The 112,325-nt window shown below is 63.7% G+C and carries 100 protein-coding genes, 3 tRNA genes and 2 riboswitches (2 of these 105 cut by a window edge); of the genes, 37 read left to right on the top strand and 66 right to left on the bottom strand.

Annotated features, from left to right (window positions below; all coding sequences use genetic code 11):
* The 3 genes from cyoC to cyoA form a co-directional block, all read right to left on the bottom strand.
* Positions 1-412, bottom strand: the 5' portion of a protein-coding gene (cyoC, locus tag AC097O_RS11105) for a cytochrome o ubiquinol oxidase subunit III (protein WP_479592832.1). It extends 227 nt beyond the left edge of the window; 412 of the gene's 639 nt are visible here — the first part of the coding sequence; the start codon lies at positions 410-412; its stop codon lies off the left edge, out of view.
* A complete protein-coding gene (gene cyoB / locus AC097O_RS11100) occupies positions 405-2,408 on the bottom strand; it encodes a cytochrome o ubiquinol oxidase subunit I (RefSeq protein WP_479592831.1) in 2,004 nt (667 codons plus the stop codon). The genes cyoC and cyoB overlap by 8 nt, the downstream gene beginning before the upstream one ends.
* A gap of 89 nt (positions 2,409-2,497) precedes the next feature.
* A complete protein-coding gene (gene cyoA / locus AC097O_RS11095; RefSeq protein ID WP_479592830.1) occupies positions 2,498-3,568 on the bottom strand; it encodes a ubiquinol oxidase subunit II in 1,071 nt (356 codons plus the stop codon).
* Positions 3,569-3,725: 157 nt separating this feature from the next.
* Between cyoA and AC097O_RS11090 the strand changes: the two genes are divergently transcribed.
* Together AC097O_RS11090 and AC097O_RS11085 are read left to right on the top strand one after the other, a co-directional pair.
* Positions 3,726-5,063: an MFS transporter gene (locus tag AC097O_RS11090; protein WP_315184895.1), complete on the top strand. Its 1,338-nt coding sequence runs from the start codon at positions 3,726-3,728 to the stop codon at positions 5,061-5,063.
* Between the two features lie 8 nt (positions 5,064-5,071).
* On the top strand, positions 5,072-5,965 hold the full coding sequence (locus tag AC097O_RS11085) for a polysaccharide deacetylase family protein (RefSeq protein ID WP_479592829.1): 894 nt from the start codon (positions 5,072-5,074) through the stop codon (positions 5,963-5,965).
* Here the strand turns inward: AC097O_RS11085 and AC097O_RS11080 are convergent.
* The 14 genes from AC097O_RS11080 to dapC all read right to left on the bottom strand — a co-directional run bounded on the left by AC097O_RS11080 (position 5,955) and on the right by dapC (position 20,189).
* Positions 5,955-6,458 (bottom strand): ureidoglycolate lyase, encoded by a 504-nt coding sequence (locus tag AC097O_RS11080; protein ID WP_479592828.1) that lies wholly within the window; start codon positions 6,456-6,458, stop codon positions 5,955-5,957. The genes AC097O_RS11085 and AC097O_RS11080 overlap by 11 nt on opposite strands.
* Position 6,459: 1 nt before the next feature.
* Complete coding sequence (locus tag AC097O_RS11075; RefSeq protein ID WP_479592827.1) at positions 6,460-7,344, bottom strand: MurR/RpiR family transcriptional regulator; 885 nt, start codon at positions 7,342-7,344, stop codon at positions 6,460-6,462.
* A 150-nt stretch (positions 7,345-7,494) separates the two neighbouring features.
* Positions 7,495-8,910 (bottom strand): dihydropyrimidinase, encoded by a 1,416-nt coding sequence (gene hydA, locus AC097O_RS11070; protein WP_479592826.1) that lies wholly within the window; start codon positions 8,908-8,910, stop codon positions 7,495-7,497.
* Positions 8,907-10,139: a cysteine desulfurase-like protein gene (locus tag AC097O_RS11065; RefSeq protein ID WP_479592825.1), complete on the bottom strand. Its 1,233-nt coding sequence runs from the start codon at positions 10,137-10,139 to the stop codon at positions 8,907-8,909. The genes hydA and AC097O_RS11065 overlap by 4 nt, the downstream gene beginning before the upstream one ends.
* Positions 10,140-10,144: 5 nt before the next feature.
* Positions 10,145-10,879 carry an amino acid ABC transporter ATP-binding protein gene (locus AC097O_RS11060; RefSeq protein WP_479592824.1) on the bottom strand — a complete coding sequence of 245 codons (735 nt, stop codon included), beginning with the start codon at positions 10,877-10,879 and terminating at the stop codon, positions 10,145-10,147.
* An 8-nt stretch (positions 10,880-10,887) separates the two neighbouring features.
* Positions 10,888-11,559 carry an amino acid ABC transporter permease gene (locus AC097O_RS11055; RefSeq protein WP_479592823.1) on the bottom strand — a complete coding sequence of 224 codons (672 nt, stop codon included), beginning with the start codon at positions 11,557-11,559 and terminating at the stop codon, positions 10,888-10,890.
* Between the two features lie 17 nt (positions 11,560-11,576).
* Positions 11,577-12,368 carry a transporter substrate-binding domain-containing protein gene (locus AC097O_RS11050; RefSeq protein ID WP_479592822.1) on the bottom strand — a complete coding sequence of 264 codons (792 nt, stop codon included), beginning with the start codon at positions 12,366-12,368 and terminating at the stop codon, positions 11,577-11,579.
* A 210-nt stretch (positions 12,369-12,578) separates the two neighbouring features.
* Positions 12,579-12,827: a GlsB/YeaQ/YmgE family stress response membrane protein gene (locus AC097O_RS11045; RefSeq protein ID WP_479592821.1), complete on the bottom strand. Its 249-nt coding sequence runs from the start codon at positions 12,825-12,827 to the stop codon at positions 12,579-12,581.
* A 53-nt stretch (positions 12,828-12,880) separates the two neighbouring features.
* Positions 12,881-14,824, bottom strand: coding sequence for an ABC-F family ATP-binding cassette domain-containing protein (locus AC097O_RS11040; protein WP_479592820.1), 1,944 nt, complete (start codon positions 14,822-14,824; stop codon positions 12,881-12,883).
* A gap of 38 nt (positions 14,825-14,862) precedes the next feature.
* Positions 14,863-15,729: a 50S ribosomal protein L3 N(5)-glutamine methyltransferase gene (prmB, locus tag AC097O_RS11035; RefSeq protein ID WP_479592819.1), complete on the bottom strand. Its 867-nt coding sequence runs from the start codon at positions 15,727-15,729 to the stop codon at positions 14,863-14,865.
* Complete coding sequence (gene dapE / locus AC097O_RS11030; RefSeq protein ID WP_479592818.1) at positions 15,726-16,919, bottom strand: succinyl-diaminopimelate desuccinylase; 1,194 nt, start codon at positions 16,917-16,919, stop codon at positions 15,726-15,728. Before dapE ends, prmB begins: the two co-directional genes overlap by 4 nt.
* A 26-nt stretch (positions 16,920-16,945) precedes the next feature.
* Positions 16,946-18,100, bottom strand: coding sequence for a PilT/PilU family type 4a pilus ATPase (locus AC097O_RS11025; protein WP_479592817.1), 1,155 nt, complete (start codon positions 18,098-18,100; stop codon positions 16,946-16,948).
* A 37-nt stretch (positions 18,101-18,137) separates the two neighbouring features.
* Positions 18,138-18,962, bottom strand: coding sequence for a 2,3,4,5-tetrahydropyridine-2,6-dicarboxylate N-succinyltransferase (dapD, locus tag AC097O_RS11020; protein WP_479592816.1), 825 nt, complete (start codon positions 18,960-18,962; stop codon positions 18,138-18,140).
* 12 nt (positions 18,963-18,974) lie between these two features.
* Entirely contained in the window at positions 18,975-20,189 is a 1,215-nt protein-coding gene (dapC, locus tag AC097O_RS11015) for a succinyldiaminopimelate transaminase (protein ID WP_479592815.1), read from the bottom strand.
* Positions 20,190-20,249: 60 nt separating this feature from the next.
* Here dapC and AC097O_RS11010 point away from each other — a divergent pair, with 60 nt between their 5' ends.
* Positions 20,250-20,633 carry a cupin domain-containing protein gene (locus AC097O_RS11010; RefSeq protein ID WP_479592814.1) on the top strand — a complete coding sequence of 128 codons (384 nt, stop codon included), beginning with the start codon at positions 20,250-20,252 and terminating at the stop codon, positions 20,631-20,633.
* 624 nt (positions 20,634-21,257) lie between these two features.
* On the opposite strand, the gene AC097O_RS11005 is transcribed toward AC097O_RS11010, so the two are convergent.
* Positions 21,258-22,511 carry a GNAT family N-acetyltransferase gene (locus tag AC097O_RS11005; protein ID WP_479592813.1) on the bottom strand — a complete coding sequence of 418 codons (1,254 nt, stop codon included), beginning with the start codon at positions 22,509-22,511 and terminating at the stop codon, positions 21,258-21,260.
* Between AC097O_RS11005 and AC097O_RS11000 the strand changes: the two genes are divergently transcribed.
* Both AC097O_RS11000 and AC097O_RS10995 read left to right on the top strand, forming a co-directional pair.
* Positions 22,510-24,174, top strand: coding sequence for an NAD+ synthase (locus tag AC097O_RS11000; protein WP_479592812.1), 1,665 nt, complete (start codon positions 22,510-22,512; stop codon positions 24,172-24,174). The genes AC097O_RS11005 and AC097O_RS11000 overlap by 2 nt on opposite strands.
* 20 nt (positions 24,175-24,194) lie before the next feature.
* Positions 24,195-24,533: a P-II family nitrogen regulator gene (locus AC097O_RS10995; protein ID WP_295960317.1), complete on the top strand. Its 339-nt coding sequence runs from the start codon at positions 24,195-24,197 to the stop codon at positions 24,531-24,533.
* Between the two features lie 141 nt (positions 24,534-24,674).
* Here the strand turns inward: AC097O_RS10995 and AC097O_RS10990 are convergent, their stop codons facing one another.
* Genes AC097O_RS10990 through AC097O_RS10970 form a run of 5 tightly spaced genes read right to left on the bottom strand, consistent with a single transcriptional unit; the run spans position 24,675 to position 27,303 of the window.
* On the bottom strand, positions 24,675-25,055 hold the full coding sequence (locus AC097O_RS10990; RefSeq protein WP_479592811.1) for a diacylglycerol kinase: 381 nt from the start codon (positions 25,053-25,055) through the stop codon (positions 24,675-24,677).
* Positions 25,056-25,061: 6 nt separating this feature from the next.
* Positions 25,062-25,592 (bottom strand): RDD family protein, encoded by a 531-nt coding sequence (locus AC097O_RS10985; protein WP_479592810.1) that lies wholly within the window; start codon positions 25,590-25,592, stop codon positions 25,062-25,064.
* Positions 25,589-26,269: a DUF3106 domain-containing protein gene (locus AC097O_RS10980; protein ID WP_479592809.1), complete on the bottom strand. Its 681-nt coding sequence runs from the start codon at positions 26,267-26,269 to the stop codon at positions 25,589-25,591. The genes AC097O_RS10985 and AC097O_RS10980 overlap by 4 nt, the downstream gene beginning before the upstream one ends.
* Before the next feature lie 15 nt (positions 26,270-26,284).
* Positions 26,285-26,740, bottom strand: coding sequence for a DUF3619 family protein (locus AC097O_RS10975; protein WP_315184833.1), 456 nt, complete (start codon positions 26,738-26,740; stop codon positions 26,285-26,287).
* Positions 26,737-27,303, bottom strand: a complete 567-nt coding sequence (locus AC097O_RS10970) for an RNA polymerase sigma factor (RefSeq protein WP_479592808.1) — start codon at positions 27,301-27,303, stop codon at positions 26,737-26,739. Before AC097O_RS10970 ends, AC097O_RS10975 begins: the two co-directional genes overlap by 4 nt.
* A 302-nt stretch (positions 27,304-27,605) precedes the next feature.
* On the opposite strand from AC097O_RS10970, the gene AC097O_RS10965 reads away from it, so the two are divergent.
* From AC097O_RS10965 to ilvC, 3 genes are all read left to right on the top strand, one after another.
* Positions 27,606-29,408, top strand: a complete 1,803-nt coding sequence (locus AC097O_RS10965; protein ID WP_479592807.1) for an acetolactate synthase 3 catalytic subunit — start codon at positions 27,606-27,608, stop codon at positions 29,406-29,408.
* 195 nt (positions 29,409-29,603) lie between these two features.
* The gene (ilvN, locus tag AC097O_RS10960; protein WP_315206846.1) at positions 29,604-30,095 is read left to right on the top strand and encodes an acetolactate synthase small subunit; all 492 of its coding nucleotides are present in this window, start codon (positions 29,604-29,606) and stop codon (positions 30,093-30,095) included.
* 132 nt (positions 30,096-30,227) lie between these two features.
* Entirely contained in the window at positions 30,228-31,244 is a 1,017-nt protein-coding gene (gene ilvC / locus AC097O_RS10955) for a ketol-acid reductoisomerase (RefSeq protein ID WP_315240913.1), read from the top strand.
* 138 nt (positions 31,245-31,382) lie between these two features.
* On the opposite strand, the gene AC097O_RS10950 is transcribed toward ilvC, so the two are convergent.
* The 5 genes from AC097O_RS10950 to AC097O_RS10930 all read right to left on the bottom strand — a co-directional run bounded on the left by AC097O_RS10950 (position 31,383) and on the right by AC097O_RS10930 (position 37,108).
* The gene (locus AC097O_RS10950; RefSeq protein ID WP_479592806.1) at positions 31,383-31,931 is read right to left on the bottom strand and encodes a PEP-CTERM sorting domain-containing protein; all 549 of its coding nucleotides are present in this window, start codon (positions 31,929-31,931) and stop codon (positions 31,383-31,385) included.
* Between the two features lie 154 nt (positions 31,932-32,085).
* The gene (gene mltB / locus AC097O_RS10945) at positions 32,086-33,171 is read right to left on the bottom strand and encodes a lytic murein transglycosylase B (protein WP_479592805.1); all 1,086 of its coding nucleotides are present in this window, start codon (positions 33,169-33,171) and stop codon (positions 32,086-32,088) included.
* A gap of 25 nt (positions 33,172-33,196) precedes the next feature.
* Positions 33,197-35,185, bottom strand: a complete 1,989-nt coding sequence (locus AC097O_RS10940) for a transglutaminase TgpA family protein (RefSeq protein WP_479592804.1) — start codon at positions 35,183-35,185, stop codon at positions 33,197-33,199.
* Positions 35,186-35,234: 49 nt separating this feature from the next.
* Positions 35,235-36,185 (bottom strand): DUF58 domain-containing protein, encoded by a 951-nt coding sequence (locus AC097O_RS10935; RefSeq protein WP_479592803.1) that lies wholly within the window; start codon positions 36,183-36,185, stop codon positions 35,235-35,237.
* 2 nt (positions 36,186-36,187) lie between these two features.
* Positions 36,188-37,108, bottom strand: coding sequence for an AAA family ATPase (locus AC097O_RS10930; RefSeq protein ID WP_479592802.1), 921 nt, complete (start codon positions 37,106-37,108; stop codon positions 36,188-36,190).
* A 36-nt stretch (positions 37,109-37,144) separates the two neighbouring features.
* Here AC097O_RS10930 and AC097O_RS10925 point away from each other — a divergent pair, with 36 nt between their 5' ends.
* From AC097O_RS10925 to AC097O_RS10895, 7 genes are all read left to right on the top strand, one after another.
* Entirely contained in the window at positions 37,145-38,098 is a 954-nt protein-coding gene (locus AC097O_RS10925; RefSeq protein ID WP_479592801.1) for a histone deacetylase family protein, read from the top strand.
* Between the two features lie 60 nt (positions 38,099-38,158).
* Entirely contained in the window at positions 38,159-39,457 is a 1,299-nt protein-coding gene (locus AC097O_RS10920) for a mechanosensitive ion channel family protein (RefSeq protein WP_479592800.1), read from the top strand.
* 150 nt (positions 39,458-39,607) lie between these two features.
* Positions 39,608-40,357, top strand: coding sequence for an electron transfer flavoprotein subunit beta/FixA family protein (locus tag AC097O_RS10915; protein WP_479592799.1), 750 nt, complete (start codon positions 39,608-39,610; stop codon positions 40,355-40,357).
* Position 40,358: 1 nt separating this feature from the next.
* A complete protein-coding gene (locus AC097O_RS10910) occupies positions 40,359-41,294 on the top strand; it encodes an electron transfer flavoprotein subunit alpha/FixB family protein (RefSeq protein ID WP_479592798.1) in 936 nt (311 codons plus the stop codon).
* 220 nt (positions 41,295-41,514) lie between these two features.
* Positions 41,515-43,305 carry an acyl-CoA dehydrogenase gene (locus AC097O_RS10905; protein WP_479592797.1) on the top strand — a complete coding sequence of 597 codons (1,791 nt, stop codon included), beginning with the start codon at positions 41,515-41,517 and terminating at the stop codon, positions 43,303-43,305.
* Positions 43,306-43,387: 82 nt separating this feature from the next.
* Entirely contained in the window at positions 43,388-44,344 is a 957-nt protein-coding gene (locus AC097O_RS10900) for an NAD(P)H-dependent flavin oxidoreductase (RefSeq protein ID WP_479592796.1), read from the top strand.
* 135 nt (positions 44,345-44,479) lie between these two features.
* Positions 44,480-45,538, top strand: a complete 1,059-nt coding sequence (locus AC097O_RS10895) for an acyltransferase family protein (RefSeq protein WP_479592795.1) — start codon at positions 44,480-44,482, stop codon at positions 45,536-45,538.
* Between the two features lie 24 nt (positions 45,539-45,562).
* Here AC097O_RS10895 and AC097O_RS10890 read toward each other — a convergent pair whose 3' ends face one another.
* The 9 genes from AC097O_RS10890 to serB all read right to left on the bottom strand — a co-directional run bounded on the left by AC097O_RS10890 (position 45,563) and on the right by serB (position 55,262).
* Positions 45,563-46,060: a hypothetical protein gene (locus AC097O_RS10890; RefSeq protein ID WP_479592794.1), complete on the bottom strand. Its 498-nt coding sequence runs from the start codon at positions 46,058-46,060 to the stop codon at positions 45,563-45,565.
* Positions 46,061-46,255: 195 nt separating this feature from the next.
* The gene (locus AC097O_RS10885; RefSeq protein WP_479592793.1) at positions 46,256-46,903 is read right to left on the bottom strand and encodes a glutathione S-transferase; all 648 of its coding nucleotides are present in this window, start codon (positions 46,901-46,903) and stop codon (positions 46,256-46,258) included.
* Positions 46,900-47,832: an oxygen-dependent tRNA uridine(34) hydroxylase TrhO gene (gene trhO / locus AC097O_RS10880; protein WP_479592792.1), complete on the bottom strand. Its 933-nt coding sequence runs from the start codon at positions 47,830-47,832 to the stop codon at positions 46,900-46,902. Before trhO ends, AC097O_RS10885 begins: the two co-directional genes overlap by 4 nt.
* A 30-nt stretch (positions 47,833-47,862) precedes the next feature.
* Complete coding sequence (locus AC097O_RS10875; protein ID WP_479592791.1) at positions 47,863-48,966, bottom strand: extracellular catalytic domain type 1 short-chain-length polyhydroxyalkanoate depolymerase; 1,104 nt, start codon at positions 48,964-48,966, stop codon at positions 47,863-47,865.
* 16 nt (positions 48,967-48,982) lie between these two features.
* The gene (locus tag AC097O_RS10870; RefSeq protein WP_479592790.1) at positions 48,983-49,426 is read right to left on the bottom strand and encodes a CopG family transcriptional regulator; all 444 of its coding nucleotides are present in this window, start codon (positions 49,424-49,426) and stop codon (positions 48,983-48,985) included.
* A gap of 149 nt (positions 49,427-49,575) precedes the next feature.
* A complete protein-coding gene (locus AC097O_RS10865) occupies positions 49,576-51,108 on the bottom strand; it encodes a SpoVR family protein (RefSeq protein ID WP_479592789.1) in 1,533 nt (510 codons plus the stop codon).
* Between the two features lie 4 nt (positions 51,109-51,112).
* On the bottom strand, positions 51,113-52,384 hold the full coding sequence (locus AC097O_RS10860) for a YeaH/YhbH family protein (RefSeq protein WP_479592788.1): 1,272 nt from the start codon (positions 52,382-52,384) through the stop codon (positions 51,113-51,115).
* Positions 52,385-52,429: 45 nt separating this feature from the next.
* Entirely contained in the window at positions 52,430-54,352 is a 1,923-nt protein-coding gene (locus AC097O_RS10855; protein WP_479592787.1) for a PrkA family serine protein kinase, read from the bottom strand.
* Between the two features lie 196 nt (positions 54,353-54,548).
* The gene (gene serB / locus AC097O_RS10850; protein WP_479592786.1) at positions 54,549-55,262 is read right to left on the bottom strand and encodes a phosphoserine phosphatase SerB; all 714 of its coding nucleotides are present in this window, start codon (positions 55,260-55,262) and stop codon (positions 54,549-54,551) included.
* Between the two features lie 133 nt (positions 55,263-55,395).
* Here serB and AC097O_RS10845 point away from each other — a divergent pair, with 133 nt between their 5' ends.
* Complete coding sequence (locus AC097O_RS10845; protein ID WP_479592785.1) at positions 55,396-55,998, top strand: RNA polymerase sigma factor; 603 nt, start codon at positions 55,396-55,398, stop codon at positions 55,996-55,998.
* Between the two features lie 10 nt (positions 55,999-56,008).
* On the top strand, positions 56,009-56,782 hold the full coding sequence (locus AC097O_RS10840) for an anti-sigma factor (RefSeq protein ID WP_479592784.1): 774 nt from the start codon (positions 56,009-56,011) through the stop codon (positions 56,780-56,782).
* A gap of 114 nt (positions 56,783-56,896) precedes the next feature.
* Here AC097O_RS10840 and AC097O_RS10835 read toward each other — a convergent pair whose 3' ends face one another.
* The 4 genes from AC097O_RS10835 to AC097O_RS10820 form a co-directional block, all read right to left on the bottom strand.
* Positions 56,897-57,451 (bottom strand): glutathione peroxidase, encoded by a 555-nt coding sequence (locus AC097O_RS10835; RefSeq protein WP_479592783.1) that lies wholly within the window; start codon positions 57,449-57,451, stop codon positions 56,897-56,899.
* 26 nt (positions 57,452-57,477) lie between these two features.
* Positions 57,478-58,410 (bottom strand): LysR family transcriptional regulator, encoded by a 933-nt coding sequence (locus tag AC097O_RS10830; RefSeq protein ID WP_479592782.1) that lies wholly within the window; start codon positions 58,408-58,410, stop codon positions 57,478-57,480.
* A gap of 168 nt (positions 58,411-58,578) precedes the next feature.
* Positions 58,579-59,325: a class I SAM-dependent methyltransferase gene (locus AC097O_RS10825; RefSeq protein WP_479592781.1), complete on the bottom strand. Its 747-nt coding sequence runs from the start codon at positions 59,323-59,325 to the stop codon at positions 58,579-58,581.
* A gap of 54 nt (positions 59,326-59,379) precedes the next feature.
* Positions 59,380-59,550: a hypothetical protein gene (locus AC097O_RS10820; protein ID WP_479592780.1), complete on the bottom strand. Its 171-nt coding sequence runs from the start codon at positions 59,548-59,550 to the stop codon at positions 59,380-59,382.
* Between the two features lie 120 nt (positions 59,551-59,670).
* Between AC097O_RS10820 and AC097O_RS10815 the strand changes: the two genes are divergently transcribed.
* Both AC097O_RS10815 and AC097O_RS10810 read left to right on the top strand, forming a co-directional pair.
* Positions 59,671-60,726, top strand: coding sequence for a YeiH family putative sulfate export transporter (locus AC097O_RS10815; RefSeq protein ID WP_479592779.1), 1,056 nt, complete (start codon positions 59,671-59,673; stop codon positions 60,724-60,726).
* A 38-nt stretch (positions 60,727-60,764) separates the two neighbouring features.
* A complete protein-coding gene (locus AC097O_RS10810) occupies positions 60,765-61,136 on the top strand; it encodes a COG4315 family predicted lipoprotein (protein WP_479592778.1) in 372 nt (123 codons plus the stop codon).
* Between the two features lie 70 nt (positions 61,137-61,206).
* Here AC097O_RS10810 and AC097O_RS10805 read toward each other — a convergent pair whose 3' ends face one another.
* The 8 genes from AC097O_RS10805 to thiO all read right to left on the bottom strand — a co-directional run bounded on the left by AC097O_RS10805 (position 61,207) and on the right by thiO (position 65,376).
* Complete coding sequence (locus AC097O_RS10805) at positions 61,207-61,821, bottom strand: flavin reductase family protein (RefSeq protein ID WP_479592777.1); 615 nt, start codon at positions 61,819-61,821, stop codon at positions 61,207-61,209.
* Positions 61,822-61,859: 38 nt separating this feature from the next.
* A complete protein-coding gene (locus AC097O_RS10800) occupies positions 61,860-62,132 on the bottom strand; it encodes a hypothetical protein (protein WP_479592776.1) in 273 nt (90 codons plus the stop codon).
* A 71-nt stretch (positions 62,133-62,203) separates the two neighbouring features.
* A tRNA-Asn gene (locus AC097O_RS10795) sits at positions 62,204-62,279 on the bottom strand.
* Between the two features lie 58 nt (positions 62,280-62,337).
* Positions 62,338-62,413 (bottom strand) — tRNA-Asn (locus tag AC097O_RS10790).
* Positions 62,414-62,444: 31 nt separating this feature from the next.
* Complete coding sequence (gene thiE / locus AC097O_RS10785) at positions 62,445-63,275, bottom strand: thiamine phosphate synthase (RefSeq protein WP_479592919.1); 831 nt, start codon at positions 63,273-63,275, stop codon at positions 62,445-62,447.
* Between the two features lie 35 nt (positions 63,276-63,310).
* Positions 63,311-64,111, bottom strand: coding sequence for a thiazole synthase (locus AC097O_RS10780; protein WP_479592775.1), 801 nt, complete (start codon positions 64,109-64,111; stop codon positions 63,311-63,313).
* Positions 64,112-64,114: 3 nt separating this feature from the next.
* Positions 64,115-64,312 carry a sulfur carrier protein ThiS gene (thiS, locus tag AC097O_RS10775; RefSeq protein ID WP_479592774.1) on the bottom strand — a complete coding sequence of 66 codons (198 nt, stop codon included), beginning with the start codon at positions 64,310-64,312 and terminating at the stop codon, positions 64,115-64,117.
* Entirely contained in the window at positions 64,309-65,376 is a 1,068-nt protein-coding gene (gene thiO, locus AC097O_RS10770; protein WP_479592773.1) for a glycine oxidase ThiO, read from the bottom strand. The genes thiS and thiO overlap by 4 nt, the downstream gene beginning before the upstream one ends.
* A 37-nt stretch (positions 65,377-65,413) precedes the next feature.
* Positions 65,414-65,512, bottom strand: a riboswitch (TPP riboswitch).
* Positions 65,513-65,553: 41 nt separating this feature from the next.
* Here thiO and thiD point away from each other — a divergent pair.
* Complete coding sequence (gene thiD / locus AC097O_RS10765; RefSeq protein ID WP_479592772.1) at positions 65,554-66,396, top strand: bifunctional hydroxymethylpyrimidine kinase/phosphomethylpyrimidine kinase; 843 nt, start codon at positions 65,554-65,556, stop codon at positions 66,394-66,396.
* A 50-nt stretch (positions 66,397-66,446) separates the two neighbouring features.
* Here thiD and AC097O_RS10760 read toward each other — a convergent pair whose 3' ends face one another.
* Positions 66,447-67,736, bottom strand: a complete 1,290-nt coding sequence (locus AC097O_RS10760) for a purine-cytosine permease family protein (protein ID WP_479592771.1) — start codon at positions 67,734-67,736, stop codon at positions 66,447-66,449.
* A gap of 69 nt (positions 67,737-67,805) precedes the next feature.
* A riboswitch (TPP riboswitch) is annotated at positions 67,806-67,918 on the bottom strand.
* Positions 67,919-68,119: 201 nt separating this feature from the next.
* Here AC097O_RS10760 and AC097O_RS10755 point away from each other — a divergent pair.
* Both AC097O_RS10755 and AC097O_RS10750 read left to right on the top strand, forming a co-directional pair.
* Complete coding sequence (locus tag AC097O_RS10755) at positions 68,120-68,647, top strand: ABC transporter ATP-binding protein (RefSeq protein ID WP_479592770.1); 528 nt, start codon at positions 68,120-68,122, stop codon at positions 68,645-68,647.
* A gap of 128 nt (positions 68,648-68,775) precedes the next feature.
* Positions 68,776-69,372, top strand: coding sequence for a hypothetical protein (locus AC097O_RS10750; RefSeq protein ID WP_479592769.1), 597 nt, complete (start codon positions 68,776-68,778; stop codon positions 69,370-69,372).
* A 1-nt stretch (position 69,373) separates the two neighbouring features.
* Here AC097O_RS10750 and AC097O_RS10745 read toward each other — a convergent pair whose 3' ends face one another.
* Together AC097O_RS10745 and AC097O_RS10740 are read right to left on the bottom strand one after the other, a co-directional pair.
* Positions 69,374-69,958, bottom strand: coding sequence for a chromate transporter (locus tag AC097O_RS10745; RefSeq protein ID WP_315183986.1), 585 nt, complete (start codon positions 69,956-69,958; stop codon positions 69,374-69,376).
* On the bottom strand, positions 69,955-70,548 hold the full coding sequence (locus AC097O_RS10740) for a chromate transporter (protein ID WP_479592768.1): 594 nt from the start codon (positions 70,546-70,548) through the stop codon (positions 69,955-69,957). The genes AC097O_RS10745 and AC097O_RS10740 overlap by 4 nt, the downstream gene beginning before the upstream one ends.
* 136 nt (positions 70,549-70,684) lie before the next feature.
* On the opposite strand from AC097O_RS10740, the gene AC097O_RS10735 reads away from it, so the two are divergent.
* Positions 70,685-71,842, top strand: coding sequence for an acyl-CoA dehydrogenase family protein (locus AC097O_RS10735; RefSeq protein WP_479592767.1), 1,158 nt, complete (start codon positions 70,685-70,687; stop codon positions 71,840-71,842).
* A 59-nt stretch (positions 71,843-71,901) separates the two neighbouring features.
* On the opposite strand, the gene AC097O_RS10730 is transcribed toward AC097O_RS10735, so the two are convergent.
* On the bottom strand, positions 71,902-73,164 hold the full coding sequence (locus AC097O_RS10730; protein ID WP_479592766.1) for an HD-GYP domain-containing protein: 1,263 nt from the start codon (positions 73,162-73,164) through the stop codon (positions 71,902-71,904).
* Positions 73,165-73,456: 292 nt separating this feature from the next.
* Here AC097O_RS10730 and AC097O_RS10725 point away from each other — a divergent pair, with 292 nt between their 5' ends.
* Complete coding sequence (locus tag AC097O_RS10725; RefSeq protein WP_479592765.1) at positions 73,457-75,805, top strand: YgiQ family radical SAM protein; 2,349 nt, start codon at positions 73,457-73,459, stop codon at positions 75,803-75,805.
* Between the two features lie 228 nt (positions 75,806-76,033).
* Here the strand turns inward: AC097O_RS10725 and AC097O_RS10720 are convergent, their stop codons facing one another.
* Entirely contained in the window at positions 76,034-76,648 is a 615-nt protein-coding gene (locus AC097O_RS10720; RefSeq protein WP_479592764.1) for a DUF1294 domain-containing protein, read from the bottom strand.
* Positions 76,649-76,720: 72 nt separating this feature from the next.
* Complete coding sequence (gene pobA / locus AC097O_RS10715) at positions 76,721-77,908, bottom strand: 4-hydroxybenzoate 3-monooxygenase (RefSeq protein ID WP_479592763.1); 1,188 nt, start codon at positions 77,906-77,908, stop codon at positions 76,721-76,723.
* A gap of 260 nt (positions 77,909-78,168) precedes the next feature.
* Between pobA and AC097O_RS10710 the strand changes: the two genes are divergently transcribed.
* Entirely contained in the window at positions 78,169-78,945 is a 777-nt protein-coding gene (locus AC097O_RS10710) for an IclR family transcriptional regulator domain-containing protein (protein WP_479592762.1), read from the top strand.
* Positions 78,946-78,990: 45 nt separating this feature from the next.
* Here AC097O_RS10710 and AC097O_RS10705 read toward each other — a convergent pair whose 3' ends face one another.
* The 3 genes from AC097O_RS10705 to AC097O_RS10695 all read right to left on the bottom strand — a co-directional run bounded on the left by AC097O_RS10705 (position 78,991) and on the right by AC097O_RS10695 (position 81,638).
* Positions 78,991-80,175 carry a Gfo/Idh/MocA family protein gene (locus tag AC097O_RS10705; RefSeq protein ID WP_479592761.1) on the bottom strand — a complete coding sequence of 395 codons (1,185 nt, stop codon included), beginning with the start codon at positions 80,173-80,175 and terminating at the stop codon, positions 78,991-78,993.
* Positions 80,172-80,651, bottom strand: a complete 480-nt coding sequence (locus tag AC097O_RS10700; protein WP_479592760.1) for a heme-degrading domain-containing protein — start codon at positions 80,649-80,651, stop codon at positions 80,172-80,174. Before AC097O_RS10700 ends, AC097O_RS10705 begins: the two co-directional genes overlap by 4 nt.
* A gap of 93 nt (positions 80,652-80,744) precedes the next feature.
* The gene (locus tag AC097O_RS10695) at positions 80,745-81,638 is read right to left on the bottom strand and encodes a LysR family transcriptional regulator (protein WP_479592759.1); all 894 of its coding nucleotides are present in this window, start codon (positions 81,636-81,638) and stop codon (positions 80,745-80,747) included.
* 159 nt (positions 81,639-81,797) lie between these two features.
* On the opposite strand from AC097O_RS10695, the gene dinG reads away from it, so the two are divergent.
* The 3 genes from dinG to AC097O_RS10680 all read left to right on the top strand — a co-directional run bounded on the left by dinG (position 81,798) and on the right by AC097O_RS10680 (position 86,007).
* Complete coding sequence (gene dinG, locus AC097O_RS10690) at positions 81,798-83,963, top strand: ATP-dependent DNA helicase DinG (RefSeq protein WP_479592758.1); 2,166 nt, start codon at positions 81,798-81,800, stop codon at positions 83,961-83,963.
* A 29-nt stretch (positions 83,964-83,992) separates the two neighbouring features.
* Positions 83,993-84,868 (top strand): methylglyoxal synthase, encoded by an 876-nt coding sequence (locus AC097O_RS10685; protein WP_479592757.1) that lies wholly within the window; start codon positions 83,993-83,995, stop codon positions 84,866-84,868.
* 86 nt (positions 84,869-84,954) lie between these two features.
* Entirely contained in the window at positions 84,955-86,007 is a 1,053-nt protein-coding gene (locus tag AC097O_RS10680; protein ID WP_479592756.1) for a S1C family serine protease, read from the top strand.
* Positions 86,008-86,056: 49 nt separating this feature from the next.
* Here AC097O_RS10680 and AC097O_RS10675 read toward each other — a convergent pair whose 3' ends face one another.
* Positions 86,057-86,689 (bottom strand): LysE family translocator, encoded by a 633-nt coding sequence (locus AC097O_RS10675; protein WP_479592755.1) that lies wholly within the window; start codon positions 86,687-86,689, stop codon positions 86,057-86,059.
* Positions 86,690-86,794: 105 nt separating this feature from the next.
* Here AC097O_RS10675 and AC097O_RS10670 point away from each other — a divergent pair.
* Positions 86,795-86,871: transfer RNA gene (locus AC097O_RS10670), tRNA-Pro, on the top strand.
* Between the two features lie 74 nt (positions 86,872-86,945).
* Positions 86,946-89,354 (top strand): DUF3772 domain-containing protein, encoded by a 2,409-nt coding sequence (locus tag AC097O_RS10665; protein WP_479592754.1) that lies wholly within the window; start codon positions 86,946-86,948, stop codon positions 89,352-89,354.
* Here the strand turns inward: AC097O_RS10665 and AC097O_RS10660 are convergent.
* Both AC097O_RS10660 and map read right to left on the bottom strand, forming a co-directional pair.
* Positions 89,351-91,969, bottom strand: a complete 2,619-nt coding sequence (locus AC097O_RS10660; RefSeq protein WP_479592753.1) for a [protein-PII] uridylyltransferase — start codon at positions 91,967-91,969, stop codon at positions 89,351-89,353. The genes AC097O_RS10665 and AC097O_RS10660 overlap by 4 nt on opposite strands.
* Positions 91,970-91,986: 17 nt before the next feature.
* On the bottom strand, positions 91,987-92,820 hold the full coding sequence (map, locus tag AC097O_RS10655; RefSeq protein ID WP_479592752.1) for a type I methionyl aminopeptidase: 834 nt from the start codon (positions 92,818-92,820) through the stop codon (positions 91,987-91,989).
* A gap of 161 nt (positions 92,821-92,981) precedes the next feature.
* On the opposite strand from map, the gene purL reads away from it, so the two are divergent.
* The 3 genes from purL (at position 92,982) to AC097O_RS10640 (ending at position 100,176) form a co-directional block, all read left to right on the top strand.
* Positions 92,982-97,016, top strand: coding sequence for a phosphoribosylformylglycinamidine synthase (gene purL, locus AC097O_RS10650; RefSeq protein ID WP_479592918.1), 4,035 nt, complete (start codon positions 92,982-92,984; stop codon positions 97,014-97,016).
* A gap of 155 nt (positions 97,017-97,171) precedes the next feature.
* Positions 97,172-98,335 (top strand): Fic family protein, encoded by a 1,164-nt coding sequence (locus AC097O_RS10645; protein WP_479592751.1) that lies wholly within the window; start codon positions 97,172-97,174, stop codon positions 98,333-98,335.
* Between the two features lie 203 nt (positions 98,336-98,538).
* Positions 98,539-100,176 (top strand): methyl-accepting chemotaxis protein, encoded by a 1,638-nt coding sequence (locus AC097O_RS10640; protein ID WP_479592750.1) that lies wholly within the window; start codon positions 98,539-98,541, stop codon positions 100,174-100,176.
* 13 nt (positions 100,177-100,189) lie between these two features.
* Here the strand turns inward: AC097O_RS10640 and AC097O_RS10635 are convergent, their stop codons facing one another.
* From AC097O_RS10635 to AC097O_RS10615, 5 genes are all read right to left on the bottom strand, one after another.
* Positions 100,190-101,749: a methyl-accepting chemotaxis protein gene (locus AC097O_RS10635; RefSeq protein WP_479592749.1), complete on the bottom strand. Its 1,560-nt coding sequence runs from the start codon at positions 101,747-101,749 to the stop codon at positions 100,190-100,192.
* Positions 101,750-102,100: 351 nt separating this feature from the next.
* Positions 102,101-102,964: an ABC transporter permease subunit gene (locus AC097O_RS10630; protein ID WP_479592748.1), complete on the bottom strand. Its 864-nt coding sequence runs from the start codon at positions 102,962-102,964 to the stop codon at positions 102,101-102,103.
* Complete coding sequence (locus tag AC097O_RS10625; RefSeq protein WP_479592747.1) at positions 102,961-103,752, bottom strand: taurine ABC transporter ATP-binding protein; 792 nt, start codon at positions 103,750-103,752, stop codon at positions 102,961-102,963. The genes AC097O_RS10630 and AC097O_RS10625 overlap by 4 nt, the downstream gene beginning before the upstream one ends.
* A 4-nt stretch (positions 103,753-103,756) precedes the next feature.
* Positions 103,757-104,770, bottom strand: coding sequence for a taurine ABC transporter substrate-binding protein (gene tauA / locus AC097O_RS10620; protein ID WP_479592746.1), 1,014 nt, complete (start codon positions 104,768-104,770; stop codon positions 103,757-103,759).
* 235 nt (positions 104,771-105,005) lie between these two features.
* On the bottom strand, positions 105,006-105,227 hold the full coding sequence (locus AC097O_RS10615; RefSeq protein WP_479592745.1) for a glycine zipper 2TM domain-containing protein: 222 nt from the start codon (positions 105,225-105,227) through the stop codon (positions 105,006-105,008).
* A 230-nt stretch (positions 105,228-105,457) separates the two neighbouring features.
* On the opposite strand from AC097O_RS10615, the gene smc reads away from it, so the two are divergent.
* The 4 genes in view from smc to AC097O_RS10595 are tightly spaced (at most 20 nt apart) and all read left to right on the top strand, a layout consistent with a single transcriptional unit that may run on beyond the window.
* Positions 105,458-108,982 carry a chromosome segregation protein SMC gene (gene smc, locus AC097O_RS10610; RefSeq protein WP_479592744.1) on the top strand — a complete coding sequence of 1,175 codons (3,525 nt, stop codon included), beginning with the start codon at positions 105,458-105,460 and terminating at the stop codon, positions 108,980-108,982.
* Between the two features lie 2 nt (positions 108,983-108,984).
* Positions 108,985-110,016 (top strand): cell division protein ZipA C-terminal FtsZ-binding domain-containing protein, encoded by a 1,032-nt coding sequence (locus tag AC097O_RS10605; protein WP_479592743.1) that lies wholly within the window; start codon positions 108,985-108,987, stop codon positions 110,014-110,016.
* Between the two features lie 5 nt (positions 110,017-110,021).
* Entirely contained in the window at positions 110,022-112,112 is a 2,091-nt protein-coding gene (ligA, locus tag AC097O_RS10600) for an NAD-dependent DNA ligase LigA (protein ID WP_479592742.1), read from the top strand.
* 20 nt (positions 112,113-112,132) lie between these two features.
* Positions 112,133-112,325, top strand: the 5' portion of a protein-coding gene (locus AC097O_RS10595; RefSeq protein WP_479592741.1) for a nucleotidyltransferase family protein. The gene runs 98 nt beyond the window's last position; 193 of the gene's 291 nt are visible here — the first part of the coding sequence; the start codon lies at positions 112,133-112,135; its stop codon lies beyond the right edge, outside the window.

The following is a 112,325-nucleotide window of genomic DNA, read 5'->3' as shown; positions in this document are numbered from 1 at the left end:
GACCCGCGCCTTCATGGATCAGGTGCGCAAATTCATACAGTTCCAAGCCTATGAACGCAGCTCCCAAAAGACCTGTAACGACCAACCAGCCAATGGTCGGGTTGAGGCGCTTACGTTGCATCTCCAGCATGGCAAAACCATAGGTAATGCTGGAGAGCAACAGCATGGACGTGTTCAGTGCCACCAGTGGCAGATCGAACAGGTCCGCACCCGAAGGCCCTGCGGCATAGCTGCGACCCAGTACGGCATACACCGCAAACAGGCAGGCAAAGATGAGGCAGTCGCTCATCAGGTACAACCAGAAGCCCAGCAGGGTGCCGTTTTCGGGGTGCTGTTCCGTGGTTTCGTAGAACTGCATATTGCTAGGCACGCTGGCGGTGCCGTGGACAGAGTGGGCGGTCATTTCAGGCATGGCTTGCGAGTAGTTGGGTGCGCGCTGCTTCGGTCCGCACGACATCGGCGGCAGGAATGTAGTAGTCACGTTTGTAGTTGAACGTGTGGACGATACAGGCCACCACGACAGCCACAAAAGAAATACCTGCCAGCAACCACATGTGCCAGATCAGGGCAAAACCCAACAGTGTGCTGATGCCAGCAATCACTACGCCAGCGGCGGTGTTTTTGGGCATGTGGATAGGAATGAAGCCAGCCAGAGGCCGCACATAGCCGTATTTTTTCATGTCCCACCACGCATCAAGGTCGTGGACGCGGGGCGTGAAAGCAAAGTTGTAGGGGGGGGGCGGCGACGAAGTAGACCACTCCAGGGTACGCGCATCCCAAGGGTCGCCGGTGGTGTCGCGCAGGGAGTCGCGTCGGATGTAGCTCACGACCAGCGTAATCAGGAAGCAGGCGATACCGATGGCAATCAGGAAGGCACCAAATGCAGCGATCACGAACCATATTTGCAAGGACGGATCTTCAAATTTACTCATACGGCGGGTCACGCCCATCAGGCCCAATACATACAGCGGCATAAAGGCAAAGTAGAAGCCGATGCACCAGAACCAGAAAGAGCACTTGCCCCAGAATGAGTCCAGCTTGTAGCCGAATGCCTTGGGATACCAGTAGGTAATGCCGGCAAAGGTACCGAACACCACGCCGCCAATGATCACGTTGTGAAAGTGCGCAATCAGGAACAGGCTGTTGTGCAATACGAAATCTGCTGGTGGTACCGCCAACAATACACCGGTCATGCCGCCGATGGTGAAGGTCACCATGAAGCCCATGGTCCACAGCATCGGAACTTCAAAGCGGATGCGGCCCCGGTACATGGTGAACAGCCAGTTGAAAATCTTGGCCCCGGTGGGGATGGAGATGATCATGGTGGTAATACCAAAGAACGAATTCACGCTGGCTCCAGAGCCCATGGTGAAGAAGTGGTGCAGCCACACCAGGTACGACAGGATGGTGATCACGACGGTCGCGTACACCATGGATGCGTAACCAAACAGGCGTTTGCTGGAGAAAGTGGCCACGACTTCAGAGAACACGCCAAAAATTGGCAGTATCAGGATGTAAACCTCGGGATGGCCCCAGATCCATATCAGGTTCACGTACATCATGGCGTTGCCGCCAAAATCATTGGTGAAGAAATTGGTGCCCACGTAGCGGTCCAAGGACAGCAGACCCAGCACCGCGGTGAGCACCGGGAAGGCCATGACGATCAGCACATTGGTGCACAAAGCGGTCCATGCAAAAACCGGCATTTTCATCAGACCCATGCCCGGCGCACGCATTTTGACAATCGTGGCCAGCAGATTGATGCCCGACAACAAGGTGCCAACGCCAGCAATCTGCAAGGACCAGATGTAGTAGTCCACCCCCGGGTCGGGGCTGTACAAAATGCCGGAGAGTGGTGGGTAAGCCAACCAGCCCGTTTTGGCATATTCACCGATGAACAATGACACCATCGTCAGGCCCGCGCCGCCAGCTGTCATCCAAAAACTGAAGTTGTTCAGGAACGGAAACGCCACGTCACGTGCACCGATTTGCAGGGGCAGCACATAGTTCATCAGGCCGGTCACGAAGGGCATGGCCACGAAGAAAATCATGATCACGCCGTGTGCCGTAAAGACCTGGTCGTAGTGGTGGGGAGGCAGGAATCCTTGCGAATCGCCAAACGCCATGGATTGCTGCAGGCGCATCATCAATGCATCGGCAAAACCGCGCATCATCATCACCAAACCGAGAATCATGTACATGATGCCGATTTTTTTGTGGTCGATGCTGGTGAACCACTCGCTCCACAGGTAGCCCCACATTTTGAAATAGGTAAGGGCCCCCACCAGTGCCACGCCCCCGAGCACAACCGCGATAAATGTTGCGATCAGGATCGGTTCGTGGAGTGGAATCGCCTCCCAGGTGAGGCGGCCAAATATAAGCTTCGTAAGGTCGAGGTTGTCGAACATCGTTATTCCGGATGCCAAAAATGATACGGCGCAGGCCGAAATGCCGTAGTGAGCGGCGCGGATTAAAAAAATGGTTTGGCTAGAGAAACTCAGCTAGGCAGTGCAGCAGACACAGGAGCGGCACCGGTGGGGTTGTCAACCGTGCACATGGCTCCCACATAAGTGCGTGCTGGGGTGCCGTCAATACCTAAACGTTTGCGGGTTTCCGTGTCCATGGAGGCGATGTTGTACGCACCTGGCTTGCCTTGTCCGCCGCTGGCATCAATGGCCATCATGTCTTTCATGCACATGCGGTTGGGTTCTACACAGCGGTTCAAAATGGCATCGTACAAATCCGGTGCCACCGTTGCGTACTTACGGACCGGGTCGCGTTCGCTGGGCTGAGATAACTGCATATAGCCTTCACGGTTCAACTCCCCACCACCTGCTTTGGCTGCTTTGGCCCAGGCTTCAAAGTCCTCGGTACTCATGCCCAGGAACTTGAAGCGCATACCAGAGAAACCAGCCCCACTGTAATTAGCCGAGAAACCTTCATATTGGCCTGGTTTGTTTATCACAGCATGCAGCTTGGTTTCCATGCCCGGCATGGCATAGATTTGCCCGGCCAATGTGGGGATGAAAAATGAATTCATGATCGAAGAAGAGGTGATCTTGAAAGCAATCGGCCGATCGACCGGAGCGGCCAGTTCGTTGACCGTGGCAATGCCCAGCTCTGGGTAGATGAATAGCCACTTCCAGTCCAGTGCAACAACTTCCACCACCAACGGCGCAGTGCCTGGAATCACATCGCGATTTGCATCGATACGTTGCAGTGGGCGGTATGGGTCCAGTGTGTGGGTGCTGATCCAGGTGATGGCACCCAAGGCAATGATGATCAACAGCGGGGCCGCCCAAATCACCAGTTCCAGCTGTGTGGAGTGGTGCCATTCGGGGTCATAAGTGGCCTTGGTGTTGGACTTGCGGTAGCGCCAGGCAAACAACAGGGTCAATGCAATCACGGGCACGATGATCAGCAGCATCAGGATTGTGGACACGATGATCAGATCGCGTTGCTGCATGGCCACATCGCCGGATGGATTCAGCAGTACAGCGTTGCATCCAGCCAGTAAAACGAGGGCTGGTACCAGGAGCAATCCGCGTAGATTTTTGAAGGAGGGCATGCTGGACAGTGTGAGATGACGTGAACGCATAGTGTATGAAATTTACGTTTATTCGTGGGCGATGGGGGTAGGGCGTTTTGTCCTATGGCATCATTCTCTTGGCTGTGTTGTCCCGCAGCGTCTGTATATTACAACCTCCGAATCACGAGCAAACATGATGTCCAGCATTAATCATGAAACCGCCGCTGTTGCACCACCCTCCTTTGAGCGGGACGCGAGGGCTTCCGTTGCAGACCACTCCAAGATAGCACCCGGTGAAATCGCCATCGGTGTGATCATTGGGCGGGCCTCCGAGTACTTTGACTATTTCGTCTACGGCATCGCCTCGGTGCTGGTGTTCCCCGAGATATTTTTCCCGTTCGAGAGTCGTCTCGACGGCACGTTGTACTCGTTCGTGATCTTCTCGTTTGCGTTTATCGCGCGGCCCATCGGAACGGTGGCCTTCATGGCCATCCAGCGGCGCTGGGGACGCGGTGCCAAACTGACCGGGTCGCTATTTTTGCTGGGCATCGCCACGGTGGGGATTGCCTTTTTACCGGGCTACGCCAGCCTGGGCTTCACCTCCATCGTACTGCTGTCGATACTGCGTTTCCTGCAAGGCATTGCGCTCGGTGGATCCTGGGACGGCCTGCCTTCGCTGCTGGCATTGAATGCCCCCAAGAATCGCCGTGGCTGGTACGCCATGATTCCCCAACTGGGCGCGCCCATCGGTTTCATTGTGGCCAGCGGCCTGTTCCTGTTCTTGCATTCCAGCCTGTGGCCTGTGGACTTTATGGACTGGGGCTGGCGCTATCCGTTTTACGTGGCTTTTGCCATCAACGTGGTGGCGCTGTTTGCCCGCCTGCGCCTGGTGGTGACCGACGAATACGACCATTTGCTCAATGAGCACAAGCTGGAGCCCAGCCGTGTGGGCGACCTGGTGCAGGCACAGGGCAGCAACCTGTTGATCGGGGCCTTTGCCGCGCTGGCCAGCTACGCACTCTTCCATTTGGTGACGGTTTTCCCGCTGTCCTGGATCACCTTGTACGCCACGCAGCCCGTCGCCGACGTGTTGATCGTCCAGATGGTCGGTGCAGCGGTAGCCATGCTGGGCATCATTGCCTCCGGCTTGATTGCAGACCGGGTGGGGCGGCGTAGCACGCTGGGCAGCTTGGCGGTGCTGATTGGCATTTTCAGCCTGTTCGCGCCCATGCTGTTGGACGGTGAACCCTTCCGGCAGAACGTGTTCATTCTGGTCGGATTTGCCTTGCTGGGCCTGTCCTACGGCCAGGCTGCGGGTGCGGTGAGCTCCAACTTCGAGCCCCAGTACCGGTACACCGGCGCCGCTTTGACATCGGATTTTGCCTGGCTGATTGGTGCGGCTTTTGCGCCCCTGGTCGCCCTGGGTTTGTCGGCCCATTTCGGACTGGCATACGTCAGCATTTACCTGCTGTCGGGGGCGATCTGCACCTTGGTGGCGCTGCGGGTCAACCGGAGCATGGAGTTGCGCGAATAGGTCGGGGCATGCCTGACCGCTACCGTACGGTTCCCGGCCACGGTCGTTTCGCCTACTCGGCCATCCACCAGCGGCCTGACTACCGCTGGCCCAACGGGACTCGACTTGCCGTGTACCTGGGCTTCAACATCGAACACTTCGCTTTCGGCGAAGGCCTGGGGGCCAACCTGGGGCCGGTGTCGCCGCAGCCGGACGTACTCAACTTCAGCTGGCGCGAGTACGGTAACCGGGTCGGGGTGTGGCGTTGTCTGGAGCTGTTTGACACGCTGAACCTGCCCACCGGCACGCTGATCAACACCGCTTTGTACGAACACTGCCCCGAAGTTATCGCGGCCTGCGTGGCGCGGGGCGACGAACTCATTGGCCATGGCCACACCAATGCCGAGCGGCAAAACGGCATGGACGAAGCCCTGGAGCGCGATCTGCTCCAGTCCTGCCGCAATCTGATGCTGCAGCACAGCGGCACCGCACCCGCAGGCTGGCTCTCGCCCTGGATTGCCGAAACCGCACTCACCCCCGACTTGCTGCGTGAAACCGGCTACCGCTACACCCTGAACTGGTGCCATGACGACCAGCCGGTGGCCATGCAGACCCGCAGTGGCCCCATCTGGTCGATTCCGTACCCGCAGGAGCTCAACGACATTCCCATGGTCATGGGCCGCCAGATGGATGGCAAAGACTTTGCCCAGATGGTCATTGATAACTTCGACGAAATGCTGCTGCAGTCCCAGGCCCAGCCGCTGGTGATGGGCATTGCGCTGCACCCTTACATCGTGGGCCAACCGTACCGCTTGCGGCACCTGCGCCGGGCGTTGCAGCACATTGCACGGCACCGTGGCGATATCTGGTTCACTACGCCCGGTGCGATTGCGGGTGCGATGGATTCCTTGCCTACGCCGTAATCCAGATCGGCGCGCCGCCCAGCGGGTGTTCGTCGCAGTTCGCATCTCCCGGCTGGCCGCCACGGTCCACTACCAGAAAGTCGCTGGGCGCTTGCAGCGCAATCAGCGGGTGGTGCCAGGTTCCCCGGGCGTAGTTCACCCCCTGGCCGGGTACGGCGTGAAAGCAGCGGATTTGCGCCAAGTCCGGCACTGGCCCCGCTTCGGCCACCACCACCAGATATGGCAGGCCTGAGAGCGGCATGAAGGCCTGGCTACCCAGCGGATGCCGCTCCAGCAGCACGAGTTGCATGGGCAGGCTGCGCGGCAGTGCCTGAAAGATGCTCAAAATGGCCCGTCCGCCGCCGCTGGCCACATCGATATGCGCCAGGTCGTGGTAGCGCTCGGCAAAGCCATCGTTGATGGAGAAGTGTCGCGCGCTGTCGCTGGCTGCTATCACGTCACCAAAGGGGCGGAACGCCTCGGCGGTCAGGGGTTCAATTGCCAGGGTGGTCATATCAGCAGTCGATATCGTCCAGGTCCGCCACCAGCGGCGTTTTTTTGGAGCGTTTGTTGCGCTTGGCGAAGGCCAGGCCCATGGCCAGGGTTTGGGCCAGGCACATGGCCGAGGTCAGCGAGCGAAAGCCCAGCAGCTTGGCATCGTTCACCTCCAGCACCAGGTCGGCTCCCTTGGCCACCGGGCTCATGAAGGCATCGGTAATCGCCAGCCGCTTGGCACCGCGCAGGCGCACCTGTTCGCAGACCTGCAGGGTGTCGGCTGCATAGGGCGGGAAGCTGATGGCGATCAGCAGGTCTTGCGGGCTGGCGGTGCTGGCCTGCTCGGCGATGGCACCGCCCAGGCCGGTGATCTGCACTGCGGGCTGGCCCACCCGGTTCAACGCGTAGGCCAGGTAGGCGGCCACGGCATACGAGCGGCGCAGGCCCAGCACATGCACGATGCGGGCGTTCTGGATCAGGGCAATGGCTTCCTGCAGCGGCAGGCTGGCGGCATCGTCCTGCAAATGCTCCAGGGACACCACGTTGGCCTGGCTGAAGGCGCGCAGCACCTCGGCGGGGTCGTCCGGGTTGTCCAGCGTCTGCTCGCCGCCAAAGTGGCGGATGCGTTCGCGAAAAGTAGGCTTCACCGCGTGCTGCAGCGGCGCGCGGAACAGGCGCTGCAGGTCTGAATAGCCATCGAATCCCAGCGCCTTGGCCATGCGGATGAAGGCCGCCGGTGCAATCTGGGCCACCGCCGCCACCGTGGCCACCGGGTTCAGCGCGATGTCGTTGGGGTGGTCCACCGCGTAACGGGCCGCGTCGCGCATGCGCGGCGTGAGGCGCTCGCCTTCGCGGGCAATCAGCTCCCGCAGCGCATCCAGATTGCTTGGTTTGCTCTTATCCATATAGCAATCATACGGGCTGGACATGCCGCAGCATGGTCAACCCGTTATTTTGTAAATGCAGGCCAATTTTCATATGTCTTATTGGCACCCAGTGCTTATAGATTGAGCGTGAGCAGCTATCAAAAAAGTACTTAAAAAGTGTAGCGAATCCTAAAACGCCCGCACTTCACCACGCGGCACAAACTGCCCCATGCCTTCGCGGCCCAGCCACTGCGGGCCGTCCACGATCAGCGTGCCGCGCAGAAACACCTTTTTCACCTGGCCGCGCAGCGTGCGGCCTTCGAGCAACGTGTAGTCGCAGTTGCCGTGCAGATCTTTGGCGTAGATGGTCTGGCTGGCGGCGGGGTCGAACAGCACCACGTCGGCATCGCTGCCCACGGCAATCGTCCCTTTTTTGGGGAACAGGCCGAACAGCTTGGCCGGGGTGGTGGAGGTCAGCTCGACAAACCGGTTCAGCGACAGCTTGCCCTGCATTACGCCGATGTCGAACAGGCTGACCAGGCGCGTCTCGATGCCCGGTGCGCCGTTGGGGATGAGCGAGAAGTCGTCCTTGCCGCGCATTTTCTGCATGCGGTAGCCCAGGTGGCCTTCCTTCATGCAAAACGGGCAGTGGTCGGTGGCGATGACCTGCAGGTCGTCGTAGCGCAGGGCGCGCCACAGGTGCTTCTGGTCGTCGGGCGTGCGCAGCGGCGGGGTCATCACGTATTTGGCGATTTCCACGTCGTCGGTGTTGTAGACCGAATCGTCAAACAGCAGGTAGTGCGGGCAGGTCTCGGCAAACACCGGAATGCCTTCGGCCCGGGCGGCCACGATGTGCTTCAAGGCTTGGTTGCTGGAGACGTGCACAAAGTAGATGGGCGCATTCGCCAACTCGGCCAGGCGGATGCCGCGGTGGGTGGCTTCGCCCTCCAGGATGGCCGGGCGGGTCAGGGCGTGGTAGCGCGGCGAGGTGTGGCCGGCCTCCAGCGCTTCCTTGATCAGCAGGTCGATCACCGTGCCGTTTTCGGCATGCAGGGCCACCATGCCGCCGTCGGCACCCACCTGGCGCAGCATGCGGAAGATGGCGGCATCGTCGGCCATCATCACGCCGGGGTAGGCCATGAACATCTTGAAACTGGTCACGCCCTCGTGGCGCATGGCGTAGCGCACGTCCTGCAGCACCTGCTCGTCCACCCGGGTGATGATGACGTGGAAGCTGAAGTCCACCGCCACCTGCGATTCCGCGCTGCGCTGGGCGCGGGCAATGGCCCCCAGGGGTGAGTCGGTGGCCGTTTGCAGCGCAAAGTCTACGATGGTGGTGGTGCCGCCAAAGGCCGCGGCCTTGGTGCCGCTGGCAAAGGTGTCGCAGGTGATCGTGGGGCCGATCACGTTTTCCAGGTGCACATGGGTGTCCACGCCGCCGGGCAGTACGTACAGGCCGGTGGCATCGACGATGGCCACGTCTTCGCCTACCTGGATATTGCGGCCAATGGTGTGGATCACGCCGTCCTGCATCAGCACGTCGGCCACGTAGTCGTCGGTGGCCGTGATGATGCGCCCATTGCGAATCAGTGTGGTGCTGGTCATGCAATCACCTCGTCCAGATGTTTAATCAGTTTGTCGACCTCGGCGAAGGTGTTGTAGTGGGCGATGGACACCCGCACCACGCCGCCCTGGGTGTGCAGGCCCAGCGATTCCACCAGGCGCTTGGCATAGAAGTCGCCAAAACGGATGCCGATGCCGAACCGGTCGGTATGGCGCACGATGGATTCCGACATCTGCCCGGCCACCATGAAGCTGATGGTGGGCACCCGGCCCCCCTTTGCGGCGCTGTCCATGCCGATGATGCGCACCGACTTTTTGCTGCGCAAATACGCCAGCAGCCGCTCGGCCAGCGCGTCCTCGTGCTGCTCAAACGCGTCGAAGGCGCACTGCATTTTTTGCCGTGCGGTGCCGGTACAACCGAGTTCGGTGCCTACGGCTATCAGGTAGTCGTTGATGCCCATGCAGCTGTACGACAGCTCGTAGTTCACATTGCCCGGCTGCAGCTTGTAGGGCAGCACGTCGGCACCGATGAAGTAGTGGTTCAGGCTGGGCAGCGACAGCAGCAGCTCGCGCTGCACCCACAGCACCGCGTAGTGCGGGCCAAACACCTTGTAGAAGCTGAACACGTACATGTCCGCCCCGCTGGCCTGCACATCCACCAGCCGGTGCGGCGCGTAGGCCACGGCATCCACGCACAGGCGCGCGCCCACGGCGTGGACCCGGCGGGCGATCTCCGCCACCGGGTTGATGGTGCCCAGGATGTTGGAAGCGTGGGTTACCGCCACCCATTGGGTGCGGGGCGACAGCAGGCGGTCCAGGTCGGCCAGGTCCAGCGCCAGGGTCTCGGGGTTCACCTCCCACACCTTGACCACCGCACCCGCCGCCTGCAGCCGCATCCAGCCGCCGATATTGGCCTCGTGGTCGGTGTTGCTGACGATGATCTCGTCGCCGGGCTGGATGCCCAGCTGGATGGCCTGCGTCACCTGGAACATCAGCGAAGTGGTGGAGCCGCCCATCGCCACTTCGTCGTCAAACGGGGCGTTGATGAGTTCAGCCACCGCGCGGCGTGCCGCCAGCACCTTGGCCCCCGCATCTTGCGACTGGGCGTAGCTGGCACCCAGCTGCACGCTGCTGGTCAGCAGGTAGTCGCGCACCCGGTCGGCCACGCGGCGTAGTACCTGGGAACCACCGGCGTTGTCCAGGTAGGCGCAGTCGTTGCGCAGGGCCGGAAACTCGGCGCGGATGTGGTCTAGGTTGAGGGCTTGCGGCATAAAAATCAGTGTTGAAGAATGGCTTGCAGGAAAGCCTGGGTGCGCTCCTCGCGGGGCGCGCTGAAGAATTCGGCGGGCGGGGCCTGTTCGATGACCCGCCCGGCTTCCATGAAAATCACCCGGTCGGCCACGCGGCGGGCAAAGCCCATTTCGTGGGTCACGATCACCATGGTCACGCCGGTACGCGCCAGGGCTTGCATCACGTCCAGCACCTCGCCCACCATTTCCGGGTCCAGGGCCGAGGTGGGTTCGTCAAACAGCAGCACCTTGGGCTCCATGGCCAGCGCCCGGGCGATTGCCACCCGCTGCTGCTGGCCGCCCGACAACTGGCCCGGCAGCTTGTGGGCGTGTGCGGCCAGGCCTACCTTGTCCAGCAGCGCCAGGGCGCGGGCCTCGGCCTCGCGCTTGGGCATGTGGCGCACCCGCAGCGGGCCCAGCGCCACATTGGCCAGGGCTGTGAGGTGGGGAAACAGGTTGAAGCTCTGGAACACCATGCCCACTTCGGCGCGCACCTTGGCCAGGGCCTTGCCGCGCACCACTTTTTCGCCGTCCACCAGAATCTCGCCGCCCTGGTAGTCCTCCAGCAGATTGATGCAGCGGATCAGCGTGGATTTGCCCGAGCCCGACGGGCCGATGACCACCACCACCTCTCCGGTGCTGACCTCCAGGTCGATGTTGTGCAGGGCTTGGAATGTGCCGTAGGACTTGCACAGCCCCCGGATTTGAATCAGTGCCTTCATATCAGTCTTTAGCGTGTGGCAGCACGGTGCCGCGCTTCAAAAAAGCCCACCAGCCGCACCAGGGGCAGCAACAGCAGCAAGTACAGCACTGCCGCGCCAATCAAGGGCGTGGGGTTGGCGGCCAGGGCCTGGGCCTGGGTGGCCTGCTTCAGCAGATCGGGCATGGCCACCACCGAGGCCAGGGCCGTATCTTTGAGCACATTGATGCAGTTGCTAGTCAAGGGCGGCACCACGATGCGCAAGGCCTGGGGCAGCACCACGTCGCGCATGCTGCTGAAAAAGCCCAGGCCTATGGCATCGGCTGCCTCAAACTGGCCCTTGGGAATGGCTTCGATGCCCGCCCGCATGATTTCTGCCGTGTAGGCGCACGACACCAGCGACAGCGCCGCCGTGGCGGCGGCAAAGGACGTGAGCCGGATGCCCACAAAGGGCAGGGCGTAGTACACCAGCACCAGCAGGACCAGCAGCGGAATCGAGCGGAACACGTCGATGTAGACGCGGGCGATGGTGCGCAGCCAGGCCGGGCCGTACAGCCGCACCAGCGCCAGCAGCAAGCCGCCCACAAAGCCCAGCACAATGCTCACGGCCCCCAGCAGAATCGTGGTCCACAGCCCCTGCAGCAGCAAAGGCAGGGCATCCCGGAAAACCGGCCAGTTGAAGAAGGTGTCGAGCAGATTCATGCGGGGCTATCCGGTGTTTACAGTTTGGGAACGTCCATCACCATCACGCTGGACGATGTGTCGGGCGGTGTGGTGCCAAACCATTTCTTGTGCGTGGCGGCCACAAAGCCTTCTTTCTTCAGCGTGGTCAGTATCTCGTTCACCTTGGCCGCATCGGCAAAGTTCTTGGCATACATGAAAGAGTAGCGCTCGTTGGTGGGAATGCGCGCGGCAATGCGGTACTGCGGCTTGTCCTTGATGTAGTACTCCACGGCAGGGATGTCGCTGATGTAGCCGTCGATGCGGCCCGATGCCAGGTCCAGCATGGCGGGGGCCAGGCCTTCGTAGCGGGAGATGGTGGCGATCTTCAGCTTGGCGGTGTTTTGCGTGGCGTAGATGTCGCCGGTGGACGCGGTATCCACGCCCACGGTTTTGCCCGCCAGGTCTTCCAGCTTGTCGATCTTGGTGGCTTTCAGCACCGACAGGGACTGGTCGCTGTCGTAGTAGGGCTGGGCAAAGGCCAGCGATTCCAGGCGCTTGGGCGTGATGGTGATGCTGGACACCGCGATCTGGATGCGGCCCGACTGCACGGCGGGGAACAGGCCGTTGAACGGAATGTTCTCGATCTGCACCGACTTGCCCGCGCGCTTGGCAACCTCGTTGACCAGGTCGATCTCGAAGCCGACAAACTTGCCGGTCGCGTCCTGGAACTCCCAGGGCACGTTGCCAATGTTGGCGCCGACCGTCCAGTCGGCGGCCAGGGCCGAGGTGGCGGCGGTGAATGTGCCGACCGTCAGGGCGACGGTGGCAACGAGGGATGTGAATTTCATGCGGGCTACTCCTGAAGAACCGGGTGGAAGAATGGATTTCCGACAGCGGTGTGCATTGCAAATGTCTGGAGCCGCAAAGATAGCAAATTGAATAAAATAAATCAATAAAAATTAAAATGAATTATTTGAGCCAAAACGGTGCAAAAAAAGGGGCTTGCACCCGTTTGGCGCAAGCCCCTCTTGTTTGTGCACCAAGTGCGGTGGCGGTGCTTACTTCTTGGCGACCAGGCCGTAGATCACCAGCAAGATAATGGCACCTACCACCGAGGCAATCCAGCCAGCGGCGGCACCCGGCGCGTACCAACCCATCTTTTGGCCGATGAAACTGGCACCGAACGAGCCGGCAATACCCAGAATGGCCGTCATGATGAAGCCCAGCTTGTCGTCACCGGGCTTCACGGCCCGGGCGATCAAACCCACGATCAAACCCACGATGATGGTGCCGATCAAAGAAAACATAGAAATTCTCCGTATACAAAGTTAGCAAGAAGCTGCAATGTACCCTGACTTTGTTAAGTTGCCATGGCACCGGCTGATTCCAGCTGCTCCGACAGCGCCATCCAGCGCACTTCCAGCGCGGCCATGTCGGCGGTGACCTTTTTGAGCCGCTTGCCCGCCTGGCCGATCTCGTGGGGGTTCTTTGCTGCGGCCAGTTTTTCGTCCAGCCCGTCTTTTTCCAGCTGCAGGGCTGCCATCTCCACGTCGATCTTGTCCAGGTCGCGCTGCAAGGCCTTGGTGTTGACCACCGGGGCGGCCACCACCACCGGCGCAGGCGCTGGTGCGGCGACTTTGCCCGCTTCCTTGGCGGCTTCGCGCATGCGTTTGGCTTCGTCCAGCAGGTAGCGCTGGTAGTCGTCCAGGTCGCCGTCAAACGGCTCCACGCCGCCGCGCGACACCATCCAGAACTCGTCGCACACCGAGCGCAGCAGGGCCCGGTCGTGGCTGACCAGCATCACGGTGCCTTCGAACTCGTTGAGCGCCATCGCCAGTGCTTCGCGGGTGGCCAGATCCAAATGGTTGGTAGGCTCATCCAGCAGCAGCAGATTGGGGCGCTGCCAGACGATCATGCACAGCACCAGGCGGGCTTTTTCGCCACCGCTCATGCTGCCCACGGCCTGCTTGACCATGTCGCCGCTGAAGTTGAAGGTGCCCAGAAAGCTGCGCAAATCTTGCTCGCGCGTGCCCTGGCCGGCCAGTTTGCCCGCGACGGTGGTTTCTTTCACCAGGCGGATCATGTGCTCCAGCGGGGTGTCGGCGGGGCGCAGCACGTCCAGCTCTTGCTGGGCGAAGTAGCCGATGTTCAGGCCCTTGCCTTCCAGAATTTCGCCGTGGATAGGCGCCAGCGCCCGGGCCACGGTTTTCACCAGGGTCGATTTACCCTGGCCGTTGGCACCCAGAATGCCGATGCGCTGGCCTGCCAGCACCGACTTATTGACCTTTTGCACGATGACCGTGGGGCCGGTGCCCTCGGGTGCGTCCTCAGCAGGTGGGTAGCCAAAGGTGGCATCCGACATCGACAGCATCGGGTTGGGCAGGTTGGCGGGCTCCTTGAACTCGAAGGTGAACTCGGCCTCGGCCAGCAGCGGCGCAATCTTTTCCATGCGGTCCAGCGCCTTGACCCGGCTTTGCGCCTGCTTGGCCTTGCTGGCCTGGGCCTTGAAGCGAGAGATGAACTTCTGCAGGTGGGCAATCTTGTCCTGCTGCTTGGAAAACGATGCCGACTGCTGCTCCATCTTCTCGGCGCGCATGTCTTCAAACTTGCTGTAGTTGCCGCCGTAGCGGTTGAGTTTGGCGGTTTCGATGTGCACCGTCACGTCGGTGATGGCATCCAGAAATTCGCGGTCATGGCTGATAACCAGCATGGTGCCGGTGTAGCGCTTGAGCCAGGCTTCCAGCCACACCAGCGCGTCCAGGTCCAAGTGGTTGGTGGGTTCGTCGAGCAGCATCAGGTCGGATGGGCACATCAGCGCGCGCGCCAGTTGCAGGCGCATGCGCCAGCCACCCGAGAAGCTGTTGACCGGGTTGTCCAGTTCGGTGGTTTTGAAGCCCAGGCCCAAAATCAGCGCCTGCGCCCGGGCCTGGGCATCGCCCGAGCCCGCGTCGTACAAGGCCATGTAGGCGTTGGCCATGCGTTCGCCGTCTTCGGTCAGCTCGGAGGCATCCACTTCCTGCTGGGCGGCCAGCAGGTTGGTGTCGCCTTCCACCACAAAGTCGGTGGCACTTTGGTCGGTTTCGGGCATGTCCTGGGCCACCTGGGCCAGCCGCCACTGCGACGGCACATAAAAGTCGCCGCCATCTTCGTGCAGCGTGCCATTGAGCAGCGCAAACAGCGTGGATTTGCCCGCGCCGTTGCGGCCCACCAGGCCGACCTTTTCGCCGGGGTTGATGGTGACATTGGCGCTGTCTAACAGGACCTTGGCGCTGCGGCGCAGAACGACGTTTTTCAGGGTGATCATGGTGAACTGGATCACCACGAGGCGGTGATCGAAAAAAACTAAAGGGAAGCGAGGGCTTCGCGGGTGACCAAGAGCACTTGGTCTTCGCCTGCGCTGGTGTCTAACCACACCACTTCGAGCGCGGGGAAGGCGGCTTCAAAGTGTTCGCGCTCGTTGCCGATTTCCAGAACCAGCACCGCGAGAGGGGCCATTTTCGCAGAAACCTCTTGCAGCAGTTTGCGGACAAAGTCCATACCGTCTTTCCCGCCCTCCAGCGCCAGCGCGGGCTCGGCCTGGTACTCGGCGGGCAGCTCGGCCATGCTCTGGCTGTTGACGTAGGGCGGGTTGCACAAAATCAGGTCAAACAGGCCGTCCACCTGGGCCAGGCCGTCCGATTCCACCAGGGTGATGCGGCTTTGCAGGCTGTGCTTGTCCACATTGATGCGGGCCACGGCCAGGGCCTCGGGGCTGATGTCGGCAGCGGTGACCTGCACGTCGGGGTAGACCATGGCCGCCAGCACGGCCAGGCTGCCGTTGCCGGTGCACAGGTCGAGCACGCGGTGGGATTCCTCGCGCAGCCAGTAGTCGATGCCGCCGTCCATCAGCAGCTCGGCTATGAAGCTGCGCGGCACGATGGCGCGCTCGTCCACGTAAAACGGCACGCCCTGCAGCCAGGCCTCTTGCGTGAGGTAGGCGGCGGGCTTGCGGCTGAGGATGCGTGCTTCCAAAAGTGTAGCTACTTGTGCTTGCTGCTCGGGCGTGACGGCCTGATTCTCTACAGAATCCAGATCGTCCAGCGGCAGGCCCAGTTTCCACATCACCAGCCAGGCGGCTTCGTCGAATGCGTTGGTGGTGCCATGGCCGAAAGACACGCCTGCGGCGGTGAGCTGGGCGGCGGATTGCTCTATGAGGGTGAGGACGTTCATGGAAGGCAAGACAGGTTTTCGAGCGTACGGCGGTAGATGTTTTTCAGCGGCTCGATGTCGGCCACCACGATGTGCTCGTCGATCTTGTGGATGGTGGCGTTGGGCGGGCCGCACTCGATCACCTGCGGGCAGATCTGGGCGATGAAGCGCGCGTCGCTGGTGCCGCCGGTGGTGGACAGCTCGGTGGTGATGCCGGTCTCGGCCAGGATGGCAGCGCGCACGGCATCCACCAGGGTGCCGGGGGTGGTCAAGAAGGGCAGGCCGCCCACCGTCCAGGCGATGTCGTAACTCAGGCCGTGGCGGTCCAGCACCTCGTGTACGCGGCGCTGCAGGCCGTCGGGCGTGGATTCGGTGCAGAAGCGGAAGTTGAAGTCCACCACCACCGTGCCGGGGATGACGTTGTTGGCACCGGTGCCCGCGTGGATGTTGCTCATCTGCCAGCTGGTGGGCTGGAAGAAGGCGTTGCCGCCGTCCCACTGGGTGGCCACCAACTCGGCCAGGGCGGGCATGGCCAGGTGGATGGGGTTTTTGGCCAGCTGCGGGTAGGCGATGTGGCCTTGCACGCCGCGGATGGTGAGCTTGCCGCTCATACTGCCGCGGCGGCCGTTTTTGACCATGTCGCCGGTGCGCTCTACCGCCGTGGGTTCGCCCACGATGCAGTAGTCCATCTGCACGCCGCGCTCTTTGAGCAGCTTGCAGACCACCACTGTGCCGTCCACCGAGGGGCCTTCCTCGTCGCTGGTGAGCAGCAACGCGATGGACAGCGGGGTGTCGGGCTGGGCAGCCAAAAACTCTTCTACCGCCACCACGAAGGCGGCGATGGAGGTTTTCATGTCGCTCGCGCCCCGGCCAAACAGCTTGCCGTCGCGGTGCGTGGGGGTGAAGGGGTCGCTGCTCCACTGCGCCAATGGGCCGGTGGGCACCACATCGGTGTGGCCTGCAAATGCTATGAGTTTAGGAGCTGCTTGTGCTGATGGAATAAGCGCTGGAGCCTTAAAACCCTTAAAAGTGCTGCGGCGCACTGCCCACAGGTTGGTGACCCGGAAGTTCTCCGGCCCGCTCTCAATGGTCTCAAACACAAAGCCCAACGGGGCGAGGCGCTCGGCGATCAGGGGCTGGCAGTGTGCGTCGTCCGGGGTGACGGAGGGCTGGGCAATCAGTTGCTCGGCCAAATACAGGGTCTGGGACATAAGTAGAAAAATGAAGGCCGCACAGGTTACGGTCGCACATCCAAGGTGAAGTCGGAAAAGCTGGGTTCGTCGTCGGCCTCGGCCTGCAGCACCTCGATATCGACCTTCTGGCTGGCGCGGGCAAAGTCGTTTTGCAGCCGCCACATCAGGTTGGTGGCCGAATCGGCGTTGGCCAAGCCTTCCTTGCGGTCGATCACGCCGTCGGTGATCATGCGGGCCAGGTCGCTTTCGAAAGTTTGCGAGCCCTCGGCCAGCGACTTCTCCATGGCATCCTTGACCCCGCCGATGTCGCCTTTTTCGATCATGTCGGCCACCAGCAAGGTGTTGAGCATGATCTCCACTGCAGGCACGCGTTCGCCGGAGGGCGTGCGCACCAGCCGCTGCGAGACGATGGCGTTCAGCGCCACGGCCAGGTCGGCCTGCATGGTGGCGCGCACTTCTACGGGGTAGAAGTTGACGATGCGGTTCAGCGCCTGGTAGGAGTTGTTGGCGTGCAGTGTGGCCATGCACAAATGGCCGGTCTGGGCGTAGGCAATGGCCGCCGACATGGTTTCGCGGTCGCGGATTTCGCCGATCAAGATGACGTCCGGGGCCTGGCGCAGCGCGTTTTTCAGGGCCACTTCGAGCGAGGCGGTGTCGGTGCCGATCTCGCGCTGGTTGACGATGGAGCGCTTGTTTTTGTACAGGTATTCGATCGGGTCTTCGATGGTCAGGATGTGGCCGCCCGCGCGCTGGTTGCGGTGGTCGATCATGGCCGCCTGGGTGGTGGTTTTACCGGCGCCGGTAGAGCCCACCATCAGCAGCAGGCCGCGCTTTTGCATCACCAGGTCGCCCAGGATGGCGGGCACCTTGAGGCTGCTGAGCAGCGGCACTTCCACGTTGATGTAACGCACTACCACCGAATAGCTGCCGCGCTGGCGCATGGCGCTGACGCGGAAACGCCCCACGCCGGGCACCGAGATGGCCATGTTCAGCTCGCCGCTGGCTTCCAGCTCGGTGATTTTTTCGGCCGGTACTATTTCGGCCAGCAGGCTGCGCGGCGCGTCAAACTGCAGCAGTTGGCTGTTGACCGGCACGCACTGCCCGTTGATGCGGATCAGCGCGGGTGCGTTGGCCGACAGGTAGACATCGGAGGCCTTTTTCTCCTGCATCAAGCGCAGGATGCGTTCCATAGTGCTCATGGGCTACCTCCGATGGGGTCGTGAAATCAATCGCGAATCAGTCGCGCAGGAGGTCGTTCAGGCTGGTCTTGGAACGCGTTTGCGCATCCACGCGCTTGACGATGATGGCCGCGTACAGGCTGTACTTGCCGCCGTCCTTGGGCAGGGTGCCGCTGATAACCACCGAACCCGAGGGAACGCGGCCATAGGTCACGGTGTCGGTGGCACGGTCGTAAATCGGGGTGCTCTGGCCGATGTACACGCCCATGGAGATGACCGAGTTTTCTTCGACGATCACGCCTTCAACCACTTCGGAGCGCGCGCCCACAAAGCAGTTGTCTTCGATGATGGTGGGGCCGGCCTGCAGAGGTTCCAGCACGCCGCCGATGCCCACGCCGCCGCTCAAATGCACGTTCTTGCCGATCTGCGCGCACGAACCCACGGTGGCCCAGGTATCGACCATGGTGTTCTCACCCACATAGGCACCGATGTTCACGTAGGAAGGCATCAGCACCGCGCCCTTCGCGATGAAGCTGCCACGGCGGGCCACGGCGGGCGGCACCACGCGCACGCCGGTAGCCTTCATTTCTTCGGCGCTCAGGTGGGCGAACTTGGTGGGCACCTTGTCGTAGAAGCCCAGCGATCCGGCCTGGATGATTTCGTTGTCTTTCAGGCGGAACGACAGCAGCACGGCCTTCTTGATCCACTGGTGCACGGTCCACTGGCCCACGGCCTCGCGGGTGGCGACGCGCAGGTGGCCGTTGTTCAGCTCGCTCAGCACGTGCTCGACGGCATCGCGCACTTCGGCGGTGGACGCGGTGGGCGACAGGTTGGCGCGGTCTTCCCATGCGGCTTCGATGGTGGCTTGGAGTTGTTGTGTCATGGTTTTAATTTTTCAGTTACGGGATTGGATGAATTGGCGGATACGGGTAGCGGCTTCGGCACACTCTGCGGTTTCGGCCACCAGGGCCATGCGGATGCGTTGGCGGCCCGGGTTCTGGCCATGGGCTTCGCGCGCCAGGTAGCTGCCGGGCAGCACCGTGACATTGTAGGCAGCCAGCAGGTCGCGGGCGAAGGCGACATCGCTGTCCAGGCCGTCCACCAGCGCCGGGCCGGGCACCTGCGCCCACAGGTAAAAACCCGCGTCGGGCAGGGCCACATCCATCACCTCGGCCAGGATGGGCGTGACTTCGGCAAATTTGCTGCGGTACAGGGCGCGGTTTTCGACCACGTGGGCTTCGTCGTTCCAGGCTGCGAGGCTGGCCGACTGCACCACCGGCCCCATGGCGCTGCCGTGGTAAGTGCGGTAGAGCAAAAACGGCTTGATGAGGGCTGCGTCGCCCGCCACAAAGCCGCTGCGCAGGCCGGGCACGTTGCTGCGCTTGGAGAGGCTGGTGAAGGCGATCAGGTTCTTGAAATCGCTCCTGCCCAGTTGGGCGGCCGCTTCCAGCCCGCCCAGCGGAGGTTCGTCGCGGAAGTAGATCTCGCTGTAGCACTCGTCGGAGGCAATCACAAAGCCGTATTTGTCGCTGAGCTCAAACAGCTTTTGCCATTCGCTCAGCGGCATCACCGCGCCGGTGGGGTTGCCGGGCGAGCAGACAAACAGCAGCTGGGTGCGGGCCCACACCTCGGCAGGCACGCTGTCCCAGTCCACCGCGAAGTTGCGCGCCGGGTCGCTGGGGGCGTAGTAGGGCGTGGCCCCGGCCAGCAGGGCCGCGCCTTCGTAGATTTGGTAGAACGGGTTGGGGCAGACCACGGTAGCGCCCGGCTGGGTGGGGTTGATCACGGTCTGGGCAAACGCAAACAGCGCCTCGCGCGAGCCGTTCACCGGCAGCACCTGGGTGGCGGGGTTCAGCGCCAGGCCGTAGCGGCGCTGGATCCACTGCGCCATCGCCGTGCGCAAAGCGGGTTCTCCGCCGGTGGCCGGATAGCCCGAAAGACCTTTGATACCGCTGAGCATGGCCTGCTCGATGAACGCAGGCGTGGCGTGCTTGGGCTCGCCAATGCCGAGGCTGATGGCGCGGTAGGCGGGGTTGGGGGTGACGCTGGCGAAAAGTTGCTTGAGCCGCTCGAAAGGGTAGGGCTGGAGGGTGGAGAGCAAGGGATTCATGGGGCCTGATTATCGTTGCAGCCACTTATGATCCCCACCACACTATTGTTTAAAGCTGCCATGACCGATTTCACCAAAGTAGTCCTTTTTACCGACACCGACGGCGTTGCCAAATTCCGCGACGAACAGATTCCCCTGACAGAGGGCAAACCCACCTCCCAGCTCAGCGCCCTGCAGGCCAGCGGCGGCTTCCAGCTGCGCCACAGCCCGGTGGGTTTTGCCAGCACCTTCCACTGCACCACCGACCCGCAGTGGGTGGTGATTTTGGCCGGGCAGATGGAAATTGGTTTGCAGGACGGCACGGTGCGCGTGTTCCAGCCTGGCGACCATTTCTATTCGGCGGATGTGCTGCCCGCCGGGGCGACGTTTGATGACAAGGTGCATGGGCATCGCAGCCGCCTGGTGGGGGACGTGCCGTTGGTAACTATGTTTGTGCAGGGGTGAGTGGTGGCTTGGATTTCAGCTCAATCGTTAGCGAGGTAGGTTGAGTACGCTTCCAATCTCTGCTAGGCACTGGCCTTCAAATTTATCGAGGCGTGTAGTTGTCGTGCCAACGATGTTTATTTGACGTCTATCGGGCCGGGACTCGAGTCCAATTATTCGGAGCGCACGTGTGTGGTCGATTGAATGCATGACGATCGGTGTACTCGGAGTTACCGTAGCTCCATGGGTTTGCAACTCTGCAAAAGTAATACAAGCAAGGGATGTGTTGACCGAGAGAGCAACGTCCACGACATATGAGTCGGGGTTAATTTTGATTAACGCGACAGTCCCGAAGGAAAAGACGCTTCCAGGATTAGCTGATAAGCGTGTAAACCTTCCTAGTGAAAGAGATGTTAAGTCGGACTCCAGGTTCATCTGCAAGTGCTGTTTGACGCGCTTGCTAAATGATTTTTCGGTATCTGTCTGGAACGCGTGAATTTTCTCAATCAGATGTACTGTTGTCGTCTTTGGGCTTACACATCCTGCTAATAAAGCGCACGAGAGTGAGAGGTATGCGATGTAGAGGTGCTCCATAAATCTAGTTTGATGTAGATCGTAGGATGGGAGCATCCTCTTTGTGTCCACTTATTTCACCGCTTTCAACGGGCTGCGCTGGGCCAGGTCGTCCATATAGCCCGCAATGCCCGCCCCCTCGCGCTCCAGAAAGCGCTCCACCGCATCGGCAAACGCCGGGTGCGCCAACCAGTGGGCGCTGGTGGTTTTGACGGGGAGCAGGGCGCGGGCCATTTTGTGTTCGCCCTGCGCGCCGCCTTCGAAGCGGGCCACGCCGTGGGCGATGCACCACGCCAGCGGCTGGTAGTAGCAGGCTTCGAAGTGCAGGCAGTCCACGCGTTCCAGCGCGCCCCAGTAGCGGCCATAGGCGATCTGGGTTTTTGAGCCATTTTGGCCCTCTGCGCCCATTCCATCGGCGGTAACAGCTATCAAACTGCTAGCAATGGGGGTTTTGACCCCGTCCACCTCGCGTTCGGCCACAAACAGCAGCCAGTGCTCGGACATGGTGTCGGCCATGCGCTGGAAGAAGTCGCGGCTGAGGTAAGGCGCGTTGCCGTGCTCCAGGTAGGTGCGCTCGTAGCAGCGGTAGAAGAAGTCCCAGTCTTGCGGCGTGATGGCGGCGCCCCGGGCCGAGCGGAACGTTACGCCCGCATCGGCCACCTTGCGACGCTCCTGGCGGATTTTTTTGCGTTTGTCCTGGGCCATAGAGGCGAGGAAGTCGTCGAAGTCGCGGTAGCCCTCTAACGTGTTGGTCCAGTGGAATTGCACGGTGTGGCGCAGCATTAAACCGGCATCGGCGCAGGCGGCCACATCCACCGGGTTGGCAAACAGGATGTGCAGCGACGATAGTTTTTCGTGTTCACACCAGGCCACCAGCGCCTGGACCAGCACGGCGCGAGATTCCGCATCCCGCGCCAGCAGCCGTGCACCCGGCACAGGGGTAAACGGCGCGGCCACCACGGCCTTGGGGTAGTAGGGCAGGCCGTGCTGCTGGTAGGCATTGGCCCAGGCCCAGTCGAACACGTATTCGCCGTAGGAATGGTCTTTGATATACAGCGCGCAGGCGGCCTGCAGCACCTCGTTCAGCCACACCGTGACGAGCCGCAGCTTCCAACCGGTGGCAGGCGTGGCGCTGCCACTGTGGTGCATCGCGGCCAGGTATTCATGGCGCATGAAGGGACTGGCATCGGTTTGTAAGGCCAGCAGGTGGTTCCAGGCATCGGCGGTAAGCTGCGAGGGCGAGTCCAGCACCCGAATGACATAATCAGTCGGATTGTCTTCCACCCCGTTTTGGCTTGCCGCCACCACCGTATTTTTTGTTTCCATGACTCTCAAACTCTGTGTTGCCCAGCTCAATTTTGTCGTCGGCGACCTGGCCGGTAATGCGCAAAAAATCATCGATGCTGCCCGCACCGCCTACGCCGACGGCGCCCGGCTGGTACTGACCCCCGAGCTGTCGATTTGCGGCTACGCAGCGGAAGATTTGTTCCTGCGCCCGGCCTTCACCGCGGCCTGTGATGATGCCGTGAAAACAGTGGCCCGCGAACTCGCCGGGTTAAAAGGCCTGCACGTGGTGGTGGGCCACCCGCAGGGCGGCGACGACCGCACCAAATCGGTGGCGGTGCAGCACCGTTTCAACGCCGCCAGCGTGTTCTGCGAAGGCCAGTTGGTGGCCCAGCACATCAAGCGCGAGCTGCCCAATTACCAGGTGTTCGACGAGCGCCGCTACTTCACGCCGGGGAACGGCGTGTGTGTGTTTGCGGTAGAGGGCGTGCGGGTCGGCCTGCTGATTTGTGAAGATGCCTGGTTCGAAGCCCCTGCGCGTGCCGCCAAAGAAGCCGGGGCCGAGCTGCTGGCCGTCATTAACGCCTCGCCTTTTCACATGGGCAAGGGCGGCGAACGGGTTTTACGCATGGCCGACCGCGCCCGCAGCGTGGCGCTGCCGCTGGTGTACGCGCACATCGTGGGCGGGCAGGACGAGGTGGTGTTTGATGGCGGCTCGTTCTGCGTCAATGCCGACGGCACCCTGGCGGGCCGCGCCCCCAGTTTTAAGGAAAATCTGTTCTCCGTGCGTGTCCATAGGGCGCAAGCAGCTATCAAATTGGAAGCAAGCATCGAACCCGAGCGCAGCCTGCATGCCGAGCTGTGGGATGCGCTGGTGCTGGGCCTGCGCGACTACGTGGGCAAAAACCGCTTTCCTGGCGTGCTGCTGGGATTGTCGGGCGGCATCGACTCGGCCCTGGTGCTGGCGATTGCGGTGGACGCTTTGGGCAAAGACCGCGTGCGGACGGTGATGATGCCCTCGCCCTACACCGCCGATATTTCCTGGATCGATGCACGCGACATGGCCGCCCGGGTGGGCGTGCAGTACGACGAAATCTCCATCCTGCCCGAGTTCGAGGCCTTCAAGACCTCGCTGGCCGTGCACTTCATTGGCCGTGACGAGGACACCACCGAAGAAAACATCCAGGCCCGCATACGCGGCACGCTGCTGATGGCCTTGAGCAACAAGTTCGGCAGCATCGTGGTCACCACCGGCAACAAGAGCGAAATGGCTACCGGCTACTGCACGCTGTACGGCGACATGGCGGGCGGCTTCGCGGTCATCAAGGACGTGGCCAAAACCCTGGTTTTTGCCCTGGCCCGCTGGCGCAACGCCAACGACCCGTATGGCACCGTTAGCAACCCGATTCCCGAGCGCATCATCACCCGCCCGCCCAGCGCCGAGCTGCGCGCCGACCAGACCGACCAGGACAGCCTGCCGCCCTACGAGGTGCTGGATGCGATTCTGGAGCGCTACATGGAAAACGACCAAAGCCTGGAGACCATCATTGCCGCCGGGTTTGCACCTGCCGACGTAGAGCGCGTGACCCGGCTGATTAAAATCAACGAGTACAAACGCCGCCAGTCGCCCGTCGGAATCCGGGTAACCCACCGCAGCTTTGGCAAGGATTGGCGCTATCCTATTACGAGCAAATTCCGCGCTTGAACAACTGAGACCTGAGCCATATGAAACAAATTACCGCCATCCTGAAACCTTTCAAAGTCGAAGAAGTGCGCGAGGCCCTGGCCGAATGCGGCGTAACCGGCCTGACCGTCACCGAAGTCAAGGGTTTTGGCCGCCAGAAGGGCCATACCGAGCTGTACCGCGGTGCCGAGTACGTGGTGGACTTCCTGCCCAAGGTGAAAATCGAGGTGGTGGTGAAAACCGAAGAGGTGGACCGCTGCGTGGAGGCCATCGTCCGCGCCGCCCGTACCGGCAAGATCGGTGACGGAAAAATCTTTGTGACCAGCGTGGAACGGGTAGTGCGCATCCGCACTGGCGAGCAGGATGAAGCGGCTGTATAGGCACACCCCCAGGCTACACACTGCGTGTTTTCGCCAACCCCCTTGCAGGGGGCGAACCCAGTGGCCTGGCATAGCCAGTTCCACGGGTTCCCTGGCATTTTCAGCTCGCCTGCGGCTTTGCCTTGGGGAAGTGGGCTGGTATTAGTTGAAGCGCTGCACCAGCGCCAGTATCCAGATGGTGGCCGTCATCAGCACGGTCAGCAGTACCGCTGCGCTGCCCATGTCTTTGGCGCGCTTTGACAGGGGGTGCCATTCGGGGCCTATGCGGTCAATCGCAGTCTCGATCCCGGTGTTGAGCAACTCCACCACCATCAACAGCACCACCGAGCCCGCCAGCAGGGCAAATTCCACCCAGCTCTGGGCTATCCAGGCGGCCAGTGGCACCAGCACCATGGCGGCAATGGCCTCCTGGCGGAACGCAGTTTCATTCCAACCGGCCCGCAGCCCCGCCAGCGAATAGCCCGCGGCGTGCCAGAGGCGGGTGAGCCCCTTGCGGGATTTTTGGGCGGTGGGCGATTCCATTAAAACTTAGCGGCTTAAAGGGAGAGAACCGACCAGCCGGGTGCCCGCCAGCGCGTCGTGCCAGAACTGGCGCTGCGGGTGAAAGCGGCTCAGCAGCGCCCAAACAGCCACCCAGCCCAGCATGATGACCAGGGCTTCGCCGACCGGCAGCCCAAATGGGGCGATGACGGCCAGGGGCGGCAGAAACCAGAGCCAGCTCCATACATAGCGCAGCAGGGCGCGTGGCTGGCTGATGGCCCGGCCATCGCGGCCCACCACGCGGATGTTCCAGGTCTTCATGGCCAGGGTCTGGCCCTTGGCCCAGAACCAGGTGAAGTAAATGCCGAAGATCACAAACAAAAACGCCTGCAAGCCGGCCCGGTTGTCCAGGGCGTGGCGGGTCTGGCTCAGGGTGCCGAACAGGTAGCCTGCGATGAAGACCACGCCAAACATCAGCATGCCTTCGTACAGCCAGCAGGCCAATCGGCGGCGCAGGCTGGGGGCAGTCAGGTTTATCGGGGCGGTGGGGGGGAGGGCAGTTGCCGCGGTAGCCGTCATTGTCCGGCGGGCTGGGCCGGGCGGGGCACGACGGAATTACCGGTGCTGAACCGGTAGGCGGGCAGCGGCAGCAGGGTGCGGGGGTTGATCTGGTGCGACCCGGTGGCAATCGACGGGCCCTTGGGCTCGTTTTTGCGTTCAGGTGGCACGGTGGCCAGCTTTTGCGCCGGGATCAGTTTCACGCCAGTGGCGGCACCGGCCAGCTTCTTTTGCACTTGCTTGGCCAGTTTGGCTTTTTCTTCCGGGTCCAGGGTTTGGTAGGCCTCCCATTTGGCCTGCTTTTCGGCAGGCGACAGGCGTTTGGCTTCGGCAAAGTTCAGCCGCGCCTGGCTGCGCTGCGTCACGCTAAGGGCACCCCAGTCCAGCATGCGCTCTTGCAGCACGGCCTGCATGGTGGGCGACATTTTTTCAAAGTTGACGGACAAGGCCACCCATTTGCGCTTTTGCTGCTCGCTGATGTTGTTCCAGTGCTTGGCCAGAGGCTTGAGAGCCTGCTGCTGCGCTGGGGTGAGCTCGTTCCACAACGGCCTTTGGTCGGGCTTGCTGGCGGATGCCAAAGGAATGGAGGCCGCGCCAAGATTGGGCTCGGTCTCGGCCCACACCACGGGCAATACGCCCAGAGACAACACCACCGCCACGCAGGAGGCAAACCACAGGTTCCAGGGCGATAGCAGCATCCGTATCCGTTTCGATCAGGGGTTGGTGGAGTCTCGGTTGGCCTTGAGGAATTCCACAAAACCAGGGTCGGTGTAGGCCGCAGTGGGCAGATCGTCGGTGAGCAGGGCGGTATCGACTTCGGCCAGTTCGTCGGCACGCAGGTCGTTTTGCACCACGTAAATCGTCAGCAGCCCGGCTACCAGCGCCAGCAGCGGCAAGGCGGCGGCAACCCGGGCCCACCAGTTGGGGTTGTCGTTGCCACCTTGGCCACCCAGGGTCAGCGCAGCCGTGCCGCCGCCCTGGCTGGCCACTACGGTGGCGCTGCGCATGACGACTTGTTTGCGGTGGGCCAGGGCCTGCATGCGCGCAATGCGCAGGCGTTCGGAAATGTCGTGCGGCAAGGTGGCCGAACCTTCGGACAGGCGTGCCGTGACGTTGCGCGCAAAACGGTCTTGCGCCGACAGCATGGAGGGAGTTTGCAGCTGTGTCATAAATGTATTCCTCTGGCCTTGAGCGCCTTGCTAAGCGACTGTACTGCGCGGGAGCAGTGGGTTTTGACGCTGCCTTCCGAGCAGCCCATGGCGCTGGCGGTTTCGGCAACATCCATCTCTTCCCAGTAACGCATCAAGAACGCTTCTCGTTGACGCGCTGGTAACTCTTGTATCTGGGTGTCAATTTCACGCAATACCTGTGCCCGGCCCGTGGTGTCTTCGGCGCTTTCGTTACGTTCGGTGTTGTCCGATGACTGGAAGGTCTCCAGCAGGTCGAAATCGCCATCGCCATCGGCCGAATCGAAGTCGCTCATGTTCGAAAACAGGGCGTTGCGGGTCTTTTGGCGGCGAAACCAGTCCAGCGTGCAGTTCGACAAAATCCGCTGGAACAGCATGGGCAACTCGGTCACCGGCTTGTCGCCATAGTGCTCAGCCAGTTTCATCATGCTGTCTTGCACGATGTCCAGCGCCGATTCTTCGTTGCGTACGTGGTAGACCGAGCGTTTGAAAGCCCGGTTTTCGACGCTTTTGAGAAAATCGGAAAGTTCGCGTTCAGTGGCCAAAAGGGGAGTTGCCTGTGGAGCGGAGCGGTGAAAAGGCGTGTTTTTTTGTAAAACCCAATGCCCCGGTCTGGGGCGCTTGCGGGCGGATTATGGCATTGACCGGCGATTTTCTTGGTGCGCCCGCCAATTTTCGCGTAGGAGGATGCCATAATCCGCCTTGCTAGTCAAAAAGCAAACGGATCATGGTTCGGCGATGCAAGCAGCTCGCCCATGGCTTTGGTCTTAAGTTCCGACACAACTCCAAAAGAGTGCGTGAAGGGGCACCCAAGGTATTTCGTTAGAGAAATTCACAAAGGTTCATCATGGAAATCAATAAAGCCGAAATCGCTTCGGCCGCCGCAGCATCCTCTTCTTCCACCGCCCCCGGTACTTCGCGTTCCGCTCCTGTCGATCTGATGGGTGCCGAGATTCTGGTGAAGTGCCTCCAGGCCGAGAACGTCAAGCACATTTGGGGTTACCCCGGTGGCGCAGTTTTGTACATCTACGACGCGTTCTATAAGCAAGACACCATCCAGCACGTGCTGGTGCGCCACGAGCAAGCAGCCGTGCACGCCGCCGACGGCTATGCCCGCGCCACCGGCGATGTGGGCGTGGCCCTGGTCACGTCCGGCCCCGGCCTGACGAATGCCGTCACCGGCATTGCCACCGCGTACATGGACAGCATCCCCATGGTGATCATCAGTGGCCAGGTGCCTACGCACGCCATTGGCCTGGATGCTTTCCAGGAATGCGACACCGTCGGCATCACCCGCCCCATCGTCAAGCACAACTTCCTGGTGAAAGACGTGCGCGATCTGGCCGAGACGCTGAAAAAAGCCTTTCATATTGCCCGTACCGGTCGCCCCGGCCCGGTGGTGGTGGACATTCCGAAAGACGTGTCTTTCAAGAAGACTCCTTTCCATGGCTACCCCGAAACCATCAGCATGCGCTCGTACAACCCGGTGCGCAAAGGCCACGGCGGGCAGATCCGCAAGGCCTTGCAACTGCTGTTGGCCGCCAAGCGTCCCTACATCTACACCGGCGGCGGTGTCTTGCTGAGCAATGCCTCGCAAGAGCTGCGCACTTTGGTGGACATGCTGGGCTACCCCTGCACCAACACCTTGATGGGCCTGGGTGCTTACCCTGCCAGCGACAAGAAGTTCCTGGGTATGCTGGGCATGCACGGCACCATCGAAGCCAACAACGCCATGCAGCACTGCGACGTGCTGCTGGCCGTGGGTGCCCGCTTTGACGACCGCGTGATCGGCAACACCAAGCATTTTGCGCAAAACGAACGCAAGATCATCCATATCGACATCGACCCGTCGAGCATCTCCAAGCGCGTCAAGGTGGATGTACCCATCGTTGGCGACGTGAAAGAAGTGCTGACCGAGCTGATCGCCATGATCAAGGAAGCCGGTACCAAGCCCGATGCCGATGCGTTGGGTAGCTGGTGGAGCACCATCGAAGGCTGGCGCAGCCGTAACTGCCTGAAGTTCAGCATGGGCTCCAGCGACGTGATCAAGCCGCAGTACGTGGTCGAAACCTTGTGGAACATGACCAAGGATGCCGACACCTACATCACCTCCGACGTGGGCCAGCACCAGATGTGGGCCGCGCAGTACTACCGCTTTGACGAACCCCGCCGCTGGATCAACTCCGGCGGTCTGGGCACCATGGGTGTGGGCATTCCCTACGCCATGGGTGTCAAGCTGGCCAAGCCCGATAGCGAGGTGTATTGCATTACCGGTGAAGGCTCGGTGCAGATGTGCATCCAGGAGCTGTCTACCTGCCTGCAATACAACACGCCGATCAAGATCGTCTCGCTGAACAACCGCTACCTGGGCATGGTGCGCCAGTGGCAAGAGGTGGAATACGCCGGCCGCTACAGCAGCAGCTACATGGACGCACTGCCCAACTTCGTCAAGCTGGCCGAGGCCTATGGCCACGTCGGTATGCTGATCGAGCGCCCCGAAGATGTGGAGCCCGCCCTGCGCGAAGCCCGCAAGCTGAAGGACCGCACGGTGTTCATGGACTTCCGCACCGACCCCACCGAGAACGTGTTCCCGATGGTGCAGGCTGGTAAGGGCATTACCGAGATGCTGCTGGGTAGCGAAGACTTGTAAGTCAAATCAGGCTCTACCGCCCATCCAATGGGCGGTGGCAGCTATTAAATCGATAGTAAATCAACTTTTGGACGAATCTATTGCCCGCCAAGCCTGCACATTACCGTGCGCAGGGGAGGGCGGCGAAAGCGAAAGCTTCCGCGACAGCCGACCCGCAAGGGGCGGTCAGAGCGAAAAGAGGAGTCTCTTCAATCTATGAAACACATCATTGCTGTCTTGCTGGAAAACGAGCCCGGTGCTCTTTCCCGCGTTGTGGGCCTGTTCTCGGCCCGGGGTTACAACATCGAGTCGCTCACGGTGGCTCCCACCGAAGACGCGACGCTGTCGCGCATGACCATCCAGACCTCCGGCTCGGACGACGTGATCGAACAGATCACCAAGCACCTGAACCGCCTCATCGAGGTGGTCAAGGTGGTCGATTTGACCGAAGGTGCCTACACCGAGCGCGAGCTGATGATGGTCAAGGTGCGTGCGGTCGGCAAGGAGCGCGAAGAAATGAAGCGCATGGCCGACATCTTCCGCGGCCGCATCATCGATGTGACCGAGAAGAGCTACACCATCGAGCTGACCGGCGACCAGGGCAAAAACGACGCTTTCCTGGAAGCCCTGGACCGCAGCGCCATTCTGGAAACCGTGCGCACCGGTGCCAGCGGCATTGGCCGGGGCGAACGCATCTTGCGGGTTTAAGTTTTGAGTCGTCCGTACGCGCGTTTTGACGGGCTCAACGCGAACGGACTCTTTTTGGCGATTTCGGTAAACGTTCGCCCTGGGCCTGTCGATGGGCATTTCGCCAAACCTTTAAATTACTGAAAGAAGAACATGAAAGTTTTTTACGACAAAGACTGCGACCTCAGCCTGATCAAGGGCAAGACGGTTGCCATCATCGGCTACGGTAGCCAGGGCCATGCCCACGCGCAAAACCTGAACGACAGCGGCGTGAAGGTCGTGGTCGGTCTGCGCAAGGGTGGCGCTTCCTGGGACAAGGTTGGCAAGGCCGGCCTGAACGTGATGGAAGTCAACGACGCGGTCAAGGCCGCCGACGTGGTCATGATTTTGTTGCCCGACGAAGATATCGCCGGTGTCTACAAGAACAATGTCGAACCCAACATCAAGGCAGGCGCTTCGCTGGCCTTCGCCCACGGCTTCAACGTGCACTACAACCAGGTCGTGCCCCGTGCGGATCTGGACGTGTGGATGGTCGCCCCCAAGGCACCCGGCCACACCGTGCGCAACACCTACACCCAGGGCGGCGGCGTGCCCCACCTGGTGGCCGTGCACCAGGACAAGACCGGCAAGGCCCGTGACTTGGCTCTGAGCTACGCCATGGCCAATGGTGGCGGCAAGGCCGGCATCATCGAAACCAACTTCAAGGAAGAAACCGAGACCGACCTGTTCGGCGAACAAGCCGTGCTGTGTGGCGGCGCGGTCGAGCTGATCAAGATGGGCTACGAAACCCTGGTGGAAGCCGGTTACGCCCCTGAAATGGCCTACTTCGAATGCCTGCACGAGCTCAAGCTCATCGTCGACCTGATCTACGAAGGCGGCATTGCCAACATGAACTACTCGATCTCGAACAACGCCGAGTACGGCGAGTACGTGACCGGTCCTGAAGTCATCAACGCCGAGTCGCGCGTTGCCATGCGCAATGCCTTGAAGCGCATCCAGACCGGCGAATACGCCAAGATGTTCATCCTGGAAGGCCGCACCGGCTACCCCAGCATGACCGCCCGCCGCCGCTTGACCTCCGAGCATTCCATCGAAATCGTGGGTGCCCAGCTGCGCGCCATGATGCCTTGGATTGCCAAGAACAAGCTGGTCGACCAGACCCGCAACTAATCGCTCTGCGATAAGTCCCGCTTCGGGCCTGCTGACCTCACGGTGAGCAGGCCCGAAGTGCGTTGGAGGCCCGGATTTTCTCTTGATTCCCCATGCAAAAAGCGCCCCGCAGGGCGCTTTGGTGTGGGTGAGCGGGGCTCAGGCCTTGCGACGCTTTGCCAGAACCAGACCCGCCAGGCCCAGGCCCATCAAGGCCAGCGAACTGGGTTCCGGCACCGTATTGCGGGCGGTGGTGTGGTAGGTCACGTCGTCCATGACAAAGGCACCGTTACTGACGGACAGCCGCACTTCGTCCACCAGGCCCGCGTAACCCGACGACAGGAAGCTGGGCGTATCCGACAAGCCCAGCAGGGACGAGGTAAACACCAGTTGGCCGTCGTTGAATAGCTCAAAACCGGCGCTTTGGTAGCCCGAGAAGTAGGCACCGTCAAAAATGACATCGCTGGAGAATTTGAACCCATCGGTGGTGGGGCTGTCGTTGTTGTAGATGCGGGTTTTGCCCGAGGACGGGTTGTAAGGCGACTGCACCGAGTCGTAGTAGTTCCAGCCAGCGCCCCAGGTGAGCCCTGCGTAGTTGGATGCCAGAGTGCCCTGGCCGTTAAGGTCCTCGAAGGTGACTACGGTGGCGCTGGCCATGCCTGCGAAAGCGATAAGGGAGGTGGCTAGTAATTTCGGCAAAAAGCGCATGGTGATCCTGTGGTTGTGTAATCTTCTGTTACCGAGTGTTGCACGGGATCATGCGTAAGCTATTGAAAAATATAGCTTTCAGGACAATGAAGACGGTTTGTGTGACTTAGTCGAGTTTCCACAGTGTCGGGCCCACCACAGTCGACCGGGCGGTCTATGGCCCGGGTTTGGCCTTTACCGCAGCGGCCACTTCCTGTCCCAGCTCGAACACCGCCATGGCGTAGTAGCTGCTCCAGTTGTAGCGGGTAATGGCGTAGAAATTCTCGGTGCCCGCCACATACTGCGGTGGGTCGCCGCCGTTGTGCAGCTCTACCAGCGCCAGCGGGCCGGTGTGTTGCAGCGCCGGGCCGTCCAGCACCGCACCCAGGGCCTGGAAACGGGCCACGCTGAAGGTGGGCAGGATGTCCGGGGCCATCAGCGCATCCATATCCAGGGTTTTTGGGTCGAACTGCACCGGGTAAAACACCGGCATGCTGGTCTGCCAATGGAAAGCCTTGAAGTAGTTGGCCACCGAGCCAATCGCATCGGCCGGGCTGTTGAACAGGTCGACCCGGCTGTCACCATCGAAGTCCACCGCAAAATTCACCCAGCTGGTCGGCATGAACTGGCCCAGGCCCATGGCCCCGGCGTAGCTGCCGCGCAGGGCCAGGGGGTCGATGCCCGCGCGCTGGGTCAGGCTCAGGTACTGCTCCAGCTCGCCCTTGAAGTAGGCCGTGCGCTCCTTGGCGCGCGGGTGGCTGGCGGGAAAGTCAAAAGCCAGCGTGGTCAGCGCGTCCAGCACCCGGAAGTTGCCCATGTTCTGGCCGTAGATCGTCTCCACACCGATGATGCCGACGATGATTTCGGCCGGTACGCCGTATTCCTGCTCGGCCCGCTCCAGCGTGGCGCGGTGGGCCTGCCAGAAGCGCACCCCGGCGGCAATGCGCACGGGGTCGATGAAGCGGCTGCGGTAGAGCTGCCAGTTTTTGATGGTGCCGGTGGGCGCAGGAGCCATCAGGCGCGGCACGCTGGGGATGAAGCGGGCCTGGGCCAGTACCTGGTGGACCCAGGCCGGGTCCAGGCCACGGCGCTCGGCGATATCGTCGGCGGCGGCCACTACGTCCATGCGGCTGGCGTACAGCGGGCCGGTAGGTGTGGCGCTGGTGGCTATTTTGGATTTAGTGCTTTTTGGGGCCTTGGCGCTTGCGGGAAGGGCGCAAGAAGCTATTAAAAAAATAGCAATCGGAAGAAGTTTGTACATGGCAATGGAAAGGTGACCGCCGAGTCTAGCGCGGCCACCCAAGCCGCTTGAACGCCTTTCGCAGCGCCGCCAGGCTGCCGGGGCTGTGCGGCGCGTACCGCAGGCCCTCCATCTGCAGCAGCCAGTCGCGCAGGGCGGGTCGATCGGCCACCAGCGCGGCCATCTGCCGGGGGGCGGCGTGGGCCGGTACTTGGATGCCGGTTTTCAGCATCTTGCGCCGGGCCTGGTCCAGCAGGCGTAGCCAGGGGTCGTGCTGGCGGCGTTCCCACTGGGCCCAGGCTGCACCGCCCAGGCTGGCCAGCACCAATAAGCCCGCCAGCAGCTTGCCCAGGTCTTCCCATTCGGGGCTGTCGAAGCCGATGTTTTTCAGCAGGTTGAGCTGCTGGCTCTGGCTGTAGTTCAGCACCCACTGGTTCCAGCTGTTGTTGAGCGCGTCCCAGGCGGCGCGCAGGCGCCGGGCCGCGTCGGGGTTGACGTTGGCCAGGGTGTTGGCGATGGCCCCGCGTGGGGCCTGCAGGCGGGTGAAGCTGCCCACCCGGCCCGGCGACACCGCGCCGGTGGGGTCCACCCGGGTCCAGCCTGTGGTGGCCGTCCACACCTCGGCCCAGGCGTGGGCATCGCTTTGGCGCACTACCCAGAAGCCGTCCACGCCGTTGAGCTCGCCGCCCTGGTAGCCGGTGACCACGCGCGCCGGGATGTCCAGCGCCCGCATCAGCACCACGAAGGACGAGGCGATGTGCTCGCAAAAACCGGCTTTGCGGTCAAACCAGAATTCGTCGGCGGTATCGCGCCCGTACAGGCCGGGCTCCAGCGTGTAGAGGTAGCCACCGGTGCGCAGGCGGGTCAGCACGGTTTGCACCAGCGCGGCGGTGTCGGCACCGGGCTGGGCACGGCGCAGGTCGGCGGCCAGTTGCAGGGTGCGCGGGTTGAAGCCGGGCGGCAGATCCACATAGCGCTGCAGGTCCAGGTTGGCCCGCTGTGGGCCATAGCGAAACTGCGGGTAGCTTTGCGCCTGGTAGCGCAGCAAATCGGTGGTGGGGCGGCTGGCCAGCCACTGCAGGTCGCTGGTCATCACCGCGGATACGCCTGCGGGCAGGGTAGGGGCCTGGGGCGTGGCATCCAGCGTTAAAAGCCAGGGGCGGTTGTTGGGCTCCAGCGTCACCTGGTAGCGCACCGGCGGGCCGGACACCTGCAGGTCGCGGGTATCGGGCCGGGCAAAGTCGCGGGCCTGGGGCAGCCATTCGCGCCCGTCATACAGCGACAACACCGGGCCGCGAAAGTACAGGTCGCGTTGCGCAGGCGGCACTCCGTCAAACCGCACCCGCATGGCGATGCTGTCGTCCAGCGCCAGGCTGGCCATGGTGCCCACCTGCATGCTGGCCGACAAGCCGCTGCGCCCGGCCATGGCATCGCTGGGCACGCCCCACAGCGGGGCCATGCGCGGAAACAGCACAAACAGCACCGCCATGATGGGCGCACCCAGCAGCGCCATGCCGCCCGCAATACGCGCTGCCTCGCGCAGCGGGGCCTTGTTTTCGACCGGCATATGGGCATTGACCAGGGCCGTCAACAGCCCCAGCAGCGCCACCAACATGGCCACTGCGGTCAGCAGCGACTGCGAGAAAAAGAAGTTGCTGAGCATCGTAAAAAAGCCCAGAAAAAACACCACAAACGCATCCCGCCGCGCCCGCAGCTCCAGGGTTTTGAGGGCCAGCAGCACCACGATCAGCGTCACCCCCGCGTCCCGCCCCAGCAGGGTTTTGTGCGTGGCCAGCGTGGCCGCTAGCGCCGCCCCCAGCAGCACCGCCAGCCACCAGCGTGACGGCAGCGGCCGGGAGCCCCACGCCAGCCAGCCGCGCCACACCAGCACCCCCGCCGTGGCCAGCGCGCACCAGACGGGCAGATTGCCGATTTGCGGCAGCACCACCCAGGCGATGACGGCCAGCAGAAACAGGGTGTCGCGGCTGTCTCTTGGGAGGTGAGGCAGTGCGGTGAAAGAGGTGGACCAGCGCATAAGGTGGTTGCTATGTATTAAAGAGCTGCTTGTACTTATGGAATAAGCGCTAGGCACCGATTTGGCATAAAGCCAATGCCTCCAGGCAACGCCGCTTGTGCGCCTCGCCTGCGCCCGGCGCAAGGTCTTGCCCCGGCAGGCGCAGCCCGTAGTCCAGCCCTAGCTGGTCCGCCAGCAGCACCCAGGCGCACAGGCGCGAGAGTTTGGCTTCCACCCCCGGCGACCCGGCCTGGGCGTAGTCCAGCCAGAGCTCGTGGCGCTGGGCTTGCTGGCTGTCGCGGCTGACGAGTTCATCGGCCTTGGCGGCCTTTTTCCAGACCACCAGCTTCAGCGGGTCGCCGCGCCGATACGGGCGCACGCCGTCGAATTCACCGCTGGCATTCGGCGCGCTGTGGCTGGCCCCGCCCGCGCGCGGCTGGCCGGGGGGCAGCGGCGGCGGGTGGGCTTCGGGGCGGGGGTAGACCAGCAACTGCGCAGCGGGCCGCCAGTAGGTCCAGACGCGGAAGGTGCCCAGCGGGAAACGGGTTTCGGCGGTGATGGCGGGCAGGTGCTGCAGGCCGCGCTGGGTGGGGGTGAAGGCGATTTGCACCCGGCTGCTGCCCTGCGCGGGCACGTCGGTCCAGGCCCAGTGGCCGCTGCCCAGCAAGCCCAGGCCAATGCCGTGGCGGGTGGTTTTGCGCGTGCTGATGACTTGTATGGAAATCAGGGCGCTAGCGCCCATGTACTGGGCGGTAGGTGCTATCAAATGCAGAGTCAACCCGCGCAGCGTGGCGTGGCCCACGTGCATGCCCACCACGGCGCATCCGGCCAGCATGAAGGTCAGCACATACCCGAGGTTGAGCTGGTAGTTGATGCTGGCCACCAGCAGCACCAGCAGCGTGGCCGCCAGCATGCAGCCGGGGCCGGTGGGCAGGATGTAGACGTTGCGCTGGGTCAGCAGCGTGGTGTCGGTCAACTGGATGCGCGCCTGCCACCAGCGCTGGAAGCGGGCCCGCAGCATGTTCACGGCAAGGGCGTGCCCGCGATCATGGCCTGCACCTGGGCCACTGCGCCACGGCCTGCGTCGCCCACCGGTACCAGGCGGTGCGCCACGGTCTGCGCCAGGATGGCCTGCACGTCGTCCGGGGCCACGTAGTCGCGGCCACTGAGCAGCGCCTGGGCTTTGGCGGCGCGCACCACGGCAATACCGGCGCGCGGGCTCAGGCCCTGCACAAACCAGCGGCCCGAGCGGGTGGCGGCCACCAGGTCTTGCACGTAGTCGAGCAGCGGATCGGCGGCATGGACTTGCAGCACCTGCTGCTGCAGGCTTTGCAGCTCGGCGGGACTCAGCAGGCTGGGCAGATGCTCCACCAGGTCGCGCCGGTCTTGTCCGGCCAGCAGCTGGCGCTCGGAGGCGCGGTCGGGGTAGCCCAGCGAGATACGCATCAAAAACCGGTCGAGCTGCGACTCGGGCAGGGCGAAGGTGCCCAGCTGGTCCAGCGGGTTTTGCGTGGCGATGACGAAGAAGGGCGAGGGCAGGGGGCGGGTGGCGCCTTCTACCGTGACCTGCTTTTCTTCCATGGCCTCCAGCAGCGCGCTCTGGGTTTTGGGGCTGGCGCGGTTGATTTCGTCGGCCAGCAAAATCTGCGCAAACAGCGGGCCGGGGTGGAACACAAAGGCTTCCTTGCCGCGCTCGTAGATGGATACGCCGCTCAGGTCGCTGGGCATCAGGTCGGCGGTGAACTGCACGCGCGAGAACTGCAGGCCAAAGGTGCGGGCCAGCGCATGGGCCAGCGTGGTTTTGCCCACCCCGGGCACGTCTTCGATCAGCAGGTGTCCCCCCGCCAACAGGCAGGCCACGCAGTCCTGTACCTGCGCGGGTTTGCCCACAATCACCGTGTTAAGCTGTTTTAGCAGTTCGTTGAGTTTGTTTTGTACGTGCATTTCTTCACGTTACCAAAAAATTAAAGACCTATAACCGTGAACAAGACTGGCTACTTCACCCACCCCGCCTGCCGCAAGCACGAAATGGGCGCAGGCCACCCCGAATGCCCGGCGCGGCTGGACGCGATTGACGATCGTTTGCTGATCAGTGGCGTGGGCGATGCGCTGGAGCATTTCCAGGCCGCGCCCGCCGCCCTGGCCGATATCGAGCTGGCGCACAGCCGCAGCCTGGTGTACACCCTGCGCGGCCTGACCGATACGCTGCGCGAGGACATCAACGCCGGTGGCCCCACCCACGCGCAGGTCGATCCAGACACCAGCCTGAATATCTACACCTGGGATGCCGCCCTGGCCGCCGCCGGGGCCACGCTGGCCGCCACCGACGCAGTGATGGCGGGTGAGCTGGAAAACGCCTTTTGCGCGGTGCGCCCGCCGGGCCACCATGCCGGGCGCGACACCTCCAGCGGCTTTTGCTTTTTCAACAACGTGGCGATTGCCGCCAAGTACGCGCTGGAGCGCCACGGCCTGCAGCGGGTGGCGATTGTGGACTTTGACGTGCACCACGGCAACGGCACCGAGAACATCGTGGCCGGGGACGGGCGCATTCTGATGGTGAGCTTTTTCCAGCACCCGTTCTATCCCGAGGGCGGTGCGCAGTCGGATGCGGCCAACCTGGTCAACATCCCCGTGCCCGCCTACACCCGCGGCATGGAGGTGCGTGAACTGGTCGAGATGTACTGGGTGCCCCGTCTGGAGGAGCACCGTCCCGAGATGATTTTCATCAGCGCCGGTTTCGACGCGCACCGCGAAGACGACATGGGCCAGATGGGCCTGGTCGAGCAAGACTACGCCTGGATCACCATGCGCATCAAAGATATCGCCCGCCGCTACGCCAAGGGCCGCATCGTCAGCAGCCTGGAGGGCGGCTACGACCTGAGCGCGCTGGGCCGCAGCGTGGAAGCGCACATTCGTGTGCTAGCAGATTTGTAGCTGCTCGTGCCCTTCCCATCAGCGCGGGAACCTATTTTGCCTTTGTATTCTCTGAGCTCCATGAATTCTGTCTCTACTGCCAACGCCGCCCCCATCACCGATCTCGACAGCTGGCTAGCCGCCCTGCTACGCCCCACCGCCCTGGTGGAATTGGCCTCCCTGGGGGCCTGCATCCTGCTGGCCTGGACCCTGGTCTGGCTGGTGCGCCGCGCGGTGGGCACGCCCGACGAAAAGTCCATTCTGTTTGGCCGCCGCCTTGTGGATGGGGTGATGTTTCCGCTGCTCTTGCTGGGCCTGGGCCTGCTGGCGCAATTGCTGGTGGGGCACTGGATGCCGCTGGCGGTGTTCAAGATTGCCATGCCGGTGCTGGTGTCGCTGGCGGTGATCCGTACCGGGGTCAAGGTGCTGCAGGTGGCGTTCAACAATGCGCCCATCGTGCGGCTGCTGGAGCGCACGATTTCCTGGGTCGCCTGGCTGGCCATGGTGCTGTGGGTCAGCGGCCTGCTGCCGGTGCTGCTGGACGAGCTGGACCAGTTCAAATGGAAGGTGGGCGGCTCGATGCTGTCGGCCCGCAACCTGGTGGAAGGCGCGCTCACCGCGGGGGCGGTGCTGATCTTCACGCTGTGGATTTCGGCTGCCATCGAGGCGCGGCTGCTGAAGTCGGCCACCGGCAGCGCGCTGTCGCTGCGCAAGGCCATCAGCAACGCCACCCGGGCCTTGCTGATGTTTGTGGGCCTGCTCGTGGCCTTGTCGTCGGTGGGCATCGACCTGACGGCGCTGTCGGTACTGGGCGGCGCGGTGGGCGTGGGTATCGGTTTTGGCCTGCAAAAGCTGGCGGCCAACTACGTGAGCGGCTTCGTGATCCTGGCAGAGCGCAGCATCCGCATTGGCGACTTTGTGAAGGTGGATAACTTTGAAGGCCGGGTCACCGACATCAACGCCCGCTACACCGTGGTCAGCGCCCCCAATGGCCGCGAATCCATCGTGCCCAACGAGATGCTGCTGATCCAGCGGGTGGAAAACCTGTCGCTCAACAATTCCCGCATTTCGCAATCCACCGCGGTCACCGTGGGCTTTCAAAGCCCGGCCGAGGTGGTGATGGCATTGATGGAGGAGGCCGCCTTGCAAGAACCCCGCGTGCTGCGCGAGCCCGCACCGGCGGCCACCCTGGCCGAGTTTGCGCCCGAGGGCCTGGAATTCCACCTGGGCTACTGGATCAACGACCCCGAAAACGGCCAGGGCAACCTGCGCTCGGCCATCAACCTGCGCATCCTGCAGGCGCTGCGTGCGCAGCAGATTGGCATCCGGCTGCAAAGCGCCCACCCGCCGATACCCGGCGATCTGGTGTCGCCGAATTGACCCTGACTGGCCAAATAGCAAGCCACAAAGTCCCGTTTGCCTTTTATAATTTAAAAAAGAACGACCGTACTATTTTTTCGGACCCTGTTTGGGTTGCGGCATAAAATCACGCTCGAGAATTACATTGCATAACTTTTAGGAGCCAACAGCATGAAGGTACTGGTAGCCGTAAAACGCGTGGTCGATTACAACGTCAAGGTCCGCGTCAAAACCGACGGAACGGGCGTAGACATCGCCAACGTCAAGATGAGCATGAACCCCTTTGACGAAATCGCCGTCGAAGAAGCCGTGCGGTTGAAAGAGAAGGGCGTGGTCACCGAGATCATCGCCGTCTCCTGCGGTGTCACCCAGTGCTCCGAGACCCTGCGCACCGCCATGGCCATCGGCGCCGACCGTGCCATCCTGGTCGAAACGGCCGAAGAACTGCAACCCCTGGCTGTCGCCAAGCTCCTCAAAGCCCTGGTCGACAAGGAACAACCCGGCCTCGTCATCCTGGGCAAGCAAGCCATCGACGACGACTGCAACCAGACCGGCCAAATGCTCGCCGCCCTGGCCGACCTGCCCCAGGCCACCTTCGCCAGCAAGATCGAGGTCGCCGATGGCAAAGCCAGCGTCACCCGCGAAGTCGACGGCGGCCTGGAAACCCTCAGCGTCTCGCTGCCCGCCGTGGTCACCACCGACCTGCGCCTGAACGAACCCCGCTACGTCACCCTGCCCAACATCATGAAGGCCAAGAAGAAACAGTTGGATGTCTTCAAGCCCGAAGACCTGGGTGTGGATGTGTCACCGCGCATCAAGACCCTGCAAGTCTCCGAGCCGCCCAAACGCAGCGCCGGTATCAAAGTCCCCGACGTGGCCACCCTGGTTGCCAAACTCAAGACCGAAGCGAAAGTGATCTGACATGTCCGTACTTATCATTGCCGAACACGACAACGCCAGCGTCAAAGGCGCGACCCTGAACACCGTCACCGCCGCCATCCAATGCGGAGGCGATGTGCACATCCTCATCGCCGGTAGCAACGCCGGTGGCGCTGCGGCGGCTGCTGCCCAGATCGCCGGAGTCGCCAAGGTCCTGCACGCCGATGCCCCCGGGTTTGCACACGGCCTAGCCGAGAACGTCACCGCCCAGGTGCTGGCCCTGGCCTCCGGCTACAGCCACATCGTCTTCCCCGCCACCGCCTCGGGCAAGAACGTGGCCCCCCGCGTGGCTGCCAAGCTGGACGTGGGCCAGATCAGCGACGTGACCAAAGTCATCAGCGCCGACACCTTCGAGCGCCCCATCTACGCCGGTAACGCCATCGCCACCGTGCAAAGCCTGGACGCGACCAAGGTGCTCACCGTGCGTACTACGGGTTTTGATGCTGCAGCGCATATGGAATCGGCGCAAGCAGCTATTGAAAGCATAGCGCCAGTAGCTGCTAGCGGCAGCACCAGCTTCCTGGGCAGCGAAATCGCCAAGAACGACCGCCCCGAACTCACCGCCGCCAAGATCATCGTCAGCGGTGGCCGGGCCCTGGGCAGCGCCGAGAAGTTCAACGAAGTCATGGTGCCCCTGGCCGACAAGCTGGGTGCCGCGTTGGGAGCATCGCGCGCTGCCGTAGACGCAGGCTACGCCCCGAACGACTGGCAAGTGGGCCAGACCGGCAAGATCGTGGCGCCCCAGCTGTACGTGGCCGCCGGTATCAGTGGCGCCATCCAGCACTTGGCGGGCATGAAGGACAGCAAGGTGATTGTGGCCATCAACAAGGACGAAGAAGCGCCGATCTTCAGCGTGGCGGATTACGGGCTGGTAGCCGATCTATTCGTCGCAGTCCCAGAACTGGTCAAGGCGCTGTAATGTAATAAAGCACACCCCCAGGCTTCAGTGCTTCGCATCTTTCTCCAACCCCCTTGCAGGGGGCAACACCAGCAGCCTGGCAAAGCCAGTTCTGCGGTGTTTCTGGAAGGGGCGGGTTCTGCCAGCTTGGGTGGATTCCCTCTGTAAGGTGCAAAACAGCAAGAGAAGGCATCCTGCGAGGTGCTTTTTTTGTACCTATTTTTGATCTCGGAGACACCCCATGAGCTACACCGCCCCGCTGAAAGACATGCTGTTCAACATCCAGCATCTGGCCCGCATCGACCACATCGCTGCGCTGCCGGGCTTTGAAGACGCGGGGCTGGACACGGCCCAGGCGGTGCTGGAAGAGGCGGCCAAATTCAACGAGGGCGTGCTTGCTCCGCTGAACTGGACGGGCGACCAGAACCCTTCCACCTGGAAAGACGGCGTGGTCACCGCCTCGCCAGGCTTCAAGGGCGCTTTCAAGCAGTTTGCCGAAGGCGGCTGGCAGGGCCTGCAGCACCCGGCGGACTACGGCGGCGCGGGCCTGCCCAAGTCGATCGGCGCGGCCTGCGTGGAAATGTGCAACAGCGCCAACCTGAGCTTTGCGCTATGCCCCTTGCTCAGCGACGGCGCGATCGAAGCCTTGCTGACGGCAGGCTCGGATGCGCTCAAGGCCACGTACCTGGAAAAATTGGTCAGCGGCGAGTGGACCGGCACCATGAACCTGACCGAGCCCCAGGCCGGTAGCGACCTGGCCATGGTGCGCAGCCGCGCCGAACCGCAGGCCGACGGCAACTACAAGGTGTTTGGCACCAAGATTTTCATCACCTGGGGTGAGCACGACATGGCCGAGAACATCGTCCATCTGGTGCTGGCGCGGGTAAGCGGCGCGCCCGAGGGCGTGAAGGGCATCAGTCTGTTCGTGGTGCCCAAGTTTCTGGTCAATGCCGATGGAACGCTAGGTGCGCGCAACGACGTGCACTGCGTCAGCATCGAGCACAAGCTCGGCATCAAGGCCAGCCCCACCGCCGTGCTGCAGTACGGCGATAACGGCGGTGCCGTGGGTTACCTGGTGGGCGAAGAAAACCGCGGCCTGGAGTACATGTTCATCATGATGAACGCCGCCCGTTACGCCGTGGGTGTGCAGGGCATTGCGGTGGCCGAGCGGGCCTACCAAAAGGCGGTGCAGTTTGCCAAAGACCGGGTGCAAAGCCGTCCGGTAGATGGCTCGGTCAAGGCCAGCGTGGCCATCATCCACCACCCCGACGTGCAGCGCATGCTGATGACCATGCGCGGCCACACCCAGGGCTGCCGTGCCATGGCCATGGCGGCGGCAGCGGCCTACGACATTGCCCACCACCATCCTGAGGCCGAAACCCGCCAGCAGAACCAGGCCATCTACGAATTCCTGGTGCCGCTGGTCAAGGGCTACAGCACCGAAATGAGCCTGGACGTGGCCTCGCTGGGCGTGCAGGTGCACGGCGGCATGGGCTTCATCGAAGAAACCGGGGCCGCCCAGTACCTGCGCGATGCCAAGATTCTGGCCATCTACGAAGGCACCACCGCCATCCAGGCCAATGACCTGGTGGGCCGCAAAACCCTGCGCGATGCCGGTGCCACGGCCAAGGCCATTGCGCGCCAGATCGTGGTGACCGAAACCGCGCTGACCCAGAGCGGCAGCGCCGACGCGGTGGCCGTGGCCCGCCGCCTGAAAACCGCCCGCACCGCCTTCCTGGACGTGGTGACTTTTGTGGTCACCCAGGCCAAGGCCCAGCCGAATGCCGTGTTTGCGGGCAGCGTGCCCTACCTGATGCTGGCGGGCAAGCTGGTGGCCGGGTGGCAACTGGCGCGCTCGCTGCTGGTGGCCGAAGAGCTGCTGGCCAAGGGCGAGGACACCGCTTTCATGCAGGCCAAGATCACCACCGCCCGTTTTTATGCCGACCATGTGCTGGTGGCCGCACAAAGCCTGCGCGACAGCATCGTGGAGGGCGCGGACAGCGTCACCGGCCTGGCCTTGGATGCTTACTGATTGCTATAACTTTAGTAGCTTTTGCCGCCCATGGAATAAGCGCTAGAGCCTGATTTCTTATAAAAACCGATCTGGAGACGACATGTCCAAGCTTCCCGCCGCCTTGAGCGCCTTGCCGCTGCCCGTCATCGCCTCGCCGATGTTCATCGTCAGCACGCCGCAGATGGTGATTGCGCAGTGCATTGCCGGTGTGGTGGGCTCCATGCCCTCGCTCAACGCCCGCCCGGCTGCGCAGCTGGACGACTGGCTGGCCGAGATTACCGAGACCCTGGCGGCCTACAACCAGGCCCACCCGGACAAACCCGCCGCACCGTTTGCCATCAACCAGATCGTGCACAAATCCAACGACAGGCTGGAGCACGACATGCAGGCCTGCGTGAAGTTCAAGGTGCCCATCGTCATCACCTCGCTGGGGGCGCGCGAAGACATCAACGCGGCGGCCCACAGCTACGGCGGCGTGGTGCTGCACGACATCATCAACAACAAGTTTGCCCACAAGGCCATAGAGAAGGGCGCAGACGGCCTGATCGCCGTGGCCACCGGCGCGGGCGGCCATGCGGGCATCAAGAGCCCGTTTGCGCTGATCCAGGAAATCCGCGCATGGTTCGACGGCCCGCTGGCCCTGAGCGGCTCCATCTCTACCGGCGGTGCAGTGCTGGCAGCCCAGGCCATGGGGGCCGACTTTGCCTACATCGGCTCCGCCTTCATCGCCACCACCGAGGCGCGCGCCGCGCTGGCCTACAAGCAGGCCGTGGTAGACGGCGATTCGGACGACATCGTGCTGAGCAATTTGTTCACCGGTGTGCATGGCAACTACCTGGCACCCAGCATCCGCGCTGCCGGCCTGGACCCCGACAACCTGCCCGAGAGCGACCCCACCAAGATGAACTTTGGCGGTGACACGGCGGCCAAGGCCTGGAAGGATATTTGGGGCTGCGGCCAGGGCATCGGCGCAGTCCGTAAAATCCAGCCCGTGGCCGATTATGTTGCCCAACTCTCCCGCGAATATGCCGAGGCCAAAGCCCGGCTGTCTGTGTAATTTTTACCGGCGCGCTGCGCCTCTGATACCCGTCCGCCCGCCGCTGCTTTGCCAGTGGCGGGCGGACGTTTTTTTGTGACGATGTCGATCTCCATTCCTCACGCTACCCCAGCTTCCCGCATTCCCCTGCTTGACGTGATCAAAGGCCTGGCCTGTGCGCTGGTCGTGGCCCACCACCTGGTGTTTTACGGCCCCATGTCCACCGTCGCCTACCCGCTGGCCAGCGAGCTGATGGACTGGCTGTTTGACTATGGCCGCATGGCCGTGCAGGTGTTTCTGGTGCTGGGCGGCTACCTGGCGGCCAGCACCCTGGCACCCGGCGGCGTGGCCCGGTTCGATAGCCCGTGGCAGCAGGTGCAGCGCCGGTTTGTGCGCCTGTCGGTGCCGTATCTGGCGGCCCTGCTGTTTGGCCTGCTGGCGGCCGAAGTGGCGCGCTATGGCATGGACCACCCGTCCATCCCCAGCGAACCCTCGCTGCCCCAGTTGCTGGCCCATGTGTTCATGCTGCAAGACCTGCTGGGCTACGAGGCGCTGTCGGCCGGGGTCTGGTACGTGGCGGTGGACTTTCAATTGTTTGCGCTGGCGGTGCTGGTGCTGACTGTGGCGCGGCAATGGTCAGCCCGCTGGTTGGCCCCGGTGCTGGTGCTGGGGTTGACCAGTGCCTCGCTGCTGTACTTCAACCTGGACGCCACCTTCGACACCCTGGGCCTGTACTTTGCCGGGGCCTACGGCCTGGGCATGCTGGCCTTCTGGGCCGGTCGCAGCACCCAGCCCTGGGCCTGGCTGGCGGCCCTGGCCCTGCTGGGCCTGACCGCCCTGGTACTGGACTTTCGCGAACGCATCGCCGTAGCCCTGGTCACCGCACTGGTGCTGGGCGTGTTGCAGGCTAGCCCCTGGGCCCGCCAGTGGTCGCCCCTGCCGCGCGTGCAACGCCTGGGGCAGATGGCGTACTCGGTGTTTCTGGTGCATTTCTCGGTGTGCCTGCTGGTCAACACCGTGTTCAGCCAGTACTTCCCCACCCAGCCGTGGATGAATGCCGCAGGCATGCTGCTGGCGTTTGCGCTGTCACTGCGCTCGGGCCAGTGGCTGTACCGCCACGTGGAAACCCGCCGGGTCAGCCTGCCGCAGGCTTTGCGTTTACAGGGCGGGTTTATGGCGGCGGGGTTGTTGCTGATGGGGCTGAAGGCGCTGTAGGGAAGGGGTTGTCTACGTCTACGATCAGCGCCCGTGTGTCCACGGGTGCCTGCTGCGGCCCGTCTGCCGCAAGTGGGCATGGCGTGCCAGCAGGCGCTGGAGCAAGGCCTTGCGTGCTGTGACCAGCGCGTAGCGCAGCCATTCACCGCTGGCGCGCACCAGTTCTAGCGGCTTTTGGTGCCACCGCGCCTGGCGGATATCAAACCAGTGCATGCGCAGCCGGGCACGCGCCAAGGTATGCCAGTGCACAACCGTACCGTCTTGCGCAAGCAGTTCGGTGAGCAAATCGCAGGGATACCGCCTGGGGTGGCGGTAGTGGGCCGGGTACGAGTCCAGAGTGTGCGCGGGCTCGTCATCGCCATCGACCTGCACATGCGTCAGGTCCACAACCTCGCTCTCGTTGATCTGTACCGCCCAGTGTTCGCAATAGGCGGGTTCCTTGACCACCCGCCAACGTACAAACTGCAGGGGCGCCAGCTTCCTGGCGGCCAGCGCAAACTCTACCGACGCAGTCAGGCACATCCCTGCTGCGGCATCGGGGGAGCGTATGCGCCGGTGCTTCGCTGCTGCAATCAAAGTTTTTCGAATGTGGTGGCTATCGGGTGGCTGACCAGACATGCCCCATTGTGGGTCAGGGGTACCGAAACCGTGCTGTGTGCCCCATTTGCTTTGTTACTAAATAAAGTAAGCATTGCAAGTAGGTGTAATTGACTGTGGTCAAGACAGCTTATCGCCCGCGGCGGCGGACTGCCATGGCGGAAACTTCTGCATCACCTGCTCGAAGAGCGCGGACGCTTCAAAATCTACCAGCCATTTTTGCACCTGCGGCCAGGGCTGGGCAGCAAACCAGGCGGCATCCACATGCGCGCATTGGCGCACGAACGGGGCGATGGCCATGTCGGCCAGCGTGGGGTGGGGGCCGAACAGGTAAGGCTGTCCGGCCAGGCGTTGCTCCCACTCGGAAACCATATGCCCAATCGCATCCCTGTGCTTATCCGCTGGGCGTGAGCAGCTATCGTCTTCGTAGCGCCCCGGGTATTTGTAGCGGTCCAGATGGTGTTTGAAGGGGCCGTCCACTTGCGCAACCAGCGCCAGCATTTCCGCCAGCGGCGCGTGCAGCCAGCCTGCGGGGTCGTGGCGCTCTAAAGCCCAGCGCATGATGTCCAGGCTCTGCTCTAGGACTTGTCCATCGGGCAGCACCAGCACCGGCACAGTGGCTTTGGGGGACGCGGCCAGCAGCTCCGGCGGCTTGTTGCGCAGCACCACTTCGCGCAGTTCCACGGTTTGCCCGCTTACCGCCAACGCCAGCCGCGCGCGCATGGCGTAGGGGCAGCGGCGGAAGGAATACAGGACGGGCAGCGTCATTTGGCGAGCTTTGCGCCGACGTGCACCGTCTGGCGCTCACCTGCCAGCGCCATTTGCCGCTCGCGCTCGCGGTAGCCCTGTTTTTGGGCTTCGGTGGTCTCATTCACACAGCGGGCACAGGCCACGCCGCGCTCGAACTGGAGGGAGGCCAGGTCGGCCTCGGTCAGCGGGTGGCGGCAGGAGCGGCACAGCTCCAACCCGCCGGGCACCAGGCCATGGCCGACCGAGACGCGCTCGTCAAACACAAAGCACTGGCCGCGCCACAGGCTGTCGGCCTCGGGCACGGTTTCCAGGTATTTGAGGATGCCGCCTTCCAGGTGGTAGACCTCGTCAAAACCCTGGGCGCGCAGGTAGGCAGTGGACTTTTCGCAGCGGATGCCCCCGGTGCAGAACATGGCGACCTTGGGTTTTTTCGCCAGCGGCTGGCCCTCGGCGCGGGCCTGTTCCACCCATTCGGGCAGCTCGGCGAAGCTGCGGGTGTGCGGGTTGAGTGCGCCCGCAAACGTGCCGATGGCCACCTCGTAGTCGTTGCGCGTGTCGACCACCACCACGTCGGGGTCGCTGATCAAAGCGTTCCAGTCTGCGGGCTTCACATACTGCCCGGCCAGTTGCGTCGGGTCCACACCGGGCACACCCAGGGTGACGATTTCGCGCTTGAGCCGCACCTTCATGCGGTAGAACGGGTCGCGGGTGGCTGTGGCCTCCTTGTGCTGCAAAGCTGCCAGGCGCGGGTCGCTGCGCAGCCAGGCCAGCACCGCGCGCACACCGTCGGGCGGCCCGGCGATGGTGCCGTTGATGCCCTCGGTCGCCAGCAACACCATGCCCTTGACCCGGTGCGCCTCGCAGCAGGCCTGTAGGGGAGCCTGCAGGTCGGCGTAATCGGGCAGGGCGACGAACTGGTAGAAGGCGGCGGTCAGGAAATCAGGCATACGAGAGCAGGCAAGGACAGGGGCGGCAGTTTAGTGCACGGAAGCGCGCGGATGCTCCGCAAAAAACCGCCACATCTCCGCCGACGCATCCGGCCCCAGTGGGTCGGTGTAGCTGCCTTTGGCGCTGCCGCCCGACCAGGCGTGGCCTGCGCCGTGCAGGGTCCAGTTCTCGGCGATGCTGCTGCCGTCGGCGGTTTGGTAGGTGGTGCGGGTGTAGCTTTGGCCCCGAGCGGCCTGGCCTTCGCTGGTTTGGGCGGTGGTGGTGGCCTGGCCGATGGCGGTTTGCAGCACGGCTTGGGCGTTGTGCGGGTGCACGGTTTTGTCGGCATCGCCGTGGAAGACGATAGTGGGCAGTTGGGATACGGCACCGGCGGCGCTGCGGCCATTTTTCATGACCGACAGGGCGGTGATCACGTTGCTGGCCACGCCGCAGGCTAGGCCGGAATGCACGCCCACGGCGGCAAATACGTCGGGGTGGGTGTGTCCCAGGATGCTGGCCATGGCACCGCCTGCGGACAGGCCGGCCACGTAGACGCGGGCTGGGTCGATGGCGCGGGTGCGGGTGACTTGCTGCACCAGGGCGGCCAGCCAGGCCGCTTCACCGGTGTCGCGCTGCTGGTCGGCGGGGGTGAACCAGTTCCAACAGCGCTGGGCGTTGGCCTTCTGGTTTTGCGCGGGGTAGACCACCACAAAGCCGTGCTCCAGCGCCAGGGCGTTCATGCCGGTGCCTGCGGCGAAGTCGTCGGGGTTCTGGGTGCAGCCGTGCAGCATCAGCACCAGGGGCAAGGGCTGTGCGGGTTGGGCGATGGCGTGCGGCGGGGTGTAGAGCTTGTAGCTGCGGGCGGTGCCTGCGTGGGTGAACGTGGCTTCGGTGAATTCGCCGGGGCCGTCGTTGGAGGCGGGTTCCACCGGGGTGTGCAGGGGGCGCACCGGTTCGGACACGGGCTGCGGCATAGGGCGCGCCACCACGTCGATGACATCGCTGTCGGTTTTCCAAGGCGATGCTGCGGGCGGTGTGGACGAAGCCGTGGCGCGGCCCAGCGCCTGCTGGATGGCGCGGGTGGCTTCTTGCAAGCTGCCATTGCGGGTAAGCCGGGTGGCTTCCTGGAAGAGTTTTTTGAAAAGGGCGCTCATGGATTCTTTCGGGGGGTTAGATGCAACGGTGGGCCAGGGCGGCTTTGACTTCGGGGCTGGCTTGCAGGGAACCCAGCACCTCCAGGGTGTCGATAGTGGCCAGTGCCAGTTCGGCGGGCACGTCGTGGGCAATGGTGGCCAGGCCCAGCACGCGGATTTGCAGTTTCTGGTTCGCGGCTTGCACCGCCAGCAGGTCGGCCTGGCTGAAGTGCTGCAGGCCCAGCACCAACATCTTGCGGGCTACCACCTGTTTGACGGCATCGGAATGCTGGGCCAACTGGTTGCGGATGGCCGTGCGGATGAAGTCGGTACGGTTGGCGTAGAAGCTTTCACTGACCAGCAGGTCAATGTGGCCCAGGTCCACAAAGCCGAGGTTGATGGTGATTTTTTCGGAGTCAGGTAACTTGGACCTGACTGCGGGGAGCGAAGGGGAGAGAGGGGCAACAGCTTTTGAGGACATGCCCGGAGTTTAAACCATCCGGTTGGATGGTATGTGGATGGCAAATTAAATACCGCTTTGCCTAAAGGGCTACCGAAAATTTATACGAAATCGGCACCTAACGCTTATTTAATAAGCACGAGCAGCTATAAAAAATAGCAGCAAAACGTTCAGGGGGTCTTTTTCACATCGCTGCGTCGGCGTTTTTCGCTTTGGTGTTCGGCCACCAGTGTGATGCTGCCGTCGGCGTTTTGCCGCTCCAGCCGCACGTTGAAGCCCCACAGCGTGGCCATGTGCTTGAGCACGGTGGCGCTGGATTCGCCCAGCGGGCGGCGCTGGTGGGCGAAGTGGCGCAGGGTGAGCGAGCGGTCGCCGCGCAGGTCGACGTTCCAGACCTGGATGTTGGGCTCGCGGTTACCCAGGTCGTACTGCTCGGAGAGCTGCTGGCGCAGGGCGCGAAAGCCGCTGTCGTCGTGGATGCTCTGGATGTCCAGCGTCTTGCGGGCATCGTCGTCCAGTACCGAGAAGAAGCGGAACTCACGCATCAGCTTGGGCGACAGGTATTGGGCGATGAAGCTCTCGTCCTTGAAGTTGTGCATCGCAAAGTCAAAGGTCTTGCGCCACTCGGAGCCCGCGATGTCGGGGAACCAGGCGCGGTCCTCAATGGTCGGCTCCTCGCAGATGCGGCGGATGTCGCGCCACATCGCAAAGCCCAGTGCATAGGGGTTGATGCTCGAGAAATGCGGGCTGTTGTAGGGGGGCTGGTAGACCACGTTGGTGTGCGACTGCAAAAACTCCAGCATGAAACCGTCGCCCAGGCGGCCTTCGTCGTACAAGGTGTTGAGCAGGGTGTAGTGCCAGTAGGTGGCCCAGCCTTCGTTCATCACCTGCGTCTGGCGCTGGGGGTAGAAGTACTGGCCGATCTTGCGCACGATGCGCACCACCTCGCGCTGCCAGGGGTCAAGCAGCGGGGCGTTTTTTTCCACGAAGTACAGCAGGTTTTCTTCGGGCTCCAGCGGGAAGCGCTTTTCTTCGCGGCTCTCTTCGGCCTCGGCGCGGGGGGGCAGGGTGCGCCACAGGTCGTTCACCTGGGCCTGCAGGTACTCGGCGCGCTCCTTGAGGCGGGTGGTTTCCTTCTCTAGCGACAGGCGGGGCGAGCGCTTGTAGCGGTCTACGCCCAGGTTGCTCAGGGCGTGGCAGGCATCGAGCAGTTGCTCCACAGCCTCCATGCCGAAGCGCTCTTCGCACTGGGCGATGTACTTGCGGGCGAACACCAGGTAATCCACGATGGCATCGGCGCTGGTCCACTGCTTGAACAGGTGGTTGCCTTTGAAGAACGAGTTGTGCCCGTAGGCCGCATGGGCGATCACCAGCGCCTGCATAGGCAAGGTGTTTTCGTCCATCAGGTAGGCGATGCAGGGGTCGGAGTTGATGACGATCTCGTACGCCAGGCCCATCTGGCCGCGCTTGTAGCGGTTTTCGGTGGCCAGAAAATGTTTGCCAAACGACCAGTGGTGGTAGTAGACAGGCATGCCGATGGAGGCGTAAGCATCCATCATTTGCTCGGCGCTGATGACTTCGAGCAGGTGCGGGTAGCCGTCGAGCTGGTAGCGGGCCGCCACCTCGCCTATGGCCTGGTCGTATTCTTCGATGGCCTCGAAGGTCCACTCGGAGCCGGTGGGTAAGAGTTTCGGCTTTGTCATGCGGTCAGGCCCTGCGTTTGAACAACTCTCGGAACACGGGGTAAATGTCGGCCACGGTGGCGATGCGCTGCATGGCGAAGCTGCCTTGCTGGGCGGCGGCCAGTTTCTGGTATTCCTCCCACAGGTTTTGCGGTGGGCCGTCGGTTATTTCGATGTAGGCAAAAAACTGGGTCAGCGGCAGGATGGATTCCTCCAGCAAGGCCTTGCAGCGGGGCGAGTCGTCGTGCCAGTTGTCGCCGTCCGAGGCCTGCGCACCGTAGATGTTCCAGGCGTTGCTGGGGTAGCGGGCGACGATGATTTCGTGCATCAGCTTCAGGGCACTCGACACCACCGTACCGCCGGACTCGCGCGAGGTGAAAAAGTCGTCTTCGTCCACCTCGGTAGCCACCGTGTGGTGGCGGATGAACACCACCTCGATGCGCTCGTAGTTGCGCGTCAAAAACAAATACAGCAGCATGAAGAAGCGCTTGGCCACGTTCTTGCGGCCCTCGTCCATGGAGCCCGACACGTCCAGCAGGCAGAACATCACCGCCTGGGTGGTGGGCTGGGGCACGCGCACGCGGTTGTTGTAGCGCAGATCGAAGGTGTCCACAAAAGGCACGGCCTCGATCTTGGCGCGCAGCTTGGCGATGTCGCGCCGGGCTTGTTCCACCTCGGGGTCATCTTCCGGGCGGGTGGTCAGCAGATCCATCAGCTCGGCTTCCAGCGCCCGCAACTGCGCCGCGTACGGCCCGCCGATGGCAATGCGCCGCAGCGCCGCACCGCGCATGGTGCGGCTGAGGTTGATGTTGGTGGGCACCCCGGTTTGCACAAAACCGGCGCGGATGCGGCGGTACTGCTCGATGCGGGCGAGCTGCAGCTTGACCAGATTGGGCAGGGCCAGCTCGTCGAAAAAGATGTCCAGAAACTCGTCGCGGGTGAGGGTAAAGACGAACTCGTCCAGCCCCTCGCCGTCCTGGCTGGCCTGGCCCTTGCCGCTGCCTTTGCCACCGCCGCTGGGCGGGCGCTCCACCTGGTCGCCGCGCAGGAAACGGTCGTTGCCGGGGCGTACGGTTTCCCAGACCCCGCCCTTGCCGTGCTCAAACTGCGGCTCGCCGATGTCGCGGCCCGAAATGCCGATTTTTTCGCCGTTGTCCAGATCCTTGAGGCCGCGCTTGTTGACCGCGTCGGACACGGCTTTGCGGATCTGGCCTTTGAAGCGCTGGATGAAGCGGCTGCGGTTGACCGAGCTTTTGTGCTTGCTGTCGAACCTTCGGTCTACGATGCGCACACTCATGGAGACTCCGTTCAAGAGAGTGAAGATGCCTTCTGCACAAACCTTCTAGGACGACTTGCGTACCCGCAAATACCATTCGCACAGCAGCCGCACCTGCTTCTCGGTGTAGCCCTTGGTGATCATGCGGTTCACAAAGTCCTGGTGCTTCTTCTGCTCTTCGCCGCTGCCCTTGGTGTTGAACGAGATCACCGGCAGCAGCTCTTCGGTGTTGGAGAACATCTTCTTCTCGATCACCGCGCGCAGCTTCTCGTACGAGGTCCACAGCGGGTTGTGGCCGTCTTGGCGGGCGCGGGCGCGCAGCACAAAGTTGACCACCTCGTTGCGGAAGTCTTTCGGGTTGCTGATGCCAGCGGGCTTTTCGATTTTTTCCAGCTCGTCGTTCAGCGCGCTGCGGTCCAGCATTTCACCGGTGTTGGGGTCGCGGTATTCCTGGTCCTGGATCCAGAAGTCGGCGTAGACCACGTAGCGGTCAAAAATGTTTTGGCCGTACTCGGAGTAACTCTCCAGGTACGAGGTCTGGATTTCCTTGCCGATGAATTCGGCGTAGCGCGGCGACAGGAATTCCTTGATGTAGCGCAGGTACTTTTCTTCCACCTCGGGCGGGTACTGCTCTTGCTCGATCTGCTGCTCCAGCACGTACATCAGGTGCACCGGGTTGGCGGCGACCTCGCGGTGGTCGAAGTTGAACACGCGCGACAAAATCTTGAACGCAAAGCGCGTGGATAGGCCGGTCATGCCCTCGTCCACCCCCGCAAAGTCGCGGTACTCTTGGTAGCTCTTGGCTTTGGGGTCGGTGTCTTTGAGGTTCTCGCCGTCGTAGACCCGCATCTTCGAGAAGCTGCTGGAATTCTCAGGCTCTTTCAGGCGCGACAGCACCGAGAACTGGGCCAGCATGCGCAGCGTGTCAGGGGCGCAGGGGGCCTTCACCAGCGACGAGTTTTCCACCAGCTTTTCATAGATGTGGATTTCGTCCGACACGCGCAGCGAGTACGGCACCTTGACGATGTAGATGCGGTCCAGGAAAGCCTCGTTGTTGCGGTTGTTCTTGAAGGCCTGCCATTCCGCCTCGTTCGAGTGGGCCAGGATCAGCCCGTCGAACGGAATCGCGCCAAAGCCTTCGGTGCCCTTGTAGTTGCCCTCTTGTGTGGCGGTGAGCAGCGGGTGCAAGACTTTGATGGGGGCCTTGAACATTTCCACAAACTCCAGAATGCCCCGGTTCGACAGGCACAGCCCGCCCGAGTACGAATACGCATCCGGGTCGTCTTGCGAAAACGTCTCGAGCTTGCGGATGTCGATCTTGCCCACCAGGGCCGAGATGTCCTGGTTGTTCTCATCGCCCGGCTCGGTCTTGGACACGGCAATCTGCGACAGCACCGAGGGGCGTAGCTTGACCACCCGGAACTGGGTGATGTCGCCGCCAAACTCCTGCAGGCGCTTCACCGCCCAGGGGCTCATGATGGTGCCCAGGTAGCGGCGCGGGATCTTGTAGTCGGACTCCAGCAGGTCGGCATCCTCGCTGGGGTTGAACAGGCCCAGCGGCGACTCGTGCACCGGCGAGCCCTTGATGGCGTAGAACGGCACTTTCTCGATCAGCGCCTTGAGCTTTTCGGCCAGCGACGACTTGCCGCCGCCCACCGGGCCTAGCAAGTACAGGATTTGTTTCTTTTCTTCCAGGCCCTGTGCCGCATGGCGGAAGTAGGCGACGATGTGCTCGATCACCTCTTCCATGCCGTACAGGTCTTTGAAGCTGGGGTAGACCTTGAGCACCTTGTTGGCAAAGATGCGCGACAGGCGCGGGTCGGTGCGGGTGTCGACCAGCGCGGGCTCGCCGATGGCCATCAACATACGCTCGGCCACGCTGGCGTAGGCCGAAGGGTCCCGTTTGCACAACTCCAGGTAGTCTTGAACCGACATCTCCTCTTCCTGGGCCTCGGTAAATCGGCCTTGGTAGCGGGTGAAAATGGTCATGGCATTCTCCTAGGTGTTGTGCTGTTAGCGGTTGTATGGGGCGTATGGGTCAGAGTCGCAAGGCTCGTGGGAAGTTCTTCTATTTATGTTTTAAGACTTACGCAGCGGGCTGCGCAATTCTTGTGTGTTTTTAATCAGCTTTGAATTCATCATAGAGCCTTAGCCCCAGCGTGTGTCAAGTAAGGATAAAGGCCATTTAGTTAAGTATCTCTAGGAGCCGGTCGAGCCCGCCGGTGTTGATGGCCACCATGGCCTGGGCGCGCACCGCCGGTTTGGCGTGGTAGGCCACCGACAGACCGGCCACGCCCATCATGGGCAGATCATTGGCACCGTCTCCCATGGCAATGGCCTGGTGCGGGCCAATGCCCATCTGGGCGCAGGTTTCCAGCAGCATCTTGCGCTTCTCGTCACCGTCGCAAATGTCGCCCCAGGGCTGGTCCACCATGCGGCCGGTGAGCAGGCCGCCCTCGGTTTCCAGGTGGTTGGAGCGGGTTGCATCAATGTGTAATAAGTCACGGATCCGGTCGGTAAAAAATGTAAAGCCGCCGCTCACCAGCAACACTTTCATGCCCGCCGCCTTGCAGGCCGCCACCAAAGTGGCCGCGCCGGGGTTGAGTTGCAGGCGCTGGGTGTAGACCTGCTCCATGCTGGCCACGCTTACGCCCTTGAGCAGGGCCACGCGCTGGCGCAGGCTGTCTTTGTAGTCGGTGATTTCGCCGCGCATCGCCGCTTCGGTGATGGCCGACACCTCGGCCTTGCGGCCCGCGGCATCGGCGATTTCGTCCACGCATTCGATGTTGATCAGGGTCGAATCCATGTCGAAAGCGATCAGTTGGTAGTCGGCCAGGCGCAGCGGTGGTGTGATGCCTTGGATGACGAGGCCGGGGGAGATTTCGTGCGGGAGGGACATGGCGAATTCGGTTAAAAAGATGCGGTATTTTGCTTGAGCCCCAGCGCCTGCCAGGCGGTTGAATCCAAAAGCCCGCACGCTCCGTATTCCCTGCAACTACGTTTGTATCCGGATATGTCTGACAATCCGCCCCATGCGCCCAACCACACCCGCCCGTTCACTTAACGCACTTAACCCGGACACCGAACTCATGGAACTGCTGGACCGCGTCGCCCAACGCGATGCACTCGCCCTCAAGGCTTTGTACGAGCACACCTCGTCCAAGCTCTTCGGCCTGGCAGTGCGCGTGGTGGGCAACCGTGAATGGGCCGAAGACGTGCTGCAAGAGGCCTTCATGACCATCTGGCGCGCCGCAGGCGACTACCGCGCCACCCTCAGCCCGCCCATGGCCTGGCTGGGGCTGATCGTGCGCAGCCGCGGCCTCGACTTTTTGCGCCGCCGCACGGCCGACCGCAGCGGCGTGACGCAGGAACTCGATGAAGTCATGGCCGAGACGCTGGAGGGCGACAGCCCCAACCCCATGGACACCACCCACGCCAGCCAGCAGGCCTGGGCGCTGCACCAGTGCATGGCGCGGCTAGAAAACCGCCAGCGCGAGGTGGTCAGCCTGGCCTATCTGCGCGACCTGAGCCACGGCGAGCTGGCCGAACAGCTCAAGCTGCCGCTGGGCACCGTCAAGACCTGGATCCGGCGCGGGCTGGAGCAGCTGCGCACCTGCATGGCGCGGTTTGCGTGAGGGCCCGACCATGAACCTGATCCAACACCCTGAACTTTTAGACAAACTGGCCGCCAGCTACGCCCTGGGCACGCTGCGCGGTGGTGCCCGCCGCCGCTTTGAAACCCTGGCCCGTGAGCAGGCCCCGGTGCGCGCCGCCGCCCTCATCTGGCAAGCCCGCATCGGCAGCGTGGCCGAGCTGCAAACCGAGATCCTGCCCGAGCCCGTGGTATGGACGCGCATTGACAACCTGGTGCAGGCCGACGTGCAGCGCCAAGCCATGCGCGATGCCCACGCAGCCCCGCCTGCAACGGGTGGCTGGTTGCGCAACCTGTTCCTATGGCGCGGCGCGGCGGCGGCCGGTGTGGCGGCAGCCATCGTCGCCATGGTGGTCGGTGTGGACCAACGTACCCAGCTGGGCACCCAGATCGCCAGCCTGCAAACCCAGCTGCTGGCCACCCCGCAAATCACATACGTGGCCGTGCTGGCCGACGGCAAGGCCGACCCTTCGATGCTGGTGACCTTTGATGCGCGCAGCAACAAGCTGCTGTTGCAGCGGGTGGGCGGCTACCAAGAAGCCAGCGACAAGTCGCTCCAGCTCTGGGCCTTGCCACCCAATGGCGGGCCGCGCTCGCTGGGCGTATTGGGCACCGACAAGCTGCTGCGCCTGACCGCCGGAGAAGGCGATGTCCAGCAAGTTCCCACCCTGGCCATCACCCTGGAGCCCAAGGGCGGCGTACCGGTTGGATCTGGCCCCACCGGGCCGGTGCTGTTCAAGGGCGCTTTGATCCAGAAAATGCTGTAGGCGCGCTAAATCTGATTTTCAGGGCACTTTTTATAGGCCATATCAGCCTTTAGCGCTTATTTAATAAGCGTGAGTAGCTACTGTTTTTGATATTAAAAAAAATAGCAATCCGACTCAGGGCTTTTGCGCCAGTGCCTTGTCGATGGCCGCCAGCAGCTTGGGGCTGTCGGGCCCGGTCATGGAGCTGTAGCTGTCCACCACCTGGCCTTTGCGGTCGATCAGGTATTTGTAGAAGTTCCAGCGCGGCTCCTGGCCGGTGGCCTTGACCAGCTCGGCGTAGAAGGCGTTTTTGCCCGTGCCCGACACCACCGACTTGCCCAGCATCGGGAACTTCACGCCGTAGGTGTTGAAGCAGAAATCGGCAATCTCCTTGGAGGTTTTGGCCTCTTGCGCGAAGTCGTTGGACGGAAAGCCCAGCACCACCAGGCCCTTGTCTTTTTGTTTGGCGTACAGCGCCTCCAGCCCCTCGAACTGGCCCGCAAAGCCGCAGTAGCTGGCGGTGTTGACCACCAGCACCACCTTGCCGCTGTACTGGCACAGGTTCTGCGGGGCTTCGTCTTGCAGGCGGGGGAATTGGTGCTGCAGCACGGTGGGGCATGCGCTTTGCGCGAAGGTGGGGAGACTGCTGGCGGCTAGCGCCAAGACAAAAGCGTAGAAAGTGGGGTGCATGGCGGTCTCCTGGGTTGCGGCTAACTCTAGTGCTTTTGCATCAGCGCAGCATTCCCAGGGGTTGTTGCGAAGGAGATGAAGGCCTGCAAGGCGGGCGTGATCTGCTTGTGGCGCGGCACGATCAGGTGGCATTGGCGCTGGATGGCAGGCCAGGGCGTATCCAGGCAGCGCAATTGCCCTGCAGCCAGCTTGTCCTGCACCACCCAGCGGGACAGGCAGGCAATGCCCAGGCCGTGCACGGCGGCCTGCTGCATGGCCTCGGAGCTGCCGAGTTCGATGCTGCGTCGGTAGGCATGCAGGTGCGGGAGCAGGGCCTGGTCGGTGGTCTCGCGGGTGCCCGAGCCGGGTTCGCGCAGCAGCCATACGGCTTCGCGCAGGTCGTCCAGCGATGCCGCTTTTTCTTGGGCCAGCGGGTGCGTAGGCGCCGCCACCAGCACCAGCGTGTCTTGCAGCCAGGGTGTGACCTGCAGCGTGGCCTCGTGGCAGGCGCCTTCGATCAGGCCCACGTCCAGCGAAAAGTCGGCCACCGCGCGGGCGATGTGCCCGGTGTTGCCGATCTGCACCCTGGACTGCCAGGCGCTGGCCTGCGCCGATGCCTGCCAGGCCGCCCAGCCACCCAGCAAGGGCGGCAGCACATAGTTGCCAATGGTGGTGCTGGCACCGATGCGCAGCGACTGGGCCTGGTTTTCACCAACGCGCGCCATCTGCTCGATGCCCGCCGCCCCGTCCAGCAGGGCCAGCGCGCGCGGCAGCAGGGCGCGGCCGTTGTCGTTGAGCAGCAGGCGCTTGCCCACGCGGTCAAACAACTGCAGCGACAGCAGCCGCTCCAGCTCCGTCACGGCCGAGCTGGTGGCCGACTGCGACAGCGCAATCGCCACACTGGCCGCCGTGGTGCTGCCGCTGTGGGCTACGGCCACAAAAATCTGCAATTGGCGCAGGGTCAGGCGCAGTACATCCATGGCAAAGCCTTTCGGTCGCTTTAAGTATCGGTTGCATACCGACTACATGAATGGATTCTAAGAAAACAAGCTGCTGGATGGATATATTTCGCTGGCTATCCACCCCAGACCGAGGGCGAAAAAGGCGAGATCACCACCGGCTTGTGTGTGAACCGCAAGGGCGGCGGCTTATTCGGGTCGGCGCAGCACCATCACCAAGATTTCGCCCTGCCGTTCTTTTGGCAAGCCATCCAAAGCAGCAATAAGCTGCGCGAAGATTCTCATCCTCCACCATGTTCGAACAGCATTGAACGGGTCGCCAAAGGTCTCCACGCGAACTACCTGAAAGCCGGCCTCTTCAGCGCCCTCGGCAAGCTGCCACGTTGCCTGCGGTGAGATGTGGCCGTGCTGGGAATGTTTCGCTTCGAACCATTGGCCGCGCCCCGTCCGGCAAAACATGGCTTTAGAAACGGGATTCTCGACGTTGGGAGTGGTGATGACCGCGATACCCCCAGGCTTGATAAGAGTCCGGCAATTGCGCAAGAAATGACGGGCGTTCTCCAAGTGCTCGACAATTTCGACTGCGACAACCGCATCGCAAGGCTCGCGGTCCAGGACCCAATTCTTTGAGTCCAGATCGATCATCCGGAACGGTACATCCGGGGCCTTGAAGTTCTCTGCCACGGCATCCGTCGCCATTACGTCATACCCGAGATCGAACAAGCGCAGCGAAAGCGCTCCGGCCCCAGCAGCTAGCTCGACCACCGAACCCGTCGGCAAATTGCGGGCAAGAACCTTGCTCACGTGCTCATGCAGCCCGGGAAGGGAATGAATGCGTAGACCACGGTAGCTGTTGCCGTTGACGGTGGTCTCCGCGGCCATTTCCCGATAGGGTTGTAAGCGCGCCCGGATCATGTCCTGCTTGTTTGCTGTCATGGGTTTTCCAGATAGCTGAAAGTTACAACATGATACGCGTCGGGAAATCCGAGCTTAGGGGTGTTCTGCTTTAAGCGTCTTCAAGTAGTTGCCAATGGTGGTGCTGGCACCGATGCGCAGCGACTGCAGCTCCGTCACCGCCGAGCTGGCCGCCGTGGTGCTGCCGCTATGGGCCACGGCCACAAAAATCTGCAATTGGCGCAGGGTCAGGCGCAGGACATCCATAGTGGGTGGGCTTTCTGTTTACCGGTTTGGTGGGTAGATATTACAGAAACAAGCTGTTGGACGGGTGAGTTGGAGCTGTCTACAGTCGCGTCCATCCCCCGAACCCACCCGCCCGCCACCATGTACGCCACGCTTTTCATGTCTTCCGATACCCCCCGTTTGCGCCTGGTGCCGGGGCTGGCGCTGTGCGCTGCGCTGGCGGCCTGCGCCATGGCGCTGGGCGGTTTGCCTGTGTTCCAGGCGCACGGCCTGGGCGCGCTGACCCTGGCCATCGTGCTGGGCATGCTGGTGGGCAATACCGTCTACCCGCGCTGGGCACCAGCCAGCGGCCCCGGCGTGCATATTGCCAAGCAGCGCCTGTTGCGCCTGGGCGTGGTGCTGTACGGACTGCGCCTGACCACCCACGACATCGCCAGCGTGGGCCTGGCCGGGGTGCTGATCGATGCGCTAGTGCTGGGCTCTACCTTGGGGCTGGCGTGCTGGGTGGGCACGCGCTGGCTGGGGCTGGACCGCAATACGGTTGTGCTGATTGGCATGGGCAGCGCGGTGTGCGGGGCCGCCGCCGTGATGGCCACCGGGCCGGTGCTGCGGGCCCGGGCCGAGCAGGTCACGGTGGCGGTGGCCACGGTGGTGGTGTTTGGCACGCTGGCCACCTTTGCCTACCCGCTGCTGTATACCCTGAATCTGCAGGCGCAGTGGGTGCCTGGTGGTGCGCACGGCTTTGGCATCTATATGGGCTCCACCATCCATGAGGTGGCGCAGGTAGTGGCGGCCGCGCGTGCCATAGCGCCCGAGGCCGCCGACGCGGCGGTGATCGCCAAGATGGTGCGGGTGATGATGCTGGCCCCGGTGCTGCTGGCGCTGTCGGCCTGGCGGGCCCGCGAGGATGAACAAGCTGCCCAGCAGCGGCTGGCCGTGCCGTGGTTTGCCCTGGGCTTCATCGGCATGGTGTTGTTCCATTCCTTGCAGTGGCTACCCGCAGGTGTGGTGGAGGTGCTCAACGGGGTGGACACGGCCCTGTTGGCCACGGCCATGGCGGCCCTGGGCGTGTCCACCCAACTGGGGGCCATCCGCCGCGCAGGCTTGCGGCCTTTGCTATTGGCCGGGCTGCTGTTTGCCTGGCTGGTGGTGGGCGGGGCGGGCATCCACCATGTGGTGGTAAGGTCGCTGGGTTGAATTGCTTTTTCGCTACCACCACCCAAGGAATTTTTACGATGTTCCCCAAATCCTTCGCCGCCGCCCTGGTTCTCGCCTTTGCCAGCCTGGCTGCCAGCGCTGCCGATGCCCCGGCCAAAGTGGTGGGTGGCGTGCTGGTCGGCCCCAATGGCATGGCGCTGTACACCTTTGACAAAGACCTGGCGGGCAACGGCAAGAGCGCTTGCAACGGCCCTTGCGCCACCCTGTGGCCACCGCTGATGGCCAGCGCCGCCGACCAGCCCCACGGCGACTTCAGCCTGGTCGCCCGCGAGGACGGCGGCAAACAATGGGCCTACAAGGGCAAGCCGTTGTACTTCTTCCAGACCGACAAGACGGCTGCCGACCGCAAGGGCGACAACTTCAAGGATGTCTGGCACCTGGTGAAATAAATTGTGCTATTTATTTGATAGCTTTTGGTGCTTATGGAATAAGCGCAGAGAGCCGATTTGGTTGGTAGTCTCAGCGCGGGCGGTGCATCTGGAATAGCTGCTCCGGCCCCACGTGGAAGTAGTCCGCCGGGCCGCCGCCGCGCAAAATGTGCCCGGCGTGGGCCGTGTCGTACACTCCGTCTTTGAGCAGTGCGGTGTCGATGTGCACGGCAACCACCTCGCCCAGCACCAGCCAGGTCGGCACCTTGTCGCCGTTGGCGGCTTGCAGCTGCACGATCTGCGTGGTGCGGCACTCGAACGCTACTGGGCTCTCCAGCACCCGCGGCACCGTCACCAGTTGCGATGCCACCGGCGTCAGCCCCGCCAGCCCGAATTCGCTCACCTCGGGTGGCACGGCGGCGCAGGTCTGGTTCATGGCCTCGGCCAGGCTGCGCGTCGCCAGGTTCCACACAAACTCCCCGGTCGCCTCGATATTGCGCACCGTGTCCTTGTAGCCCACGCTGGCAAAACCCACGATGGGCGGCGTGTAGTTGAAGGCGTTGAAAAAGCTGTACGGTGCCAGGTTCAGGGCCCCGGTGGCGCTGTGCGAGGCAATCCAACCGATGGGTCGTGGCCCGACGATGGCGTTGAACGGATCGTGCGGCAGCCCGTGGCCGTCGCGGGGTTGGTAGGAGTGGATGGGCATAGCGCGAAGATACCAGCCCGTTGAAGATCGTCGAGGCTTTACGCCGCTGGCCCCGCACCGTTCACCAGCACTTCTTCAAACTCGGCCAGCTCAAGGGCTATGGCGGCGTATTTCTTGGACTTGGCTTTGTTTTCGGCCCATTCGAGCGTGGCGGCTTCCAGGTCGGCTTTGTAGTGGGCCAGGGCGGCTTGCTTGGTCTTCTGGGTCACGGACTTGTCTGTGCTGGACCACAGGTCGATCAGCTCGCCCAGGCCGTTGTCGAAGTCGTCATAGGTTGCAAGGGGAATCCATTGGCCGTTGGGGTCGAACATGTGTGCTTTCGGTGATTGCATGGGACATAAAAAAAGCACTTAACCTGGAGGGATAAGTGCTTTTTAGTTTCTGGCTCCTCGACCTGGGCTCGAACCAGGGACCTACGGATTAACAGTCCGGCGCTCTACCAACTGAGCTATCGAGGAATACTTTTAAGTGAAATAAAAAGGGCCTACGGGTTGGCGTAAGCCCATTTTGAAATTTTGGCTCCTCGACCTGGGCTCGAACCAGGGACCTACGGATTAACAGTCCGGCGCTCTACCAACTGAGCTATCGAGGAATATTGCAGCCTCAAATTATAGCGTGGGAATTCAGCGTTTCTGCGCAGGTGCCAAAAACTTCTGGATAGCTGCGCCCAGCTCGGCTGCGGCCCGCTCGGGGTCTGCCGCTGCGGTCAATGCCCGCACCACGCCGATGGAGCCCACGCCGCTGGCCAGCACCTCGGGCAGTCGCTCGGTATCGATGCCGCCGATGGCGACCAGCGGGTAGTCGCGCAGCAGGCGGGCGTAGGCGGCCAGCCGGGCTGTTCCTTGCGGGGCGGTGGCCATGCGTTTGAGCGTGGTGGGAAACACGGCACCCAGGGCGATGTAACTAGGGCTGACGCGGTCGGCGCGCAGCATCTCGGCGTAGCCGTGGGTGCTGACACCCAGGCGCAGCCCTGCGGTGCGGATGGCATCCAGATCGATGGGCTGCAACACGTCCAGGTCTTCCTGGCCCAGGTGCACACCGTAGGCTCCGGCCTGGATGGCGGCCTGCCAGTGGTCGTTGATGAACAGCAGGGCGGGTGTGCCCTGCACGGCGGCCACGGCGGCTTGGATCTCGCGCTGGATGGCTTGCGCGTCATCGGATTTAAAGCGCAACTGCACCGTGGGCACACCGGCGCGCGCCATGCGGCCCACCCAGGCAGCATCGGGCAGCACGGCATACAGGCCGAGCTGCTGCGGGCAGGGCGGGAAGGCATCGTGGCGTGGCCAGGGGCGCAGGCCGAAATCCTCTGGACTGTCGGGCCAGTCGGCGGAGTTGCCGGTGCGTTCGATTTGCGCTTGCCAGGCCTGGGCGATGCAGGCGGCATCGACAAGGATGAAGCCGAGTTGCAGGCAGGCGCTGAGGCGTTCTGCATGGTCGGTAACGGGCAGGGCCATGTCGGCGTAGCGCGCGAGGATGTCGTTGGTCATGTTCATTCCTGCGCGTGGTGCCAGAACGGCGTGCCGAGCACCGGGGTGCTGGGTTGGGCGGCTTGCTGCTCCAGCATGGCACCGCCCAGAAAGGCGTTGCGCCCGGCCTGTACCGCATCGGCAAAAGCCCCGGCCATGCGCACCGGGTCCTGGGCCAGGGCGACGGCCGTGTTCAGCAGCACCGCGTCATAGCCCCATTCCATGACCTGGCAGGCGTGCGAGGGGCGGCCCAGCCCGGCATCGACCAGCAGCGGCACGCTCAGGCGTTCGCGCAGCACCTGCATGGCGTAGGGATTGATGGGGCCCTTGCCGGTGCCGATGGGCGCGGCCCAGGGCATGACGGCCTGACAGCCCACGTCCACCAGGCGCTGGCACAGCACCAGGTCTTCGGTGCAGTAGGGCAGCACCTTGAAGCCATCTTTCACCAGGCGGTTGGCAGCCTCTACCAGGTTCAGCGTGTCGGGCTGCAGGGTGTAGTCGTCGCCGATCAGCTCCAGCTTGATCCACGGCGTGTCGAACACCTCGCGGGCCATGTGGGCGGTGGTGATGGCTTCCTGCAGGCCGTGGCAACCGGCGGTGTTGGGCAGCACCGGCACGCCGGTTTGGCGCAACAGCTCCCAGAAACCATTGGTGGCCGCCTCGGGCTGGCCCAGATTCTGGCGGCGCAGCGACGCGGTCAGCATGGCGGGCCGGGCGCGGGCGATGGCGCTGCCCAGGATGCTGGGCGACGGATAGCGCGAGGTGCCCAGCAGCAGGCGGCTGGAGAAGCTTTCACCGTAAAGGATGAGGGGGTCTTGGGTCATGTTTCAGCCGCCGGTGACGGGGTGGATGATTTCGATGCGGTCGGCATCGTTTAGGGCGGTCTGCGGGTACTGCGCACGCGGCACAAAGCTTTTGTTGACGGCGGCGGCAAACGGCGGCTGGGCCTGCAGCAGCGCCACCGCGTCGGCCAGGGTGGCACCCACGGGCAGGGTGTGGGGGAGGTTGTTAATCAGGACGTTCATACGGTTTCTATAGCAAGCTTCCATTGATTCGCCAGCGCTGAATGCCCTTTTTCCATCAATTCCATCACCGCATCCAGCATCGCCGGGGCGATCAAAAAGCCGTGCCGGTACAGGCCGTTGATTTGCAGCACGCGGGTGCTGAGCTGGCGGATGGCAGGCAGGTTGTTGGGCAGGGTGGGGCGGCACTGGGTGCTGGACTCCAGGATGCGCGCCTCGCCAAAGCCAGGGTGCACGCTGTAGGCGGCGCTGAGCAGCTCCAGGCTGGAGCGCACGCTGATGGGCGACAGATCGTCGGATTCGATCTCGGTGGCACCCACCACAAACACATGGTTTTCTTTGGGTGCGATGTACAGCGGATAGCGCGGGTGCACCAGGCGCACCGGGCGGCGTAAATCCACTCCGGGGGCGTGCAGGCGCAGCACCTCGCCGCGCACCGCACGCAGGCCCGGCCATTGGCTGCGTGCGCCCAGGCCCCGGCAGTCGAAGACCCAGTCCGCCTGGCAGTCCTGCGGTGCGCGCGGGCTGTGCCAGTGCATGTCGACTCCGTGCTTTTGCAACTGCAGCAGCAGGGCGGTCAACAGCTGGCGGTTATCTAACTGGCCCTCGCCGGGCAGGTACAGGCCCTGGGCGAAGCGGGTGCCGATGCTGGGCTCCAGTTGGGCGATGGCGCTGGCATCCAGCGTCTGCGGTGCGGGCAGGCTGGGTAATTCTTGCCGTGTGTTCGCCAGCTGGTGGCTAAAGCGCGTGGCTTCCGCCGAATCTTGCCGGTGCCACAGGATCAAGGTGCCGTTTTGCTGGAAGAACACCGGTGCGTCAAGCTGCGCGATCAGCTCCGGCCAGCGCCGCAGCCCGTGCTGGCCCATTTGCACCACTTGTATTTCGGTGATGGCCGACTCGGCCAGCGGGGCCAGCATGGCGGCGGCGACACGGGCGGCCGCCCCTTCGGCATCCGGCCCACCGGCTTCAAATACCTGCACCCGGTGGCCCGCGCGTGCCAATGCCAGGGCCAGCAAGCGGCCCATCAGGCCTGCGCCGAGGATGGTGGTGGTGGGGCTGGTAGCCAAGTTAAGGTCCTATTCATAGCAGGACAAAACGAGGCTGAGTCGTTGATAGAAATCTCCCCACGCCAGTATTACCTGGATCGGGTATGAGGGTCTTTCTCAGTCCAGCCAACTTGGCCAGACACCCCTGTTTCATCCGTGGCGTGAATTACATCACACTCGTGCGCCGATAATTTCCGCATGACCAATCCACCAACTTCTCCCCGTTACCTGCGCCTGCTCTCCATTGCCGGGTCCGACAGCGGCGGCGGCGCGGGCATCCAGGCCGACCTGAAAACCTTCAGCGCCCTGGGCTGCTACGGCATGACGGCGCTGGCCGCACTGACGGCGCAAAACACGAGGGGTGTCACCGCCATCCACCCCGTGCCCCCCGCTTTTTTAAAAGCCCAGCTCCAGGCCGTACTGGACGATATCGGCGTGGATGCGGTGAAGATCGGCATGCTGCACTCCCCCGAAATGGTGGAGGTGGTGGCCTGGGCCATCGACCACTACCAGCTCAAAAAAGTGGTGCTCGACCCGGTGATGGTGGCCACCAGCGGCGACCGGCTGATGGCCCGGGAGACGGTGCAGGTGCTGGTGGACCAGCTCTTTCCCCGCGCCACCGTGGTCACGCCCAACCTCGACGAGGCCGCCCTGCTGCTGGGCCGTGGCGTGGAGGACGAGGCTGCATTGGAGCCCGCCGTGGCCGACCTGTTAGCCCTGGGCGCGCAGGCGGTGCTGGTCAAGGGCGGGCACCTGCCGGGCAACGCGGTGGTGGATGTGCTGGGCTTGGCGGACGGCACACGCCAGCGCTGGGAGTCGGTGCGCATCGCCACCCACAACGGCCACGGCACCGGCTGCACGCTGTCGTCCGCCATCGCCGTGTACCTGGCGCAGGGCCAGGCCTTGCCCGAGGCGGTGGGGCTGGCGCGGGCCTATATCCTGGGGGCGATCACCGGTGGTGCCCAGGTGCATACCGGGCACGGACACGGCCCGCTGAACCACGGCTTTGCGCCTGTGGCGATGCAGGTTCTCACCGGGTAAATTTATAAGAAATAGGCCGCTAGCGCTTATTTCATAAGCGCTAGCAGCTCCTATTTTTGTAGTGCGTAAGTAATCCGCAGCGGGCGGCTCATCCAGGCGGCCAGGTAGACCACGGCCAGCGTGGGCAGGGCCGCGCCGAACTGGGGTGCGTAGAGGGCCAGCAGGTGGTACAGGGCGATACCCGCCAGCCACAGCCCGGCGGCTACCGGCTCCACCAGGCGCTGCACCGAGGCGGTGGCGTGGCTGCCCAGGCGGCCCAGAATCACCCCGAACAGCGGCACAAACACCGAGCTCAGCATCAGCAAAAACGGCTCCAGGCTGTGGATGGGCAGCACCAGCGCCAACGCGGTACAGCCAACCGCCAACAGCAGGCCCCAGCGGCGGATGCTCAGCTTGGGGTGCAGGCTGTGGGCCGACACCGCGCCCGAGTACACGTCGCCATAGGCGTTGTCGATCTCGTCAAACAAGATCAGCCCCAGCGCCAGCAGGCCGCCCTGGGCGATCAACAGTGCGGTGACCAGGTCGGTGCCCGGTGCAGCCACGGTGACCACCACCACGCCCAGCGCGTAGCACCAGATATTGGCCAGCGCGTAGCCCAGCCAGGTGCCGGCCATGGCGGATTTGCCGCTGCGCCCATGGCGGGCGTAGTCGGCCACCAGGGGCAGCCACGACACCGGCATGGCGATCACCAGGTCCATGGCCGACAGCAGGCCCTTGCTGCCGTCGCCGGGGCGGCTCCAGAAGGCCTGCGCGTCACCGGCCAGCAGCTTCTGGGCAAACTGCCAGCTCAGCCACAGCAGCGACAGCACCACCAGCGGCAGGCCAAAGCGGCTGATGAACTTGCGCACCAGGGTCAGCATGGAGGCCGCCATCAAAGCGGTGAGCACCGCGCCCCACAGCAGGGTGGTGAGCAGCACGCCTTGGGTGCCGCTGAGGTTCCAGCCCAGGCTGCGTTGGGCGATGGCGGCGGTGCCGTCGCGCATGATGACCAGCTCGAAGGTGGTCCAGCCCACCAGTTGCACGATGTTCAGCAGCACCGGCAGCCGGGCAAAGCCGCTGCCAAAGGTGGCATGCATCAGCCCGGCGCTGGACAGCCCGCTGTCGCAGGCGATGCGCGCCACCCAGGCCAGCAGCCCCGCGCCCAGTACCGAGCCCAGCACGATGGCCAGCAGCGCCTGCTGCGTGCCCACGGCGGGCACCAGGTAGGCGCCGATCTGCATCACCAGCAGGCCCACGCCCAGGCTGAACCACAGGGCGGCGTGCGATGCGCCACTGAAAACACGGCCTGCGGCCGGGATCGGCGTCAGGGCTTCATTGTGAAAAATAGGTGAATGTGCCACTCATTTGCTCCATGCAAGATGCTGGCAGGGTGGCTTGAACCGCACGGCGTGCATGGCCGGAGAAGGCCGCCGTGGTAGAACTTGCTTCCCTGCGCGGGGATTACCCCAATCAGGTTCAAAGGGACTTTCTCAGTCGCGGCCCTGGAACAGATTCCACAGCCGCAACACCCCTAGCGATACCCCGCAGTGCTGCGGAGTGGGCGGATTCTAGCGCAGTGGCTTACATGTAGACACAAAATAGGCCTCCGGCGCAGATGCCATCGGCGCAAGCAGCTATCAAAACAATAGCCGTACAATCGGCTGCAGCCAGGTACGTGGTTCGTGCGCATCCGCCTTGGATGTCGGCCTTGCACCTCCCAGCCAAACTATTTATTCATCGCCCCATGGATGCACTCTTGATCCCCCACCGGCTCGCTGCCTGCGCCTTGCTGGGCCTTGCCTGCCACGCCATGGCCCAGACGGCCACCGCCCCCGATACGCCCCAGGTCGCTACACCTTCCGTGCCGTACCGCTGGCGGCTGGAAATCAGCCCGTACACCACCCACTTCAGCCCCAGCCCCGAACACCGCCATGTGGTGCTGGTAGGCCTGGAACGCGAATCCACCGTAGACAACAGCTTGGTGGGCCTGGCGCTGTTCAGCAACTCGTTTGGCCAGGAAAGCGGCTACCTGTACCTAGGCAAAAGCTACTACAACGTGTTTGAAAGCCTGCCCCAGGTGTATTTGAAGTGGTCGGCAGGCGTTTTGTACGGCTACAAGCCGCCCTATAACGACAAGGTGCCGCTGAACTACAAGGGTTTTTCGCCCGCCTTTGTGCCCGCCGTGGGCTGGCGCTTTGGCGATGGCTGGAATGCCCAGGTAGACCTGCTGGGCACGGCCGGGCTGACCTACTCGCTGGTAAAAGAGTTTTAAGCCGCTTTGGGCGCCACTTTTTAAGCCTTTGAAAAGCCCATTTTTTATGGGCTTTTTTGGGATCTGGTCGGCTGAAAAAATCGCCAGATTGCCGCACAATGAACGTATCTCCACCACGGTACGCCGCCATGCCCACAGCCGCTTTTTGCCCTGATGTGCGTTTGCCTCCACGCTTTGGCGCGGTGCTGGCCCTGCTGTGTTGCAACGGAGGGGCGTTGGCGCAGGATGCCGACGAGGCCGCCGCAGGGGCTCCGCAGCTGGAGCTGGCCACGCTGTCCATGCCAAACTTGCAGCGTGCCGATGCACGGCCCGATTCCCGCCTCACCCTGACTGGCTGGTCCGGCCCCGCAGACCGGGCGGGCTTTGGGCTGGGCGTGGGGTTGACGGCCCGGCAGCACAACCTGGCAGGGGATGGGCGCCATACCCCCGGTGGATTGGACCTGGGCCTGCATTGGCGCTCTGCCGACCGGGGCCAGGGCCGCGTGCGCATCGGGGTGTGGCAGCAGGTGGGCTCCTGGCCCGACCCTGTGCCGGGCATTGCCAGCCAAACCGCCAACCCCATGAACTACAGCACCCGGCTGGAGATGCAGTTCAGCGCCGCCAGTGCCCGCGGCATCCAGTTTGAGCTGGGCGGGGCCTTGGGCATGCAGCTCAACAAAAACGAACGGGTGGTGCTGCGCGTGAGCCGGGGTCGGCCCATGGTGTATTACCGGCTGCGCTTCTGATTCACACCCAGCCCATCGCACCCAGGGCCGCGCCAACCCCCAGCAGCCACAAAATGTGCACCTTGGTGCGCCACACCACCAGTGCGCTCAGGCCCGTCAACAGCCACAGCGGCCAATCACGCACCAAACCATGCTGGGCACTCGACAGCAGCCAGCCGGTGGCCAGCATCAGCGCAATCACGATCGGGGCCATGCCCTGCTTGAAGGCCCGCACCGCGCGCAGCTCGCGGTTGCGGTGGCCCCAGCGGGTGGACAGCCACATCAGCGTGGTGCTGGGCACCAGAATGCCCAGCATGGTGCAGGCCATGCCCAGCAGGGCTGCGCCGTAGCCACCGGCGTTCAGCCCCACGTTCCAGCCCATCAGGGCCACAAACAAAATATTCGGCCCCGGCGCGGCCTGGGCGATGGCAATCGACGTGTTGAACTGCTCGTCGGTCAGCCACTGCTGCTGTTCCACCAGAAAGCGGTGCATGTCGGGTGCGGCGGTGATTGCGCCGCCCACGGCCAGCAGCGACAGCGAGGTGAAGTGCCACCACAGGGCCAGCCAGTCCAGGCCCTGCATGGCGATGCTGTGCAGGCCGTTCATGCTGCCAGCTTGCGGTAGGTTTGCACGCAGGCCAGGCCGCCAATGGGCAGCAGCACGTAGGCCAGTGGCCAGTGCAGCAAGGCAATCGGCACAAAAGTCAGCACGCCCAGCAGCAGGCACAGCGCGACGCCCATCACATGGTGGCGCACCGCCCGCAACAGGCGCAGGCCGGTGGCGCAGATCAAGCCCGCCGCCACCGCGCCCATGCCGCGCAAGGCACCCACCACCGCCGGGTGCTCGGCGTACTGGGCGTACACCAGGGCCAGGGCCAGCACCACCAGCAGCGGCACGGCCAGCAGGCCGGTGGCGGCGGCCAGGGCCCCGCGCAGGCCGAAGTGGCGGTCGCCCAGCATCACCGACAGGTTCAGCACATTCGGGCCGGGCATGATTTGCGCCACGGCCCAGTCTTCGAGAAATTGCTCCTGGGTCAGCCAGCGTTTTTTCTCCACCATCTCGCGCTGCACCACGGCCAGCACGCCGCCAAAGCCCTGCAGGGCCAGCCAGGTGAAGGACAGGAACAGATCGGTGGGGGATTGGGGCTGTTGCGGGGCGGAAGCGGGAGTGAGAACTGTGGTGGGCGAAGATTGCATGCCCGGATTATCGCCACCGCCCCTGGGTTTGTCCTCCAAATGGAGGATGCGGGCTGCCCGCGCGGGGCTTGGATGGTGGCCCCAAGCTGGTGCGCTACGGTACATTGGCCCGGTCATCCACCCGCCCCCCATCCGCATGATTGAACGCACCCTTTTCAGCCCGGACCACGAAGCTTTTCGCGACAGCTTTCGCCGTTTTGTCGACAAAGAAATCGTGCCCTTCCACGCCGCCTGGGAAGAGCAGGGCTATGTAGACCGCAACGTCTGGCACAAGGCCGGGGCGAACGGATTTTTGTGCCCTTCCATGCCCGAGGAATGGGGTGGCTCGGGGGCCGACAAGCTGTATTCGGTGGTGCAGATCGAGGAGCTGGCCCGTGCGGGCATCACCGGCATCGGCTACAGCCTGCACAGCGAAATCGTGGCCCCGTACCTGTTGCATTACGCCACGCCCGCACAGAAAGCCAAATACCTGCCGCAAATGGCCAGCGGGGCCATGGTGGGCGCGATTGCCATGAGCGAACCCGCTGCCGGGTCGGACCTGCAGGGCATCCAGTCCACCGCCCTCCAGCAGCCCGACGGCAGCTACCGGCTCAACGGCAGCAAGACCTTCATCACCAATGGCTGGCATGCCGACCTGGTGGTGGTGGTGGCCAAGACCAACCCGGCGGCCGGGGCCAAGGGCACCAGCCTGTTTTTGGTGGAGCGCGGCATGCCCGGCTTTACCGTGGGCAAGCGCCTCAAAAAGCTGGGCATGAAGGCCCAAGACACCTCCGAGCTGTTTTTTGACAACGTGCACCTGGGGGCTGACCAACTGCTGGGCGGCAGCCTGCATGAAAACCGGGGCTTCGTATGCCTGATGGAGCAGTTGCCCTGGGAGCGCTTGCAGATCGCCATCACCGCCGTGGCCGCAGCCCAGGCCGCCATCGATTGGACGGTGGACTATGTAAAAGAACGCAAGGTGTTCGGCCAGCCGGTGGCGAGCTTTCAAAACACCCGCTTCACCCTGGCCGAGCTGCAGACCGAGGTGCAGGTGGCCCAGGTGTTCATCGACCGCTGCACCGAACTGCTGCTGCAGGACCGGCTGGACACCGCCACCGCCAGCATGGCCAAGTACTGGACCACCGACCTGCAGTGCAAGGTGATGGACCAGTGCGTGCAGCTCTTCGGTGGCTACGGCTACATGTGGGAATACCCCATCACCCGCGCCTACGCCGATGCCCGGGTGCAGCGCATCTACGGCGGCACCAACGAGATCATGAAAGAGGTGATTACCCGGGCCATGGGGCTGGGTTGATTGCTATATTTATGGTAGCTGCTCGTGCTTATGGAATAAGCGCAGAGGGCCTATTCTGTTTAAATTTTCTCGGTTGATACCGCGGTCACCGTGCTGCGCTCCACCAGATCGGCGCACACCGCTTCTACCTTGTTGGCCCAGGCCGCCAGGCTGTCGGGTAGCGCCTCGCCTGCGGCGGCGGCCCAGCGCCTGCGGGCTTCGCGCTCCACGGCACGCAGTTGCCAGGCCAGTTCACGGGTGATGAGCGAGAGCTCGTCGGCCAGCGGCCCGGTGATGGAGTCGGCATCCAGGCTTTGCAGCTGGTCGGGGGCCACACCCGACTCGATGATGGTGCGGTGGATGCGCGCGCAGCGCTCGCCGATGAACACCAGCCCGCCACGCCGCGCCGCCGACCAGCGCATGTCCTGCGCCAGCGCGGCGGGCCAGCCCAGCAGCGCCTGGTAAATCGCCTTGAGGTGGCGCACCGGGTCGGCCACCGGGTTGTCGATGCCGTCCACCTGGGGGGCATTGGCATCCGGGCGCTGCAACAGCGGCAGCATGCGGTTGATCAGTACGGTGTCGTAGCGGTGCCGGTTGGTGCGCAGCAACACCGACAAACGCAGCAGCGCGTGGCTGCGGCCAGGCCGCACCAGGGCCGCCACCACCTGCGCCAGCGAGACGATGCGGCCCCAGGCCCCGATGGCCGTGGCGGCCAGCCCGGCGGGATAGCCCGAGCCGTCCAGCACCTCGTGGTGTTCGCGCACGGCGCGCAGCATCTCCGTGCGGTACTCGGCGTGGCGCTCCAGCAGCAGCACGGAGACCAGCGGGTGTGAGTAGAGCTGGCGGCGCTGCTCGGGGCTGATCTCCGTGCTGGGCTCCAGCAGCACCGGGTCGATGTGCATCATGCCCAGGTCGTGCAGCAGCCCGGCGGCGCCCAGCATCACCAGGTCGGCGCGCTGTGCCAGCGGGCGGTTGCCCAGCCATACGGCGGTGAGCGCGGTGGCCACAAAGTAGCGAAACAGGCCGGGGTGCACATCGCGTACCACCGTCAGCTGGAAGGTGATGGCGGGCGGCAGCGGCACGGCCTCCAGGCAGTCCAGCAGCAGCTTGCGGTCCTCGGGCTTTTCGGCCATGCGCGAGAACACCAGGTTGCTGTCCAGCAGCTCTTCGCCAATGGCGCGCAGGCTCTTGCCGTGGATCGAGCCCTCGATATCGATCGCATCTTCGAGCGGGGTCGTGGGACGGTGCCGTACCAGGCGCTCGTACAGGCCGGGCGTGAGCTTGGCCCCTTTGTCCAGAATCTTGATGCCTTGCGCCCCCAATATTGGGCGGTTGGTCAACATGCCCCGGTCCGGACCTAGCTGTGACACCGCTTTGGCGAAATATTGGGAATCGGTAGCGGTGTCTGCCATAACGAGGTTTGTAACACAGACAAACTGGCGCAATCGGTGTATACGCGGTCTTTTCTGCCCGTTTACCGGGTGCAGAACGGTCTGAAAACCGGTGGGGCTGCGCGAAACCGCCCCAGCCCTTAAAATCGCGGGTTACTCCCAATTAAGACTTACGCAGCGCCCCTGTGTCGCCCTTCGGGCTTACAGGGGGAACTTGCGTTAGTCCTGCCAACAAAGCTCCTGAATGAACGCCCCCGTCGACGTTTCCTTTTTCGCGCGCGCCGCCAAGCCGCTGACCAGTTACCGCAAGTACTGGGCGGCCCGCTTTGGCACATCCAAATTTCTGCCGATGAGCCGCGCCGAGATGGACAAACTGGGCTGGGACAGCTGCGACGTGATCATCGTCACCGGCGATGCCTATGTAGACCACCCCAGCTTCGGCATGTCGGTGATAGGCCGCATGCTGGAGATGCAGGGCTTTCGTGTCGGCATCATTGCCCAGCCGGATTGGCAAAGCGCCGACCCGTTCAAGGCCCTGGGCAAGCCGAATCTGTTCTTCGGAGTGACCTCGGGCAACATGGATTCGATGATCAACCGCTACACCGCCGACCGCAAGATCCGCAGTGACGATGCCTACACCGCCGGTGACATCGGCGGCAAACGCCCCGACCGCGCCGCCATCGTCTACAGCCAGCGCTGCCGCGAAGCCTACAAGGATGTGCCCATTGTCCTGGGCGGTATCGAAGGTTCGCTGCGCCGCATTGCCCACTACGATTATTGGTCCGACAAGGTCCGCCGCAGCGTGGTGGTGGATGCCAAGTGCGACCTGCTGCTGTACGGCAACGCCGAGCGCGCCATCGTCGAAGTGGCGCACCGCCTGGCCGCCAAGGAGCCGGTGCAGAGCATCACCGATGTGCGCGGCACGGCGTTTATTCGCCGCAGCGACGACCCGACCGGGCGCGACTGGATTGAGATCAACTCCACCTCGGTGGACGCGCCAGGCCGCGTCGAATCGCACATCAACCCCTACCAGACCACCTCCGAGCAGGCGGCAGAGCAGGGCGCAAGCTGCTCCAAGGACGACGCGAATCCGCAGGGCGTGCCCGCAGAGGCTGTGGTCAAGATGAGCCCGTCGCTGGGCGATGCGCTGGCCCGTTCGCAAGCGCGGGAGCTGGCCAAGATCAAGGTGCCCGCGCGCGACCGCTCGGTGATCCGCCTGCCGTCCTACGAGCAGGTCAAGGCCGACCCGGTGCTCTACGCCCACGCCAACCGTGTGCTGCACCTGGAAACCAACCCCGGCAACGCCCGCTGCCTGGTGCAGGCCCACGGCGAAGGCGTGACGGCCCGCGACGTGTGGATCAACCCGCCGCCCATTCCCCTGACCACGGCCGAGATGGACACCGTGTTCGACCTGCCGTATGCCCGCAGCCCGCACCCGGCCTACGCGGACGAGAACGGCAGCCATGACGGCACGACCAAGATCCCCGCCTGGGAGATGATCCGCTTCAGCGTCAACATCATGCGCGGCTGCTTTGGTGGCTGCACCTTTTGCTCCATCACCGAGCACGAAGGCCGCATCATCCAGAGCCGCTCCGAAGAATCCATCATCAAAGAGGTGGAAGACATCCGCGACAAGGTGAAGGGCTTCACCGGCACCATCTCCGACCTGGGCGGCCCCACGGCCAATATGTACCGCCTGGGCTGCAAATCGCCCGAGATTGAGGCCGCCTGCCGCAAGCCCAGCTGCGTGTACCCCGGCATCTGCTCCAACCTGGGCACCAACCACGACCCGCTGATCAAGATCTACCGCCGCGCCCGCGCGCTCAAGGGCATCAAGAAGATTTTGATCGGCTCCGGCCTGCGCTACGACCTGGCCGTGCAAAGCCCCGAGTACGTGAAAGAGCTGGTAACGCACCACGTGGGCGGCTACCTGAAGATTGCACCCGAGCACACCGAGCAGGGGCCTCTCACCAAGATGATGAAGCCCGGCATCGGCAGCTACGACAAGTTCAAGACGCTGTTCGAGAAGTTCAGCCTGGAAGCGGGCAAGAAGCAGTACCTGATTCCGTACTTCATCGCCGCGCATCCCGGCACCAGCGACGAAGACATGATGAACCTGGCGCTGTGGCTCAAAAAGAACGGTTTCCGCGCCGACCAGGTGCAGACCTTCTACCCCTCGCCCATGGCCACTGCGACGACGATGTACCACAGCGGCAAGAACCCGCTGCGCAAGATCACCCGCGACAGTGAAACCGTGGACATCGTCCGTGGCGACCGCCGCCGCCGCCTGCACAAGGCCTTTTTGCGCTACCACGATGCCAACAACTGGCCGCTGCTGCGCGAAGCGCTGAAGACCATGGGCCGTGCCGACCTGATCGGCAACGGCAAGCACCACCTCATCCCCACCTACCAGCCGATGACGGACGGTGGCTACGAGAGTGCGCGCAAGAAGAACTCGACCACGGTGACCACCAAGGCATCGCCCGTCACCAAGGGCCGCCTGCTGACCCAGCATACCGGCCTGCCGCCGCGCGACAACGGCTCGGGCAAGTCGGCAAAGCCCGCCCGGCCTAGCTACAAATCCAAGGTATAAAAAGTGGCTCTCGTGCTTATTCCATAAGCGCGAGAAGCTACTATTTTGGTAGCAAGGGCCGCAAAGGCACTTCCCCGCCAAAGTTCTCCCCGTTCGCACTGGATAACTTTGGGGGTAACTCTGTACTTTATTTGTATGACCAAGTTAAGTCCTTGGTTTTAAAGGGGAAAGATTGCACTGCCTGTTATTTGGGCAGCATGCACCGAATGTGGCGGGATCGGTAGCCGGTCAGGCAAGCATCGGTTCCAGCCACAACAGCCAGCCCAGCAACAGCGCCAGGTGCAGACCCACCGTGCACCAGTACAGCGTAGCGAATGAGGGTTTGCGGGAACGGTAGCGCAGAACGGCCTGGGCCACGCCTGCACCCGGCCAGCCGCCCAGCAGGCTGAGTAGGTGCAGGATGGGCTCCGGGGTGCGCCAGCGGCTGGCGCGTGCAGGCTGCTGGCCTTTGGCGTACGCCAGCACGGTAAGCAGGTTGACTCCCAGCACCGCGGCCACCAGCCAGATCGGCAGGCGGTAGCTCCAAACCCCCCAGGCCCCCAGCACCACCCACAGAAACAGCAGCATCACGAACGGGCGGGCGCTGGATTTGCGCCCGATGTAGTGGCGGGGGCGGTGGGAATGCACATCGGCGTTGCCGCTGGCCGTGCTCACCCCGATGGCGCGGGGCTTGGTGTGGACCGAGGTGACTTCGTCGAACCACACGGTTTCGCCTTCTTTGGGTGCCGACGAACCGCGGTAGTCCTTGATGCGGAAAAGAATGTCGTAGCCCGTTTGGGGGCTGCGGATGAACCCCATACCGCGCGAGGTATTCCAGTGGTGGATCTTTCCCTTCTTTTTCATTCCATCACTCCGATGTGTACCGGGGTGAATTCTGGCCCTGTACGCCCGCGTGTATACGTCGGTTACATACTTTTACCGACCTGTATAGAGTGGTAGACCGACGTAGTTCTCTGCCAGCACGGTGGAGGCGGCGGTGGAATGCACCAGGTATTCCAGCTCGGCCTCCTGCATGCGCTGGCCGAACGGGCCGGTGTCGGGGAACTTGTGCATCAGCGTGGTCAGCCACCAGGAGAAGCGCTCGGCCTTCCAGATGCGGGCCAGGGCGCGCTGCGAATAGGTGTCGATGCCCGCCGCGCTTTTTTCGGCATAGAACTCGATCAGCGCGCCCGACAGGTATTTCACGTCGCTGGCCGCCAGATTCAGGCCCTTGGCCCCGGTGGGCGGCACGATGTGGGCGGCATCGCCCGCCAAAAACATGCGGCCAAAGCGCATGGGCTCGGCCACAAAGCTGCGCAGCGGGGCGATGCTTTTCTCCAGCGTGGGGCCGGTGACGATGCGCTCGGCCAGCTCGGGGTCGAGGCGGCTGCGCAGCTCGTCCCAAAAGCGTTGGTCGCTCCAGGCCTCCACCTTGTCGTCCAGCGGGCACTGCACGTAGTAGCGGCTGCGCGACAGGCTGCGCATCGAGCACAGCGAAAACCCGCGCTCGCTGTTGCCGTAGACGATGGAATGCGGCGAGACCGGTGGCACATCGGCCAGCACGCCCAGCCAGCCAAAGGGGTAGACCTTTTCATACTCGGTGACTGCGCCCTCGGGCACGCTGGCGCGGCAGACCCCGTGGAAGCCGTCGCAGCCCGCAATGAAGTCGCATTCCAGCTCGTAGTTCTGTCCGTCTTTTTGGTAACGCACCCGTGGCGTGGCGGTGTCGAAGTCGTGCACGCTGACCTGGGCGGCCTGGTACACGGTGGTCAGGCCTGCAGCACTGCGCGCATCCATCAGGTCGCGCGTCACCTCGGTCTGGCCGTAGGCCGTGACCACCTTGCCACCCGTGAGGCCGTGCACGTCAATCGCATGGCGCACGCCCGAGAACACCAGGTCGATGCTGTGGTGCACCACGCCCTCGGCCTGCACCCGCTCGCCCATGCCTGCCTCATGCAGCATGTCCACCGTGGTCTGCTCCAGAATGCCGGCCCGGATGCGGCCCAGCACGTAGTCGGGGCTTTGCCGCTCGATGATGACGTTGGCAATGCCCGCTTTGTGCAGCAACTGGCCGAGCAGCAAGCCGGACGGGCCTGCACCGATGATGGCAACCTGGGTACGCATGGAATGTCTCCTGAAAATATGGGCTCACCCCCCAGGCTGCAGTGCTTCGCATCTTTCTCCAACCCCCTTGCAGGGGGCAACACCAGCAGCCTGGCAAAGCCAGTTCTGCGGTGTTTCTGGTACGGAAGAGTCCTGTTTGCACGAGGGGCTGTTGCGGAACATTCATGTTAGGCTGCAACCCAGTCTGTTGCCAGTCTCCCAACACGCCTTTGTGCGATGATCGGCCTGCTTGTGCGATCACCGCGCAAAATGGAGCCGCCATGGAAATTCAAAAGGCCGATTTGATCGAGGGCATGGCCAAGGGCATGGCGGTGCTGGAGAGTTTTGACACCGAACGCCAGCGCCTCAACGCCACCCTCGCCGCGCAGCGCGCCGGGCTGACACGTGCCGCAGCCCGTCGCCACCTGCTGACGCTGGCGCACCTGGGTTACCTGGACACCGACGGCAGCTACTTCTGGCTGGCGGCCAAGGTGTTGCGCTTCTCGGGCAGCTACCTGGCATCGGCCCAGTTGCCGCGGGTGCTGCAGCCCACGCTGAACCGGCTGGCGGCGCAGACGCTGGAGTCGTTTTCGGCGGTGGTGCGCGACGGTGATGAAGTCGTCATCGTCGCAAGAAGCGGCAACGACCGCAGCGGCGGCCCGCTGCGCGTGCTGGCCTACGGCTTGCACCTGGGTGCGCGCCTGCCGGCCCACGCCACGTCCACCGGCAGGGTGCTGTTGGCCAACGAGTCCAAGCTCGCTTTCAACGCCTGGATGAAAAACCGCAGCCTGCCGCGCCTCACCGCCCACACCACCACCGACCCCAAAGCCTTCCGCGCCGCCATCGCCCAAGTGCGCGCCGACGACTTCTGCGTCGCCAGCGAAGAGCACGAACTCGGCGTGCACGCTCTGGCGATTCCCCTGCGCAACCTGCAGGGCAAAACGGTGGCCGCCCTGAACGTGGTCACCACGCCGCAGCGGCTGGAGCAGGAAGTGTTGCGCCGGGATCTGCTGCCGCTACTGCTGGAGGCGGCGCGGGAGCTGCGGCCATTGTTATGAGCCAAAAGTGCCGCTAGCGCTTATTTCATAAGCGCAACAAGCTATTTAAACAATAGCAATCATGCCTTCCCGGTCTGGAAAGTCCACCGGCAGCGGCGCAGGCCGTTCGCAGGTGGTTTGCAGGTGGACGAAGCGCCCCTCAGCAGCCGAGGCCAGCATCGCCTCCATTACCTCCAGACAGTGCAGGCCCAGGGCACCGCTGGCGCGGGCCGGGCGCTGCTGGCGGATGGCGTAAGCCATGTCCACCAGGCCGATGCCCCGGCTGTTGACCCGGTGGCTGGTCTCGCCAAAGCGGTGTTGTGCGGGCACGCGGATCCAATCCGGCTGCACTGCGGGGCGCGGCAGGCTTTTCCAGCGGTATTCGTCCACCGTGCGCAGCAGCACCTCGCCGCCAAACAGGTTGGGGCCGTCCACCGGGTCGATGTCGCGCAGGCAAATCGTGCCCTTGGTGCCGTAGATCTCCAGCCGGGGCAACTCGGAATCCCACACGTCAAAGCTGGCCAGCACGGTGGCAATCGCGCCATTGGCAAATTCGATGTTGCCGCTGATGTGCGTGTCCACTGCGACCGGTATTTCCGTGCCGCGCAGTGGTTCGCTGTGGACGCTGCGCGTGGCAAACGTGCGCTTGCCCATGGCGCAGCAGCGCGTGGCCGGGCCCAGCAGCGACAGCAGTGCGGCGATGTAGTAGGGGCCGATGTCCAACAGCGGGCCGCCGCCGCTCTGGTAGAAGAAGGCGGGGTTGGGGTGGAACCACTCGTGCCCGTGGCTGACTACAAAGGCGCTGGCCCCGGTGACTTCGCCGATGCGGCCCTCATCGATCAGCTGGCGGCAGGTTTGCAGGCGGCTGCCCAAAATGGTGTCGGGCGCGCAGGCCACCACCAGGCCGCGCTCGGCGGCCAGCGCCAGGATGTCGGCGCCCTGGGCCACGCTGGTGGCCAGGGGCTTTTCGGTGTAGACGTGTTTGCCCGCCCGCAGCGCGGCCAGGGTCAGCTCGCCATGCACGGCGGGCAGGGTGAGGTTGAGCACGATGTGGATGTCGGGGTCGGCCAGCAGCTCTTGCGCCGTGGCGTAGGCGCGGGCCATGCCGTGCTGGGCGGCCTTGGCCTGCGCCTTGGCCAGGTCGCGGCCCGCACAGGCCAGCACGTGGACCAGCCCGTACTTTTGCAGGTTCTGGATATAGACATCGCTGATGTCGCCGATGCCCAGGACTCCGATGTTGAAAGCGGTCATGGTGTCTCCACGATGTTCGAAAAGCCCAGGTGCGCCGCCAGGGCTGCCACGATGATGGCGTGGTCGTCGCGCGAGGGCAGGCCGGACACGCCAATGGCCGCCACCACGCCCACGCCCCGCACCCGCACCGGGAAACCACCGCCGTGCGCTGCGTAGTCGGCGGTGTTCAGGGCCGCATCCGGCCAGGCGCTGCGCTGCTCGGCTTCCAGCTGCAGCTTCACCCGCAGGCTGGCGGCGTGGCAACGCATGGCCAGATTGGCTTTGCGCCGTGCCCAGTCGGCGTTGTCGGGGTGGGAGCCGGGCAGGGCGCTGAAATACAGCTGGCGCGTGCCGCTGCGGATGTCGATCACCACCGGGGCCTGGCGCTCCAGTGCGGCGGCGCGCAGAGCGGTGCCGAGGGTGTAGGCGGTGGTTTCGTCAAAAACGGGCAAGACCAGCGTGTCTTCTTGCTGGAGAAGGGCATCGAGAGGGGACAAAGCGGGCTCCTGGTAAGAGAGCCGATTCTGAGTAGCCACAGGGCCGCTGCCAATGCCCAAGACACGTATGCAGCCTCAACATTTGATTGAGGATCAGCTCGTCTTCAACGCATCCACCATGAAGTCGATAAAGCAGCGCACCTTGGGTGCCGGGTGGCGCGCCGACGGGTAGACCGCATGGATGGGCCGCGCCACCGACCCCCAGCCCGGCAGCAGCGCCACCAGCCGCCCGGCGGCGATGTCCTCGGCCACCTCCCATTCCGACTTGAACACCACGCCCGCACCACCCAGCGCCGCCCCGTGGGCTGCGTCGCCCGCGTGGGTGTGCACGGCGGCGCTGATCTGCAGGCTGCGGCTCTGGTCGCCGCACACCAGCGCCCAGGTTTTGATGGCCGGGTCGCCAAACACGATGCAGCGGTGCCGGGCCAGGTCTTCGGGCTGCAGCGGCAGGCCGTGGCGGGCGATGTAGCTGGGCGCGGCGCAGAGCACGCGGCGGTCCATGCCGATGGCGCGGGCCACCAGGTCGGAATCGGGCAGCGCGCCCTGGCGGATGGCGATGTCGATGCCGTCTTTCACCAGGTCCAGCGTGTCGTCGGTGCCCACCAGCTCCACCTGCACCTGCGGGTACAGGTCCAGAAACCGGCCCAGGCGCGGCGCAATCTGGCGGCGGGCAAAGGCGTTGGACGCGGTGATGCGCAGCAGGCCAGAGGCACCGCCGCGCCGCAGGGCCACCGCATCTTCGGCGCGCTGCACCTGTTCCAGCAGCGCCTGGGCGTGGGGCAGAAATTCGCGGCCCTCGGCGGTCAGGCTCAGTTGGCGCGAATTGCGCTGCACCAGCCGCGCGCCCAGGGCCGACTCCAGCCGCTGCAGGCGTTTGGACACCACCGCCAGCGACAAATCCAGATCGCGCCCCGCGGCAGACAGGCTGCCCAAGGCAGCAATGCGGGCAAAAGCGGTGATGTCGGCAACGTGGTCCAGGCGGTGCATGGGCCACAGCGTACTGCATCGCCGGGCGGGTGCGTGGTGAATGCTATGCAAATAGTAGCTTCTCACGCCCTTGGAATAAGCGCTGGAGGCCTATTTCTTATCAATTTCTGCGCTCCGTTAAACTGTAAGCCCATCCAGCTTTTGATTTTGCCGCAGCCCATGTCCCCCGAACACACCGCCCAATCCGCCCTTGCCGCGTTCGACAAAGTCGTCAGCGCTGCGGGCGACTTCCGCAGCCGCCCTGGCCAGCGGCTGATGGCGCAGCGGGTGGCGCAGACCTTCAGCGAAGCTACGCTGGGCAAGATGGAAAACGAGGACGACACCCCGTTGCGCTCGATCGCCGTCATCCAGGCCGGTACCGGCGTGGGCAAGTCGCTGGCCTACTGCGCCCCGGCCATCGCCGTGGCCCTGGCGCGCAAGACGCGGGTGCTGATCTCTACCGCCACCGTGGCCTTGCAAGAGCAGCTGGTCACCAAGGACCTGCCCGCGCTGGCCGCGCTGATGGACGAGCCGTTTCGCTTCGGCCTGGCCAAGGGGCGCGGGCGGTATGTGTGCAAACTCAAGCTGTCGCGCCTGGCCGGGGAGGGCGGGGCGGACACCGAGGACGATAGCGACATGTTTGCCGATGAACTGGCCGCCGCCAGCTTTGTGCGCCACGACGAAGAAGCCCGCATGCTGCAGTACGCCAGCCTGGCGCGCGATTTGTCCACCGCCGCCTGGGACGGCGACCGCGACAACCTGGCCCAGCAGCCCGATGCCGACATCTGGCAGCCCATCGCCGCCGAGGCCAGCAGCTGCACCGGCAAGCACTGCCCGGCCTTCAACGGCTGCACCTATTTTGAAAAGCGCAAGGAGCTGGTCGGCGCGCAGGTGATCGTGGCCAACCACGACCTGCTGCTGTCCACCCTGGGCACGCGCACCTTGCCCGAGCTGGACAACTGCCTGCTGATCCTGGACGAAGGCCACCACCTGCCCGCCGTGGCGCTGGACAAGTTCTCTACCGCCATGGACCTGAGCCGCCTGGGCTGGATCGACACCCTGGCGGGCCGCGCCAAGCGCATCGGCAGCCTGATGGGTGTGTCCGAGGTGGCCGACGTGGGCCGTTATGCCTCGCAGCTCAAGCAAACCCTGGAAGACATCGCCAAAACCGTGTCTACGCTGTACGCCGAGGCGCTGCGCGCCCCCCCCAGCGCCTTTGGCCCGGCCCGGGTGCGCCTGCCCAAGGGCGAGCTGCCGCCCGAGCTGGTGGAGCCGCTGGGCATGGTCAGCGTGATGGCCGAGAGTTTTCTGGGTGTGCTCAACGACATCGCCAAGGCCCTGCGCGCCGAGATGAAGGACGCGCCCAACGAGGCGCGCCGCCTGTCGGTGCTGTACGCGCAGCTGGGCATGCTGTCGCCCCGGCTGGAATCGGTGCACGCCACGGCGCAGTTGCTGCTGCAGGAATCCGAGCCGCCCCGGGCCCCGGTGGCCAAATGGTTCACCCTGGCCGAGACCGATGGCCGGGTGCAGATCAAGGCCTGCGCCAGCCCCATCTTGCCGGGCTCCACCCTGCGCCACCAGCTCTGGGCGAACGTGCGGGCGGCGGTGGTCACCTCCGCCACGCTCACCAGTTGCGGCGAGTTCGATTTCTTTTTGAAAGAAACCGGCCTGAAAGATGACGAGGCCACCACCACGCTGGAGGTGGTCAGCCCCTTTGATTACGCCACCCAGGGCCAGTTTGTCACCGTGCAAACCCTGGCCGACCCGCGCAACGCCAGCGCCTTTGTGGCTGAGATGGTGCTGGCCCTGGTACGCGACCTGGCGCAGGTGCAGCACGGCGCGCTGTGCCTGTTTACCTCACGCGACCAGATGCGCCAGGCGGTGCTGGCTCTGCCCGACGCGCTGCGCCCCCAGGTGCTGGTGCAGGGCGACCTGCCGCGCATCCGCCTGATGCAGCAGCACCGCGAACGCGTGGGCGCGGGCGAGGTGTCCATCATCTTCGGCATGCAAAGCTTTGGCGAAGGCCTGGATTTGCCCGGCCAACTGTGTGAAACCGTGTTCATTGCCAAGCTGCCCTTTGCCTCGCCCGACGACCCGGTGGGCGAGTCGCGTGCCGAATGGCTGCGCGGCGTGGGCCGCGACCCGTTCAGCGAACTGGTGGTGCCCGCCACCGCCATCAAACTGGCCCAATGGGCGGGCCGCGCCATCCGCACCGAGACGGACAAATCTTTCGTCTACTGCTACGACAAACGGCTCAGCGACACCAGCTACGGCCAGCGCCTGCTGCAAGGCCTGCCGCCGTTTGCGCGCAAGCGGCTGGATGCACAGGGGCGCGTGTTGGCGTAAATTACAAGAAAGACACCGGAGGAGACACCATGCGTTTTGGACTCATCGCCCACCGCCTGCACCGCCAGGGCTCGGACAGCAGCTTGCTGCGTTGGCTGCAGGCCGCAGAGCCCGCTGTGCGTGGCCTGAATTTGGCACTGCATGCCGTAGGTGGTACCTATGACGCGGTGGAGCGCTATGGCCTGCTGGACCAGTTTCCAGGGCTGGTGCGCTACCCGAACGGGCATTCGGGCGGGCTCACGCGGCTGGTGTCGCACATCGTGGGTGGCGTGCAGCCGGGGCAGGCGCTGGACGGGGTGATTTTTCTGATCGACCCGGTCGATCCGTCTTCACTGTTCCCTGAGGCGCAGGCCCTGAAGCGGCAGTGCGTGATCCACGGCAAGCCGTTTTTGGCCACCGAGGCCGCGGCCTTGGAGTGGCTGCAGATCGAGGCGCTGCAGGCTGGTCTGCCCATCGCCCAGGCCCCCGGCGCGGCGCTGCTGCAGGCTATGCCCGCACAGGTGGTGGCGCTGATCGCCCACGATGCCCTGAAAACCCAGATGGTGGAGTTTGCGGGCACGCAGTTTGACCTGTTGTCGCGCTTTGCCGAGCGGGTGGCCACCGGCACCACCGGCGGCCTGCTCAACGAGATGGCCTGGAGCCGGGGCTGGCCTGCGGGCACTCCCTGGGTCACGCCCTACCGCAGTGGGCCACTGGGCGGCGACGCGCAAATTGCCGAACGCGTGTTGGACGGCACCTGCCACAAGGTGATCTTTTTTGAAGACCCGCACGTGGCCCGCCAGCACGAGGCCGACATCCAGCTGATGGAGCGCGCCGTCTGCAGTGCCAGCGACCGCACAACCTGCATGAATTCCCCCGCGATGGCCTGGCGCTGGGCCGAGGCACTGGCCAAAGTGACCGGTTGAACGCGCCAATGTCCCCGCCCTTGTGTACGGTTTGAAATAGGCGCATTCTTGGTGGGCGGGCATCATTTTTGCCCTGGGAGTTCACCATGCACACCGGCTTAACTCGTTGCAGTTTGCGCTCTCTGGGCGCAGGTTTATGGGTTTTTTGGGGCTCTGCCTGCCTGGCACTGGCGGCCACCACGGCAGCGCCTGCACCCCAGGCCACCATCGATGCGCTGGCCAAGGCCAACGCGGCCGTGGTGGGCGTGCGGGTGGGGGTGGAAGAGGGCGCGCGCTCAGCCGAAACCCTGGGCCGGCGGCGCAGCGGCTCGGGCGTGGTGATTGGCCCGGACGGGCTGATTCTGACCATTGGCTACCTGATGGTGGAAGCGCAAAACATCGAGATCGTCACGCACGACAACAAAACCCTGCCCGCCCAGGCCGTGGCCTATGACCAGGCCACCGGCTTTGGCTTGGTGCGGCCGATTTTGCCGTTGCGGGGCGTCCAGCCGGTCACGCTGGGCAGCCTGCAAGAGTTGCGTACCGGTGAGCCGCTGATGGTGTCCACCGGCGCCCAGATCGGCGGCGAAGAGGCCGATGTCAACATGGTCCAGGTGGTCAGCCAGCGGGCGTTTTCCGGCAACTGGGAGTACCACATCGACAACGCCATCTTCACCAGCCCGCCGGTGGGCAACCATTCGGGGGCGGCCGTGTTCAACCAGCGCGGCGAGCTGATGGGCATTGGCAGCCTGCTGGTGGGCGATGCCCTGGGCCGCGCTCCGCGCCTGGCGGGCAATATGTTTGTACCGGTGGATTTACTCAAACCCATTCTGGCCGAGCTGCAGACCACCGGCAGCAGCCAGCGCAGCCGCCGACCCTGGGTGGGTTTGACTTCCAGTGAGCAGGCCGGGCGGGTGCAGATTCTGCGCGTCAGCAAAGAGAGCCCAGCCGCCCAGGCGGGCCTGGAGCCTGGCGATGTGGTGCTGGCGGTGGATGGCACCAAGGTCAGCACGCTGGAGGGTTTCTACAAAAAGCTCTGGGACCACGCCCAGGCCGAGGTGGACATCGAGCTCACCGTGCTGCAGGGTGCCGACATCAAGACCATCGTGCTCAAGGCCGTAGACCGCATGAGCACCATGCGCAAGCCTACAGGTATTTAATGCCTCTCGTGCTTATGGAATAGGCGTGAGTAGCTATTAAATTGATAGTTCAGGCGTGTCGGCGTACCGTGAGCAAGATGCCGCCCATGGCCGCAAACAAACCGCCGCAGATGCGGTTGATCCAGCGCACGTGCGCACTCGTTGCCAAGAATGGTGCGATGCGGGCCGTGCCCAGCGAGCACAGCGTCAGCACCGACATTTCCATCGCCATGAAGGTGGCGGCCAGGATGCCCATTTGCGGGCCCCAGGCGGCGGCCGGGTCCAGAAACTGCGGGAAGAACGCGGCAAAGAACAGCAGCGCCTTGGGGTTGCTGGCCCCCACCATCAGGCCCTGCACGTAGCAGGCGCCCAAAGTGGGCAGGGTGCTGGTATCGCCATGGGCGGGGTTGAAAGCCACCGCCGGGCTGCGCCAGGTCTTCACACCCAGGTAGATCAAATAGGCGGCACCCACCACCTTGAGCACGGTAAACGCCGTCTCGGAAGCCGCCAGCACCGCGCCCAGCCCCAGGGCCGACAGCAGCATGATGCCCAGCGCCGCTGTCACGCTGCCCAGGCCCGAGACAATGCCGCGTGCCCAGCCGTGCTGCAGGGCGCGGGTAATGCACATCAGCATGGTGGGGCCGGGCGACAGCACCAGCACAGATACGGCGGCCAGATACAGCAGGTAGGTAGAAAGCGTCATGGGAAGGGAGGAGAGTGGGGCCTTGATGGTAATGCAAGCGATTTGCGAATTAATCAGCGGCCCGGCCAGAACCCCTGAAAACTCGTTGTAGAATACGAGGCTTGTCGGGGCGTAGCGCAGCCTGGTAGCGCATCTGGTTTGGGACCAGAGGGTCGAAGGTTCGAATCCTTTCGCCCCGACCATTGATTGAATTGAAAGCCACCAAGAGGTTTCTCCTGGTGGCTTTTTTTCGTTCCTCTGTGAGAAACTGAATACTATGCAATTGATAGCTGCCCGTGCTCTATCCATAAGCGCCAAGGCCTTATTTGTCTTGATTGTTTCGGCGCTGCTGCTGTGGACCTTGCCGGTACAGGCGCAGGCCCCCGATGCCGACCCCGAGGTCACACTGGACCAGTTGCGCCAGCAGGTCGAGACCATGCAGAAGGGCTTGCTCAACCCCGACCCCGAGGTGGATTTGCAGGCCTGGCGCAGCAGCGCCTTGGCCGCACAGGCGCAGGCGCAGGCCATGGCCGACGACCTGGAGCCCCAGCGCAGCAGTGTGCAGGCCCGGCTGGCCGAGCTGGGCGCGCCGCCCGCCGACAAAAAGGAAACCCCCGACATCGCCACGCTGCGCAGCCAGCTCGACAAAAGCAGCAATGCGCTGGATGCCCAGGTCAAGCTGGCGGGCCTGGTGGCGGTGGAGGCCGGGCAACTGGCCGACCAGATTTCGGTGCAGCGCCGCGCCCTGTTCCAGACCGAGCTGGGCCGCCGTACCGCGTCCATCCTGGCTCCGGCGTTCTGGAGCGAATTGCGTGGCAACTACGCGGTGGATGCGGGCCGCCTGGGCGCGCTGGCCGGTGAACTGCTGCGGGCCCTGCGCGCGGCAACAGTCGGGGTGTGGGTGGGCATGGCCGCGGCCTTGCTGCTGCTGGCACTGCTGCGCCGCAAAGCCGAAAACCTGCTGCTGCACATTGCCACCACCCGCATACCGCATGGCCGTTTGCGCCGTTCGCTGTTTGCGGTGGTGCACATCGCTTTGTCGGTGCTCACCTGGGGCCTGGTGGCGGTGATCGTGCGCAGCGCGCTGGAATGGCGCAGTGACCTGTCGGCCTTGCCCCATGCCTTGCTGCTGAGCAGCCTGGGCCTGGCCTGTTTTGGCGGTTATGTGGTGGGCCTGGGGCGCGCACTGCTGGCCGCAGACCGGCACAGTTGGCGGCTATCGGCCTTGCCCGATGCGGTGGCCGCCGGACTGGCCTGGTTTCCGCTGGTGTTTGCCAGCATCACCACGGCGGGCTGGCTGGTAGAGCGCCTGTACGCGCTGGTCAACGCCAGCCTGGCCAGCACCGTGGCCCTGAACTGCATTCTGGCTCTGCTGCTGGGCCTGAGCATGGTGATTGCCGTAGGCCGGGGTGAGCGCCTGCGCCGCCAGCTCGACCGCGGCCCCGATGCCGACCGCGTCCCGCCGCGCCCGCTGTGGCTGGCCGTGCTAACGGCCCTGGTGTGGCTGGTGCTGGTGTGCAGTGTGGCGGCCCTGCTGATGGGCTATGTGGCGCTGGGCAGCTTCATGGTGCGCCAACTGGCGTGGTCGGCGATCGTGGCTGGCAGCACCTATTTGCTGATGGTGCTAATCGACGATGTGTGCATGGGCTGGTTGGCCACCAATGATCCCGACAAGATGCCCGCCGGTGCTTGGCGCCTGCGCGACCAGGCCGCCGTGCTGGTGTCGGGCGTGGGCCGCACCCTGGTGGCGATTGCGGCGCTGACCTCGGTGCTGTCGCCGTTTGGCGATGGTCCGCCCGAGCTGCTGAACCGCGCCACCCAGTTCAGCGACGGCCTGGCGATTGGCGAGGTGCAGGTGCGGCCCACGGCGGTACTGCTGGCCATTGTGGTGCTGGTAGTGGGCCTGTCGTTTGTGCGCGTGCTCAAGCGCTGGCTGGTGGACCAATTGCTGCCCACTACCAACATGGACGAAGGCATGCAGATGTCGGCCAGCTCGCTGTTTGGCTACGCGGGTGCGGTGCTGGTGGTGGCGCTGGCCTTGTCGGCGGTGGGCATCGGGCTGGAGCGGGTGGCCTGGGTGGCCAGTGCCTTGTCGGTGGGTATCGGCTTTGGCCTGCAGGCGGTGGTGCAGAACTTTGTTTCGGGCCTGATTTTGCTGGCCGAGCGGCCGGTGAAGGTGGGCGACTGGGTGGTGCTGGGCACGGTGGAGGGCGATATCCGCCGCATCAATGTGCGCGCCACCGAGATCCAGATGAGCGACCGCTCCACCGTGATCGTGCCCAACTCCGAGTTCATCACCAAGACCGTGCGCAACATCACCCACGCCAGCCCCCTGGGCCTGGTGCAAATCAAGCTGCCGATGCCGCTGGACACCGATGTGGAGCAAGTGCGCACCCTGATGCTGTCGGCTTTCCAGGACCACACCGAGGTACAGGCCAGCCCTTCGCCCAGCGTGGCGCTGGACGGCATCGACAACGGCAAGCTGGTGTTCAACGCCACCGCCTATGTGGGCTCGCCCCGCTTGTCTTACGGCGTGCGCAGCGACGTGCTGTTTGAAATGCTCAGGCGCCTGCGCGAGGCCAAGCTACCGCTGTCCAATCCCGCCACCATGGTGTTGCGCGAAGTGTCGCCGGTGGTGGAGGCCGTGGTGGAGCCGACAACGCCGATCTCCCCACTCAACCCCTAAGCTGCCAACGCCTGCAGCAGCTCGGTTTCGATCTCGATCTGGTTGCGGTTGTACTGCAGCTCCGGGCCCTGGATCAAAAAGCTGTCTTCCACCCGCTCGCCCAGGGTGGAGACCTTGGCCAGTTGCACGCTGAGGTTGTGTTTGGCCAACACGCGGGCCACCAGATACAGCAGACCGGCGCGGTCGCTGGCCGAGATGAACAGCAGCCAGCGCTGGGCTTTTTCATCGGGGCGCAGCTCCACGCGCGGGGCGATGGGGAAGCTCTTGACCCGGCGCGACACCCGGCCACCCTTGCTGGGTGGGGGCAGCGGGCCCTGGCGGGTCAGCGTCATGTCCAGGTCGTTTTCGACCATGCTGGTGAGCTCGCGGTAGTGCTCGGGCAGCATGGCGGTGACCACCTGGAAGGTGTCCAGCGCGTAGCCATTGCGGGCGGTGTGCACCTTGGCATCGACGATGCTGAAACCGGCCTGGTCAAAAAAGCCGCAGATACGGGCAAACAGATCGGGCTGGTCGGGCGTGTAGACCATCACCTGCAGGCCTTCGCCCACCGGTGACAGGCGGGCGCGCACGATGGCCTTGTCGGCCCCGTCCAGCATGGCCGGGGTTTTGGCGATGTGGCGCGACAACTGGCGCGTGTGCCAGGCGATGTCGGCCGCGTCGTGGCGCATGAAATAGCCCACGTCCAGCGTGTCCCACAGCACCTTGTGCGACTCGAAGGGCTGGGCGTGCAGGGCCAGCATCACCAGCGCCTCGCGCTTGCGGGCCTCGATCTCGGCATCGGGATCGGGCGCGCGGCCCCCCAGCACCCGGATGGTGTAGCGGAACAGATCCTCCAGCAGCTTGCCCTTCCAGGCGTTCCACACCTTGGGGCTGGTGCCGCGGATGTCGGCCACCGTCAGCAGGTACAGGGCAGTGAGGTAGCGCTCGTTGCCCATGCGTTGGGCGAAGTCGGCGATCACGCTGGGGTCGCTGAGGTCGGCCTTCTGGGCCACGCGGCTCATGGTCAGGTGCTCGGTGACCAAAAATTCGATCAGCTGGCTGTCTTCGGCCCCAATGCCGTGCTGGGTGCAAAAGCGCCGCGCCTCGCGGGCACCCAGGTCGGAATGGTCGCCGCCCCGGCCTTTGGCGATGTCGTGGAACAGCGCTGCCACGTACAGGATCCAGGGCTTGTCCCAGCCCGCGCCCAGCTGCGAGCAGGCCGGGTATTCGTGCGCATGCTCGGCCATGAAGAAGCGGCGCACATTGCGCAGCACCATCATGATGTGCTGGTCGACCGTGTAGACGTGGAACAGGTCGTGCTGCATCTGCCCCACGATGCGCCGGAACACCCACAAATAGCGCCCCAGCACCGAGGTGTCGTTCATCAGCCGCAGGGCGTGGGTGATGCCCGAGGGTGCCTGCAAAATCGCCAGAAACGTGGCCCGGTTCACCGGGTCGCTGCGGAACTTGGCGGTCATCAGGCCGCGGGCGTTGTACAGCGCCCGCAACGTGCGGGCCGACAGGCCGTGGATGCCCACGGCGGTCTCGTACAGCAAAAAGGTTTCCAGGATCGCGTGCGGGTGCCGGGTGTACAGGTCGTCGCTGGCCACCTCGATCATCCCGGCTTTTTCAAAGAAGCGCTCGTTGATGGGGCGCAGCGCGTGGGTGGAGGGGTTGAGCCGCTCCTCGATATTGAGCAGCAAAATCTGGTTCAGCTGGCTTACCGCCTTGGCGGTCCAGTAGTAGCGGCGCATCAGCGCCTCGCTGGAGCGCACCGGCAGGCCGGTATCGTCGTCGGACACCGTGGTGTAGCCAAACGACTCGGCCACGGCGGTTTGCAGGTCGAACACCAGCCGGTCTTCGCGGCGGCCTGCGGTGAGGTGCAGGCGGGCACGGATCAGGCACAGCAGGGCTTCGTTGCGCTTGAGTTGCTTGGCCTCGTGCGGGGTGGCGATGCCGCTGCGCACCAGCTCGTCCCAGGTCTTGCCCAGCTTGGCGGCTTTGGCCACCCACAGAATCATCTGCAGGTCGCGCAGGCCGCCGGGCGACTCCTTGCAGTTGGGTTCCAGCGAAAACGGCGTGTTCTCGAACTTGTTGTGCCGCTGGCGCATTTCCAGTGTCTTGGCCACGAAAAATGCGCGCGGGTCCAGTGCGTCCGACAGGCGCTTGCGAAACTGGTTGAACAGCTTGGGGTCGCCGGTGACCAGGCGCGATTCGAGCAGCGAGGTCTGCACCGTCACGTCTTTCACCGCCTCGGCCAGGCATTCTTCTACGGTGCGCACGCTGGAGCCGATCTCCAGCCGGGTGTCCCAGCAGCTGCCGATAAAGTTTTCGATGCGGGCCTTGAGCTCCGGGTCGGCCTCGGGCGACACGCCTTCGGGCAGCATCAGCAGCACGTCGATGTCGGAGGATGGGAACAGCTCACCGCGGCCAAATCCGCCCACCGCCACCAGCGCAAACGACGGGGTGAACCCGGCGATGGCCCACAGGCCGCGCAGGGTGCTGTCGGTCAGGCTGGAGAGGTTTTGCAGCGTGGAGCGCACGCCCCGGGTGCTGGAGCCGCTGTCGCGCACGGCTTCGAGCAGCAGCGACTTCTCATGCAGGTAGTGCGCCCGCAGCGCGGGAACGTCGGTCATCAGACCCGCATCGCGCTTCACGCTACGGCGGTCGCTGGAGTCTGGACCGGTACAAAGGCCGGCGTGGGCGGGCTGCCCGCCGACAGCGTCAGCACTTCGTAGCCGGTCTCGGTGACCAGAATCGTGTGCTCCCACTGGGCCGACAGCGAATGGTCTTTGGTGACGATGGTCCAGCCGTCTTTTTCGGGGCCTTCCTTGATGTCTTTTTTACCGGCGTTGATCATCGGCTCGATGGTAAAGGTCATGCCGGTTTTCAGCACCTCCAGCGTGCCGGGCTTGCCGTAGTGCAGCACCTGCGGCTCTTCGTGGAAGATGCGGCCAATGCCGTGGCCGCAGAACTCGCGCACCACGCTGAAGCCGTTGCTCTCGGCAAAGCGCTGGATGGCGTGGCCAATATCGCCCAGGTGGATGCCGGGCTTGACCATTTTGATGCCGTGCCACATCGCGTCATACGTGAGTGCTGCCAGGCGCTTGGCCAGGATGCTGCCTTCGCCCGCGATGAACATGCGGCTGGTGTCGCCGTGCCAGCCGTCTTTGATCACGGTCACGTCGATGTTGACGCTGTCGCCCTTCTTGAGCGGCTTGTCGTTGGGAATGCCGTGGCAGACCTGGTGGTTCACCGAGGTGCAAATCGACTTGGGGTAGGGGATGTTGCCGCCGCCGGTGTAGTTCAAAGGGGCCGGAATGCCGCCTTGCACCTGGGTGATGTAGTCATGCGCCAGCTTGTCGAGCTGGTTGGTGGTCACGCCGGGCACCACGTGGGGGGTCAGGTAGTCGAGCACTTCGGAAGCCAGGCGGCCCGCGACGCGCATGCCTGCGATGCCGTCTGCGTCTTTGTAGGTGATAGTCATAGCCGCTAATTATCCTAGATGCCGTGCCGGGTTGCAGCGCCCGCTGCCGCTGCCCGCGCAGCCGTTAAAATTCTGCGCTCTAGGGTTTGCCCGTACCAGCAGTTTCTGCGCTGGGCCGCCTGGCCACCCAGTCCCCATTCTTCCCCAACCAGGCCGCCACCGTGACCTTGCATATCTCTCTGTTTGAAGGCGGCAACGCCCTTAGCGACTTCCGCGTTCAGCAACTCCTGCCCCGGCTGCAAGCCATCCATGACAAGATCACCGGCGTGGCTGCCCGCTTCGTGCACCTGGTGGCCAGCGATGCCGCGCCTGCGCAGGCCGTGGTGGAACAACTGACCGGTCTGTTGGCCTACGGCGACCCGTATGCAGGCCCCACTGAAGGCCCGTTGCTGGTAGTGACGCCGCGTTTTGGCACTGTGTCGCCCTGGGCTTCCAAGGCCACCGACATCGCCCACAACTGCGGACTGGCGGTGCGCCGGGTCGAGCGTTTTGTCGAATACCGTTTGACCGTCAAGCAGCCTTTGCTGGGCAAAACCGTGCTGACCGCCGCGCAACTGGCCCAGGTGGCCGACCTGCTGCACGACCGCATGACCGAGAGCGCCATGCTGGACCGCAGCCAGGCGCAAGAGTTGTTCACCGCGTTGGAAGCCGCGCCGCTGGCCCAGGTGGACGTATTGGGCGGTGGCCGCGCCGCATTGCTGGCGGCCAACACCGAGTTCGGCCTGGCCCTGGCCGACGATGAAATCGACTACCTGGTCAACGCCTTTACCACGCTCAAGCGCAACCCCAGCGACGTGGAACTGATGATGTTCGCCCAGGCCAACAGCGAGCACTGCCGCCACAAGATCTTCAACGCCGAGTTCACCATCGACGGCGTGGCACAAAGCAAGAGCCTGTTTGGCATGATTCGCAACACCCACCAGCTGGCACCGCAGCACAGCGTGGTGGCGTACTCGGACAACGCCTCCGTCATGGAAGGCTATGAGATTGAGAGATTTTTAGCCAAATCAGCCTCTACCGCCCATGGCAAGAGCGCAAGCAGCTACGAAAAGAGTAGCGCTTTGCACCATGTACTGATGAAGGTGGAAACCCACAACCATCCCACCGCCATCTCGCCGTTCCCCGGCGCGTCCACCGGCGCGGGCGGCGAGATCCGCGACGAAGGTGCCACGGGCCGCGGCTCCAAGCCCAAGGCGGGCCTGACCGGTTTCACTGTGTCCAAGCTCTGGCCGCAAGAGGGTGACGTGTCCATCGGCAAGCCCGAGCACATCGCCAGCCCCTTGAGCATCATGACCGAAGGCCCGCTGGGTGGCGCGGCTTTCAACAACGAATTCGGCCGGCCCAACCTGCTGGGCTACTTCCGCGAGTACGAGCAAACCGTCACCTCCGACGTGGACAGCATCCGCCGCGGCTACCACAAGCCCATCATGATCGCGGGCGGCCTGGGCACCATCGACGCGACGCAAACGCACAAGATCGAATTCCCCGCCGGTTCGCTGCTCATCCAGTTGGGCGGCCCGGGCATGCGCATCGGCATGGGCGGCAGCGCGGCCAGCTCCATGGCCACGGGTGCCAACGCGGCCTCGCTGGACTTTGATTCGGTGCAGCGCGGCAACCCCGAGATCGAACGCCGGGCGCAGGAAGTCATCAACCAGTGCTGGATGCAAGGCGCGGCTAATCCGATTCTGGCCATCCACGACGTGGGTGCCGGCGGCCTGAGCAATGCCTTCCCCGAGCTGACCAACGACGCAGGCCGGGGTGCACGCTTCGACCTGCGCGCCGTGCCGCTGGAAGAAAGCGGCATGAGCCCGAAGGAAATCTGGTGCAACGAAAGCCAGGAACGTTACGTGATGGCCATCGCCCCCGAGTCGTTGGCAGCCTTTACTGCGCTGTGTGAGCGCGAGCGTTGCCCGTTCTCGGTCGTCGGTGTTGCCACGGAAGAGCGCCAGCTCATAGTTGCGGACGCAGAGGCGCAAAGCCCCGTCGATATGCCCATGAACGTGCTGTTGGGCAAGCCGCCCAAGATGCACCGCGATGTCAAAACTGTGGCCCGCCAGTTTGCCCCGATAGACCTGACCGGCGTTAGCCTGCAAAAAGCCACCATTGATGTGTTGGCCCACCCCACCGTCGCCAGTAAGCGCTTCCTGATCACCATCGGCGACCGCACCGTGGGCGGCATGAGCCACCGCGACCAGATGGTTGGCCCCTGGCAAGTGCCGGTAGCAGACTGTGCCGTGACCCTGGCCGATTACCAAGGCTTCGCCGGTGAAGCCATGGCCCTGGGCGAACGCACGCCGCTGGCGGCCGTCAACGCCCCCGCGTCCGGCCGCATGGCGGTGGCCGAAGCCATCACCAACCTGCTGGCCGCACCGTTCGATCTGCCGCGTGTCAAGCTCTCCGCCAACTGGATGGCCGCCTGCGGCGAGCCGGGCGAAGATGCCGCCCTGTACGCTACGGTGAAAGCCGTGGGCATGGAACTGTGCCCGGCCCTCGGCATCTCCATCCCCGTGGGCAAAGACAGCCTGTCGATGCGCACGCAGTGGACAGATGCGGACGACAAAAAGAAGGTCACATCCCCTGTGAGCCTGATCGTTACCGCCTTTGCCACCCTGGCCGATGTGCGCGGCACGCTGACCCCGCAGCTCAATGCCACTGAAGACACCACGCTGATCCTGGTGGACCTGGGCAAGGGCCAGAACCGCATGGGCGGCTCTATCTTGGCGCAAACCCTGAACCAGGTGGGCGATACCGTGCCCGACCTGGACGACCCGCAAGACCTGGTCAACCTGGTCAATGCCGTCAACGCGCTGCGCCCCCAACTGCTGGCCTACCACGACCGCAGCGACGGCGGCCTGTTCGCAGCCGCCTGCGAAATGGCCTTTGCGGGCCATGTCGGTGTGGCGCTTAATGTGGACCTGCTGGTCACCGAGGGCGACGGCATCAGCGACAGCCGCATGGACGTGGGCGACAGCAAAAACTGGGCGGGCCAGGTCGGCCCGCGCCGCGAAGAGCTCACGCTTAAAGCCCTGTTCAATGAAGAACTCGGCGTGCTGCTGCAAGTGCGCACGTCCGACCGCGATGCCGCCATCCAGACCCTGCGCACGCACGGCCTGGCCAAGCACAGCCACATCGTCGGCAAAACCCGTCCTGCCAGCAGCACCATCACGGCAGGCGTGGGCGAAGTGCAGGTCTGGCGCGATGCCAAGGCCGTGTTCACTGCCAAGCTGGAAGACCTGCACCAGGTGTGGGACAGCGTGAGCTGGAAAATCTGCCAGCAGCGCGACAACCCCGCCGGAGCCGATGCCGAGCACGCGGCAGCCGGGGCCGCCGCCGATCCAGGCATGCATGTTTTCTTGCCAAATAGTGCTCCAGCGCTTGATACATCAGCGCTAGCAGCTACTAAAGATGTAGCGGCACCGGCTTTGATGCTGACCCGCCCCAAGGTCGCCGTGCTGCGCGAGCAGGGCGTGAATTCGCACACCGAGATGGCCTACGCCTTCGGTCTGGCTGGTTTCGACGCGTTCGACGTGCACATGACCGATTTGCAAACCGGCCGGGCCCAACTGCAAGACTTCCAGGCCGTGGTGGCCTGCGGCGGCTTCAGCTACGGCGACACCCTGGGCGCAGGCATTGGCTGGGCGCGCAGCATCACCTTCAACCCGGTGCTGGCCGCGCAATTCAAGGCCTTCTTCGCCCGCCAGGACACCCTGGCCCTGGGCGTGTGCAACGGCTGCCAGATGTTTGCCGAACTGGCCGACATCATCCCCGGCGCACAGGCCTGGCCGCGCTTTACTACCAACCGCAGCGAGCGCTTTGAAGCCAGGCTGTCAATGGTCGAAGTGCTGGATTCGCCCAGCGTGTTCCTGCAAGGCATGGCCGGTAGCCGCCTGCCCATCGCGGTGGCGCACGGCGAGGGCTACGCCAACTTTGCCTACCGGGGCGACGCGTCCCAAGCGATCGCCGCCATGCGCTTCGTGGACAACTTCGGTGCCGCCACCGAGGCCTATCCCTTCAACCCCAACGGCAGCGCCGGTGGCCTGACCGCCGTGACTACGGCCGATGGTCGCTTCACCGCCATGATGCCCCACCCCGAGCGCGTGTTCCGCAATGTGCAGATGAGCTGGACCAGCGGCGACCAGAGTGAGTTCAGCCCCTGGATGCAGCTCTGGCACAACGCGCGGCGTTGGCTGGGGTAAGGTGTTTTGCAGATGCGCGAATGCGCATTTGCAGAAGATGTGCCACATAATTGCAGATAATTATTTAAAGCTTTTAATTTAAGTGATTGTTTTTAATAAAGTTTTTCCGATAAAGTCCACTAAACATTCTGTTCAAGTAGAGATGTCGGAAAACCATGGCTGCTTTTAACCACTTTGAGCTGGGGCTGCTGAACCCCGCTTTTGATTCGCCCTTAGTCGATGTGTTGACCGAGTTGGAGCATTTGCGGCGTTTGCAGCTGGTGGGCACCACCCCGGCACCGGTGTTCTTCCAGCTCAAGCATGTTTTCCATATTCTGGAGAGCCTGGGTTCGGCGCGCATCGAGGGCAACCACACCACCTTGGCCGATTACGTGGAGAGCACGCTGGACGGGGCGGCCACCGCCAGTGACGCTTTGGGGGAAATTGCCAGCATCGAACAGGCGATGCAGCACGTCGAATCATCGATAGAACCCGGCGCGCCCATCACCGAGCATTTCATCCGCGAGCTGCATGCCCTCACGGTGCGCAGTCTGGTGCGCGAGGGCGATGCCACACCCGGTGCCTACCGTACTTCGCAGGTGCTGATTGCCCAGTCTGCGCATGTACCACCCGAAGCGGTGCAAGTACCCGGCTACATGCAGGAGCTGGTGGCGTTCATCAACCAGGCCGATGCGCCCAAGTACGACCTGATCAAAGTGGCCCTGGCGCACCACCGCTTCGGCTGGGTGCACCCGTTTGGCAATGGCAATGGGCGTGTGGTGCGCTTGCTGACGTATGCGCTGCTCATCAAGTACGGCTTTAACGTCAAGACCGGTGGCCGGGTGCTGAACCCCACCGCGGTGTTCTGTAGTGACCGCGACAAATACTACGAGATGCTGGCCTGTGCCGATGCGGGTACACCGCTTCGCCTGGAGCAATGGTGCGTGTATGTGCTGCAAGGCGTACTCAGCGAGCTCAACAAGGTAGACCAACTCACCCGCTACGACTATCTGACTAGCAAGATTCTGTTACCTGCGCTGGGCTATGCGCGCAGCCGGATGTTGATCACGGCCCAAGAAGAATCCGTGCTGCACGCTGCAGTGAAGGCAGGTATTGCCAAGGCCGCAGACCTGAGCGCCGCCATGCCCGGCATGAATGCCACCCAGCGCACCTACCAGATCAAGAAATTGGTGGAGCGCAAGATGCTGCAACCCATTGCGCTCCATGCCCGCCAGTACACCCTGGGCTTTGACAGCAGCTACCTGGTGCGCGGCGTGGTCCATGCGCTGTCGCAAGAGGGTTTTATCTCTGCCCCCCTGCGCGGGGACGCATTGGGCTGAGCTTCCAGGCATCCCGGCACCTAGGGATTTCCCGCGGTTCCCGCAACGGTTTCGTACCAGCTATTGGCCGCAGGGTATGCATGGCTTTGTCTCTGTAAATGTAAGCTTATGTATCTGAAATTCGCATCCACTGCAGGTGGGCGAAACAGGTTCATGCAGGCACAGCCGGGTCCCAGACGCACGGCACACAGAGTCATTCAAAAATGCTTTCCAAAATACGGGTGGGTCGCCAATTGGGCTGGGCTTTTGGCTTGGTGGTGGCGCTGGTGCTGTTACTGGCCTTGACGGCCTGGAGCCGGATTCTGGCCATCCATGGCGATTTTGAGTCGCTGGTCGATACCACCCTGCCCGCGCTGACGGCGCTGGGTGATGTGAACGACAAATTGCAGGCGGTGCGCATCGCCGAGCTCCGGCATTTATCGACCTTGAACATGCCCGCCAAAGACCGTGAAGAGTTGGTGGTGAAGGCGGCGGTGAAAGACCTGGATACCGCTTTGGCGCGCTACAACACCGGTGGTGCGGCGCTGGTAGACCCGGTGCGGCACCAGGAGATGCTGGCCGCCATGGCCCAGTACCACGGCCTGCGCAGCACTTTTTTCCAGATGTCCAACTCGGCCGCAGGTGCTGAAGAGGAGCGCGCCATAGAGGCCAGCGATTTTTTCAACGGCCCCAGCCAGCAAAGCTACCTGAAAGCCTACCAGGCGGTGCAAAAGCTCTGGCAAGGGCATGTGGGCCAGGCCGAGCAGGCCAAGGCCCAGGGCCGTGAAGACGTGGTGCATGCCCGTGGGGTGCTGGCCAGTGTGGCGGCGGCATCGGTGCTGGCGTCCATCCTGTTGGCGTGGTTCATCAGCCGCAACCTGTTACGGCAGCTGGGCGGGCAGCCAAGCGACGTGGCGGGCCTGGCCACCGCCATCAGCCATGCGGATTTGAGCCGTGTGGTGGCCGCGCACCAAGGGGACACGCACAGCGTGGTGTCGGCCATGGCGCGCATGCAGGCTTCGTTGACGCAAATTGTGCAGTCCATCCGGCAAGGAGCCGACGGCGTGGCCACGGCCAGCTCCGAGATCGCCCAGGGCAACCACGACCTCAGCGCCCGTACCGAGCACCAGGCCAGCGCCCTGGCGCAAGCCGCCGCGTCGATGGAAGAGTTGGGTGCCACGGTGCAAGAGAACGCCGACAGTGCGCACTCTGCCAACCAACTGGCCCTGCAGGCCTCCACGGTGGCGGTTCGCGGCGGCGACGAGGTAGGCCAGGTGGTGCAGACCATGCAGGGCATCAATGACTCGTCGCGCAAGATTGCCGACATCATCAGCGTGATCGACGGTATCGCTTTTCAAACCAATATCCTGGCGCTCAACGCCGCCGTGGAGGCCGCCCGCGCCGGTGAGCAGGGGCGTGGCTTTGCCGTGGTGGCCAGCGAAGTGCGCCTGCTGGCCCAGCGCTCGGCCGATGCAGCCAAGGAAATCAAGCTGTTGATCTCTGCCAGCGTGCAGCGGGTGGAGCAGGGCGTGGTGCTGGTGGACAAAGCCGGCAGCACCATGGCCGAAGTGGTGGGCAGCATCCGCAGCGTGACCGACATCATGGGGGCCATCAGTGTGGCCAGTGCCGCGCAGTGCGCGGGCATGTCGCAGGTCGGGCAGGCCGTGGCCCAGATGGACCTGGTCAACCAGCAAAATGCCGCGCTGGTCGAGCAAATGGCCGCTGCCGCCAGTGGGCTCAAAAGCCAGGCCGACGATCTGGTGCAGGTGGTGTCGGTGTTTACGCTGGGGTCCGATCCGGCCATGCCGGTGGCGTTGCCCGGTGGCCGTACGGTGCAGCCCCTGGCGGTTGCCTACCGCTAAGCGACTTCGGGATTCAGGCCTCCAGCCGGAACCGGCTGACCGCCTCGGTCAGCGCATCGGCCTGCTCGCGCAGTGATTCCGATGCCGCAGCAGACTCTTCCACCAAGGCCGAGTTTTGCTGCGTGACCTGGTCCACCTGGCCGACCGACTCGCTGATCTGGGCGATGCTGCTGCTTTGGCCGCTGGCCTGGTTGGACAGGGTGCGGATGATGGTGGTGACCTGCTGCACGCTGCCCACAATGTCGTCCATGGTGGTGCCGGCGCGGGCCACCAGCTTGGCGCCTTCGTCGGCCTTGGCCACCGAGGTGCCGATCAGGGTGCTGATTTCCTTGGCCGCCTGGGCCGAGCGCTGGGCCAGCAGGCGCACTTCGCTGGCCACTACCGCAAAACCCCGGCCTTGCTCGCCTGCGCGGGCAGCTTCTACCGCGGCATTGAGCGCCAGGATGTTGGTCTGGAAAGCAATGCTGTCGATCACGCTGGTGATGTCGGCAATCTTTTTGGAGCTGGCGTTGATCTCGCGCATGGTCACCACCACCTGCGACACCACTTCGCCACCGCGGGTAGCCACCTCGGCAGCCGACTGGGCCATCTGGTTGGCCTGGACGGCGGCGCTGGCACTCTCCTGCACATTGCCGGTGAGTTCGGCCATGGCGGCCACGGTTTCTTCCAGGTTGGCGGCGGTATGTTCGGTACGGTGGCTCAGGTCCTGGTTACCCGCAGCGATTTCGGTGCTGGACGCGTGGATGGTGCGGGCGGCCAGCTGCACCTGGGCCACCAGTTCGCGCAAAAACACCTGCATGCGGCCCATGGCGTTAACCAATTGGCCAATCTCGTCGTTCTGTTGCGCCTGCACCGGCACAAACAAATGGCCCTGGGCAATTTCCTCGGCGATGTGGCAGGCCTGGGCCAGTGAGCGGGTGAGGCTGCGCACACTGAAAAAGGTCAGCGGAATCAGCACCAGCAAGGCCAGCACCAGAATGCCCAGCTGGATGCCCGACAACACCCGGGTGCGCTGGTCAATTCCGGCCTGCGCGGCCTGCATGTCTTCGCGCGAGGTGGTGGCGGCTTTTTGGAGCAGGCTGTCGATGGCATCCACATGGATTTTTTGCCGCTCGGCATAGGCCCCGCCGACTGCGCCGTCGATCTGCGCCGCCTCGATCTGCGCCAGTACCGGGGACAAGCCTTCGGTGTAGGCCTTGATCTCGGCCTGGGCGGTGTCCAGCATCTTCAGGTAGGTCGTGTCGCTGCCCTGGGCGGTGCGCAAGGCGGCCAGGCCTTTGCCAAAGCTTTGCAGCGACTTTTGCCAGGAGTCCCGCAGCACGGCCACTTCGACCGCGTTGTTGAAGCTGATGATGATGTCTTTTTCATTGCGGCGCACCTGGGCCAGGGTGATGCGCAGCTCGTTCATGTCGGTCAGGGTTTGCACCTTTTCCTCGACCAGCACCTTCACCGTGCCCCGGGTGGAGTCCAGCGCCCAGTAGCCCACCAGGCCAATGGCCACCAACAGCAGCAATGAAAATGCGGTGCTGAAATACAAACGAAAACGGATCGAGAGACGATTGAGCGGGTTCATAGGGGGGGTCTGGGTTGCACGGGAGGTGAAAAGGCAAAGGCCCATGCCTTTTGGTGAGTAAACGTAACAATAACCGTGCCATTCTGTGGGCGCCTGCACACGCGGGATATCCAACTGCGCCGCAATGGTTTATAGCCGCCGTGCGCCGCCGAAGGGGTAATGCTAGTTACATCTAGATGCACTATTAGAAGAATGCGCCAGACATCCCGGCCGCTACTAGTGCGAACGGAAAGGAGCACACCGCCGTGGCGCGGGGCGGTGTGATTTTTAAGGGGGAAAAGGCCTCTAGCGCTTATGCTATCAGCGTGAGAAGCTACCTTTTTGATAGTGAAACCAGAATTTCCGCCGACTTCAGTATTTGCCTTTCCAGGGCACCAGCCAGCCTTCCAGCAGGCGCATGGCGATCGAGAACCCGAATGCACATACAGCAATCACGGCAATGCCGACAAACACTGCATCGGTGGCCAGAAAGTGCGAGGCCGACATCACCATGAAGCCAATGCCGCGGGTGGAAGCGATGAGCTCGGCGGCCACCAGGGTGCCCCAGCCCACGCCCAGCGCGATGCGGATGCCGGTCAGGATTTCGGGCAAGGCCGAGGGCAGCACCACGGTGGTAAACAACTGCCATTGGCTGGCGCCCAACGACAGCGCGGCATTCACCCGCTCCTGCGGCAGCGCCCGCACACCGGCCTGGGCCGACAACACGATGGGCGCAAACATGGCCAGCGTCAGCAGCACGATCTTGGAGGTCTCGCCAATGCCCAGCCAGATCACCATCAGCGGCAGGTAGGCCAGCGGCGGCAGCGGCCAGTAGAACTCGATGGGTGTATCCAGAATGCCCTTGGCCCAGCGGTACAGCCCCATGGCCAGGCCGGTAGGGATGCCCAGGACAATCGCGATGGCCGCCGCCGACAGAATGCGCACCAGGCTGGCCGACACATGCTCCCACAGCGTGGCATTGGCATAACCGTCGGCCCAGATGGACTGCGCCACGGCCAGCACCTCGGCTGGGGTGGGCAGAAACAGGTGCGGTACCACGCCCGACTGGGCCACCGCCCACCACAGCAGCAGAATCGCGGCACCGGTGGCCAAGCTGGTGGACACGGTGGAATGCGCGCCTATGCCGAAGCTGCGCATTTTGACCAGGCGGGGTGCGGTGGGCTGGGCTGGGGCCTCAGGTGCAGGTCTGGGGAAAGAGGCGGTCAGTTCGGTCATACGGTGGTCTCTTCCAGCGCATCAGATTGGTGCACGATGGCGCGGATCTCTTCGCGCAGCTGGGCAAATGCGGGGGAGGTCTTGATGGCCCGGGCATCGCCGTCGCGGGCGTAGGTGCGCACAAAGTCCAGGTCGAAGCGGGCCACGATGCGGCCCGGCCGGGGCGACATCACGATCAGCTCGGTGCCCAGAAACAGCGCTTCTTCGATGGAATGGGTGATGAAAAACACCCGCTTGCCGGTGCGTGACCACACCGACACCAGCAGCTCCTGCATCTGCTCGCGGGTCATGCTGTCGAGCGCGCCAAAAGGCTCGTCCATCAGCAAAATGTCCGGGTTGGGTGCCAGGGCCCGGGCCAAGCCTACGCGCTGGCGCATGCCGCCCGACAGCTCGTAGGGTGCGGCATCGGCAAAGTCCTGCAGGCCCACCAGGCGCAGCAGCTCCCGGGCGCGTTCACGCCGCTCGGCACGGCCCAGGCCCGCGAACTGCAGGCCCAGGGCCACGTTGTCGATCACTGATTTCCAGGGCAGCAGGGTGTCTTTTTGGAACACCACGCCGCGGTCGGCACCGGGTCCTTCTACCGGGCGGCCATCCAGGGTGATGGAGCCGCTGGACAGTGGCAAAAAGCCCGCCATGGCGTTCAAGAGCGTGGACTTGCCGCAGCCCGACGTGCCCAGCGCCACCACGAAGCCGCCTTGCGGGATGTCCAGCGACACCCGGTCCAGGGCCTGCACAGCGCGGCCATCGCGGGCCGCGAAAAATACGCTGGCGTTGTCAACTTGCAGCATCGGCTTATTTCTTCAGGGCGACCACGGCGGTGGGGGTCACGAAGGCTGCGTAGCTGGGCAGCACTTCGGAGATCTTCTTTTGCTCCTTCAGAAACACCGAGGTTTCCTTCAGGATGCGGGCCACGCCCGACTTTTCGCCGCCACCCAGCCAGGCATCAGACGCCTGGGTGTTCAGGCTCAGCAGCGACAGGTTTTGCAGGGCCGCAGCCTGGTCGGCCGAGGTGCCGCCCAGCAGTTTGGCCAGCGCCTTGGTGTTGTCGCTGTCCGCCGTCCAGGCGGCCTTGTTGTTGGCAAACGAGCTGGAGTACTTGTCGATCACGCCCGAGAAGGACTTCAAGAATCCCGGGTGGTCCTTGGCAAACGCAGCGGTGGCCACCCAGGCAGAGAAGGTGGGCGCGCCCTTGTCGGCCACGTCCTTGGAGGTGACCAGTACCTTGCCGGTCTTCTTCAGTTCGGTCAGCGCCGGGTCCCAGACAAAGCCGCCGTCGATATCGCCGCGGTTGAACGCCGCCACGATCTCGGGCTGCGGGATGGCGAAGACCTGCACATCTTTTTCGGTCAGACCCTGGCTTTTGATCAGCGCCAGCAGCTGGTAGTGGTCGGTGGACACCGGCGCGGCGGCCAGCTTCTTGCCCTTCAGGTCGGCCACCGTATTGATGCCCGAGCCGTTGCGCACCACCAATGCTTCGTCTGTGCCGGAGATGGAGGCCACGTAGAAGGCCTTTACGTCCAGGCCGCGCGAGGTGGCAGCGGCGTAGGGGCTGGAGCCCACGTAGCCAATCTGCACGTCGCCCGAGGCGATGGCGGCAAAGATGTCCGCGCCCGAATTGAAGCGGCGAAAGTCGATGTCGTAACCGGTGGCCTTGGCGTAGTCGCCGTTGGCAATGCCTACCGACGAGGGCAGGGCATCGGTCTGGTAGCCGACCACCACTTTTTTGTCGGCTGCGTAGCCGACGGTGGCGGCCAGGCTCAAAGCGCTCAGCGCTGTGGAAATGAGTAGTTTTTTAACGAATGCCATGTGTCCAACTCCTTGAATCAGTTCGGCCGCAACAACTGGCGACCTTGACCGGAATCTTAGAGTTAGACGGGTATGTGGATATAGAACGATACCAACATACGATATTCGAATAATGAGGCTGGGGTGGGCTTGAAATATCCAGAAAAATAAGCTGCTTACGCCCATGGATAGGGCGTAAGCAGCTCCTCAAATAATAGCAAGACCATGCGGCCTGGGCCGCACGGCCCCGGCCATACTACTTGGTGGCTTCGTGGCCGATGACACCACCGACAGCGGCACCGGCGGCGGTGCCCAGGATGCCGCCGCCCAGCACGTTACCGGCTACGCCGCCAATCACGGCACCGGTGGCCGTGCCTTTTTCTTGCCGGGTCATACCGGCACAGCCGCTCAAGACGAGCATGGCAGCGGCCATGGCGGAAATGGTGATGGTGCGGGCAGTGTTGCGCAGGGAGTTCATGGTGTTTTCCTTATGGGTGTGAGATAGCCCCAGTATGGGAAATACGCTAGCCAGACGCTAGCAGACGGGGCCACCCGTGCGTGTAGTCGCTGTCCTACACACATTCAAACGCCCTGCCAGCGGCGGGCAGTTGCCTTGGAGGCCTCGGGTAAACTGGCTTCTCTTGCGTGCAGCCTGCGGGCGCACCTCAATCCATTTCCAGACCACGCCAAAAGCTCTCCCCACTTCCGGTGCGCCTCCAATCCATCAAGCTCGCGGGCTTCAAGTCCTTCGCCGAACCCACCACCTTCCACCTGCCCGGGCAACTGGTTGGCGTGGTGGGTCCGAACGGCTGTGGCAAGTCCAACATCATGGATGCGGTGCGCTGGGTGCTGGGCGAAAGCAAGGCTTCTGAGCTGCGTGGCGAGTCCATGCAGGACGTGATCTTCAGCGGCACCACCACCCGCAAACCGGCCAGCCGCGCCAGCGTGGAGCTGGTGTTCGAGAACCACGACCACCGCGCAGGCGGCCAGTGGGGCCAGTTTGCCGAAATTGCCGTCAAGCGCGTGCTGACCCGCGACGGCACCAGCAGCTACTACATCAACAACCAGCCGGTGCGCCGCCGCGACGTGCAAGACGTGTTCCTGGGCACCGGCCTGGGGCCGCGCGCCTACGCCATCATCGGCCAGGGCACCATCAGCCGCATCATCGAGTCGCGCCCCGAAGAGCTGCGCCTGTTCCTCGAAGAAGCCGCGGGCGTGTCCAAATACAAGGAGCGCCGCCGCGAAACCGAAAACCGCCTGGGCGACACCCGCGAGAACCTGACCCGCGTGGAAGACATCCTGCGCGAGCTCAACGCCAACCTGGAGCGCCTGGAAAAGCAGGCCGAGGTGGCGCAGAAGTACAACAGCCTGCACGCCAGCGCCACGCTGAAGCAGCACCAGCTCTGGTTCCTCAAAAAGGTCGACAGCGAATCCGACCAAAGCAAGGTCAAGGCCGAGGCCGCCCAGGCGGTGAATGACCTGGAATCGCGCATCGCCGACCTGCGCCACGTGGAAGCCGAGCTGGAAACCATCCGCCAGGCGCACTACGACGCGGGCGATGCCGTCAACCGCGCCCAGGGCAAACTCTACGAGGCCAGTGCCGAAGTCGGCCGGCTGGAGGGCGAAATCCGCTTTGTGGTGGAAGGCCGCCAGCGCGTCGAGCTGCGCATGGCCACCCTGAAAGAGCAAATTCAGCAATGGGCCACGCGCCAGGAAGATGCGCAGTACGAGCTGGAGAATTTAGAGGCCACCGGCATCGAGGCCGAGGAGAAAGCCGAGCTGCTGGCCGCCCAGGTGGAAGAGCAGGCCGGGCAAATCCCCGACCTGGAAGATGCCCTGCAAACCGCCAGCCGCGCCGCCAACGAGCAGCGCACGGGCGTGGTGCAGGTGCAGCAGCAGATCCAGGTGCTGGCCGCCGACCAGCGCAGCATCGAAGAACAAAGTCGCCAGCTCGACCAGCGCCGCGAGCGCCTGCTGGTCGACAAAAAAGCCCTTGCCGCGCCCGACGAAGCGCGCCTGGGCCAACTGCAAGCCCAGTTGGAAGAAGCGTCTGAAGCCGCCAGCGTCGCCGCTGCGCGCCTGCACGAGCTGCAGGAATTTCTGCCCCAACTGGACGAAGACCGCCGCGCCAAACAAACCGCCGTCAATACCGAATCCGCCCGCCAGGCCGATGTGTCGGCCCGCATGGAAGCCCTGAAAGCGCTGCAGGAAAAGGTCAAGACCGACGGCAAGCTCAAGCCCTGGCTGACCCGCCACGGCCTGGACGGCTTGCAAGGCATCTGGACCCAGCTCCACATCGAGCAGGGCTGGGAAAACGCGCTGGAAGGCGCTTTGCGCGAACGCATGGGCGCGCTGGCGGTATCCAAGCTGGAAATGGTGCGGGCGTTCGCCGGGCTGGATGGCCGCGATGTGCCGCCCGCCAAACTGGCCTTCTACAGCCCGCCGCCCGCAAGTCCGTCGCAGGGTTCCGCCGCCTTGCCGCGCCTGGCCGATCTGCTGCGCCTCAACGATGCCGGGCTGGCCGCCTTGCTGGCCGACTGGCTGCATGGCTGCTACACCGCGCCCAGCTTTGAAGATGCCCTGCACCAGCGCAGCCAGCTGCAGCCGGGCGAGGTGATCTACGTGCAAAGCGGCCATGCCGTGGGCCCGCACAGCGTGGCGTTCTACGCGCCCGATTCCGAGCAGGCCGGGCTGCTGGCGCGCGCGCAGGAGATCGAGAACCTGGAAAAGCAGCTGCGCGCCCAGACCCTGATCAACGAAGAAACCCGCTACGCCCTGGTGCGGGCCGAAGCCGCCTACAACGAGTCGTCCAGCCGCCTGGTGGGTGCCCGGCGCGAGGCCACCGAGGCACAAACCCAGGCCCACGCCCTGCAGGTCGAAACCCTGAGACTGGGCCAGTTGGCCGAGCAGGCGCGCGTGCGCAGCCAGCAGCTGGAAGGCGACCTGGCCGAGGTGGAAGCCCAGCTGGACGAGCTGCAAGAGCGCCGCGTCAACGCGGAAGGGCGATTTGAAGAGCTGGACATGCAGCTCGCCGACAGCCAGGAGCGCCACGCCCAGCTCGACGAGCGCGTCATCGAAGTGCAGCGCAAGCTGGCCGAGTGCCGCGAACAGCAGCGCAGCCTGGAGCGCCAGGCCCAGGAAGCCACCTTCGCCCAGCGCAGCCTGGGTGCGCGCCGCGCGGAACTGACCCGTTCGCTGGACATGGCCCAGCAGCAAACCGTGGCCCTGACCGACGAGCAGCAGCGCGCCGGGGACGAGCTGGGCCGCCTGAATGACGCAGCCGCCCAGGGCGGCCTGCAAACCGCCCTGGCGCAAAAGCTGGAGCGCGAGGCCGAAATGGCCGCCCAGCGCAGCCAGTACGACGATTTAACCGCCCGCCTGCGCGCCAGCGACGAGGCCCGCATGCAAAACGAGCGCGCCCTGGAGCCGCTACGCCAGCGCATCACCGAGTTCCAACTCAAGGAGCAGGCCGCGCGCCTGGGCTCTGAGCAGTTCGCCCAGTTGTTGACCGAAGCCAATGCCGACCTGGAAGCCATTGCTACATCCATCGTGCAAGGCAATGTGCGCATCCCGGGCATGCAAAGCGAAATCGACCGGCTGAACCGCGAGATCGCCGCCCTGGGGGCCGTGAATTTGGCCGCGCTGGACGAGCTGGCCGTGGCCCGCGAGCGCAAGCAATTCCTGGATGCCCAGACCGCTGATCTGGTGGAAGCCATGACCACGCTGGAAGATGCCATCAAGAAGATCGACGGCGAAACCCGCGAGCTGCTGTCGGGCACCTTCAACACCGTCAACGGCCACTTTGGCAAGATGTTCCCCGAGCTGTTTGGCGGCGGCAATGCACGCCTGGTCATCACCGGGGACGAAATTCTGGACTCCGGCGTGCAGGTCATCGCCCAGCCGCCGGGCAAAAAGAACCAAACCATCCACCTGCTGTCGGGCGGAGAAAAAGCCCTGACCGCCATCGCCCTGGTGTTTGCCATCTTCATGCTGAACCCCGCCCCGTTTTGCCTGCTCGACGAAGTGGACGCGCCGCTGGACGACGCCAACACCGAGCGCTACGCCAAACTGGTCTCCAGCATGAGCCGCGAAACCCAGTTTCTTTTCATCAGCCACAACAAGATCGCCATGGAAATGGCCCAGCAACTGATTGGTGTGACCATGCAGGAGCAGGGCGTTTCACGCATCGTGGCAGTCGATATGGAGTCGGCCCTATCCATGGCCGAATTGTGATCATGACCACCACCCTACAACTCGGCTTGGCCGTCGGCGGCGGGCTCGTCCTGGCCGGCGTCATTGCCTACAACACCTGGTCGGCGCGCAAGAACGCCCCCAAGCAACCCGACCCTCTGCCCACCCCTGTGGAGCCCAGCGCGCCGGATGCCGAGCGCCGCGACCCTGCTTTTGACAGCGGCGATCTGCCTCCGCTGCCCACACCCGAGCGCAAGCCCGGCATGGACGCATTGATCGACGTGCTGGCACCCATTGCGCTGGAGCACCCGGTGTCGGGCGATGCCGCGCTGGCAGCCATGCCGCCGACCCGCCGCGTCGGCAGCAAACCCTTTGCCATTGAGGGCCTGAACGTGGCCAGCCAGCAGTGGGAAACCCCGCTGGCGGGGCAGCGCTACAGCCAACTGCAGGCGGGTGTGCAACTGGCCAACCGCACCGGCGCGCTCAACGAGATCGAGTTCTCTGAATTTGTCATCAAGACCCAGGCCTACGCCGACACGGTGAGCGGCCTGCCCGAATTTCCCGAGATGCGCGAAGAAGTGGCCCGGGGCCGCGAGCTCGACCAGTTTGCCAACGACCACGATGCCCAGCTCGGCTTCACCCTGCGCGCTGTGCACGCCGCCTGGAGCCCTGGCTACGTGCAGCAGCACGCCGCCCGCCTGGGCTTCGTGCCCAGCCTGATCCCCGGCCGCATGCTGCTGCCCAGCAGCACGCCCGGCATGCCGCCCATCCTGGGCCTGGCCTTCGACGCGCAAGCGGCTTTGGCCGAAGACCCCGACCAGTCGGCCCTGCGCGAAATCACCCTGAGCCTGGACGTGCCGCAGGTGGACCGCGCCGAGCAGCCCTTTGTGCGCCTGCGCGACACCGCCGCCGCCCTGGCCGAAGCCATGGACGGCAGCCTCACCGACGACCGGGGCTACCCGTTGCAGCGCGACGCGCTGGACGGCATCGGCGCCTCGCTGGAGCAGCTGTACGACACGCTGGACTCGCGCGAGCTGGCGGCGGGCTCGGTGCTGGCGCGGCGGTTGTTCAGCTGAGTGTTATGGAAAGTTCAGACCTTTTTAGCCCTCCAGCGCTTATTCCATCGGCACAAGCAGCTACAGAAATAGAAGCACTGCGCACCCAGCTCAATGCCTGGGGCCACAGCTACTACGTGCTGGACGCGCCCAGCGTGCCGGATGCCGAGTACGACCGCGTGTTCCGCGCCCTGCAGGCATTGGAAGCCGCCCACCCCGCACTGCTGACCGCCGACTCGCCCACCCAGCGCGTGGGCGGCAAGCCGCTGCCCGAGTTCACCTCGGTGCGCCACGCCGTGCCCATGCTCAGCATCCGCACCGAAACCGACACCGAACCCAGCGGCGCGCAGAACTTCGACACCCGCATCCGCAAGGAACTGGCTTTGACCGAAGCGGACCCGCCGGTCGAGTACGTAGCCGAGCCCAAGTTCGACGGCCTGGCCATGAGCCTGCGCTACGAGCAGGGTGTGCTGGTGCAGGCCGCCACCCGGGGCGACGGCGAGTACGGCGAAGACGTGACGCAAAACATCCGCACCATGCGCCAGATTCCGCTGCGCCTGCAAGGGAGTGCGCCGCCGGTGCTGGAAGTGCGCGGCGAGGTCTACATGCGCCTGGCCGATTTCGATGCGCTCAACGAGCGCCAGCGCGAAAAAGGCGACAAAACCTTCGTCAACCCGCGCAACGCCGCCGCCGGTGCCGTGCGCCAGCTCGACCCCGGCATCGCCGCACAGCGACCTTTAAGCTTTTTTGCCTACGGCCTGGGCGAGGTCACGCCGCCAGAGCAGGGCGGCCCGGTGTTCGACACGCACTATGCGCTGCTACAAGCTCTGAAAAAATGGGGTTTTCCGGTCGCAGAGCAGGTAGAAACGGCACGAGGTGCTACGGAATTGGTAGCGTACCACCAGAAAATCGGTGCCGCCCGCGACAGCCTGCCGTATGACATCGACGGCGTGGTCTACAAGCTCAACGCCTTGGCCCTGCAGCGGCAGCTCGGCTTTGTGTCGCGCGAGCCGCGCTGGGCCGTGGCGCACAAATACCCGGCGCAGGAGCAGCTCACTTCTATTACCGCCATCGACGTGCAGGTGGGCCGTACCGGCAAACTCACGCCGGTGGCGCGCCTGGCCCCCATCTTTGTCGGCGGCGTCACGGTGACCAACGCCACCTTGCACAACCTGTTCGAGCTGCGCCGCAAACGTGTGCGCGTGGGCGATACCGCCATCGTGCGGCGGGCGGGCGATGTGATTCCCGAGGTGGTAGGCATCATCGACAAGCCGCGTGCCCAGTACGTCCCCAACTTCCGCATGCCGCGTGCCTGCCCCATTTGCGGTAGCAAGGTGGTGCGCGAAAAAACCGAGATGAACCACCGTTGCAGCGGCGGCCTGTTCTGCCCCGCGCAGCGCAAGGAAGCCATCCTGCACTTCGCCCACCGCCGCGCCGTGGAGGTCGAAGGCCTGGGCGACAAGCTGGTGGAGCAGCTGGTGGACACGGGCGTGATCCGCACCTTGCCCGACCTGTACAAGCTGGGCTTCACCGCCTTGTCCGCCCTGGACCGCATGGCCGACAAGTCGGCGCAGAACATCCTGGACGCGCTGGAAAAATCCAAGAGCACCACCTTGCCGCGCTTCCTTTTCGGCCTGGGGATTCGCCACGTCGGCGAAGCCACCGCCAAGGCGCTGGTCCGGCATTTCGGCAAGCTCGATGCTGTGATGGATGCCACGCCCGAGCAACTGCTGGAAGTCGCCGATGTCGGCCCCATCGTCGCCCTGGCCATCCGCACCTTTTTCGACCAGCCGCACAACCGCGAAGTGGTGGAGCAACTCCGCGCCTGCGGCATCCGCTGGGAGGAGGGTGAACCCGCCCAGCAGGCTCCCAAACCCCTGGCAGGCCAGACCTTTGTCCTCACCGGTACCTTCCCCACCCTCAGTCGCGACGAAGCCAAGGACTTGCTCGAAGCCGCCGGTGCCAAAGTGGCCGGGTCGGTGAGCAAGAAGACCAGCTATGTGGTGGCGGGCGAGGAGGCAGGCAGCAAGCTCGACAAGGCGCAGGCGCTGGGCATTACCGTGCTGGACGAGGCGGGGATGTTGGCGTTGTTGCAGGTGGGTGCTACAGAGGAATAGCGGTACAGTTACAGCTAGCCATGAAACCTTCCCTCGCCCTCAGCCAGAACCGCGATGCCATCCGTGCGGCCACCCGCCGTTGCCGGGCGGCGAACCCGCGTATTTTTGGTTCGGTTTTGCACGGCAATGACCGCGAAGGCAGCGATCTGGATTTGTTGGTGGATGCCCTGCCGGGTGCCACCTTGTTCGACCTGGGTGGTCTGCAGGATGAAT

Source organism: Rhodoferax sp. LS1P39, from assembly GCF_056521425.1.
Note: the sequence above shows the minus strand (reverse complement) of the source record. Positions and strands in the feature narration are given on the sequence as shown.

What these genes read in the sequence shown, in the direction of transcription:
- AC097O_RS10990 (WP_479592811.1), bottom strand. Translation starts at nt 25,055, where the DNA reads ATGGAATCGCCCACCGCCCAAAAATCCCGCAAGGGGCTCACCCGCCTC.
- AC097O_RS10940 (WP_479592804.1), bottom strand. Translation starts at nt 35,185, where the DNA reads ATGCGCTGGTCCACCTCTTTCACCGCACTGCCTCACCTCCCAAGAGAC.
- hydA (WP_479592826.1), bottom strand. Translation starts at nt 8,910, where the DNA reads ATGACCAGCACCACACTGATTCGCAATGGGCGCATCATCACGGCCACC.
- AC097O_RS10975 (WP_315184833.1), bottom strand. Translation starts at nt 26,740, where the DNA reads ATGACACAGCTGCAAACTCCCTCCATGCTGTCGGCGCAAGACCGTTTT.
- dapE (WP_479592818.1), bottom strand. Translation starts at nt 16,919, where the DNA reads ATGTCCCAGACCCTGTATTTGGCCGAGCAACTGATTGCCCAGCCCTCC.
- dinG (WP_479592758.1), top strand. Translation starts at nt 81,798, where the DNA reads ATGTCCCCCGAACACACCGCCCAATCCGCCCTTGCCGCGTTCGACAAA.
- AC097O_RS10835 (WP_479592783.1), bottom strand. Translation starts at nt 57,451, where the DNA reads ATGCACCCCACTTTCTACGCTTTTGTCTTGGCGCTAGCCGCCAGCAGT.
- AC097O_RS11060 (WP_479592824.1), bottom strand. Translation starts at nt 10,879, where the DNA reads ATGAAGGCACTGATTCAAATCCGGGGGCTGTGCAAGTCCTACGGCACA.
- AC097O_RS10735 (WP_479592767.1), top strand. Translation starts at nt 70,685, where the DNA reads ATGATTGAACGCACCCTTTTCAGCCCGGACCACGAAGCTTTTCGCGAC.
- AC097O_RS11025 (WP_479592817.1), bottom strand. Translation starts at nt 18,100, where the DNA reads ATGAGCACTATGGAACGCATCCTGCGCTTGATGCAGGAGAAAAAGGCC.
- AC097O_RS10665 (WP_479592754.1), top strand. Translation starts at nt 86,946, where the DNA reads ATGCAATTGATAGCTGCCCGTGCTCTATCCATAAGCGCCAAGGCCTTA.
- AC097O_RS10995 (WP_295960317.1), top strand. Translation starts at nt 24,195, where the DNA reads ATGAAACAAATTACCGCCATCCTGAAACCTTTCAAAGTCGAAGAAGTG.
- AC097O_RS10985 (WP_479592810.1), bottom strand. Translation starts at nt 25,592, where the DNA reads ATGACGGCTACCGCGGCAACTGCCCTCCCCCCCACCGCCCCGATAAAC.
- AC097O_RS10805 (WP_479592777.1), bottom strand. Translation starts at nt 61,821, where the DNA reads ATGCCCATCCACTCCTACCAACCCCGCGACGGCCACGGGCTGCCGCAC.
- dapD (WP_479592816.1), bottom strand. Translation starts at nt 18,962, where the DNA reads ATGACACAACAACTCCAAGCCACCATCGAAGCCGCATGGGAAGACCGC.
- AC097O_RS10745 (WP_315183986.1), bottom strand. Translation starts at nt 69,958, where the DNA reads ATGAACGGCCTGCACAGCATCGCCATGCAGGGCCTGGACTGGCTGGCC.
- AC097O_RS10645 (WP_479592751.1), top strand. Translation starts at nt 97,172, where the DNA reads ATGGCTGCTTTTAACCACTTTGAGCTGGGGCTGCTGAACCCCGCTTTT.
- AC097O_RS10920 (WP_479592800.1), top strand. Translation starts at nt 38,159, where the DNA reads ATGAATTCTGTCTCTACTGCCAACGCCGCCCCCATCACCGATCTCGAC.
- AC097O_RS10915 (WP_479592799.1), top strand. Translation starts at nt 39,608, where the DNA reads ATGAAGGTACTGGTAGCCGTAAAACGCGTGGTCGATTACAACGTCAAG.
- AC097O_RS11000 (WP_479592812.1), top strand. Translation starts at nt 22,510, where the DNA reads ATGACTCTCAAACTCTGTGTTGCCCAGCTCAATTTTGTCGTCGGCGAC.
- AC097O_RS10660 (WP_479592753.1), bottom strand. Translation starts at nt 91,969, where the DNA reads ATGACCGACGTTCCCGCGCTGCGGGCGCACTACCTGCATGAGAAGTCG.
- AC097O_RS10755 (WP_479592770.1), top strand. Translation starts at nt 68,120, where the DNA reads ATGGATGCACTCTTGATCCCCCACCGGCTCGCTGCCTGCGCCTTGCTG.
- AC097O_RS10630 (WP_479592748.1), bottom strand. Translation starts at nt 102,964, where the DNA reads ATGACCGAACTGACCGCCTCTTTCCCCAGACCTGCACCTGAGGCCCCA.
- AC097O_RS10885 (WP_479592793.1), bottom strand. Translation starts at nt 46,903, where the DNA reads ATGACGCTGCCCGTCCTGTATTCCTTCCGCCGCTGCCCCTACGCCATG.
- AC097O_RS10725 (WP_479592765.1), top strand. Translation starts at nt 73,457, where the DNA reads ATGAACGCCCCCGTCGACGTTTCCTTTTTCGCGCGCGCCGCCAAGCCG.
- AC097O_RS10900 (WP_479592796.1), top strand. Translation starts at nt 43,388, where the DNA reads ATGTCCAAGCTTCCCGCCGCCTTGAGCGCCTTGCCGCTGCCCGTCATC.
- AC097O_RS10780 (WP_479592775.1), bottom strand. Translation starts at nt 64,111, where the DNA reads ATGACCCAAGACCCCCTCATCCTTTACGGTGAAAGCTTCTCCAGCCGC.
- thiS (WP_479592774.1), bottom strand. Translation starts at nt 64,312, where the DNA reads ATGAACGTCCTGATTAACAACCTCCCCCACACCCTGCCCGTGGGTGCC.
- AC097O_RS11040 (WP_479592820.1), bottom strand. Translation starts at nt 14,824, where the DNA reads ATGATCACCCTGAAAAACGTCGTTCTGCGCCGCAGCGCCAAGGTCCTG.
- AC097O_RS10845 (WP_479592785.1), top strand. Translation starts at nt 55,396, where the DNA reads ATGCGCCCAACCACACCCGCCCGTTCACTTAACGCACTTAACCCGGAC.
- serB (WP_479592786.1), bottom strand. Translation starts at nt 55,262, where the DNA reads ATGTCCCTCCCGCACGAAATCTCCCCCGGCCTCGTCATCCAAGGCATC.
- AC097O_RS10685 (WP_479592757.1), top strand. Translation starts at nt 83,993, where the DNA reads ATGCGTTTTGGACTCATCGCCCACCGCCTGCACCGCCAGGGCTCGGAC.
- AC097O_RS11090 (WP_315184895.1), top strand. Translation starts at nt 3,726, where the DNA reads ATGTCCAGCATTAATCATGAAACCGCCGCTGTTGCACCACCCTCCTTT.
- AC097O_RS10740 (WP_479592768.1), bottom strand. Translation starts at nt 70,548, where the DNA reads ATGCAATCTTCGCCCACCACAGTTCTCACTCCCGCTTCCGCCCCGCAA.
- AC097O_RS10905 (WP_479592797.1), top strand. Translation starts at nt 41,515, where the DNA reads ATGAGCTACACCGCCCCGCTGAAAGACATGCTGTTCAACATCCAGCAT.
- ilvN (WP_315206846.1), top strand. Translation starts at nt 29,604, where the DNA reads ATGAAACACATCATTGCTGTCTTGCTGGAAAACGAGCCCGGTGCTCTT.
- dapC (WP_479592815.1), bottom strand. Translation starts at nt 20,189, where the DNA reads ATGAATCCCTTGCTCTCCACCCTCCAGCCCTACCCTTTCGAGCGGCTC.
- AC097O_RS10860 (WP_479592788.1), bottom strand. Translation starts at nt 52,384, where the DNA reads ATGAGTGTGCGCATCGTAGACCGAAGGTTCGACAGCAAGCACAAAAGC.
- AC097O_RS11080 (WP_479592828.1), bottom strand. Translation starts at nt 6,458, where the DNA reads ATGACCACCCTGGCAATTGAACCCCTGACCGCCGAGGCGTTCCGCCCC.
- AC097O_RS11075 (WP_479592827.1), bottom strand. Translation starts at nt 7,344, where the DNA reads ATGGATAAGAGCAAACCAAGCAATCTGGATGCGCTGCGGGAGCTGATT.
- AC097O_RS10935 (WP_479592803.1), bottom strand. Translation starts at nt 36,185, where the DNA reads ATGCTGCGGGCCCGCTTCCAGCGCTGGTGGCAGGCGCGCATCCAGTTG.
- AC097O_RS10635 (WP_479592749.1), bottom strand. Translation starts at nt 101,749, where the DNA reads ATGAACCCGCTCAATCGTCTCTCGATCCGTTTTCGTTTGTATTTCAGC.
- AC097O_RS10815 (WP_479592779.1), top strand. Translation starts at nt 59,671, where the DNA reads ATGTACGCCACGCTTTTCATGTCTTCCGATACCCCCCGTTTGCGCCTG.
- pobA (WP_479592763.1), bottom strand. Translation starts at nt 77,908, where the DNA reads ATGCGTACCCAGGTTGCCATCATCGGTGCAGGCCCGTCCGGCTTGCTG.
- AC097O_RS10675 (WP_479592755.1), bottom strand. Translation starts at nt 86,689, where the DNA reads ATGACGCTTTCTACCTACCTGCTGTATCTGGCCGCCGTATCTGTGCTG.
- ilvC (WP_315240913.1), top strand. Translation starts at nt 30,228, where the DNA reads ATGAAAGTTTTTTACGACAAAGACTGCGACCTCAGCCTGATCAAGGGC.
- thiE (WP_479592919.1), bottom strand. Translation starts at nt 63,275, where the DNA reads ATGGCCCTGCCCGTTACCGACCATGCAGAACGCCTCAGCGCCTGCCTG.
- AC097O_RS10965 (WP_479592807.1), top strand. Translation starts at nt 27,606, where the DNA reads ATGGAAATCAATAAAGCCGAAATCGCTTCGGCCGCCGCAGCATCCTCT.
- map (WP_479592752.1), bottom strand. Translation starts at nt 92,820, where the DNA reads ATGACTATCACCTACAAAGACGCAGACGGCATCGCAGGCATGCGCGTC.
- tauA (WP_479592746.1), bottom strand. Translation starts at nt 104,770, where the DNA reads ATGGCATTCGTTAAAAAACTACTCATTTCCACAGCGCTGAGCGCTTTG.
- AC097O_RS10910 (WP_479592798.1), top strand. Translation starts at nt 40,359, where the DNA reads ATGTCCGTACTTATCATTGCCGAACACGACAACGCCAGCGTCAAAGGC.
- AC097O_RS10615 (WP_479592745.1), bottom strand. Translation starts at nt 105,227, where the DNA reads ATGAACTCCCTGCGCAACACTGCCCGCACCATCACCATTTCCGCCATG.
- AC097O_RS11010 (WP_479592814.1), top strand. Translation starts at nt 20,250, where the DNA reads ATGACCGATTTCACCAAAGTAGTCCTTTTTACCGACACCGACGGCGTT.
- AC097O_RS10950 (WP_479592806.1), bottom strand. Translation starts at nt 31,931, where the DNA reads ATGCGCTTTTTGCCGAAATTACTAGCCACCTCCCTTATCGCTTTCGCA.
- AC097O_RS11005 (WP_479592813.1), bottom strand. Translation starts at nt 22,511, where the DNA reads ATGGAAACAAAAAATACGGTGGTGGCGGCAAGCCAAAACGGGGTGGAA.
- AC097O_RS10875 (WP_479592791.1), bottom strand. Translation starts at nt 48,966, where the DNA reads ATGAGCGCCCTTTTCAAAAAACTCTTCCAGGAAGCCACCCGGCTTACC.
- thiD (WP_479592772.1), top strand. Translation starts at nt 65,554, where the DNA reads ATGACCAATCCACCAACTTCTCCCCGTTACCTGCGCCTGCTCTCCATT.
- AC097O_RS10865 (WP_479592789.1), bottom strand. Translation starts at nt 51,108, where the DNA reads ATGACAAAGCCGAAACTCTTACCCACCGGCTCCGAGTGGACCTTCGAG.
- AC097O_RS10695 (WP_479592759.1), bottom strand. Translation starts at nt 81,638, where the DNA reads ATGCACCGCCTGGACCACGTTGCCGACATCACCGCTTTTGCCCGCATT.
- AC097O_RS10625 (WP_479592747.1), bottom strand. Translation starts at nt 103,752, where the DNA reads ATGCTGCAAGTTGACAACGCCAGCGTATTTTTCGCGGCCCGCGATGGC.
- AC097O_RS10810 (WP_479592778.1), top strand. Translation starts at nt 60,765, where the DNA reads ATGTTCCCCAAATCCTTCGCCGCCGCCCTGGTTCTCGCCTTTGCCAGC.
- trhO (WP_479592792.1), bottom strand. Translation starts at nt 47,832, where the DNA reads ATGCCTGATTTCCTGACCGCCGCCTTCTACCAGTTCGTCGCCCTGCCC.
- AC097O_RS10705 (WP_479592761.1), bottom strand. Translation starts at nt 80,175, where the DNA reads ATGACCGCTTTCAACATCGGAGTCCTGGGCATCGGCGACATCAGCGAT.
- cyoA (WP_479592830.1), bottom strand. Translation starts at nt 3,568, where the DNA reads ATGCCCTCCTTCAAAAATCTACGCGGATTGCTCCTGGTACCAGCCCTC.
- AC097O_RS10720 (WP_479592764.1), bottom strand. Translation starts at nt 76,648, where the DNA reads ATGAAAAAGAAGGGAAAGATCCACCACTGGAATACCTCGCGCGGTATG.
- AC097O_RS10840 (WP_479592784.1), top strand. Translation starts at nt 56,009, where the DNA reads ATGAACCTGATCCAACACCCTGAACTTTTAGACAAACTGGCCGCCAGC.
- AC097O_RS10800 (WP_479592776.1), bottom strand. Translation starts at nt 62,132, where the DNA reads ATGTTCGACCCCAACGGCCAATGGATTCCCCTTGCAACCTATGACGAC.
- AC097O_RS10710 (WP_479592762.1), top strand. Translation starts at nt 78,169, where the DNA reads ATGGAAATTCAAAAGGCCGATTTGATCGAGGGCATGGCCAAGGGCATG.
- ligA (WP_479592742.1), top strand. Translation starts at nt 110,022, where the DNA reads ATGGAAAGTTCAGACCTTTTTAGCCCTCCAGCGCTTATTCCATCGGCA.
- AC097O_RS10870 (WP_479592790.1), bottom strand. Translation starts at nt 49,426, where the DNA reads ATGTCCTCAAAAGCTGTTGCCCCTCTCTCCCCTTCGCTCCCCGCAGTC.
- AC097O_RS10930 (WP_479592802.1), bottom strand. Translation starts at nt 37,108, where the DNA reads ATGCACGTACAAAACAAACTCAACGAACTGCTAAAACAGCTTAACACG.
- AC097O_RS10825 (WP_479592781.1), bottom strand. Translation starts at nt 59,325, where the DNA reads ATGACAGCAAACAAGCAGGACATGATCCGGGCGCGCTTACAACCCTAT.
- AC097O_RS10640 (WP_479592750.1), top strand. Translation starts at nt 98,539, where the DNA reads ATGCTTTCCAAAATACGGGTGGGTCGCCAATTGGGCTGGGCTTTTGGC.
- AC097O_RS10855 (WP_479592787.1), bottom strand. Translation starts at nt 54,352, where the DNA reads ATGACCATTTTCACCCGCTACCAAGGCCGATTTACCGAGGCCCAGGAA.
- AC097O_RS11045 (WP_479592821.1), bottom strand. Translation starts at nt 12,827, where the DNA reads ATGTTTTCTTTGATCGGCACCATCATCGTGGGTTTGATCGTGGGTTTG.
- AC097O_RS10680 (WP_479592756.1), top strand. Translation starts at nt 84,955, where the DNA reads ATGCACACCGGCTTAACTCGTTGCAGTTTGCGCTCTCTGGGCGCAGGT.
- AC097O_RS11050 (WP_479592822.1), bottom strand. Translation starts at nt 12,368, where the DNA reads ATGAAATTCACATCCCTCGTTGCCACCGTCGCCCTGACGGTCGGCACA.
- AC097O_RS11085 (WP_479592829.1), top strand. Translation starts at nt 5,072, where the DNA reads ATGCCTGACCGCTACCGTACGGTTCCCGGCCACGGTCGTTTCGCCTAC.
- AC097O_RS10820 (WP_479592780.1), bottom strand. Translation starts at nt 59,550, where the DNA reads ATGGATGTCCTGCGCCTGACCCTGCGCCAATTGCAGATTTTTGTGGCC.
- AC097O_RS10890 (WP_479592794.1), bottom strand. Translation starts at nt 46,060, where the DNA reads ATGTGCCTGACTGCGTCGGTAGAGTTTGCGCTGGCCGCCAGGAAGCTG.
- AC097O_RS10980 (WP_479592809.1), bottom strand. Translation starts at nt 26,269, where the DNA reads ATGCTGCTATCGCCCTGGAACCTGTGGTTTGCCTCCTGCGTGGCGGTG.
- cyoB (WP_479592831.1), bottom strand. Translation starts at nt 2,408, where the DNA reads ATGTTCGACAACCTCGACCTTACGAAGCTTATATTTGGCCGCCTCACC.
- AC097O_RS10830 (WP_479592782.1), bottom strand. Translation starts at nt 58,410, where the DNA reads ATGGATGTACTGCGCCTGACCCTGCGCCAATTGCAGATTTTTGTGGCC.
- prmB (WP_479592819.1), bottom strand. Translation starts at nt 15,729, where the DNA reads ATGAACGTCCTCACCCTCATAGAGCAATCCGCCGCCCAGCTCACCGCC.
- AC097O_RS10605 (WP_479592743.1), top strand. Translation starts at nt 108,985, where the DNA reads ATGACCACCACCCTACAACTCGGCTTGGCCGTCGGCGGCGGGCTCGTC.
- AC097O_RS11055 (WP_479592823.1), bottom strand. Translation starts at nt 11,559, where the DNA reads ATGAATCTGCTCGACACCTTCTTCAACTGGCCGGTTTTCCGGGATGCC.
- AC097O_RS10750 (WP_479592769.1), top strand. Translation starts at nt 68,776, where the DNA reads ATGCCCACAGCCGCTTTTTGCCCTGATGTGCGTTTGCCTCCACGCTTT.
- AC097O_RS11065 (WP_479592825.1), bottom strand. Translation starts at nt 10,139, where the DNA reads ATGCCGCAAGCCCTCAACCTAGACCACATCCGCGCCGAGTTTCCGGCC.
- mltB (WP_479592805.1), bottom strand. Translation starts at nt 33,171, where the DNA reads ATGTACAAACTTCTTCCGATTGCTATTTTTTTAATAGCTTCTTGCGCC.
- AC097O_RS10730 (WP_479592766.1), bottom strand. Translation starts at nt 73,164, where the DNA reads ATGTTGACCAACCGCCCAATATTGGGGGCGCAAGGCATCAAGATTCTG.